Origin of the sequence: Paenibacillus sp. FSL M7-1046, from assembly GCF_038007405.1 — a bacterium.
Taxonomy (GTDB): Bacteria; Bacillota; Bacilli; order Paenibacillales; family Paenibacillaceae; genus Paenibacillus_AQ.
The window spans coordinates 1,441,195-1,556,537 of the sequence record NZ_JBBOXB010000001.1; the positions used below are offsets into that span (position 1 = coordinate 1,441,195).

General features: G+C 48.0%; 96 protein-coding genes, 3 rRNA genes, 2 pseudogenes and 3 riboswitches (1 of these 104 running past the window's edge). Of the genes and pseudogenes, 23 read left to right on the plus strand and 78 right to left on the minus strand.

All coding sequences use genetic code 11. The features are described from left to right. Window positions 1-50: 50 nt before the first annotated feature. The 3 genes from NYE29_RS06140 to NYE29_RS06150 all read right to left on the minus strand — a co-directional run bounded on the left by NYE29_RS06140 (window position 51) and on the right by NYE29_RS06150 (window position 4,430). Complete coding sequence (locus NYE29_RS06140) at window positions 51-932, minus strand: aminoglycoside 6-adenylyltransferase (RefSeq protein WP_340894876.1); 882 nt, start codon at window positions 930-932, stop codon at window positions 51-53. 373 nt (window positions 933-1,305) lie between these two features. Continuing rightward, window positions 1,306-3,315: a serine hydrolase gene (locus NYE29_RS06145; protein WP_340894877.1), complete on the minus strand. Its 2,010-nt coding sequence runs from the start codon at window positions 3,313-3,315 to the stop codon at window positions 1,306-1,308. 305 nt (window positions 3,316-3,620) lie between these two features. Next, complete coding sequence (locus NYE29_RS06150) at window positions 3,621-4,430, minus strand: hypothetical protein (RefSeq protein ID WP_340894878.1); 810 nt, start codon at window positions 4,428-4,430, stop codon at window positions 3,621-3,623. 209 nt (window positions 4,431-4,639) lie between these two features. Here NYE29_RS06150 and NYE29_RS06155 point away from each other — a divergent pair, with 209 nt between their 5' ends. The 4 genes from NYE29_RS06155 to NYE29_RS06170 all read left to right on the plus strand — a co-directional run bounded on the left by NYE29_RS06155 (window position 4,640) and on the right by NYE29_RS06170 (window position 7,878). Further along, complete coding sequence (locus NYE29_RS06155) at window positions 4,640-5,581, plus strand: ABC transporter ATP-binding protein (RefSeq protein WP_340894879.1); 942 nt, start codon at window positions 4,640-4,642, stop codon at window positions 5,579-5,581. 31 nt (window positions 5,582-5,612) lie between these two features. Beyond that, a complete protein-coding gene (locus NYE29_RS06160; RefSeq protein WP_340894880.1) occupies window positions 5,613-6,356 on the plus strand; it encodes an ABC transporter permease in 744 nt (247 codons plus the stop codon). A gap of 21 nt (window positions 6,357-6,377) precedes the next feature. Beyond that, the gene (locus NYE29_RS06165; protein WP_340894881.1) at window positions 6,378-7,211 is read left to right on the plus strand and encodes a MerR family transcriptional regulator; all 834 of its coding nucleotides are present in this window, start codon (window positions 6,378-6,380) and stop codon (window positions 7,209-7,211) included. Window positions 7,212-7,323: 112 nt separating this feature from the next. Then, entirely contained in the window at window positions 7,324-7,878 is a 555-nt protein-coding gene (locus NYE29_RS06170; RefSeq protein WP_340894882.1) for a dihydrofolate reductase family protein, read from the plus strand. Between the two features lie 60 nt (window positions 7,879-7,938). On the opposite strand, the gene NYE29_RS06175 is transcribed toward NYE29_RS06170, so the two are convergent. The 8 genes from NYE29_RS06175 to NYE29_RS06210 all read right to left on the minus strand — a co-directional run bounded on the left by NYE29_RS06175 (window position 7,939) and on the right by NYE29_RS06210 (window position 18,714). After that, window positions 7,939-9,663 carry an ABC transporter ATP-binding protein gene (locus NYE29_RS06175; RefSeq protein ID WP_340894883.1) on the minus strand — a complete coding sequence of 575 codons (1,725 nt, stop codon included), beginning with the start codon at window positions 9,661-9,663 and terminating at the stop codon, window positions 7,939-7,941. Further along, window positions 9,660-11,393 (minus strand): ABC transporter ATP-binding protein, encoded by a 1,734-nt coding sequence (locus NYE29_RS06180; protein ID WP_340894884.1) that lies wholly within the window; start codon window positions 11,391-11,393, stop codon window positions 9,660-9,662. The genes NYE29_RS06175 and NYE29_RS06180 overlap by 4 nt, the downstream gene beginning before the upstream one ends. Window positions 11,394-11,547: 154 nt before the next feature. After that, window positions 11,548-13,269: a helix-turn-helix domain-containing protein gene (locus tag NYE29_RS06185; RefSeq protein WP_340894886.1), complete on the minus strand. Its 1,722-nt coding sequence runs from the start codon at window positions 13,267-13,269 to the stop codon at window positions 11,548-11,550. Between the two features lie 30 nt (window positions 13,270-13,299). Next, the gene (locus NYE29_RS06190) at window positions 13,300-14,076 is read right to left on the minus strand and encodes a (2Fe-2S)-binding protein (RefSeq protein ID WP_340894887.1); all 777 of its coding nucleotides are present in this window, start codon (window positions 14,074-14,076) and stop codon (window positions 13,300-13,302) included. A 1-nt stretch (window position 14,077) separates the two neighbouring features. Next, on the minus strand, window positions 14,078-15,154 hold the full coding sequence (locus NYE29_RS06195; protein ID WP_340894888.1) for an ABC transporter substrate-binding protein: 1,077 nt from the start codon (window positions 15,152-15,154) through the stop codon (window positions 14,078-14,080). Window positions 15,155-15,414: 260 nt separating this feature from the next. Next, window positions 15,415-16,575, minus strand: a complete 1,161-nt coding sequence (locus NYE29_RS06200) for a cobalamin-independent methionine synthase II family protein (RefSeq protein ID WP_340894889.1) — start codon at window positions 16,573-16,575, stop codon at window positions 15,415-15,417. A 261-nt stretch (window positions 16,576-16,836) separates the two neighbouring features. Continuing rightward, window positions 16,837-17,841: a Fic family protein gene (locus tag NYE29_RS06205; RefSeq protein ID WP_340894890.1), complete on the minus strand. Its 1,005-nt coding sequence runs from the start codon at window positions 17,839-17,841 to the stop codon at window positions 16,837-16,839. 141 nt (window positions 17,842-17,982) lie between these two features. Then, window positions 17,983-18,714, minus strand: coding sequence for a CPBP family intramembrane glutamic endopeptidase (locus NYE29_RS06210; RefSeq protein WP_340894893.1), 732 nt, complete (start codon window positions 18,712-18,714; stop codon window positions 17,983-17,985). 149 nt (window positions 18,715-18,863) lie between these two features. Here NYE29_RS06210 and NYE29_RS06215 point away from each other — a divergent pair. Next, window positions 18,864-19,093 (plus strand): annotated as a pseudogene (locus NYE29_RS06215) (hypothetical protein); the annotation flags it as partial. Here NYE29_RS06215 and NYE29_RS06220 read toward each other — a convergent pair. Next, window positions 19,089-19,400: a YbjQ family protein gene (locus NYE29_RS06220; RefSeq protein WP_038585821.1), complete on the minus strand. Its 312-nt coding sequence runs from the start codon at window positions 19,398-19,400 to the stop codon at window positions 19,089-19,091. The pseudogene NYE29_RS06215 and the gene NYE29_RS06220 sit on opposite strands and share 5 nt — an antisense overlap. A 291-nt stretch (window positions 19,401-19,691) precedes the next feature. Between NYE29_RS06220 and NYE29_RS06225 the strand changes: the two genes are divergently transcribed. Then, window positions 19,692-20,426: a response regulator transcription factor gene (locus NYE29_RS06225; RefSeq protein WP_340894897.1), complete on the plus strand. Its 735-nt coding sequence runs from the start codon at window positions 19,692-19,694 to the stop codon at window positions 20,424-20,426. Continuing rightward, window positions 20,423-22,162 (plus strand): sensor histidine kinase, encoded by a 1,740-nt coding sequence (locus NYE29_RS06230; RefSeq protein ID WP_340894900.1) that lies wholly within the window; start codon window positions 20,423-20,425, stop codon window positions 22,160-22,162. Before NYE29_RS06225 ends, NYE29_RS06230 begins: the two co-directional genes overlap by 4 nt. Before the next feature lie 305 nt (window positions 22,163-22,467). Here the strand turns inward: NYE29_RS06230 and NYE29_RS06235 are convergent, their stop codons facing one another. From NYE29_RS06235 to NYE29_RS06255, 5 genes are all read right to left on the minus strand, one after another. Continuing rightward, window positions 22,468-24,882 carry a restriction endonuclease-like protein gene (locus NYE29_RS06235; protein ID WP_340894902.1) on the minus strand — a complete coding sequence of 805 codons (2,415 nt, stop codon included), beginning with the start codon at window positions 24,880-24,882 and terminating at the stop codon, window positions 22,468-22,470. Continuing rightward, window positions 24,854-27,109 carry an MrcB family domain-containing protein gene (locus NYE29_RS06240; RefSeq protein WP_340894903.1) on the minus strand — a complete coding sequence of 752 codons (2,256 nt, stop codon included), beginning with the start codon at window positions 27,107-27,109 and terminating at the stop codon, window positions 24,854-24,856. Before NYE29_RS06240 ends, NYE29_RS06235 begins: the two co-directional genes overlap by 29 nt. A gap of 50 nt (window positions 27,110-27,159) precedes the next feature. Further along, window positions 27,160-27,483 carry a nucleoside triphosphate pyrophosphohydrolase gene (locus tag NYE29_RS06245; protein WP_340894905.1) on the minus strand — a complete coding sequence of 108 codons (324 nt, stop codon included), beginning with the start codon at window positions 27,481-27,483 and terminating at the stop codon, window positions 27,160-27,162. A 5-nt stretch (window positions 27,484-27,488) separates the two neighbouring features. Beyond that, a complete protein-coding gene (locus tag NYE29_RS06250) occupies window positions 27,489-28,175 on the minus strand; it encodes a nuclease-related domain-containing protein (protein WP_340894907.1) in 687 nt (228 codons plus the stop codon). A gap of 147 nt (window positions 28,176-28,322) precedes the next feature. Further along, a complete protein-coding gene (locus tag NYE29_RS06255) occupies window positions 28,323-28,820 on the minus strand; it encodes a hypothetical protein (RefSeq protein ID WP_340894908.1) in 498 nt (165 codons plus the stop codon). Window positions 28,821-28,972: 152 nt separating this feature from the next. Between NYE29_RS06255 and NYE29_RS06260 the strand changes: the two genes are divergently transcribed. Beyond that, window positions 28,973-29,221, plus strand: coding sequence for a helix-turn-helix domain-containing protein (locus tag NYE29_RS06260; RefSeq protein ID WP_340894909.1), 249 nt, complete (start codon window positions 28,973-28,975; stop codon window positions 29,219-29,221). Window positions 29,222-29,502: 281 nt separating this feature from the next. On the opposite strand, the gene NYE29_RS06265 is transcribed toward NYE29_RS06260, so the two are convergent. The 10 genes from NYE29_RS06265 to NYE29_RS06310 form a co-directional block, all read right to left on the minus strand. Continuing rightward, a complete protein-coding gene (locus NYE29_RS06265; RefSeq protein ID WP_340894910.1) occupies window positions 29,503-31,770 on the minus strand; it encodes an ATP-binding protein in 2,268 nt (755 codons plus the stop codon). 8 nt (window positions 31,771-31,778) lie between these two features. After that, window positions 31,779-32,996, minus strand: coding sequence for a DNA cytosine methyltransferase (locus NYE29_RS06270; protein WP_340899627.1), 1,218 nt, complete (start codon window positions 32,994-32,996; stop codon window positions 31,779-31,781). Between the two features lie 655 nt (window positions 32,997-33,651). Then, window positions 33,652-35,544 carry a DUF2075 domain-containing protein gene (locus NYE29_RS06275; protein WP_340894912.1) on the minus strand — a complete coding sequence of 631 codons (1,893 nt, stop codon included), beginning with the start codon at window positions 35,542-35,544 and terminating at the stop codon, window positions 33,652-33,654. A 20-nt stretch (window positions 35,545-35,564) separates the two neighbouring features. Further along, entirely contained in the window at window positions 35,565-35,894 is a 330-nt protein-coding gene (locus tag NYE29_RS06280) for a MazG-like family protein (protein ID WP_038585778.1), read from the minus strand. A gap of 171 nt (window positions 35,895-36,065) precedes the next feature. Then, window positions 36,066-36,635 carry an SF0329 family protein gene (locus NYE29_RS06285; protein WP_340894915.1) on the minus strand — a complete coding sequence of 190 codons (570 nt, stop codon included), beginning with the start codon at window positions 36,633-36,635 and terminating at the stop codon, window positions 36,066-36,068. Between the two features lie 191 nt (window positions 36,636-36,826). After that, a complete protein-coding gene (locus NYE29_RS06290) occupies window positions 36,827-38,200 on the minus strand; it encodes a YecA family protein (protein WP_340894918.1) in 1,374 nt (457 codons plus the stop codon). 134 nt (window positions 38,201-38,334) lie between these two features. Beyond that, window positions 38,335-38,643: a hypothetical protein gene (locus NYE29_RS06295; RefSeq protein ID WP_340894919.1), complete on the minus strand. Its 309-nt coding sequence runs from the start codon at window positions 38,641-38,643 to the stop codon at window positions 38,335-38,337. A gap of 42 nt (window positions 38,644-38,685) precedes the next feature. After that, window positions 38,686-39,027, minus strand: a complete 342-nt coding sequence (mazF, locus tag NYE29_RS06300; protein ID WP_340894921.1) for an endoribonuclease MazF — start codon at window positions 39,025-39,027, stop codon at window positions 38,686-38,688. After that, the gene (locus NYE29_RS06305) at window positions 39,021-39,251 is read right to left on the minus strand and encodes an AbrB/MazE/SpoVT family DNA-binding domain-containing protein (RefSeq protein ID WP_340894924.1); all 231 of its coding nucleotides are present in this window, start codon (window positions 39,249-39,251) and stop codon (window positions 39,021-39,023) included. Before NYE29_RS06305 ends, mazF begins: the two co-directional genes overlap by 7 nt. Before the next feature lie 193 nt (window positions 39,252-39,444). After that, window positions 39,445-40,434 (minus strand): tRNA dihydrouridine synthase, encoded by a 990-nt coding sequence (locus NYE29_RS06310; protein WP_340894928.1) that lies wholly within the window; start codon window positions 40,432-40,434, stop codon window positions 39,445-39,447. 281 nt (window positions 40,435-40,715) lie between these two features. Between NYE29_RS06310 and NYE29_RS06315 the strand changes: the two genes are divergently transcribed. The 7 genes from NYE29_RS06315 (at window position 40,716) to NYE29_RS06345 (ending at window position 48,293) form a co-directional block, all read left to right on the plus strand. Beyond that, entirely contained in the window at window positions 40,716-41,402 is a 687-nt protein-coding gene (locus NYE29_RS06315) for a response regulator transcription factor (protein ID WP_340894931.1), read from the plus strand. A 34-nt stretch (window positions 41,403-41,436) separates the two neighbouring features. After that, window positions 41,437-42,378 carry a sensor histidine kinase gene (locus NYE29_RS06320; RefSeq protein ID WP_340894933.1) on the plus strand — a complete coding sequence of 314 codons (942 nt, stop codon included), beginning with the start codon at window positions 41,437-41,439 and terminating at the stop codon, window positions 42,376-42,378. Between the two features lie 81 nt (window positions 42,379-42,459). Further along, entirely contained in the window at window positions 42,460-43,149 is a 690-nt protein-coding gene (locus NYE29_RS06325) for an ABC transporter ATP-binding protein (protein WP_340894934.1), read from the plus strand. Then, window positions 43,146-45,704: an ABC transporter permease gene (locus tag NYE29_RS06330; protein WP_340894935.1), complete on the plus strand. Its 2,559-nt coding sequence runs from the start codon at window positions 43,146-43,148 to the stop codon at window positions 45,702-45,704. The genes NYE29_RS06325 and NYE29_RS06330 overlap by 4 nt, the downstream gene beginning before the upstream one ends. Before the next feature lie 387 nt (window positions 45,705-46,091). Next, on the plus strand, window positions 46,092-47,399 hold the full coding sequence (locus tag NYE29_RS06335) for an AAA family ATPase (protein WP_340894936.1): 1,308 nt from the start codon (window positions 46,092-46,094) through the stop codon (window positions 47,397-47,399). Window positions 47,400-47,403: 4 nt separating this feature from the next. Further along, the gene (locus NYE29_RS06340; protein WP_340894938.1) at window positions 47,404-48,063 is read left to right on the plus strand and encodes an RloB domain-containing protein; all 660 of its coding nucleotides are present in this window, start codon (window positions 47,404-47,406) and stop codon (window positions 48,061-48,063) included. 11 nt (window positions 48,064-48,074) lie between these two features. Then, window positions 48,075-48,293 carry a hypothetical protein gene (locus tag NYE29_RS06345; protein ID WP_340894939.1) on the plus strand — a complete coding sequence of 73 codons (219 nt, stop codon included), beginning with the start codon at window positions 48,075-48,077 and terminating at the stop codon, window positions 48,291-48,293. 761 nt (window positions 48,294-49,054) lie between these two features. Here the strand turns inward: NYE29_RS06345 and NYE29_RS06350 are convergent. Continuing rightward, window positions 49,055-49,201 (minus strand): annotated as a pseudogene (locus tag NYE29_RS06350) (HTH domain-containing protein); the annotation flags it as partial. A gap of 322 nt (window positions 49,202-49,523) precedes the next feature. Between NYE29_RS06350 and NYE29_RS06355 the strand changes: the two are divergent. Further along, on the plus strand, window positions 49,524-50,567 hold the full coding sequence (locus NYE29_RS06355) for a hypothetical protein (protein ID WP_340894940.1): 1,044 nt from the start codon (window positions 49,524-49,526) through the stop codon (window positions 50,565-50,567). A 515-nt stretch (window positions 50,568-51,082) separates the two neighbouring features. On the opposite strand, the gene NYE29_RS06360 is transcribed toward NYE29_RS06355, so the two are convergent. Then, on the minus strand, window positions 51,083-51,862 hold the full coding sequence (locus NYE29_RS06360; protein ID WP_340894941.1) for a hypothetical protein: 780 nt from the start codon (window positions 51,860-51,862) through the stop codon (window positions 51,083-51,085). Window positions 51,863-52,421: 559 nt separating this feature from the next. Here NYE29_RS06360 and NYE29_RS06365 point away from each other — a divergent pair. Next, on the plus strand, window positions 52,422-53,210 hold the full coding sequence (locus NYE29_RS06365; protein WP_256718084.1) for a phosphotransferase enzyme family protein: 789 nt from the start codon (window positions 52,422-52,424) through the stop codon (window positions 53,208-53,210). Between the two features lie 51 nt (window positions 53,211-53,261). On the opposite strand, the gene NYE29_RS06370 is transcribed toward NYE29_RS06365, so the two are convergent. Both NYE29_RS06370 and NYE29_RS06375 read right to left on the minus strand, forming a co-directional pair. Continuing rightward, a complete protein-coding gene (locus NYE29_RS06370; protein ID WP_340894942.1) occupies window positions 53,262-53,405 on the minus strand; it encodes a hypothetical protein in 144 nt (47 codons plus the stop codon). 335 nt (window positions 53,406-53,740) lie between these two features. Next, window positions 53,741-54,331 (minus strand): TetR/AcrR family transcriptional regulator, encoded by a 591-nt coding sequence (locus tag NYE29_RS06375; protein WP_076110190.1) that lies wholly within the window; start codon window positions 54,329-54,331, stop codon window positions 53,741-53,743. A 149-nt stretch (window positions 54,332-54,480) separates the two neighbouring features. Between NYE29_RS06375 and NYE29_RS06380 the strand changes: the two genes are divergently transcribed. Next, on the plus strand, window positions 54,481-55,425 hold the full coding sequence (locus NYE29_RS06380) for a ketopantoate reductase family protein (protein WP_340894943.1): 945 nt from the start codon (window positions 54,481-54,483) through the stop codon (window positions 55,423-55,425). Window positions 55,426-55,447: 22 nt separating this feature from the next. Here NYE29_RS06380 and NYE29_RS06385 read toward each other — a convergent pair whose 3' ends face one another. The 5 genes from NYE29_RS06385 to NYE29_RS06405 form a co-directional block, all read right to left on the minus strand. Next, window positions 55,448-55,723, minus strand: coding sequence for an amidohydrolase family protein (locus NYE29_RS06385; protein ID WP_340894945.1), 276 nt, complete (start codon window positions 55,721-55,723; stop codon window positions 55,448-55,450). Window positions 55,724-55,832: 109 nt separating this feature from the next. Then, window positions 55,833-57,404, minus strand: a complete 1,572-nt coding sequence (gene rlmD, locus NYE29_RS06390) for a 23S rRNA (uracil(1939)-C(5))-methyltransferase RlmD (RefSeq protein WP_340894946.1) — start codon at window positions 57,402-57,404, stop codon at window positions 55,833-55,835. Window positions 57,405-57,497: 93 nt separating this feature from the next. Continuing rightward, the gene (locus tag NYE29_RS06395; RefSeq protein WP_038585736.1) at window positions 57,498-58,391 is read right to left on the minus strand and encodes a diacylglycerol kinase; all 894 of its coding nucleotides are present in this window, start codon (window positions 58,389-58,391) and stop codon (window positions 57,498-57,500) included. 239 nt (window positions 58,392-58,630) lie between these two features. Then, window positions 58,631-59,404 (minus strand): sirohydrochlorin chelatase, encoded by a 774-nt coding sequence (locus tag NYE29_RS06400; RefSeq protein ID WP_445322156.1) that lies wholly within the window; start codon window positions 59,402-59,404, stop codon window positions 58,631-58,633. Beyond that, window positions 59,405-59,695, minus strand: a complete 291-nt coding sequence (locus NYE29_RS06405) for a YerC/YecD family TrpR-related protein (RefSeq protein WP_019913624.1) — start codon at window positions 59,693-59,695, stop codon at window positions 59,405-59,407. It abuts the gene before it with no gap. A 427-nt stretch (window positions 59,696-60,122) separates the two neighbouring features. Between NYE29_RS06405 and NYE29_RS06410 the strand changes: the two genes are divergently transcribed. After that, entirely contained in the window at window positions 60,123-60,668 is a 546-nt protein-coding gene (locus tag NYE29_RS06410; RefSeq protein WP_076110186.1) for a hypothetical protein, read from the plus strand. Window positions 60,669-60,689: 21 nt separating this feature from the next. Here the strand turns inward: NYE29_RS06410 and corA are convergent, their stop codons facing one another. The 13 genes from corA to NYE29_RS06475 all read right to left on the minus strand — a co-directional run bounded on the left by corA (window position 60,690) and on the right by NYE29_RS06475 (window position 73,525). Continuing rightward, the gene (gene corA, locus NYE29_RS06415; protein ID WP_038585729.1) at window positions 60,690-61,649 is read right to left on the minus strand and encodes a magnesium/cobalt transporter CorA; all 960 of its coding nucleotides are present in this window, start codon (window positions 61,647-61,649) and stop codon (window positions 60,690-60,692) included. Between the two features lie 191 nt (window positions 61,650-61,840). Next, window positions 61,841-62,743, minus strand: coding sequence for a response regulator (locus NYE29_RS06420; RefSeq protein WP_038585726.1), 903 nt, complete (start codon window positions 62,741-62,743; stop codon window positions 61,841-61,843). A gap of 3 nt (window positions 62,744-62,746) precedes the next feature. Next, window positions 62,747-64,042 carry an ATP-binding protein gene (locus NYE29_RS06425; RefSeq protein WP_076110184.1) on the minus strand — a complete coding sequence of 432 codons (1,296 nt, stop codon included), beginning with the start codon at window positions 64,040-64,042 and terminating at the stop codon, window positions 62,747-62,749. Between the two features lie 87 nt (window positions 64,043-64,129). Then, complete coding sequence (locus tag NYE29_RS06430) at window positions 64,130-64,780, minus strand: amino acid ABC transporter permease (protein ID WP_340894950.1); 651 nt, start codon at window positions 64,778-64,780, stop codon at window positions 64,130-64,132. Between the two features lie 657 nt (window positions 64,781-65,437). Continuing rightward, window positions 65,438-66,088 (minus strand): amino acid ABC transporter permease, encoded by a 651-nt coding sequence (locus NYE29_RS06435; RefSeq protein WP_340894951.1) that lies wholly within the window; start codon window positions 66,086-66,088, stop codon window positions 65,438-65,440. A 165-nt stretch (window positions 66,089-66,253) separates the two neighbouring features. Beyond that, window positions 66,254-67,126, minus strand: a complete 873-nt coding sequence (locus tag NYE29_RS06440) for a glutamate ABC transporter substrate-binding protein (RefSeq protein WP_340894953.1) — start codon at window positions 67,124-67,126, stop codon at window positions 66,254-66,256. Window positions 67,127-67,158: 32 nt separating this feature from the next. After that, window positions 67,159-67,887 carry an amino acid ABC transporter ATP-binding protein gene (locus tag NYE29_RS06445; protein WP_038585714.1) on the minus strand — a complete coding sequence of 243 codons (729 nt, stop codon included), beginning with the start codon at window positions 67,885-67,887 and terminating at the stop codon, window positions 67,159-67,161. Between the two features lie 362 nt (window positions 67,888-68,249). Further along, window positions 68,250-69,239: an inorganic phosphate transporter gene (locus tag NYE29_RS06450; protein ID WP_038585711.1), complete on the minus strand. Its 990-nt coding sequence runs from the start codon at window positions 69,237-69,239 to the stop codon at window positions 68,250-68,252. Window positions 69,240-69,252: 13 nt separating this feature from the next. Beyond that, window positions 69,253-69,870 (minus strand): DUF47 domain-containing protein, encoded by a 618-nt coding sequence (locus NYE29_RS06455; protein WP_038585709.1) that lies wholly within the window; start codon window positions 69,868-69,870, stop codon window positions 69,253-69,255. Window positions 69,871-70,075: 205 nt separating this feature from the next. Then, window positions 70,076-71,176: a DUF3048 domain-containing protein gene (locus tag NYE29_RS06460; protein WP_076110182.1), complete on the minus strand. Its 1,101-nt coding sequence runs from the start codon at window positions 71,174-71,176 to the stop codon at window positions 70,076-70,078. Between the two features lie 265 nt (window positions 71,177-71,441). Further along, window positions 71,442-72,218, minus strand: coding sequence for a DODA-type extradiol aromatic ring-opening family dioxygenase (locus NYE29_RS06465; RefSeq protein WP_340894956.1), 777 nt, complete (start codon window positions 72,216-72,218; stop codon window positions 71,442-71,444). 85 nt (window positions 72,219-72,303) lie between these two features. Next, window positions 72,304-73,134, minus strand: coding sequence for an alpha/beta hydrolase family protein (locus NYE29_RS06470; protein ID WP_340894957.1), 831 nt, complete (start codon window positions 73,132-73,134; stop codon window positions 72,304-72,306). Between the two features lie 190 nt (window positions 73,135-73,324). Continuing rightward, window positions 73,325-73,525 carry a hypothetical protein gene (locus tag NYE29_RS06475; RefSeq protein ID WP_076110179.1) on the minus strand — a complete coding sequence of 67 codons (201 nt, stop codon included), beginning with the start codon at window positions 73,523-73,525 and terminating at the stop codon, window positions 73,325-73,327. A 206-nt stretch (window positions 73,526-73,731) separates the two neighbouring features. Here NYE29_RS06475 and NYE29_RS06480 point away from each other — a divergent pair, with 206 nt between their 5' ends. Both NYE29_RS06480 and NYE29_RS06485 read left to right on the plus strand, forming a co-directional pair. Further along, window positions 73,732-74,379: a DUF1129 family protein gene (locus tag NYE29_RS06480; protein WP_340894958.1), complete on the plus strand. Its 648-nt coding sequence runs from the start codon at window positions 73,732-73,734 to the stop codon at window positions 74,377-74,379. A 39-nt stretch (window positions 74,380-74,418) separates the two neighbouring features. After that, window positions 74,419-75,363: a hypothetical protein gene (locus NYE29_RS06485; protein WP_340894959.1), complete on the plus strand. Its 945-nt coding sequence runs from the start codon at window positions 74,419-74,421 to the stop codon at window positions 75,361-75,363. 77 nt (window positions 75,364-75,440) lie between these two features. Here NYE29_RS06485 and ilvA read toward each other — a convergent pair whose 3' ends face one another. The 20 genes from ilvA to NYE29_RS06585 form a co-directional block, all read right to left on the minus strand. Continuing rightward, window positions 75,441-76,703, minus strand: a complete 1,263-nt coding sequence (ilvA, locus tag NYE29_RS06490) for a threonine ammonia-lyase IlvA (RefSeq protein ID WP_340894960.1) — start codon at window positions 76,701-76,703, stop codon at window positions 75,441-75,443. A 131-nt stretch (window positions 76,704-76,834) separates the two neighbouring features. Continuing rightward, complete coding sequence (locus NYE29_RS06495; protein ID WP_340894961.1) at window positions 76,835-79,018, minus strand: methyl-accepting chemotaxis protein; 2,184 nt, start codon at window positions 79,016-79,018, stop codon at window positions 76,835-76,837. 504 nt (window positions 79,019-79,522) lie between these two features. Beyond that, window positions 79,523-79,750 carry an aspartyl-phosphate phosphatase Spo0E family protein gene (locus NYE29_RS06500; protein WP_331281748.1) on the minus strand — a complete coding sequence of 76 codons (228 nt, stop codon included), beginning with the start codon at window positions 79,748-79,750 and terminating at the stop codon, window positions 79,523-79,525. A 153-nt stretch (window positions 79,751-79,903) separates the two neighbouring features. Continuing rightward, window positions 79,904-81,217, minus strand: a complete 1,314-nt coding sequence (locus tag NYE29_RS06505) for an SEC-C metal-binding domain-containing protein (RefSeq protein ID WP_340894963.1) — start codon at window positions 81,215-81,217, stop codon at window positions 79,904-79,906. A 288-nt stretch (window positions 81,218-81,505) separates the two neighbouring features. Continuing rightward, window positions 81,506-82,771, minus strand: coding sequence for a phosphoribosylamine--glycine ligase (gene purD, locus NYE29_RS06510; protein WP_340894964.1), 1,266 nt, complete (start codon window positions 82,769-82,771; stop codon window positions 81,506-81,508). A 24-nt stretch (window positions 82,772-82,795) separates the two neighbouring features. Next, entirely contained in the window at window positions 82,796-84,343 is a 1,548-nt protein-coding gene (purH, locus tag NYE29_RS06515) for a bifunctional phosphoribosylaminoimidazolecarboxamide formyltransferase/IMP cyclohydrolase (protein WP_340894965.1), read from the minus strand. A 440-nt stretch (window positions 84,344-84,783) separates the two neighbouring features. Continuing rightward, entirely contained in the window at window positions 84,784-85,398 is a 615-nt protein-coding gene (purN, locus tag NYE29_RS06520) for a phosphoribosylglycinamide formyltransferase (protein WP_340899628.1), read from the minus strand. Continuing rightward, window positions 85,398-86,438 carry a phosphoribosylformylglycinamidine cyclo-ligase gene (purM, locus tag NYE29_RS06525; RefSeq protein WP_038585681.1) on the minus strand — a complete coding sequence of 347 codons (1,041 nt, stop codon included), beginning with the start codon at window positions 86,436-86,438 and terminating at the stop codon, window positions 85,398-85,400. Before purM ends, purN begins: the two co-directional genes overlap by 1 nt. A 681-nt stretch (window positions 86,439-87,119) precedes the next feature. After that, window positions 87,120-88,616, minus strand: a complete 1,497-nt coding sequence (purF, locus tag NYE29_RS06530; protein ID WP_340894966.1) for an amidophosphoribosyltransferase — start codon at window positions 88,614-88,616, stop codon at window positions 87,120-87,122. Then, window positions 88,601-90,847, minus strand: coding sequence for a phosphoribosylformylglycinamidine synthase subunit PurL (gene purL, locus NYE29_RS06535; RefSeq protein ID WP_340894968.1), 2,247 nt, complete (start codon window positions 90,845-90,847; stop codon window positions 88,601-88,603). Before purL ends, purF begins: the two co-directional genes overlap by 16 nt. Further along, window positions 90,825-91,514, minus strand: coding sequence for a phosphoribosylformylglycinamidine synthase subunit PurQ (purQ, locus tag NYE29_RS06540; RefSeq protein WP_038585669.1), 690 nt, complete (start codon window positions 91,512-91,514; stop codon window positions 90,825-90,827). Before purQ ends, purL begins: the two co-directional genes overlap by 23 nt. Before the next feature lie 5 nt (window positions 91,515-91,519). Continuing rightward, window positions 91,520-91,765, minus strand: coding sequence for a phosphoribosylformylglycinamidine synthase subunit PurS (purS, locus tag NYE29_RS06545; protein ID WP_019913657.1), 246 nt, complete (start codon window positions 91,763-91,765; stop codon window positions 91,520-91,522). A gap of 300 nt (window positions 91,766-92,065) precedes the next feature. Then, complete coding sequence (locus tag NYE29_RS06550; RefSeq protein ID WP_340894970.1) at window positions 92,066-92,956, minus strand: phosphoribosylaminoimidazolesuccinocarboxamide synthase; 891 nt, start codon at window positions 92,954-92,956, stop codon at window positions 92,066-92,068. A 415-nt stretch (window positions 92,957-93,371) separates the two neighbouring features. Then, entirely contained in the window at window positions 93,372-94,667 is a 1,296-nt protein-coding gene (gene purB / locus NYE29_RS06555; RefSeq protein ID WP_340894971.1) for an adenylosuccinate lyase, read from the minus strand. 6 nt (window positions 94,668-94,673) lie between these two features. Continuing rightward, window positions 94,674-95,933 carry a 5-(carboxyamino)imidazole ribonucleotide synthase gene (locus tag NYE29_RS06560; protein WP_340899629.1) on the minus strand — a complete coding sequence of 420 codons (1,260 nt, stop codon included), beginning with the start codon at window positions 95,931-95,933 and terminating at the stop codon, window positions 94,674-94,676. 380 nt (window positions 95,934-96,313) lie between these two features. Continuing rightward, the gene (gene purE / locus NYE29_RS06565) at window positions 96,314-96,799 is read right to left on the minus strand and encodes a 5-(carboxyamino)imidazole ribonucleotide mutase (protein WP_340894973.1); all 486 of its coding nucleotides are present in this window, start codon (window positions 96,797-96,799) and stop codon (window positions 96,314-96,316) included. A 247-nt stretch (window positions 96,800-97,046) separates the two neighbouring features. Then, window positions 97,047-97,148: riboswitch (purine riboswitch) on the minus strand. Between the two features lie 165 nt (window positions 97,149-97,313). Beyond that, window positions 97,314-97,748, minus strand: coding sequence for a universal stress protein (locus NYE29_RS06570; protein ID WP_038585655.1), 435 nt, complete (start codon window positions 97,746-97,748; stop codon window positions 97,314-97,316). Between the two features lie 52 nt (window positions 97,749-97,800). After that, window positions 97,801-98,064: a DUF1294 domain-containing protein gene (locus NYE29_RS06575; protein ID WP_038585652.1), complete on the minus strand. Its 264-nt coding sequence runs from the start codon at window positions 98,062-98,064 to the stop codon at window positions 97,801-97,803. A gap of 80 nt (window positions 98,065-98,144) precedes the next feature. Then, window positions 98,145-99,389 (minus strand): MFS transporter, encoded by a 1,245-nt coding sequence (locus NYE29_RS06580; RefSeq protein ID WP_340894975.1) that lies wholly within the window; start codon window positions 99,387-99,389, stop codon window positions 98,145-98,147. A gap of 279 nt (window positions 99,390-99,668) precedes the next feature. Continuing rightward, window positions 99,669-101,807, minus strand: a complete 2,139-nt coding sequence (locus NYE29_RS06585; RefSeq protein WP_340894976.1) for a DNA topoisomerase III — start codon at window positions 101,805-101,807, stop codon at window positions 99,669-99,671. 128 nt (window positions 101,808-101,935) lie between these two features. On the opposite strand from NYE29_RS06585, the gene tsaA reads away from it, so the two are divergent. Beyond that, window positions 101,936-102,379 carry a tRNA (N6-threonylcarbamoyladenosine(37)-N6)-methyltransferase TrmO gene (tsaA, locus tag NYE29_RS06590; protein WP_340894977.1) on the plus strand — a complete coding sequence of 148 codons (444 nt, stop codon included), beginning with the start codon at window positions 101,936-101,938 and terminating at the stop codon, window positions 102,377-102,379. A 67-nt stretch (window positions 102,380-102,446) separates the two neighbouring features. Further along, on the plus strand, window positions 102,447-103,385 hold the full coding sequence (locus NYE29_RS06595; protein ID WP_340894978.1) for an AraC family transcriptional regulator: 939 nt from the start codon (window positions 102,447-102,449) through the stop codon (window positions 103,383-103,385). A gap of 99 nt (window positions 103,386-103,484) precedes the next feature. Here NYE29_RS06595 and NYE29_RS06600 read toward each other — a convergent pair whose 3' ends face one another. The 9 genes from NYE29_RS06600 to NYE29_RS06640 all read right to left on the minus strand — a co-directional run. Further along, a complete protein-coding gene (locus NYE29_RS06600; protein WP_340894979.1) occupies window positions 103,485-104,240 on the minus strand; it encodes an acyl-[acyl-carrier-protein] thioesterase in 756 nt (251 codons plus the stop codon). Between the two features lie 262 nt (window positions 104,241-104,502). Continuing rightward, window positions 104,503-104,619 (minus strand): 5S ribosomal RNA (gene rrf / locus NYE29_RS06605). 133 nt (window positions 104,620-104,752) lie between these two features. Then, window positions 104,753-107,679 (minus strand): 23S ribosomal RNA (locus NYE29_RS06610). A gap of 246 nt (window positions 107,680-107,925) precedes the next feature. Further along, window positions 107,926-109,481: ribosomal RNA gene (locus NYE29_RS06615) — 16S ribosomal RNA — on the minus strand. Together the 16S, 23S and 5S rRNA genes form the textbook arrangement of a ribosomal RNA operon. 362 nt (window positions 109,482-109,843) lie before the next feature. Beyond that, entirely contained in the window at window positions 109,844-110,650 is an 807-nt protein-coding gene (locus NYE29_RS06620; RefSeq protein WP_340894981.1) for a transglutaminase-like domain-containing protein, read from the minus strand. A gap of 13 nt (window positions 110,651-110,663) precedes the next feature. After that, a riboswitch (cyclic di-GMP riboswitch) is annotated at window positions 110,664-110,746 on the minus strand. 73 nt (window positions 110,747-110,819) lie between these two features. Further along, a riboswitch (cyclic di-GMP riboswitch) is annotated at window positions 110,820-110,901 on the minus strand. Window positions 110,902-111,022: 121 nt separating this feature from the next. Beyond that, window positions 111,023-111,628 carry a class D sortase gene (locus tag NYE29_RS06625; RefSeq protein ID WP_231578372.1) on the minus strand — a complete coding sequence of 202 codons (606 nt, stop codon included), beginning with the start codon at window positions 111,626-111,628 and terminating at the stop codon, window positions 111,023-111,025. A gap of 96 nt (window positions 111,629-111,724) precedes the next feature. Next, window positions 111,725-112,129: a GtrA family protein gene (locus NYE29_RS06630; protein WP_340894984.1), complete on the minus strand. Its 405-nt coding sequence runs from the start codon at window positions 112,127-112,129 to the stop codon at window positions 111,725-111,727. Next, window positions 112,119-113,099, minus strand: coding sequence for a glycosyltransferase family 2 protein (locus NYE29_RS06635; RefSeq protein WP_038585635.1), 981 nt, complete (start codon window positions 113,097-113,099; stop codon window positions 112,119-112,121). Before NYE29_RS06635 ends, NYE29_RS06630 begins: the two co-directional genes overlap by 11 nt. A gap of 43 nt (window positions 113,100-113,142) precedes the next feature. Then, window positions 113,143-115,343, minus strand: the 3' portion of a protein-coding gene (locus tag NYE29_RS06640) for a phospholipid carrier-dependent glycosyltransferase (RefSeq protein WP_340894985.1). 1,624 nt of this gene lie beyond the right edge of the window; only the last 2,201 of its 3,825 coding nucleotides appear in the window; the start codon falls outside the window, past its right edge — the gene reads right to left on this strand; it ends in the stop codon at window positions 113,143-113,145.

The window sequence follows — 115,343 nt, forward strand, 5'->3', positions numbered from 1 at the left end:
ATACGGAAGCCCATTATTCACGATCATCCGCTGAATGGGCTCAATGACATTCAATAAATGCCTTTTGCATCAATAGGCAATTCCCTAACACGCTTAAGATAATTAGTCATATTGGCATCATCTTTGGCATTGTAAGAATATCGAAAATACTCAGCGACATCCTTGGCTAGAACCCTAAACAATTCACACGAAGCGAATATCGAGTTCCACATATTTTCATAATTACTGTCGGAATAAGTTTCCTTATACATTTCCCAATATGATTCGGGAAGATACTTCTTTATATACTTCTCCATTTTCCCTGTAGAAACTTGAAAATCATTTTTGGTACCCACCCACCATGAAATCAATTCGTCCAAGTGAGGTCTGATAACGTGCTCAAACATTTGTTTCGCATACGGTAATTCATCACGCCAAATTCCTTTAGCAACATTTTGCAGGCACCACCAAAAATTATTACAACAACCCAAATATAATTGCTCTGTAGGCTCTTTAACATGATAGTCGATATCCGTGGGGGCAGGAATGCTTGGCAGGCAGTTATCCTTATCTAATAGAGGAACTGTCAATTTATTACTAACATATCCTTCAAGCATAGTTTCTTTAGTTTCTATGTGAAGGTCTATACGATTACCATCTGTAAATAACATTAAATATCCGTAGGACCGAGTAAAATCCATATCTATACCCATAGACTGGTTATTTTTATCAGGCTCCTGAATCATAAGCAATTCACCAAATACATTTACCCATGTCTCGTCTTTTATAAAAGATGAAGTTTCACTTACTACGTAAACAATATCATAATCCTGAAAAATATCCTTGGGAGCATTAGGGTTGGTACGCGAACCGTTCATGTATACCGCACGGATTCGTTCATCCTTTTGAGCAACTTCTAGTATTGAATCAAACATTTCTTTTTCGGTTCTCATATACATCCCCTCCAAATCTTCAAACATACTAGACGTAGCATAGTACAACTGGGATATTTTTACTTACATCTTCTCAGATAAGGTATACCCCAGTGCCTAGTGAAAGGCAACTTCTTTGCTCAATAAAGTTCACCCTCATTTATTCCGTGTAAATTTTTTTCTAAAACGCACCCTATGTAATTAATGAGTTCAGTTTTATAACCGGCTTCTGTAGTCTGCTTAAGACATCGTTACCATGCGTATGTTAAAGCAAGACGCCCCCTCCTTATCATGTAATACGAGGGGGTGAGAAGAACATGGTTGCAATTGTTATAAAATACAACATGGGCTATCCCAAGTCTTTATCAAAGACTTTTAAGGATAGCCCTTAATTTCAATTCAAGGACAGCCGATTGCAGAATAGGCTCAGCAATGCGGCAGCTTCCTGCCTTAAAAGGGGTTCGTTTGACTGGTAGTCCAAGGTTCCAGCGGAATTCCGTGCAATTTCCGGCCCGTACATGCCATTATTCACAATGTACTGCACGGCATCCAAGGCCCAAGGCGCCGTGTCCCCCGCAAGCTTGAACCTGGAGGATTTGCTCATATTTACTCCGGCCATCATCGCCGCCCGCCACATTAAAACAGCAGCCTCCTGGCGCGTAATGGCCGCAGTGACAGCAAAGCTCTGTTCCGGGCTGCGACCTTGCACAAGCCCCAGCTCAATGGCTTTCTGCACATAGCCCAGGTAGTCTTTCTCTTCCGGTTTACTCGTTAATGAGGTATCTTTTGAAGGGGCCATCCCTGTCAAATGCATAAGCCCCGCAATAAACTCTGCCCGGGTCATTTCTTGCTCCGGATGAAAAGCGCTGTCTCCTTTAGGAGTCAATACACCGAGCTGATCGGCTTCATGAATCCATGACGTATAAGGATGCTCATTTCCCACATCCGTATAGACGTTGGGTTCAGGAACTTTTTTCGCCCAGCTATCCATCTTATTGTAAAAGGCATATTGGGTACCGTTGGAATTGATTTTAAAGGGCGCCTTATTCCCGAACTCATCTTCAAACAACAAGGGAGCTAATTCCCGGAGTATATGCGAGCCATAGGGGTCCTTGATTTTCAGCTTGCCATCATCCGTAACGGAAACCTGAAGAATCCAAAAGGGAAGCCGCAGATCCTGATAAATTCCTGTGAGCTGGCCCAGTTCCGCCTGGAATGCGCATGGAGTGGAAGTAGTTGTTGGTGTTCCGGGATAATAATGATCCATAAAGGCTTTGAAAAACGCCTCTCGCAAATCCGGTCCGTCACCGTTAAAAATAACGAAACCGCCTACTTTCTGTTCCGGCATAAGCCACATCCATGAGTGATACCCCGGCAAATCCCCGCCCTTACCTATGACTCGCTGGCCATTGTAGCTATTTTGATAAAAGGATTCAAAGCCGTAGCCTGTGCCAGAAACCTGCGGATGAATTTGATGGTGAATCTGCTGCATATCCTTGACCGAATCCCGGCTTAAAATTCGATTCCCTGCCAGCTGTCCATCATTCAACTGCGCGATCATAAATTTGGCCATGTCCCTTCCGGTGGAGAACATACCGCCATCCGGTGACTCAGCGGGCCTGGACGGATATTCAGGTATCGGGTCTTTTTGGGCCGTATAAGGTACAGCTAGATACTTTCGCAGCTCAGGCGTCAGCTTAAAGCTGCTGTTCCCCATGCCAAGCGGCTTGAAAATATGCTCCTGAACATATTGGGTAAACGGAACCCCGGACAACCGCTCCACGATATCCCCCTGCAAATTAAAGGCATAATTATCGTACCGGTAAGCTTCACCGGGCTCCCGAACAATGGTGGGCACATTTTCCTTGATGAACTGACTATTGGGAACCTCTTTTGCTGAGCCGCCAGCGCTATCCGTATAATCAAATCCGGAGGTGTGAGTCAACAAATGCTCCATGGTGAGTGTTTTATTGGTTTTATTGACAATTTCCAAGTCTCCCAGATAAGTTTGGAGATCAGCCTGTAAATCAATGGCTCCCTGTTCGGCCAACTGCATGACAGCTGTTGCGGTGAACAATTTCGAAATGGAAGCAACACGGAAAACAGTCTTTTCCGGATCAATGGGCTTCTTGCTGCTGATATCGGCGTAGCCATAGCCTTTTTCAAGCAAAACCTGATCATTCTTGACTAAAACAACGGCAGCCCCTGCAAGCTGCTGCTTAATTTTCGGCTGATTAAAGAATTGGTCTGCAAAAACCTCCGCTTCCTTCGCTTCCGTTACCCCGGTGGCTTGTTGTTTTAGGGCGGATGCAGAGACTGTCAGCTGCGGGACAAACGAAGCTATGAGCAAACTGCTTAATACGGGCAAAAGAACTTTCCGATGTACGAATGTACGAATATACATTAGACTGCCTCCTGTTTTTGAATGTCTAGATGAATGTGTCGCATCGGCAGCAAGAGTTCCGTTGATATTATTAATCGCCTTAACTTCCTATTCTTTTGTGAGCTCGCCAAGCTGTAATAACGGCAATGACACCACTCCTTTTCATGTATTGCGGGTTGATCCGGGACATCCCCAACCTAACAGAAGCATTGTCATAAAGCCGAGTGACAACTCGTCATAACTTTCATACGACAAGAAAAAGCCGGGGAAAAACAGGAGTGAGTCCCTGAATTTCACGCGGCTCTTAGCATGACTTTTTACGCTATTTAGAACGGCAAACCGAACAAGCTGAACCGGATAAAATCAACCACGCCATGCGCAAGCATCGCTGAAGTCACATCCCGCTTCCATTGCAAATAAGCAAAAGGCAGTCCGAAAATAACCGTGTACAGTATGACAACAACAAGACCAGAAATCACGCCTTGGCTCATAAAAGCCTCTGGCGTATGAATCAGCACATGCGGGATGACCATCATAAACCAGCAGGCAAACCGCTGCCCCTTCGTAGTAATTCTTCCTTGCAACAGACTAAGACAAAAGGCAAAAAACAAGGTTCGCATGGCGATCTCTTCAAGAACTGCAGGACTTAACGATACGAGAAAGCGTGACAGCGAAATTTGAACATCGAGCTCATTATTGGAGAGCATCAGTCCCACATTTACAGCACCCAAAGCCAGCCCGAAGAGCAGCCCCCATATAATACTGCCCGTCACCCCGCCCTTTCCATTCACTCTCAAAAATTGAACCGGACTCTCCCGATATACTGCAAATGTACTGAATACAGCAAGTGCAGCCATCACGGTAATCAGGAAGCTGCTGATTATGGAGTAGGCACTTCCTTGAAGATAGGATAAGGATACCAGTCCACCCAAAATCAAAGAGATACAAATTTGCTTGGCCGACGGCAACCGATGCCGGAAAAGCAGAAAAATAGAAAGGACCAGTGACCATACATCCATTACAAGCCACATCCGCTGTGTTGCATTAATATCCGATACCACACTCATATTCAAAATAAAGATAACGACAAATACGACAAACATGATCCATATGCCTCGAAGCGATTTGCCCTTCATACTAGCCCTCCCGAACCCTATGTTGTTCCACGGTCACCATCATATCGGAATAAGCCGCCGATTGTCTGTGAACTTAACAACATTAAAGGCCCTATACTGACAGAGAATATAATGGTGGGCGGCATCGCTAAGGTCCAAATAGACCCTTGACTTTCCCATTGTAGGATAGTTTATGATCGCTTTACATAACCAGTAAGGGAGTGGAATAATTGGAAGCTATTATAGTGAAGGAACTGAGTAAGATATTTAAAAATGGAAAAAAGGCTTTAAGCAATTTCAACTTAACTGTCTCACAAGGAGAAATTTTTTCTCTGCTTGGCCAAAACGGGGCGGGAAAATCCACATTGATTAACATCCTTACCACTTTCATCTTACCAACTTCCGGTGAAATTATAATTATGGGACATAATTTAAAGAATGAAAGCCAAAGCATCCGAAACTGCATCTCCTGTGTCGCTCAACATACATCCATAGACAAACACATGTCACTTAAGGAGAATTTAGAATTTCAAGGCAGACTGTTCGGTCTAGATTCTACAGCCATACACGCTCGCAGTGAAGAACTAATACAAGCCTTCCACCTAACAGAATATTGTGATTTCAATGTATCCGAATATTCAGGAGGGGTAGCAAGACGGCTCGATATTGCACTGAGTATGATTTCCCATCCAAAAGTTTTATTTTTAGATGAGCCGACCGTTGGCTTGGATATAGAATCAAGACAGATTTTGTGGCAAATGATTAAGACAATTCAAGAGAAGTTTAACACGACTATATTTTTGACAACTCATTATTTGGAAGAAGCTCAATTATTAAGCAACACAATTTGCATCATGAAAGACGGGCAACCTCTAATTCAAGGCAGCATGGAAGAACTCAGACAATATTTCAGCCAGCCTGTTATTAGAGTTGAGCTTAATACCGTTGATAACATTGCTGCTATTGTAGAACGTTTGAATGCTCAGAATTTTTTAAAACATATAAGAGTCGAGGAAAAGACATTATATATTTCTGTAGATGACAGCTCTGAAGGCTTTGCTACAACAAATTTATTGTTAACCGAAAATAATATCGGATTTTGTGCCATCGAAATTCAAAATCCTTCATTATCCGATATTTTCCTGAAATTCACTAGTAAGTCCATAAGATGAGCTTTTAAATAATTATACGGGAGGAAATAAAATGAGAACCTTCAGCATTGTCTTAAGAAATGTGAAATGGAGATTCAAAAATATGGAAACTATAATTATGACACTCATACAGCCGTTAATTTGGCTGCTATTATTTACAACGATGTTCCAATCTGAAACGTATGTTGGAGATAATTATACGGCTTATACGCTTCCTGGAATTCTGATTCTCGTAACACTTACATCATCCGGTATGAGCGGAATTTCAAATTACTCCTGGAAATCAGAAGGGATTTTTTATCGGATATTCATCTCTCCTGTAAAAAGAAGCTCTATTGTATTAGGACATATTTTTGATGCAGCTATTTTAACTTTTGTCGAAGTTTTTATACTCCTTATTTTTTCTTTTTTCCTGTCAGTCAAAATAGCAACTGGAATGCTCGGGTGCCTGCTCATTATTTTTTTAATCTTCTTGTGCGTTTTTTTTGTAGCAAGCCTCTCCTATGCTCTTAGTATGATTTTCAAAACGGAAAATTCCTTTTTAGCCATTGTTAATACATTCATACTTCCCATCTTTTTTGTGAGTACTTCATTGATGTCTTATGAATATATCCCGGGCGCTTTTAAAATTCCAGTATCGGTAAATCCTTTCACATATGGTATAAATGGTATAAGGGATCTAATTTTACAAAACTCTATTGACTGGAACTCGATATTAGGTACTATCTTGTTATTTCTGATCTTGGGCGTTTCGGCATTTCTGCTCGCTTTACATTTATTGAAAACCAGAAATTAGACAATGTTAGGGAGGATTTCGATGCTTAGAATTAGTGACTTTTCCATTCTTTCGCAGTTAAGTACTAAGATGCTTAGGCATTATGCTGACATTGATTTACTTCCTCCAGGCTTTATTGATGAAAGTACTGGTTATCGGTATTATTATGAACACCAGCTAGCAGTAGCTAACAAAATAAACATGTTGAAAACCATGGGATTCAGTCTGCATCTAATAAAAAAGATTTTATATGAGTATGATGAGGATATTCATCTGATGAAGTTCTTGAATATGCAAGCGGCACAATTGCAGGAGGAAATAAATGAGAAGCAAGATAAAATATTGTTGATAAACTCCATGATTAAACACCTAAACGCTCAGAAAGAGTCATCAAAATATACGGTAACGGTAAAGAAAATACCACAACGACGTGTCATTTATTTACGCGCACAAATCAAGCAGTATCAGGATGAAACTCTGTTATGGAAAAGACTATCCAGGATCGTTCATGGCCAGAATGTGCGACTAAGCTATCCGCATTTTAATATAACAGTTTTTTACGAAGAGGATGTTCAAAATCAAAGGATTGATATTGAAGTCCAAAAATGCATTTCAGGGGATTATGAAAATCTGCAAGAAGCAAATATTAAAATAGAAAAAGAACAAACCGTGGCTTCATTTATCTATGAAGGAAATTATAACAAACTTAGTGAAGTGAATGAAACAATCGCTCGATGGATATTAGATAATGATTATGAACTGAACGGCTCCCCTTTTAATATTTATCATATCTCCCCTGAAGAGGCCAACGAAGCTGCCAACTTATTAACGGAAATTTGTTTTCCTATAAAGAAAAAAACAAATTTCATACGATAATAATGAATATTTGACACTCTCGATGAATGTACCCTTTCTTTTTTAATATGACATAAGGCGACATATTTAAGATTTATAATGGGTAATAGATCAACGAAAGGAGTAACAAATCATGAACCGGAAAATAATTTTAGATTTAGCAGTTACTTTAGATGGTTTTATTGAAGGGACAAACGGGGAGCTTGATTGGTGCATTATGGATTCTGAGATGGAGTTTATTCATTTCTTAAATCAGATTGACACGATTTTGTATGGAAGAACAAGCTATGATTTATGGGGACAATATACTCCAGGAATTGAACAAGATGATACTGAAAAAGAAATTTGGAAATTAATTCATAGTAAAGGAAAATACGTGTTTTCCAGGACACAAAAAGGGACTGACAATAAAGCAATATTCATAAATGATAATATTCTTGAAGAAGTAAATACATTAAAAAACACGCCTGGCAAAGACATCTGGCTATATGGTGGAGCAAGTCTTATTACAACTTTTATCAATTTAGGGCTTGTTGATGAATTTAGATTATCTGTTCACCCAGTCATTCTGGGAGAAGGAAAACCGTTGTTTATTGATATTAAACAGAGGTTGAATTTGAGAATGGTTAATACAAGAAAGTTCTCCTCTGGCGTTGTGCAACTAATCTATCATTTGAATGAGAAATAAACAAAAAAAATGAAGCGGGCATACGCCCGCTCCATTCCTTAATCTTCTGTTTTCCTTAAATCAACCTGCCATATACTGACTTTGGAAAAGTAAATCATAGGTTTCGTTTCTGTTACATAGGTTTTGATGGGTATCAAAGGCTACCACCCTGCCATCTTTTAGAACCATTACCTTGTCGCAGTCCAGAATAGTAGATAAACGATGAGCAATGGAAATCATGGTTTTCCCCGATGAAAGGCTCTTGAGTTCTGTAATGATGTCATTCTCATTTTCGTTGTCAAGAGCGCTGGTACTTTCGTCAAAAATGATGATGTCCCTGTCCTGTAACAAAGCACGGGCAATCGATAAGCGCTGTCTCTGGCCTCCTGAAAGCTGTACACCCTTTTCTCCGATTATCGTATCCAATTTATTCTGCAAGGTTTCAATGAAGTCATAAATACTCGCTCTGCGGCAGCACTCTATCAATTCCGCATCGGTTGCGCCGGCCTTTGCCAGCAATAAGTTTTCTCTGATCGTCATATTGAAAAGAACGGGTTCCTGCACAACTATACTAACTTTTTCTGACACACTCTCGCTGTTCACCGTATAGATATCAATGCCGCTAATCTGTACAGTCCCCCCTTGCGGGTTAATCTGCCCGGTCAGCAGTTTAGCGATTGTAGACTTGCCGCTGCCGCTTTCTCCAACGATGGCCAGATGTTCGCCCTTACTCACGGAGAACGAAATACCGTCAAGAGCAAATGCTTCGTTCCCCTCATAGGTAAATCTCAGATTTTCAACATTTAGATCTGTCCCGTCAATTTTCTTATAGGGTCTCTTGCCTGCTTCTAAATTTAATATCTCGATCACTTTTCCGATATTCACTGAATCATTCTTATAATTCATCATGGAATTACTAATGCTCTCTATGTACCCGAAGAACTGCCCGTAAAAGCTGATAAAAACGAGCAGTACACCGACTTGCGAGTAGCCCTTAATTACAAATAATCCGCCAATAAAGTAGATAAACAGCTGGGTAATGAAGTTTTTCGTGAAGAATGAATAGGTAATCCCCAGATGCAAATAGAGCTGGTTGAGGAACCAAATATGCCTTATTTTCTTGTAGTGTCCGTTTAATTCATCCAATTGTGCGTCTTCAAGGTTATTGGTCTTAACATCCTTCCAGTTCTGAAAATTCGAGTGTAGGAAGGATTCATATTTAATTTGCAGTTTCCATAGTTCCTCTCCGGTTGTCTTCGTTTTACCTCCCAAAAAATTAACCGTAAATAAAGAGACCGGAACAAAAACAAAACTGAGGAGCGCGATTCGCCAGTCGTAGCATAACAAAATAACCGCCAGCGCAGCAGCGTAAACGACAGCATAGATAAAATCTAATATATGGGTCGTAAAAAAGTTCCCGGCAGCAGTGGAATCGTTCTCAATCCGGCTTCTAACGTCGCCAATGCTATATTTGCTATATACATCATTATCAAGGCTGATATACTTTTTCAGCAATTTATTCTTTATTCTCAGGTCATATTTTAGTATTAACCGGTTGGAAAACCGCTTACTGACCGCAATCCCGATTGTCGCGAACAGGAAAACAGCCAGATAACCGCTGATGACCGGCCACAGCTCGTTCATATTCTTATCTACTAAAACACGATTAACCAAAAACGAATACAAGAACAGAGGGATAAGCCCGAATATTAAGTTCCACAGCTTGAAAAAGCCGAGCGCAATCAACGGCTTGTTAATACCGTCTATATCCCGGGTTAATGCCTTAAATGTGTCCAAGCGTTTCATACAGCTTCACCTCCTAAACACTGTTCGCTGAATAAGTCTATATACGTTTTATTGTTTCTAATCAGTACGTCGTGAGTATCAAAGCCTTTGACAACGCCATCCGCTAAAACCGCGATTTTATCACAGCTTTTAATGGTGGAAAAACGGTGGGCAATGATAATAAGCGTCCGATCTTGTGACATCTCACTCATCACGTTCCGGATAAGCGCTTCGTTCCGGCTGTCGAGGAATGCTGTGGCTTCGTCGAAGACCAAAATCTTAGGATTCTTGACAAGTATCCTTGCGATAGCCAGACGCTGCTTCTGCCCGCCGGATAATTCCTGCCCTTCAGTCCCAAGCAGCGTGTCCAGTCCGTCAGGGAATGTCAGGACAACATCATAAAGGGCGGCTTTCTTAATCGCTTCCATTAATGCGTCATCATTATCCTTGTTGTTGGTAAATGAAAGATTGTAACGCAGGGTATTATCGTAAAGGATGGTCTCCTGATGGACAATCCCCACCTGGCTCCGCAAGCTATGCAGGTTATACTCATTGACATTCATTCCGTCGATCAGAAGCTCGCCGCTGTCAACACTATATAGATTGTAGAGCAGGTTCCCCATCGTTGTTTTACCTGCGCCGCTTTTTCCGACAATGCCAATCGTGCTTCCTGCATCCACGCGGAGATTGAATCCGTTCAGAACAGGTCTATCTTCGGTGTATCCAAAGGTGACATTGTTAAATTCAATCTTGCCCTCCTTTATTTGTTTTGGAGGATGGTTTTCTTTGTAATCTTCTTCCTCTTCATTCAATATATCCACGACACGTTGTAAGGAGACGGTCTGTCCCCAGACATCGACAATTTTGCTGTTGATGGAGCTGAAGTAGTTCACAGCTATATTGAAATAGCTTATGGCGGCCACAAAAACGCCGAGCTGCATTTGGCCTTTAACGATGAAATAGGCGCAGATCACAAATATCAACAGCTGTGCGATAAGTGTGATGAACGAATTAAGCCTTTCTGTCGTCACTTCGATTCTTCCGTTTTCCACGTTCATTTTATTGATGGATGTCGTTTTTCTTAAATAAACGCTCCTTACTTTTTTACTTGCGTTAAGGATTTTTATCTCCCGCAAATTTTTCACAATCTCAAATAAGTAAGAGGATAGTTTACCCTGTTCCGCTGCAATGTCTTTATTGACCTTCTGCGCTCTTGCCTTGAAATATTTTGAGCTAAAAAACACGACGGGAACCAGCACGACCGTAAAAGCCCCCAGAAATATATTGTAGTAAAACATGAAGCAGACAGCGAATAGGATATGCAGAAAGTTGGAGTATCCCCAAAGTCCGCTCCAGAAAATGAGATTCATAATATCCGTGGCGTCGTGGTTCATTCGGCTGATCATATCCCCGCTGTACATCCCGGAGAGGTCTTTCCCTTTTTTATGTAATATCTTTTTGAAAAGAGCCCGCCGTATATCAAAGACAAAACCCGTCATCAATTGCGAGGAAATGAGATTGTTTAACGTCGCAACGACAAACTGATTGAAAATGAGTATGCCGGCATAGATTAAGCACAAATTCAAAAAGGCGCTCATGTCTTTATCATAAAAAGCGATATTGATAATTCTCCCGTTGAGGAACGGATAAATAAGATTGATCATCGTCATTAATGTAGTGATTATGAACCCGCATAAAAGTACCCATTTGTGCATCAGCATAAATTTAGTGAACCATTGCCTTTTTGTCATAAACTCACCGCTTTCCATATATTCACAAATGATATTGTAGCACAAACGTTCGTATGTGAGAAGCTCAAAAACACCTGCCAATGACAGGTGCTTGTGAATGAATAACAAATTTATTCAGTGGCTCTGCACTAAGCTGAGGTTCCTTGGCTGCCGCTCAGGCCAGCAGGGCGCGGGCCACCTGATCCACAATGCAATTGATGCCTGTCGGTCCATAGCAGCCGATCCATGTAGCGGCATCCACCGGATATATATGCTGCCGCCTGTCTGCATCCAGCATGCCCCAGACGCTTTGCTCTGTCACAGATATTCCCTCCTGCATCATCTCGTTGCTAAGTAAAAAGTAGTGGTTAGCATGCACAGCCGGTAGTCTGTCGACTGAAATATGATAAGCCGTATCGGAGGTGTCTGCGACAAATAGCGGAGCAGGCAGACCAAGGTCCCGGTACAGCACGGCGCCTGTGCGATGAGAGGCAGTATGTACCCGAACCACTGACTCACGCGGACGGATCAGAGCCACGCTCTTACCCGCCAGTACCGGGGCAAGTTCTTCTGACAGTAATGCCGTCCGGCGAATGTAATCCGTAATAATACGTTCCGCCTCCGCACGCTTGCCCGTCAGTTCGCCGAACAGGCTCAGAATTCTCTGCCAGCTCTCATTACGCTTAAACATTATAGTTGGAGCAATCCGGCTTAAGCGTTCATAGTGCTGAGCATGCACCTCGGTACAGATAATCAAATCCGGCTGCAGCCGTTCCACAGCCTGCAGGTCCGGGTACTCATAGGTTCCGAGCATTTCCGTTGCCTTAAGCCTGTCCCTGATATATGGGGGGAAATTTAACGCTGCACTGCCCAACCCTACACTTCCTGCCGGTAGCATCTCAAGCGCAAGCAAATGGTCAGCATATTGAATGTCGAGTACGGCGATCCGCCGCGGAGAAGCGGTAACGCAATATTCGCCTCGCATATGGCATATCACCGGTCCCTGCAGCGACTCGTACGAGCAGGCCAAGCGGTCCGGCAGCCCGGAACAAGCGGAGAGCGCACCGGTCCCGGAAGCGGCAGTGCGCCTGTAGAGCTGTGGGGGAACTCCATAATACTTCTTGAACGCTCTGCTGAAGTAATACATGTCGTGGTAGCCTGTTCTTTCAGCGATTTCGCCGATGGGAGCGTCCGTATGACGCAGCATCCGCTCTGCATTCTCCATCCGCAGCTGGATCACATATTCCATCGGTCCGAGCAGCTTCTCCTGTTTGAACCGCCGCTGCAGCTGTCTCGCGCCGCAGCCGGCAAGCGCAGCCAGCTCTTTAAGCTTCAGCTCCTGACGATAATGCCCCGCTATATAGGCAGCGACAACATCCACCATGTCCGGCTCTGCACCGCCCCGGCCGCGTTCATGCTCCATAATAAGCTCATACAGCACTCCTTGCAGCAGCGCATTGGCATGGAAACGTTCCAGCCCCTCTCCCCGGCCCCATTTGGCTACGATCTTGTCCGCCGCCTGATGCAGCTCCGCCGGGAGCCCAGGATAGTGAACAAACGAAGTGCGCAGCGGGTGATTACGCTGCGGGAACAGAACATGGGCGGCTCCCGTCATAGGAATTGCCTTGTAGATAATAACGGTATAATGAATGTTTTCTGATCCGGCAGTCAAAGTAAAAGCTGATCCCTTGACAGCGTGACAAGCAAAAGAGGCCCGGATATGGCAAACCTCACCATTCATCACAAGCCCCCCTTCTCCGCCGCCTGCCAGCAGCAACAGATTGGCTGTCAATCCCGTTTCGCTCATAACACCGCCAGGCGGCAAAGTACCGCTGCGCACGTCAAGCGTCTTGATTGTCGTATCACTCCATAAACTTGCCTGCTCTTGCAGCGGCATTTCTCTCATCTCCTGACAATGCTTCTATTGTCATTTTAATTGAGATTGATTCTCATTGTCAATTTTCGGGCACTTTACGCAATATTCTCCTGACATCCGGTAATAAAAGCAGCAGGTGATGCGCTTGTTCTTCGCAACCTGAACCAGGTCATTGTTCTCTGTAAAACGGGTAAACGGATTCCGCCTTTCGCCAAACAGTTGCCCGGGGGCCATCCGGGTCAGGAACGTAAAATCTGCATGCATCCGCTGCCTTTCTTGTCTGGATTCGTCTGCTCCAGGAGAATACAGCGGAGCAATACGCACCATAATATTCTCCCAAAGCACCGCTATAGAGACGGGGCCAATGGCGGCAAGCGTCTGCAGCAGCGGTGCAAGTCTTACCGCAAAAATCTCCTCTACGACCTCTTGCCGCCACACTTCCCTGTCTTCCGGTGGCGATACTGCCCGAAGTCCGTTCAGCGCCAGGAAAGGAAAATGTGTATCCACTTTAAAAGCCGGGGAAGCCGGATGATAAAGGAAGCTGTTGTCCAGCGGGAAGGAGACTTCCCGATTATGAAAGGTCATAGCGGTCAGCAACGGCGCGATCCACAGATAGCCGATCCGCTTGGCCAGCATGGAAGCGGCAACCTGCATATCCGGCGCGCCGATATAATCCTTAAGCCAGCTTACATATTCACGGCAAGCAGCTTCTTCATGCAACTGGCTCAGGGCAATAGTACGGACGCTGCCTTTAGGCGGCTCGCCTAGCCACAGCCGGTATTCTTCCGCCATTTGCTTCCAGTAGACAGACGACAGATAGTTGTCCATTTCAATGCGATCCCAGCAGCGCTTCCGAGGCCTGATCTACGATAATGTTGAGAGCAATGGGACCATAGTAAGCGATCCAGAGCGTTGAATTCACGTTATATGCACGGTTATTCTTGACTGCATCAAGGGATTTCCAGACCGGACTGCCCGCCAGAGCCTCTGCCTCTTTGGCAAACAATTCATCCGACAGCAGGAAATAGTGATCTGCTCCGATATCAGCGACTCTCTCCATCGAAATTTCTACGGAGGTGTCATCTTTAATCTCCTGAACGAATGCAGGGACATTTAACCCCAAATCCTCATAAAGAATGCTTCCGGTCCGATGCTCGGGACCATGTACACGAATACCTTCCGGTCTCGGGCGAATCAGCGCTACCGTTTCGTCGCCCAGCTTCGCCGACAGCTTCTCCCGCAGTCCGACGATCTTGTCCTCGTAAGCCTGACGCACTACCTCCGCCTCCGCCTGCTTGCCTGTTATCGTACCGATGGTAGCCAACGTATCCCGCCAATCCTCGTAGAAGTCGAGTACTATTGTAGGCGCAATTTTACTGACGCTGTCATACACCTGCTCCTGAAAGTCGGTCATCAATATAAGATCCGGATTCAACGCCACAATAGCCTCAAGATTGGGCTCATCGCGTGTACCGAGGACCTTCACCTCACCCAGTTGGTCGCCTAAATATTCTGGAAACTTGGCGTCCTTCCCTCCAGCCACAACGCTGCCTGCCGGGTGCTCACCAATCGCTATCAATTGATCGACAAATTTCACATCAAGCGCAGCAATCACCTTCGGTTTCCCGGTCAGCGTATATTCGCCCTTCATGTGCTGGATGGTAACCGGGAAGGCTGCAGCAGCCTGCGCCTCCGGCGATGTCTGAGCCTGTGTTTCAGACGCTGGAGACGGCTCGGCTGAAGCTGCAGCAGACGACTGTGCGGCTGTGCCTGCATTGGTGCCTCCTCCAGTGCCGCAAGCCGTCAGCACAAGTACCAGTGCCAGCATCCATACCATTAATGGTCCACATTTTTGGGCGGCGTTTATCCTGCTGCCGGTTGCCTGCCTCTTTGTTACTCTGTTCATGCTGACTCCCCCTTTTGCATGATAATGATTTTCATTATCATATTATATAAAGCGAGTATAATCGATCCACACACTCCGTTTCCATGTACTTTTGCGACATTGCAGCCGGATTAATGCGACATTGTGTTCCATAGGAGCATGCTTCCTTTTACACAGTATCCCTTCGGGATTCCGATAATCCAATATAAAAAAGACTGCCGACAATATCTTCGACAGCCTTAAGGAAGGGGACCTGCTCCCCTCATTAACTAAGTTAAATATTAATTACCCCAATATTGCTGGGCAATCTGTTGTCCTTGTTTGATCTTCGCCCACTGTTCATCTTCCGTTAATTCATTGCCGCCATCACAGGACGCAAACCCGCATTGATGAGAAAGTAATAATCTATCCTTATCAATAATTTTCGAGGCTTCATCAAGCATTTGAACTACACGGGTCTCATCGTCAAGCGTATTGGTCTTAGAAGACAACAATCCAAGTACAATTTCTGTATCAGGCTTATCTTTGAACACCGCAAGCGCCTCAAGGGAGCCTGCACGGTCATCATCCCATTCCAGGAAAAAGCGGTCGTACTTAAGCTGCTTCAAGAACAGATTAGCAATTTTGGCATAGGAGCCGCCACCCATATTACGGGAATCATAGTTACCGCGGCAGTTATGAGTCCACATTCTCAGGCCTAAGCTATGACCATAATCAATGATTGTATTGTTAATGTCAATAAATTCTGTAGCTAGAGCCTGTACTTCCTCTTGATTGATATTCTCACCGGTATATGGAGAGTTCGGGTTATCATCTGCAAATAGCTCCCATAAGCAATCGTCGAATTGCAGGATTTGTCCTCCGGCAGCAGCAAAATCCGCAACAAATTCCTTATAAGCCTTAACCAGACCGTCTTTAAGCTCATGTCTGTCCTTATAAACCGCTTCTGTGCCGCCAATGTTATCCGACCACGATAACTCACCAAAAATATGGGATGGAGAAGGTACGCACAGCTTGGTTTCCCGGTCGCCCGCAAGGGCTTGAAGCTTCTTAAATACATCAATAAAATGATGGTTCTTTCCACCTAATTCACCTGTGATGCGCAAACCAATATCTTTTCGAGTCTCATATTTTGAAGCCCCATCTGTATCTCTGAAAAAATATCCATGATCCGCTATATAGCGGCTAATTCCTTGGAAGCCCCAGACAAAATCCAAATGCCACATAGATTTAGAATGTTCTCCATCCGTAAGAATGGACAAACCATTATTAATTTCTTTATCGACTACAGCCTGAATCGCCTCAGCTTCACACTGCTCATACCCTTGAAAATCCTGGTAGAAGGGGTAGCTGATATCATCCCGATGTTCAATCTGCTGTTTATATTCTAATAAATTCGACGGACGCAACAGGCTGCCTACGATTTGAAATCTATTGCACATGTAAAATCCTCCTCTATTCTCACACATCTCTTTCTCTTGTGTTTAAATTCTAGCATGGAGGACTTAGAGGTACGTAACACTTAAAAATGATATCTGGTTATAGTCAAAAAGTATAATGAGTGTCTTAGCTTTCTAAGGTTATCAAATAAATAGCTATTATAGCCTTCTTAAAGGCGAACTATATAAACAACAACCCGAACTTAGAAAAGTTCGGGTATCATAACCAATACCGCAACGGATTCCACATGCCTTGAGCGGTTATCACGGAAGACGCTTCAATTCCGGAAAGAAATAAGCAACCTCCGCTTCATATCTGTCCTGTGCCGACAGGCAGGTGTCCAGCAAATATCCTTTTTCCGAAGAGTACTCCTTCAGGCCGCGGTAATAAAACAGCTTATACTCATGGTCGATGATAAAGGGGAGTATACCATTTTTCAAACATTCCTTGAACAGGATGATCCTGCCGACACGACCGTTTCCGTCCTGAAAAGGGTGGATGCTTTCAAATTCATGATGGAAGTCTACGATGTCCTCAAACGAAATTCCGGGTTTTTGGTGATACATGGTGAGCAGCTTCCCCATCGCGCTTGCCACTTTTCCCGGAGCAGTTGTTTTCATATCTCCTACCACATTGGGCCTGGCTTTGTAATCCCCCACGCGGAACCAGTCTTTTCTTTCATCTGAAGTATTTCTTTTTAAGATTCTATGGAATTCCTTGATCATTTCTTCGGATAAGTCCTCATGTGCAAGGTTCAACATATAGTCAAAGCAGGCGAAGTGGTTTACCGTTTCAATAATATCGTCAACACTTGCTGTTTCTTCAGGTTCTACGTTTATTGTGTTGGTTTCAAAAATATATCGTGTCTGATCCTCAGATAACCGACTGCCTTCGATCCGGTTGGAGTTATAGGCAAGCTTAATTTGGGTCTGATGGTACAGCCCTCCTTTAAGCCCCATCTTCATTTCTTCCTGTAAGAGCTCTATTAATGTTTCATATTTCATCCACATTTCTCCCAGTAAATTCAGAATGATTCCATGAATCTTAACAGTCAAAATAGCCTTACCTATTGTTATTATTATACCATTCTCTATTGTAAAATATGCAGTTGTGCAAGATTCTGTCTGAGCTTCTCCACATCCGCAAATTCCGCGAGTTGGATTGAACTCCTTGTAAATTTGAGCCATTGGAGACTCCGCATATTTCTCGTCAATTAAAGGCTTTTTAAATTGTGCCTCCGGATTATCCCAGCCAAATTGTTCATGCAAGCCATATAGATAAATTCTCCCTGCACGCCCGACGATGATGAGCACTACATCTATGCTAAAACGCTACGATCATAGACAGCCACGGTCGCGCGCAGCTGACCGAGCTGTTTGTCTCTGCCACGATGTCTCAAGAAATTAGATCTATAGCGTAGAATAGTAGAGAAGATTGAGGCCGTTATACACGATATGCACCACGACCCCGGGCCAGATGGAACCCGTCTTGCGGAACAGTATACCATTCAGGATGCCGACCATGAATGCGTCGAACAGGATGACGTTGAATCCATGAACGACGCCGAAGATCGCAGCGCTGCCAACCACGCCGGCCCATGCTCCGTAACGGTTCAGCGCATTGGCAATAACGCCACGGAATACAAACTCCTCGCCGAGCGGCGTGAGGATAGCGCCAGTGATAAGCAGAACGAAGAGTGAGAGCGCGCCACCTTGCGCTGCCGTCTGGAAGTCCGCTTGGTTGTTCAGCTCGGTGATGAAGTGAAAATACACCCCCTCTATAACGAAGCATCCGCCGAACGCGACAACACCGAGGGCGGCTCCCACAAGCAGCCATTTCCGTTCGATCGCCCGGAAACCGAAAGCGCGCAGATCGCGAACCCGCAGGGCGTAGGCTGCGAACAAGGCGGCGAGGCCAACGAGACCATTGCCTACACCCCCGATGTTAATTCGGAAGATGGCCTGCTCGTCAGGGATTTGCGACATCCAAAGACCGAGCATAACAATGCCGATCAGATAGAGACCCAGTGCAGTTAGGGTCTCTGGCCAGCCAGGTCGGGCTTGGGGCATAGTGGACGTGGAAGAGCTAATTACCTCCATGAGTTCCTTTTCAGTTTCAGACAATTTTTGAACATTTTTCACGGGTGTACACCTCTTTGCATCGTTATGCGTAGATAACGACTTATTTAGTATATAAGTTGATACGCTAGAGATTTCAGAGATTATCGGCAGAACGGAACGAACGGTCTATAAATATTTGCGGCTGACGAAGGAACAGCAAGAACAACTGAAGCAGACCATCGTATCACCTATACGCTAGCTCGGTGGATGAAGTCAGGCAACAAGCCTTCACAGAAGTAACTTTTCCTACTTTGAAAAAAGGTTAATGGACGAGAAAATCGCTCACTTGCTCTTCAAAGATGAGTCGATGATCCGCGATTACCAAGCGCTTCAGCATACGTGGTTTCTCAAAGGCAAGCAACGTGTCATCCAGACAACAGGCAAACATCGTGGTGTTAAACGATCACGGCCGTCCCGCTTACGGCAACCATCAGCATGCCATCGCGAATGACTTCATAATCAATGTCGACTCCGACAATCGTATTAGCTCCCATCCCTGAAGCTTTCTGAGTCATCTCAGCAAATGCCGTATCTCTCGCTTCCTGAAGCTTGCCTTCGTAAGCGCCCGAACGCCCCCCTACGAGGTCGGTAATCGAAGCCTTAAAGTCTCTGAATACGTTGGCTCCTATAATGACTTCACCGGTGGCAATGCCCAGATACTGCCTTATCGGGGAACCTTCAATAGTTGATGTAGTGGTTATAATCATAAATTATCCTCCTCAATTGGCCTGGCTATAGGGTAATACTTTTGTTGCTGTTTTCCGCTTCAGGCCCCAACCGGCCTTTTTCGGATGACATGAATACAACAAGAGCGGCGGTGACTAGGGACGATCTTCTCATAAACCAATCCTTTGTATGTTCGAATAGCTTTCTCACCCCTATCCTACCAGCCCCAATGAAACAGAACCTAAACGGATAGACAAACATCAGCTTAATTTCACTCCCGCCGTTTAGGTTCTGTTAAAGTGATTATGCTACTATGGAAATGGGTGAAAACAATGACAAATCTATCCGATTTTAAAATCGCAATCGTCGACGACGAGCCTTCGATTGTCACGATGCTGCAAATGGTGCTTCGCAGGGAAGGGTTTCATCAGCTGTACACGGCCTCCACCTGTGCGGAAGCTCTCGATTTAGCGAAGCGTGAAGCCCCCGATATCCTCCTGCTCGACATCATGCTCCCCGACGGCAGCGGCCTGGAGCTCTGCTCCAAGCTCCGCAAATACGGGAATCCGCATATTTTGTTTCTGACGGCCAAGGCTTCCGATCTCGATGTCCTGCGAGGCTTCGCTATGGGCGGGGACGATTATATCACGAAGCCCTTCAATCCTCTGGAGGTGGCCGCAAGAATTCAGGCACGCATACGCCGACTGGAGCCAGAAACCTCGACGTCCAGTCCGGCGAAACGGCCCGATCCGGGGATTTATCGGTTTGGCCGCTTCACCGTCAACGAGGTGGAGGGCGAACTAATCGTGGAGGGACAGCCAGTTCCTTGCCCCGCGCAGGAATTCCAGCTGCTGCTGCACTTCTGTAAGTTTCCCGGCATCGTATTTTCCAAAACACAGCTCTACGACAAGGTTTGGGGGATCAACGGACAGGGCGATGATTCGACGGTAATGGTGCATATCCGGCGCATCCGAGAGCGGATCGAGATCGACCCCGGTAATCCGAAGCTGCTGCTTACCGTACGCGGGCTTGGCTACAAGCTGGTGAAGGAGCCGCAGGAGCGATGAAGATCCAACAGCGCATGGCCTTCCACTTCACGTATCAATTGATTTTTTATGCCCTGCTTATGGTGGCTATTACTCTGGTTGCCTGCATCTTGTTTTTCCAGAACATGACGAGTAATGAGATACGCCGGAACTTTCCGGTTGGCGTCCTGCAGCAGATCGCTCAAGAAGCTCATTACAAGGACGGGACGATTCAGATCTCCCCCGAGTGGGACAAGCTCATCGAGGAAAAAGGCATGTGGCTACAGGTTGTCAGTGCCGAAGGAGAGGTGATCTACGCCGTCAATACAACTCCGCATCATACGCTGCCGGCCTCCTACTCCATCGCTCAACTGCTCGATATCCAAGAGACACGGACGTTTGGGACGTATGCCGTACACACTCAGCTTAATTTTGCTTTTCAAGACCCGCTTCTGTATATGCTGGGCTATCCTAGTCCTGACCTTGACCAGCTCGTTGCCTGGTTTCATGCCTACGGGCAGGATGGGATCGTGCGTAGCGAAGCGGTTTCCCACTTGGACCAGCGGCTGCGCAAAACCGGCAGCTATCTGCAGGTGATCGACCCCGAGAGCCATATCGTACAAGGCATCGGCGATGGAGCATACGTGCAGAAGGCGTATCGACAGCTGGATATCCTGGCCATCCAGCAATCGCCCGGCAACTATGACACGAATATTGTCGCCCATCGGGACAAGCTGAGCGGAATGACGTGGATTCTCTATACACCCCATGCAGCGGGAGCCCCTCTGAAGCATCCTGTGATGGAAAAGGCAACGCGTGGACTCGTCCGGATTACAGTTCTGATCCTGCTCTTGGCGCTGCCGATCTCCATCTGGCATGGCTACCGCTACGGTCAGCCGCTGATTCTGTTCGCAGGCTGGTTCGAACGTATGGGCCGGGGACAGTACGACCAGGTACTGACCGCCAAGGACATGCGCAAGGTATTCCGCCGCAACGGCATGATGCGCATCCGCTACAGGCTCTATAAGGAAGTGATTGAATCCTTCTATCAGATGACTCATCAATTGGCTCAGATCGAGAAGGAACGCGAGAGGCTGGAAAAGGCGCAAGCGGAGTGGATGTCAGGGATTTCCCACGATCTGCGCACGCCACTGGCCACAATTCAAGGTTATGGGTATATGCTGGAGAGCTTGCCTGAGCAATGGAGCCAGGAGGAGATGCGCATCATGGGCTCGACGATCCGGGAAAAGGGGGATTATATGCTGGAGCTGATCTCCGACTTCTCATTGATTCATCAGCTCAAGCAGGGCGATTCGATCATGAAGTTTCGGGAGATCGACTTGGTTGAGCTGGTGCGCTGCTCCGTACTGAAGTACGTCAACGACGCCATGATGTCTGAGTATCAGTTTCACTATGTTGGGGAGGATTGTCCCTTGCTGATACAGGCCGATGAAACCTGGCTGATGCGGTTGATGGACAATTTGCTGTCCAACGCCGTGAAGCATAACCCGCCTGGCGTGATTGTCAACGTCTATGTCGGCAGGATGAACGACAAGGCATGCATACGAGTAATCGATAATGGCAAAGGGATGGACGAGGAAACGCTGCATCATTTGTTCAATCGCTACTACCGGGGAACGAATTCCGATGAATCGACGGAAGGATCCGGGCTCGGGATGAGCATCGCCAAAACCATCGTGGAAGCGCATAGCGGCGAAATCCAGGTAAAATCCAAAGTGTGGCAAGGCACGATAATTGAGATCTTATTGCCCAACTGAGCGTTTGGCTGGGAATGATTCTTCCCTGTGTAAACGCTCAGCTGAGCAAAATCAGGACACCGCTCTTTCTCATCTCTAGGGGGAGACTGATCTGTAAGCATAATTGTAAGCGGCCCCCCCACCCATAAGCACGTATAATATCAAAAAAACTGCAGTCTCCAGTATGTACTCCCAACATTGAACACGATTCCACATGTGTGGAGTAAGCAGAGTCAACACATACAACAACAAATTAACGGGAACGTGCAGCCATCACGGTAATCAGGAAGCTGCTGATTATCATGATGATTTGGCCTCCCGTTACTTCAAATATTCCGAACCTCCACAACCCTCCCTAAATCCACATACTGCTCATGATCCAGTTTCACCTTTACTTTACCCCTGCGGCGTTTCTCACGCCATTCGCGAATATCTTCCTCCGTTTCTAAACGGAGCTCTGCAATCTCCAAGGCCCGGTCCAGGATATACTTACTGGTATAGAGCACCGTATAAATCCCTTGTCCTCCCAGCAAGACAGGCGCCGCTAACTGCTGCCAGGCCTCAATCGTGAAGCGTATATACAGCTCTTCTTCTGTACCCGGGCGAGAAGGAACCTCCTTGATCTCCTTACGCCGCAGCACCTTCCAATCGGCTACTTTCCCAACCCAATGAATCCCCGTTTTCGCAGGATCATAGAATTTTTTTCTGGATTGGCACATTGCCACGTATTCGATCTGAGTGAGGATCTTTACATCTGAAAGATTTTTTAATGGCATATGATAAAAAGATTTCTGCAACGCCACCTCCACTTGCTCCGGTCCGCGCACAGAACCGACCAGCACATTCTTGCCCGCAAGCTGATTGGCATAGTATTCTCTCGTCCCCCGTGGACGTGTGGAGCGCTCAAAAGCTTTTTCCGGACTATCCCGGATAATCTCATCCAGGAATTGCTCCACCAAGCTTGTAGAATTCGGTAAGAATGGTAACGCGCCGATATTTAATAGCTCAATGCTTTTGTAAAAGTGGTGGGCTTTGTACCGCTCCTCATCCGGATAGGGAAACAACACATACGCCCCAAACATGCTTCGCTCATATTCCCCTGAGCCTTTTTCCTGATACACAATCGCGTCCCGATAGCGGTGCATCGTGTTGATGTCATCCTCTTCCGGCCCAGGCTGTCCATACGTCCGATGATAGGAAGTCCCCTCATAGGCAGGGTTTAAGCGATACTTGGCATCGAAGACATACTTGTACTCTTTGATTGTGCCCGCATCCTTCTTCTTCAGGGTTAGCACATTATCCGGGCGCTGATTAAGCGTTGGAGTCTTGTCCGTTCCAGGAATCGCATTATAATACAGGATGAACTGCTCCCCGTTGACCGGATTCTCATAGACCATCTTGGCGCTCTGCGAGCGATCCAGCGTAACAAAAATACCGTTCCGATTCACCTTAATAATATCCTGCTTCACCAGCTTATACTTCTGCCCCAGGAGCTGATTCAGCTTCAAGAAGCACCAATACTCATAGAGCTGAGCAACATCCTTCATAGATAAGCGGAACAGGTCGCCTTGGATAGACAGGCCTTTAAGCAGCATCAGATAACAGCGATAGACCTCGCGGTATCCAGGGGCCATCTGCAGCACAAGCGTAACGGACATCTGCTTCAGCACTCCAGCCTCACGCAAGAAATCCATCTTGAGCACCCGCTCTAGCTGAGTGAGCATGGCGTCTAACCTTTTGATAAGTAATGGATCTGGGGTTCGGCTGTTCATCTTCCAGCGACCCTTGAGCTCCTTCAGCTTCCCATGAATACGTTCCAGCATCCAGCGGATGAACCGATTCTCATTAGTATCATAAGCGAGCCGTTTACGTGTCTCTATTAAATGTGTAGCTGTATAATTCCGGCTGCCGATTGTTAAGAATCCATGGTTCGTATCTTCTCTCAATCGTTCGGGATGTTTCGTGAGCTCGCGGATATTCTCTCTCCCTGCTTTTTTGACCCGATTGGCATCCACTAGTCGGCGATCCTGGAGCAGCGCGTAATTAGGATTCTTGTTAATCCGCTCGACGGCATCCAAGAGCTGTCTAAAGACATGCTGTAGTATGGTGAAGAACTCCGTCAGGCTCTGATGCTGCGTCTCCCGCAGGCCTGTTAGTTGGTAGGTTCGGCGCAAAAAATCAAAGGCCAAATTATAAATCTGCGCGTTTACTTCATTCAAAATATTCTGGTAATCCAGCTTGTAATCCATCTTGGAGGGGAAAATCTCCATTTCTACCCGCAGTAAAGTCTGTCCCGCGCTTCGGACCTCCCACTCCGTCAAACCAACCTCATTCCCAAAGTTCAGAACACCCGCAAGAATAGAGTCCCCTAGAGGCTTAACCGCCTGTCGCAGCAGCACATTCTCATGATAAAAAGAAAGGCTATCCGCGCACTTGTTCTGGATAACCAGTTCATACGACTGTGTCTCATAAAAACAAGGAAAAACAGACTCCCCCGGCTGCCACTCCACCATCCCGCCCAGCTCAGGTGAAAAGACTTTGATCTGCACATTACCCAGCCGTTCGGAGCAATCTAGCCCAAGCTGTGCACTCACCCACTCCTGACTAGAGGAACGATGGAGCTGCAATGTCTCTACAGTAGGATGATAGGGCCGCCCCTGCACATAAAGCGTAAAAAGCTCCGTTTCGATACGGAGCAACTCGGCCGCCCCATTAAGAGAGCCAGAATGAGGTAAATCCATCTTCCTCCAGCCTCCTGAGCATAAAAGCCAATTTACGAGCAGTTTGCGGATGTTTGGCCGTAGGCGGAGTTTGGCCAGCAGCCCATTTCATATAGAGTGGTGTAGCATCCTCTTTGAGTTCTTCAATATTTACCGTCACGCCAGCACCACTACCAATAGCACCCTTAATCAAGCTCAACAGGACTCGGCGAACCGAGGAGTGGCTCCCTTGGATGCGCGGCAGTATCTTTTGCAGCAGCTGCCAGTCAAAAGCTTCTTCCTCACTCATCAGCTTGTACCGATCGTTATAAATCATATAAAAGCAAATCGCATCCCGCACCCGGAAGCCCACATGAGCATGAATATCCTCAAGCAAGGCATTGATCTTAACCAATCTTTCTGTCGTCCGGACAACGAGCTCTTTGTTGACATCATAGGCATCAACTAGCTGCAAATAATCGGAGCGCAGGAAAAGATGATTCAGTTCGGCAGCGTCAAAGCTATCACTAGCCTCTACCTGCTCACCCAAATCGGGATACTGCTCTAGATTGATGTAATTGAATTCTAGCGTGTTGGCACGGTCGAGTACTTTTTTGCTAAAAGGATGTGTGGTCTCGTCCATGTTCACTGTCCCGATCAAGAACACATTCTCCGGGATGCCAAGACTGCCATACTCCTCTTGATCCTCAAGCGTATCCAGCAAGGTAGGCGAGATAAGGTCCTGCGTCGTAATCCTTCCCTCCCGCCACTCCTGTGTTTCCATAACACTTAACAGATCACTGAAATAATGCTCGACCCGTGCCAAATTCATCTCATCCAGGCAGATAAAATAAGGCTTATGCTGATTCTCCGGCTGCCGCGCCTCCACGAACACCTTCGTAATCGGACCCGGTTGGAACCTGCCCGAGAGGTCCTTGTACCCCAGCAGATCCGCAGGATCACTCCAATCCGGCCGGACTGGGATCAAGGTAAACTGACAATTATCCCGCGTTGCTCCAAGGGCCTCTGCAAAGAGCTTCACCAGCCGTGTCTTCCCCGTGCCGGATATACCTGCCAGGATGACAAAGGGCTTGGCCTTCAGTGAGAGGTAGAAGTTCTCGATGAGGTGCTCAGAGAAAAAGAAGCCTTGGCGGCGGATGTGGGATTGGATTTGTTGGAGGAATGAGGGGATTTCGGCGTCGTCAATTGGCTCAGGTACCGATTCTATGTACTCTGTCACTGGCTCTACCTCCAAGGTGCTTGCCGTTTCATTAAGTATGTGATCTTCAACATAGATTCGATAATCTTCTATTACGTTCTGTAGGTCCTTTACCAATTGCTCATCTGACGGCACCTTACCACGTTCATACTTTATATATGCAACCGTGGATGCCTGATAATCATTCCCTCGGCCATGGCCCAGGAGCTGAATGTTTTCGTCCTTATTCATATTTGCGAGAGGAATGAGCTCACGAATTTCTTGGGTTTTATTGCGTAGATAGGCATACTTGTCCTTGCTCCCCTTCTCCTTCGGTGCAGTTGTTACTCCTTGGGCAAGTGTTAGATACACGGCACTCATATTTTCGGCAAATAGATAGACGACATATTCACCGCTTTGAGTGGTACTAGTAATTCGTTTATCTAATATAGAAAACCAAGGCACATCTGCCCATTTCCCCTGTCCAATGGAGCCTTGAATCTTATAGTGCTCCTCATTCAGGAAAGGCAACGCCCTTAGCTCAGAAGGAATCGTCTTTCTCAATAAAGTGCCCAATGAATGATCTTTAAAGGGTTCTCTTTTGGCATGAACATATTGGGCCATAATATTCTCTAGGTGATTTTTCAGAGAAAATTGTTGCATTGCATTATTATACTTATGTAGTTCTTCTTTTGCTAGGTTCTCCAACTGGCGTAGGCCAGCCTCCCCGAGTTGATTCTTTATCTCAGAATAAAAACCAATCGAATTATCTTCTGTATCAACAAATATAACCTCTGAAAGAACCTTAACAGGTGTCGTTAAAATAGAATTAAGCTGCCCTTTCATTATTTCATTCCATCGGGCGTGATAGCGAATAGGTGTCTCATCTACTCTATGCCCAAGATCTTGTTGCTGTATATAATAACCAAGAAATCGATTCTTCACTTTATCATAAGAAGCTCTCTCCTGATTGGTAGTCTTCAGCTCTTCAATTAAGGATAAGATGAGCACCATCTTGTATGATTTTTGTTTTCTCCTAAAAATTTGAGTAATAGATTCTGGTAATGACATGTTGATCCTCCAATAAGAATGTATGATTACAGTAGTTACTTAAAGCTTGATTACTCCGTTACTTCAACTAGAAAATTGCGCTCTTTAAAGCCTCCTCGTTCCTCTGCTTTCTTAGCACGTACCTTCTCTAAATCTTCTGGAAGGGCCTTATGTATTTGAGCAAGAGCATGGACCACTTCAAGAATATCGGCCAGTTCTTCCACCCCCTCTGCGTCATCAGCAGCTCGGGTATACTCTTCTACCTCTTCTCGAAGCTTTCTTTTTAATTCGGAAATATAAGATTCTTTCTCTAACGTTATGCAATTGTAGTCCTTACCGGACCTTCGGATAATTTCAGGGATTTTGTCACGAACAAGTTTGTTGTAGATCGGCATTAAAATCAGCTCCTGTTCTTGATTTTATCCACATGAAGCTTACGAATCTCAATATCGGTGATATTAGCCTGAACCAAATGATCATATATGGTCTGGGCCTGAGTTGCAGAAATAAGAGGTCCAGGAGTTCCCGCTTTTAAACTAATCAGCTTCCTAGAGATAAACTCACTTAGTTCCACATCATAGACAACCAGTTCGTCCGAGTAGATCTTCCGAAGCTCTGGGTCAATACTGAACCTACATCTCATAGTGAATGAAACCATAGAAATGAATTTCACTGCAGCTACACCTTTTAAAAGACTCTCAATAGCCTTTATGTGGCCATAGTTTTGCTTCAGCGGATTATACATCTTGTAACGGTTGCTCACGGACCATTGCTGATCCGTCCTCCCGCCTTTAATTTCCCCATTGTAGTTTTTCGTCTCGATGACAAATAAGCAATACGGGGAAATAACAACATGATCAATCTGAGTGTAGCCTGTTCGAGATTTGGCATTAGGGAGCATTAGATCACTTAACGATTTACACTCCTTAGGTAGCTGATCCAGTTGGATATTGATTTTATGCTCGCCTAACTCTCCAATTCGTGTGGGAGCAACTTTGGGCTTCGGCTTTGGAGCTTGTGCCTTACGTACAGCCTGTGGCGGCTTAGTGTCGGATTTCTTGAAGAGAGACAATAGCGCTTTAAACATAGCAAAACCTCGTATCATCTAGATTTACAATATTTATGGTTATTCGACAATATGGGAATGTATTCCTTCCAAACATGCACACAAGAAAAAAGGACTGTCGCATGGACAGCCCAAAAATAAAGTATGTGTATGCTATCTGATTCCATCTTACTCCGATAGAACTGAAGGGGCAGTAAAGGCATTTGCAAGTTGCATGCCATCCTTTAGTCCTTGTAGATATAGACGTTCATAAAGAACGGCTTGCTTCGATTGAAGCTTGTCCTCCCAGTACTCAAACTCTGGCATAAGTGCAATGTCCATGGAGTCAAACAACGCTTGAAAAGCTTTGCTCTCTTCTTCAAAAGCATGTCTAGGCTCGGACTGATGTTCGATCTGTGCGGTTACCTCATTCAATCGACCTTGAATCGTTTGTATAAACCATGCTGGAAAACTCACCACATCCCCTCCAAGACAGAAGTTCACACGAAATGACGCTGAATGTCCACTTTTTTCTTGATACATACGATTGATGAGTTCGTCTACCTTACGGCTCTGGGCCTGAACCGCTTCATTACTGCTCAGCGGAATTCCCTGTTCCAGTAATTTCTGCCCAAGTTCATTCAGCTTGCGCTTCTCCTCCTCATATTTGTGCATCAGATGCTGCATTACACCCCCTCCTTCCTGGAAAAGCTATGTTTGTAGACGATGTACAGCAATTTTAATGCGTTTATCGGTTTATTTTATTTTAATTCGATATTCGCATTAAAACAATACTTGCCTCGCATACAATTTGGTTAATATTGTGAGGTGACACGGAAATGAGACATCGCAAAGAACCCCCAGGTGACAAAAACATCATCGGGACCCGAGTTGTAGCTATTCGAAAGGCTAAGCGAATGAAGCAAAAGGATTTCCTCGCCAGGTTGCAAACCTTCGGCCTAGACATCAGCCCGACCAGTTTATCACGATTGGAAGGTCAATATAGGCTCGTACAGGATTATGAGGTGGTTGCTATTGCAAAAGCGCTGGAGGTTTCTGTTGGGGAGTTGCTGGGGGAGGATGGGTAGTATAGTCGAGGGGAAGAATAAAATCGGAATTTAAAATTTTAATTCTCTACTTTTACTTTATTAATGATAAGGTTCACCGCGATAGCTGAAGCGGCAAGTTTTTACTGATAATTATCTTTGATGCACTATACCAGCAAGATGTTCTTTTACGACTTCAAACACAAGATCGCCTTATGCTACTTTAGAAGCTACATAAGGCGAATTCTTAAGAGTATAAACGATTTGTTTATTTAACAGAACATAAAAAACAGCCAAATTAAGTGAACTTAATTATTCCATTTCTAATTATTAGGCTCCATTGGAAGCATTAAACAAGCTATTAAGAACGGTTTGGTTGCTTCCCAATAATCTATTATATCCTCAGGAATACGTCTTTCGTGATGCATATAAAGGTTAAGCAGATCAATTACCGAGCTTTTTTTCATACCGTTCTGAGAATCATCCAAATCTTTTAAATCAATAAAATTACTAAATTCCTTGGCCAACTTGTCCGACAATGGTGTATCGTTCGCAAACGACATTGTACTAGCCTTATCAGCTGGAAGTTTGTTTTTTAATCTATTGAACACATTATTTACATTAGTCGCTAACCCATTTTCCTTATAAATTATGTCTGAGTAGAAAGTACATGCTTTTCTACAACATAATTCGATTAAAATACGAAAAAGTGAAACCATTGCAATTTTATTTTTGGTAAAATCAAGATTATTAAGTTCAATTATGGTATCTTGTATTTTTTTTGATAACTCCCCTGTAGAAAAATTAAAAACTCTATATTCATTTTCTGTAAAACTAAATTGTTGTTGGGCCTTTATCTTAACTGTGTAGTTCTGATTTGCCGGTTTAACATAGGAAACACTTGGATCTACTACTAAAAATCTAATGTCAGCGATTGAAGACCTACTATACTGATCAGTTGCAATGTAACACAGTACATATTCTCCAGGAGTATTAATATCCAAAGCTACTCCTTTGTGCCTGATAGTTACTGGAAGTTTCTTGTCAGAATAGTCTATAGCCTCTACAAAGTCATTTGGGTTAAAGAAGGTTTGTATGTTTAATACAACAATTCCCTTTTCGGCACCATTCTTTTTAATTAGTTTTGGTTTTCTTAATTCAGCGATTGGAGCTTCCGTTACTATTATGGACTCTCCGGCTGCTGGTTCAGGCGCTCCTCCTGTTGCTGGCTCAGGCGTTCCTCCTACTGCTGGCCCAGGCGCTCCTCCGGCTGCTGGTTCAGGCGCTCCTCCTGCTGCTGGCCCAGGCGCTCCTCCTGCTGCTGGCCCAGGCGCTCCTCCTGCTGCTGGCCCAGGCGCTCCTCCGGCTGCTGGTTCAGGCGCTCCTCCGGCTGCTGGCCCAGGCGCTCCTCCGGCTGCTGGCCCAGGCGCTCCTCCGGCTGCTGGCTCAGGCACTCCTCCCGCTGCTGGTTCAGGTGCTCCTCCCGCTGCTAGCCCAGGCGCTCCTCCGGCTGCTGGCTCAGGCGTTTCTCCTGCTGCTGGCTCAAGCACTCCTCCCGCTGCGTTTCCTTGTTTCTCATTAATTGCCTTTTGCTCTTTTTTTCTTTCCCTAATTAGCTCTTTAGTATTGTTATCTATAAGTTTTCGTATGTTATTTTTCTTAAGCCACTCAATAAAAGCCTCTTCAAACTCAATATACTCCTGAGAATCACTAATAATCTCTGTTTTTGTTACATTAGATTTAAAATTTTCTAAGTGTATCTCTCCAACTAACAGACGCATTTCTGGATGCCGATCTAATCCAATCCACGTAGCATAATTGAGAAGTCTACCATTTAGATAAAGATGGAATCCATTGTCCGTTTTTGATGTCGTTGATTTCTCAGGAGACTTAGACACTCCAACCCATCCGTTTACATTGCATTTTTGTCCGTTCATATTTGTCACCGAGAAATCAAATTCCTTCTTCCAATACGGATCAAATATGTATGCATTAACTAAATCCCCATTTACTTTTAACTCCAATTCTTTATTTTGTATAAAACTTGAAAATGTTTTAGAAAAGTGATTTATCACATTTTCCATATCACTTTTGTAACGCGGACGCCCTAACCTAGAGAGTGTGATTACTGTTCCCTTATCAAAAGGCTTATCAATTTCGAAGACAGTGATATCCCATGTGCTTGATGAATGAGAGTAAAAATCACTTAAGTCGTCATATGTATTTTCCAGCTTGACATATAAAGCCGTGTCCATTTCAGCCTCACATGTTGTGATCTCCAGGCAATTTCCTAAGAATGCAGAAGCAGTCTTTAATCCAAATCCATAGCCACCCACAGCAGTACCTAATGCTTTTTTACTCTCAGCAGGGGTTAGTGCTTGAACTAAAGAAGGCAGGTCCATACCACTCGATGTATCAGATACAATGATTTTATCTTCAAACAATTCTACATTCACTGAGGTGACGGCTTGCCTTGCGTCTATAGAATTATCAACAAACTCAGCGATGGCCCTACCAATAGTTAAGTTCTGATTCCCCATTGTCCAAAAAAGTTTTGAAGAGATAGGGAGTTGAACGTCATAGTTCTTCATCCGAATAGTCACTTCCTGTAATTTAATTCTTTAATTAGGACTAAAATCTTTGTAGCAACGGCTTTCGCCATCAAAGGTGGCACAGCATTCCCAACTAATCTAAAACCATGCCATTTTGTCTCGTGAAAAACCATCCAATCAGGAAAACTCATCAGCCTGGCAGCTTCTCTGACCGTGATTACTCTGGGTTGTTTATAATGGATCGGTCTTAATGCGGTATAAGATCCTTTATCACTTTTAGTCCCTGCCCTAATCGTAGGGGACAAACCATTCGCATTTAGTTTTTTCCTGCGACTTGTATGAGATTCACCTTCTTTCAATTTAAGGAACTCATTATATATTCTTTTTTCATGTTTGGTTCTTTTAGTATTAGTGAGTGTACTTCTATCCCAGTCTGGTCTTGGTGTTGAATAGTCGTCATTTTTCACAACTATTCTTCTCATTGTCTGGGCGTATTCAGAAATGTAGTAAATACCAAATTCTTTGTTTTTAATAGTGTCACCATCTATTAATTTTGGATACAAGTTAGGGTTTGGAAGATCGCTTATTGCGTCGGCAACAGTTGGACAATAAGACAATTCATCTAAATTCCTACTAGAATGATTTTTGTACATTTCATCATACTTATATCTCACATCAGACGGCTTAATATGAGTAGGATCAGGATATCCTACTAAATGGTTCAAATCGGATCGAACTCCCAAAACAAATAGTCTTTCTCTATTCTGAGGAACACCAAAATCAGCAGCATTTAACACTCTTACAGGCATGGTTATTGAATAAAAAGAAGATAGCTTATTTATAAAATCTCGAAGTACATCACCTGATTTAAATGAGAGTAAACCTTTTACGTTCTCCATCACAAAAAATCGTGGCATTATCTCTAGAACAACTCGCGCATATTCTAGCAGTAATTCATTTCTCACATCATCAAGCGCACGCTTTCCGGCTAGAGAGAATCCTTGACAGGGAGGTCCGCCAATTACTATATCAACCTCTCCCTTTTCCGCTTCAACAGACTTCAGTAACATTTCGCCAGTTACCTCAGTAATGTCCCTTTCTATAACCTCACATTCAGGAAAATTTTTTTTGTGGGCCTCGCTAGCAAACTTGTCCAGTTCTACGGCACATTTGACATTGAAACCAGCCATTTCAAATCCTAATGATAAACCACCTGCACCTGAGAATAAATCAATTGCTATCGGCTTTGACGTATTAATAATGATACACCTCTATACTAAGTTCTAAGTTGTTTTAGTTTTTTGTAACAATTAATCCATGTGTTAGTGTATAGTTCGACATCATTATATAAATTCCCTTTTATTTTAAGGAAATTGACTTCACAACATCTATTTATGGATAGGCTCTCCAATGTTATTCATGTCATTCCTCGATCAGTCATACTTCTGCTGGTAACACTCATCTCATGAAGCATCCTATTGACAAAATCATATTGGTTTCCAGGCATGAGTTTCATCAAATGGGGGTATTCTCTAAACTCAACAAAGACTATTCGGATTGCAATTAGCGAGGACGGGATCGCATTGACTGAATACCTACCGGATAACCAGACCTGCTTTGAGGTGAGGAAAACGGGCAACAAAGCCGTCATCTATAACACAGCGCTTGTCAAGAAGTGACTGGAATCTTTGACCTCAATTTCAGCGACCGGACAGCATTTCATTTAGCGATATTTCCTACATGCAGACGGAGGAAGAGAAAGCCCTCCAGTTGTTGCTTCAATTTGCTCCAGGACATGTAATCCCCTCCATAACAAAACAGAGGAATGGCTTGTTGGCTCAGGGTTTACCCCGCTCCAATCAGCCTTTCCTCAATTTTTTCAAATCAATAATATAACTCTCCATCGCCCCTCAATCGCCCTTACCCCGAAATTATCGCCGAACTTTGGATAGCCAATCGCCTCTGCAAATACGCCTTCAAATGAGGATCAACACAGTAGATATAGCATCCCTTCGTTCCCCGGGTCATTAACGTCCTGTAGGTGTTTCGTATAATTTGATCGGCCATTCGGAGCGCCTCGTCCTTATCTTTCTTATACAAGGTCTTGAAGCCTGACAGAGACTTATCCGTTTTTGCACGTTTGAACGGATCGGTGACGATACGGTTATTTTCAAAACGCATATCTTCGCCAATAATAACTCCGACATAGTCAAATTCAAGGCCCTGTGAAGTATGTATGCAGCCCACTTGTTCGATGGATTCAGGGTCGATCGCCCAGGTCGTCGTATTGTTAAGGTTCCAGCTCATGAAAAACTGATACTGATCTAATTGAATGTCATGAACGCCAGGATTGTTCTTTCCATCCGTCTTCCAATCCCAGCAGTATCCGGCAAGCATTCTTGCCTTATTATTCATCTGATTTTTGCTGAAGATTTCGTCCCGTAATTCATTCGGGTCATCATAGAGTCGAATATCATAGTCGAAATCGAACCCATCTGCGTTAGCCGTTTCACGGATATCGAGTACATCATCGAGCCATGCCAGATATCCATCAGAGCCATTGCACCGGAATTGAGAAGCCAATGTCAGCTCCGTAATATCCGCATCCATTTGTTCAGCATAATGTCTAATCTGCTCTTTGCTGCCAACATCATGCATCGCGATCTTCTGATATTCATCGATGAAAAATACAGAAAACCGGGCAGCGCGGATAATCTCCATGGTTTGATTAATCCCTTTATTCTTGAACAGGCCCGACTTTTCATTTAAGCGATGCGCCTCGTCAACAATCAAGCAACCGAATTCATCGGGCAATGCTTCATAGTAAACGCCTGATCCCTTAAACAAGTTATCTATGACCGATTTTTTCACGTTTTGCTGTAGCTTTTTCATGTATACGGCACGAGGCGCACTATTCTTGGTTACATATTGGCAGACTAGCTCCCGTGCCGTAAGCTCTACCAAAAGATTAATTCCGAGAACTGACTTACCTGTCCCTGGTCCGCCTTCGACAATCAGGACCTGTTTCTTTCCCGACTGAGCCTGCTGCGCCAATCTTAACGCTTCCTCATATACTACCTTCTGATCATCTATCATGATGAATTCTTGATTTCCCTGCAGCATGCTGACGAGTGAATCCTGCAGCGATTTAGAGGGTTTAATTTTGCCATGTTCAATGAGGTACAGCGATTTGCTTCTATCCGTTTTTTTGATGTAGGTTGAGATAAACCCTCTTAACTTTAGAACATCCCCCTTTGAAAAGATAGGAGCTTCCTCAATGTATTGATTGTAGACAGGATGCAATAGAGGGTCGTTATCGATCCGTATATAGTTATGTAAATAAGCACAAGGATAGAGCTGGACCGCTTCGTTCTGCACAGTCTCGTTATATTCGCTAATTAGCCTGGCATAAGACCATGCCTGAAAAGAAGGATGCGCCGTTTTAGTCTTTGTTCCTTTATAGCGGGTTTTAACAAGACCATCTGCATCCTCAACCGTTTCAACTTCATCCCACTGCTTAAGTTCAATGATAACGACGGAGTATTGATCCTTTTCATTCAAGCCTGTAATCATGAAGTCTACTCTTCTCGAGGTCGCTGGAATTTTATATTCAATCGCGATGCCTACGTCATCTGGAATAGTAGATGTGTTTAATACTTTATATAAATAATTCATGGAATTGTTCCATGAATTGATTTCACCCGGAGAAACCCTGCCGACTTTTTGCACGTACTGGTGATGAATCTTTACCGCAATGGTATCTTCGGTTACATCATTCATAAATTGCTGCTTGGTCGATTCATAGATAATCATGGTGCTTCTCCCCTATCCGTTCACTGCCGCGTACTTTTTTGCGAGCTTCCCTTGAAACGGGATACCGGATATTTCTCCGCATTTTTGTTTATTTTCTGAAGGATGGCATCCTTTACGTCGATATTTAAATCATGAACGAGCGTTAGCGTGTAGATGAGAATGTCAGCGATTTCGTCCTGCATGTCGGAAAAATTTTGCTCTATGGCTTGCTGACTGTTCTTCCATTGGAAGAGTTCCAGCAGTTCGCTCGACTCCAACGAGATGGAGAGAGCCAGATCTTTGGGATCATGGAATTTCTTCCAGTCCCTTTCGTCGCGGAATTGGATGATTTTCTCGATTAGTTCGTCCATTTGTAGCACCTCATCATGTTGATCTAATTCAATCTTTAATACTTGCATTGCACAATAATGATAGCCCAATCCTCAATGTAAATCCACGAAATTCCTACAAGTTAAACAGAAAAAGATTCCTGTTATCAGAAGGCCCTTATTAAATCACACAGCTGATTATGGCTTTGCCCCCTACAACCCACCACGCCGCAGCTCATAAAACCACCGCACCACCGGGTGCTTCAACTCCATCTTCTCGGCCATACCCAAGATCCGCTTCTTCCCAACCCTTCTGTCCACCAAAGCCAATATATTCAATACCATATCGCTGCTCTCCAAGCTCTCCTCTATAGGAGTAGTCAGAAACTGATTAGCCACCACGATAAAATTCGATTTACTTAATGCAGCCTGTGCTGACAAAAGCTCTTTTGCATGTTCTGTACTTTTTCTGCTTCGGGCCATTACTATTAGGCGATCCTCCGGCACTGGCCCCTTGGTAGCTTGTCTGATCGCTTCAATGTCGTCATTGGTGATAGTAATCTGGATATCCGGATCATTCTTAATTTCCAGCTCTGTTTGATACCATCTGATAGTGTTCGTTTTATCACTCATATTGAGTACGTTCTTTTTATCTACCGAGATATAACAAATCCCTGATTTATCAGGCAGATAACGGTAACCTGGTGCGCGGTATTCTACCCTTCCATTTAACGCAGGACAGAGAAAGCCCTCCAGTTGTTGCTTCAATTTGCTCCAGGACATGTGATCCCCTCCATATAAAAACAGAGGAAAGGCTTGCTGGCTCCGGGTTGGTCACCCTCTCCATTCAGCCGATCCTCAATCATTTCACTTCAATTTTCTGTTTAAGCCAAACGCCGCCCGCGCACAGCTTTATTTCTCTCGAAATGGCAATTCCGAGCCTGAATAACATTCAAGCGTATACACCAATTTCATCACCCAACAAACGGACTCTCAGGCAACCCTAGCGCTATACGTAAAAGGGCCAAATTGGATAATTCCGGATTGATCCGGTATTGCTCATACTCTCTTCTCCTAACGAGTATTTCGGCACTTTCTGCGGGAGCTTTCTCTTGTGCATCGCGATACCATTGCAATAGCATGGGTAGATTCCCGTAAGCAGTAACTTCTTGATCAGAGAGATTCTTTTCTGTTATTATATTGTATCCTTTTAGGACAAGCTCTTTAGGGATCTGTTTAACTTCTTTTCGTTCATTAACCTGAGTCAGACCGACGGCCGTAGACAACTTCGAGGCCAACAGTTCCAGCGTAGCTTCCAGTTCAGCGCTTTGCCAACCAGTGACGGTTACCCCCTGTTTACCGATCACAATATTCCCCAAATCATTCGAGATCTGGATTTCGTCCAAGCTAAGCTGCTCCCGACGATCCGCTGGTATTGTGCCTAATAGCCCGTCCAGCTTGTCTGCCCGGCTAATTACGGTTATATCCTCTGCAGGATCTGTCCCCGGCGCTAGAATATATTTGTCCCCAATGTCCAATAGCATTGTCTCCAGCAGCTCGGGCAACTCGCAAGTATATTCGCGCGTTACAAAAATTTGCTCCCTCATGGCCTCCAGATTACTAACCGGCTTTTCACTTCTATTATTAATTCTGTTGCACAAATCAAGCATCTCCGGATAGTTGCCGGCCATTATGTCCGCAGGAGACATCTCCTGTTCTGAAGCCTTTGCTCTTTCTACTTGCAACTGCTCTATTCGGGTCATTACCTCGGATGCTACATCAGGGTGGCCCCACATAAATACTCCATGGATACACCAATCCTCTACATACGGCTCAATCATTCCGATAGATACGGTCCAAGGAGGAAGCTTAATCATCGTTTCACAGTACGGCATCCGATACCTTTCTTGGGTCCAGATGTCCTCAAGGATCGCACCTTGCTCATATTGGTCCACCAACTGATAGCAGGAAACCTTCATATTTCTCCATCTTTCAAGCATCTCCCGGTCTTCCCCGAAATACCTCTGGCCCCTCTCTTCCACAAACCAGTCTATTCCGCGCAAACCGTTATCATATGCACGAAAGAAATACGCCCACATGTTTCCGGCTCCATCTCTGTAATAGCTTAAAGTAGAATCGAAGGGTTTGATTTTTTGATGATCGAAGCTCCATTCCCCGCCTTGCTTTTGAGCCAGAAAGGAATACAGGTCATTGGTCAATTTAAATTTCCGGTCAAAAAAATGCCGCGCCTTCGCCTGCACCGTCTGATCCTCCGACTGCTTAAGTAAACAGCATTGCTTGTACTTTTTCCCGCTTCCACAAGGACAAGGGTCATTTCTTCCTATCATGTCACACACTCCTCGGGAGTTTATATATTCACCTCACCTGTCCACACATCTTCAACCACGGATTTCCTTTTTAGTAGAGAGGGGATTAGCTATAGTCATGTCCTTTACGTCGTTTATTTGAAGTTACAATCCTTTCACATAAATCCATCTTCAGGTTCACCAACGTCAAAATCTAATACCTTTGTTGCTTCTGATTTAAACCTTGTTATCCAGGAATCCCAATCGCTCTGATTCATCTGGGCATAAAATGACAATCCGCCCGGCTCAACGGATGCTTCAATAAAAATATCATCATCTTCCTGCCCGAACCAATGTGGAATCCCGTCTTTATACCCCTTCCAACCGGGCATAGACTTATATATAGCAGCAACTTTACTCCATACTTCATCAGGTAGATGATACCATATATTGAGATTACAATGATGAGAGTTTATGTTATTCATTTACTGGGCACCACTTCTCTTATTGCTGCCTACAATTGTAGGTCAGCGAATCAGTAAGTCGAGTTTGGCAACGACATCTGACAGTATGATCTGTGGTACTTTACAGATGAACACTGCCTGTCGGGATTGCCAATCTAGACTCTTTACTTGATCGGCAAGGATAACCCCTTCGATGGGCAGATCCTGCGGAATGACTACTTCAAACGGGTAGCCCTTTGGTTTAGAAGTTACCGGACAGAGCAAGGAAAGTCCGACCTTACCATTATAGGAAGCAGGAGACACGACAAAAGCCGGACGTTTGCCTGCCTGTTCATGCCCCGCTTGCGGGTTGAACTGCAACCATACCAAGTCGCCTCGATCCGGCACATACCCGCCCGTTACCATACTTCCCGTCCTTGTTGTTTGCCTGTAGAGACCTCATTATGGAGATTTCCCGGGGTGACCTGGGAAAGGATTTCGTCCAGTGTAGCCGACTTCGGCTTGATGATAAGATGTCCATCTTCCACATCAAGATCGACTTTGGAGCCTTCCTCAATACCGACCTTTAGGGCAAGGGATTTCGGAATGCGAATGCCCAAGCTGTTACCCCATTTTCGAACCTGAAACATAGAACCGCCTCCCAGAATGTATAAACAAAGTGTAAACAAAGTTTTTTTAGAAGTCAAATCATTGTGTAGAATATATATAAAAAACAGAGGAAAGGCTTGTTGGCTCCGGGCTCATCCCCTTCCCCATTCATCCGATCCTCACTCGTTTAGCGTCTATTCTATTTCCCACTCGGATTTCTACAATCTTGGCAGCTTAATTCCCACTTTCCTCCGCCTCGTCATGCTCCTTGCTTCCAAATTCATCGAGCAGCGCACGCACTTCACTTGTGGACTTAGTGTTCATTAAGTTATTTCTTAATTCACTTGCCCCGCGAAATCCGCGGACATATATTTTAAAGAATCGTTGAAGAGGGCTGAACGAACGTGGTGCCTGTACGGAGTATTTATCATAGAGATCCAGATGCAGCCGCAGCAGATCAAGCAATTCCTCACTACTGTGATCCTTCGGCTCCTGCTCAAAAGCAAACGGATTCTGAAAAATACCGCGACCAATCATAATACCATCCACACCGTACTCTTCAGCGAGCTTAAGACCAGTCTGACGGTCGGGGATATCCCCGTTAATGGTCAGGAGTGTATGGGGTGCCACCTCATCGCGAAGCTTCTTAATCTCCGGAATCAGCTCCCAGTGAGCATCTACTTTACTCATTTCCTCTCTTGTGCGCAGATGAATAGACAGATTAACAATGTCTTGCTTCAAAATATGGGTCAACCAGCCGCGCCATTCGTCTAAGTCACTGAAACCGAGTCTTGTTTTCACACTGACAGGCAGTCCCCCGGCTTTTGCGGCTTGGATGATTTCGGCTGCGGTTTCCGGACGGCAGATCAGGCCGCTTCCCTTCCCGTTCTGTGCTACATTCGCTACAGGGCAACCCATATTAATATCGATGCCCTTGAACCCTTCTTTCGCCATACCGATGCTCATTTGACGGAAGTATTCCGGCTTGTCTCCCCAGATATGTGCTACGATGGGCTGTTCATCCTCTGTAAAAGTCAAACGCCCGCGCACAGCATGGTGCCCCTCGGGGTGACAATAGCTCTCTGTATTCGCAAACTCCGTAAAAAACACATCCGGTCTGGCAGCAATACTTACGACATGGCGAAAAACAACATCCGTCACATCTTCCATGGGCGCCAGTATAAAAAAAGGCCGTGGTAAATCACGCCAAAAATTATTTGTCATCTCAAAAACCTCTCTATGAATACAGCATGATAAATCAAAGTATATCATAAAAGAAGGGGCTAACGCCGCCTAACATCTTTAGCCTGTGCGGGAGCGTGAACTCCTTTCCACGCTCCTGTATTTTTTTGTTTTACACCTCATCCTATATATTTCCGTCGAAAGAAATATAATAAAGCTATGGAGGTGTTGTGCGTGGGAAATACATGGCTTGTTCCAGTTGACGCTGAAAAACCGGCTGACGGACGATATAGGAGCGCTAAAGTAAAGGCTGGTGAATATAAATGAAACGGATATTTTTGGTTGAGGACGATAAGGCAATCGCTAAAAACCTTATACTTTTGCTTCGCTCGGAGGGATTTACAGTCATCCACGCCCCTACGCGGAGTGAAGCTCTTGCCGCACTTGCCGGGAATAAATTTGACTTGGCGTTGATTGATATTTCTTTGCCTGACGGAAATGGCTTTACGGTTTGCACGGAAATCAAAGAAACAGGGGATATACCCGTTATCTTTCTGACGGCTTCCGGCGATGAGGCGAGTGTTGTTACCGGGCTAAATATGGGCGCGGACGACTATATCACCAAGCCTTTTCGTCCGCGTGAATTGATTGCGCGAATTGGAACCGCCCTGCGAAAAAGCGGGCGTTCCGGGGCGGATTTTGAAATTCGCGGGCTTCATGTCGATACGGCAAGCGGCGTTGTGAAAAAAAACGGCAGCGAGGTTTTTCTTTCAGCATTAGAATACCGCTTGTTGCTGGTGTTTATTAGCAATCCAAAAAGTATTATCACGAGGGGCAAGCTACTTGATGAATTGTGGGACGCGGCGGGCGAGTTTGTCAATGACAATACATTGACCGTGTACATCAAACGCTTGCGGGAGAAGATAGAGAACGACCCGGCAAGCCCGCAAATTATTCTGACCGTTCGCGGGACAGGGTATAGATTGGGGGGCGGGCATGCTTCGGAATAGAGAGTTTCGGCAGTTTGCCACTTTGTTCTCCTTAATGGCCGCCGCCGCTGTAATGCTGGGTTTTGTAATAAATGAGGCGGCGGGAATCCTTGCCATTGCTTCTGCCGCCGCCTTTGGCACAGCGTTTTTCGTGTTTACCAAAGCCCGATACAAAAGCATTGCGCGGATTTCAAATCAAATTGATCTTGTACTTCATAATGCTGACCATCTGTATATTGGTGAATCGGACGAGGGCGAACTTTCCATTCTGCACAGCGAGATAACAAAAATGATGCTGCGTATTCGGGAGCAAAACGACGCGCTGAAAAAAGAAAAAGAACATCTTGCCGATTCGCTTGCCGACATAGCCCACCAGCTCCGAACTCCGCTCACATCCGCGAACCTGATTCTGTCATTGTTAGCGAATAACCCTGATGAGAACGAGCGGAAAGCATTTGTACGGGAAACAGAGGAATTGCTTGTGCGGATGGATTGGCTGATTACTTCTCTATTGAAATTATCCCGCTTGGACGCGGGCATTGTGGTGTTCCAAAGCGGGCAGATCGATGTAAACGCTCTTGTAAACGCCGCGCTTCGCCCGTTCCTAATCTCAATGGAACTGCACAATATTGATTTGCAAATGGACGTGCCGAAAGGGGTACTGATTCAGGGCGATTCGGGTTGGCTTTCGGAAGCCATTCAAAATATCCTCAAAAATTGCATGGAAAGCGCAGGCGAGAACGGGAAGATTGAGATTGTCTGCACGGACAACCCGCTGTTTACCGGGATTGCTATCCACGACAGCGGCGCGGGCTTTGAAAAAGAAGATTTACCCTGCCTGTTTGACAGGTTTTATCGCGGGAAAAACCCAAACGCTACAGGATACGGGATTGGACTTTCTCTCTGCAAGATGATTATTACACGGCAGGGAGGGACGATTACCGCAAAAAATCACCCGCAGGGCGGTGCGATATTTGCCATTCGTTTCCCAAAGTGACGAATCTCTCACCTGAAAGTCACAGCGATGTAAGATGAAGGTTCTATTATATGGGTAAACCATGAGAAGGAGACTCACATAATGGAGTTCTTAAAAATTGAAAATCTATGCAAGGTCTACGGCAAGGGCGAAAACCAAGTTACCGCGCTTGACCATGTTTCGCTTACCATCGAAAAGGGGGAGTTTACCGCAATCATCGGTTCCTCCGGCTCTGGCAAATCCACATTGCTTCACATCATCGGCGGCGTGGACGTGCCGACAAGCGGAAAGGTGTATTTGGACGGGCAGGATGTATATGCCCAAAGCAATGAGAAACTCGCCATCTTCCGCAGGCGGCAGGTCGGACTGATTTACCAGTTTCACAACCTCATTCCCACTCTGAATGTGATGGAAAACATCACCTTACCTATACTGATGGACAAGCGGAAGGTCAACGAGGAACGGCTGAATGACTTGTTGGAACTGCTTGGGCTGAAAGACCGGAAAATGCATTTACCCAATCAGCTTTCGGGCGGTCAGCAGCAGCGCGTATCCATAGGACGCGCTTTGATGAATGCCCCGGCGGTTATGCTTGCCGACGAACCTACGGGCAGTTTGGATAGCCGAAATGGACATGAAATTATCAACCTGCTGAAATTAAGCAATCAAAAATATCGGCAGACTCTTCTCATCGTCACGCATGACGAAAATATCGCCCTGCAAGCAGACCGCATTATCGGCATATCAGACGGCAAAGTAGTGCGGGACGAGAGGCAGGTGGCACGGTCATGAACATTTTCAACAAGGTCGCCCTACAAGGACTGAAAAAGAACCGCACACGAACGCTTGTAACGATTATCGGAGTTGTTCTGTCTGCTGCCATGATTACGGCAGTCGCCACCTTTGGCGTATCCCTGCTGAGCTATATGACAAATGGCGCAATTGCAAAATATGGAGATTGGCATGTCGAGTTTTTGGATGTTGATTCCTCTTTCGTACAGGAACGAACCCACGACGATGGAGTTGCAAGCACCGCAACCTTTGAAAATATCGGTTACGCAGCGCTTGACGGCGGCAAACCCCCGGGCAAGCCGTATCTTTTTCTGGCTGGTTACAGTGAGGAAACCTTGGATGCTCTGCCTGTCACACTGTTTTCCGGCAGGATGCCCGAAAACAGCGGAGAGATTCTTGTTTCGGGGAAAGTCGCAACCGAAGCCGGCGTGAAATTCGCGGTGGGCGACACCGTTTCCCTCACCGTGGGAAGCCGCATGAGCGGCGGCGAAAAGCTCGGTCAGAATGTCCCGTACAATGCCCAGAGCGAAACCTTTGTACCTCAGGGTGAGAAAACCTACAAGGTTGTGGGTATTTGTCAAAGACCCCGCTTTGAGGAAAACTCCGCGCCGGGATATACCCTAATCACTAAAACAGATGCCGGGGATAGCACAGATAGCTTCAGCCTGTTTGTCACACTGAAAAACCCGCGCCAAATACATGCTTACATCGACAAAACAGCCGAAGACCATGCGTATTTTTTGAATGATTATGTGCTGCGTTTCATGGGCCTTTCGGACGATAACATGTTCAACAGGCTTCTGTATGCGGTTGGCGGCATTGTGGTCGCCATCATCATGACAGGCTCGATTTTTCTGATTTACAACTCCTTCAACATCTCCCTGAATGAGCGTACACAGCAGTTTGGTATCCTCATGTCGGTGGGAGCCACGGCAAAGCAGCTACGAAATTCAGTGCTGTTTGAGGGACTTTGCATCGGTGCAGTCGGCATACCGATAGGTATACTGGTTGGCATGGGCGGCATCAAACTCGTAATCGACATTGTCGCCAAGACGTTTGGTAACATCCTCTACACTGATGTCCCATTGAATGTGACAGTATCTATTCCCGCAATTATTGCTGCGGCAGCGGTCAGCATGGTTACGATTCTGATTTCGGCCTATATCCCGGCAAGAAAAGCTGTAAACACACCTGTGATGGAGTGTATTCGCCAGACGAACGAGGTCAAGGTTGAATCCAAAGCTATTAAAACTTCAAACCTGGCACAGCACTTTTACGGTTTGGAGGGAACCCTTGCACTCAAGAATTTTAAGAGAAACAAGAAACGCTATCGCAGCATTGTGCTGTCACTTGTTTTAAGCGTAGTGCTGTTTATATCAGCCAGTGCTTTTGTGACGGATCTGAAGCTGGCGTTAGGTCAGTCGACAGAGGTTACGACCTACGACATCGCCTTTGCCGCACGGGATATGGACGACAGCGAAATGCTGCCGCTATATGACAAGATGAAGACCGCTGATGGCGTCTATGCAAGCTCATATCAGGCGCTTGTTACCTATTCAGGCACTGCCAAAGCAAGCGATATGACAGACGATTACTGGGAATATGCGCCTTCTTATGCAACGGGCGACACCGTTAAACTGCCCATGCAATTTCAGTTCCTTGATGAAAGCACCTATCTTAGTATTCTTGCGGAGCTGGGTCTGCCGGCAGAGGAATATACCGGGCAAAATGCGAAGCTGATTTCCGTTGCCAAGATTGAAGAGGCTGGCGAGTATGTGGACGTGTTCAAAAACTCTGCCATGAATTTCACCATCGTGCCCAAGACAGATGACGGGGGGGAGCCGGAACAGGGGGAAAACGTCAGCATTACGTTTGTCGATACCGCGCCGCCCGATACACTCCCGATTCTGGATGCCACGGAGCCGACACCGATCTTTTTCTATGTGTTGGCTCCCTATTCGCTCAAAGAGCAGTATGTAACACCTGACACTCATGTGGCTATGAAGGGCATGACCTTTAAGTCAGAGAGCCCCACGCAGTCGGCAGCTGAAATGGAAACGATGATCGAGGGCGCGGGGATCACAGCTGCGTACAATATGTACAATATGAACAGACTGATGGATGAGAGCCGTAATTATATCTTCATTGCCAACGTGTTTGCCTATACTTTTATCATTATGATTTCGCTGATTGCAATTGCCAATGTGTTCAACACCATTTCCACGAACATCAAGCTGCGCCGGCGGGAGCTTGCCATGCTCCGCTCGGTGGGAATGTCGGAACACGATTTCCAGAAGATGATGAATTTCGAGTGTGCCTTTTATGGCATGAGGGCGCTGCTCGTCGGACTTCCCGTAGCGGTGATTTTCTCTTGGCTGATTTACAAAGGGATGTTCATAGGCGGAGCGGACGGTATCGTTTTTGTGCTGCCTTGGGCCAGCATCGGAATCAGCGTGTTCAGCGTTCTCTTTATTGTATTTGTCACAATGCTGTATGCCATTAGCAAGATCAAAAAGGAAAATATTATTGATGCGCTTCGGGATGATATGACTTGATTCAAAAGCGATAAGCAAAGTGAAAAGGCAGTTCAAAAAGTAGTACAAACCTACTTTTTGAACTGCCTCATTTTGTCTAAACAGCTTCATGAACTATATCTACAAGAGATTCGCAACTCTAAATAAGTTTAAGATCCTTTGGTGTAAGGTCATCCAAAACTAGGTGTTCACCAGCCAATCTCTTTGTTTTCAACTGTTCAAACACTTCCATGAAATCACTCTCCAAACAAAGGACAAAAAAGCTATCCGTGAAATTACAGGCAACATTACAGATTATTGATTTTGTTATTTTTCAACAAAATGGTATGAAAAAATTGACTTTTGTCCAAACTGATGCATATATTATATTTGTAATTTGCAAAAATACTGCAAAATGGAGGTGTAATCATGCTGCTTGATTTCAGAACCAAAAACTTTAAATCATTTCAAGACGAGCTTGTCTTCTCCATGACTCCTGCCCCCAAGCAAAAGGGTTTGGATTACAGTCTGCTCAAAGAAAAAATTGGAGCTAAGGAATACAAAGGCCTAAGCTCAGCGGTCATTTACGGCCCGAATGCATCGGGTAAGACAAACATCATAGGAGCCATGGATATCCTGAAACAAATCATGTTAAGAGGACATATCCGCAATGAAGATAAAAAGTCCCGCTCTAATCCTGCCGCTGGGGCATTGGAGTTGATTCCCAACAAAGCGGATAAACAGAAGACTCCGGTCGATTTCGCGATCAAGTTTACCGACAGCGGATTTCTTTTTGACTATAGATTGTCCCTTGATCTGGGGAGCTTTCTGGAAGAAGACTATGATCGTAAAGTACTGACCGAAGCTTTATATATAAACGAAAAGATGATTTTTTCCCGCAACCCGTCGCTGGAGTTAGGTGACACGAATATCATCAGAAAGTACGCGATCAATGGATTTGAGGAAAATGAAAAGAGTGTGAGAAATTTAGCCAAAAAGAATTTGATCGATGATGAGTTATTTCTAATGAACGGCTTCAAAGCGATGTTCAGTTCCAAGCTGGTTGGCATCATAACGGATTGGTTTGAGAATAGATTCATGGTTTTCTGCAGGGCAGATGCTCTTCAGGCTCGGCCTTCCACCTCGAAAAAGGACACCCTTTATGTCAATACAACCGTCAATGATGCCGCCCGGATATTCGGGATCAATTCCAATGGACTCGGCTTCCTTTCGTCGGATGAGGATTCAGAACCGAAGCTGTATTCCATTCTTGATAAAAAAGGCATTGTGCAAGCAGACACCTTCGAGTCTTACGGAACCATTCGCTTTGTCAACATGTTCCCGGTTGTTATTGATGCTCTTCTAAGCGGAGGGACGCTTGTTATTGATGAATTCGATGCTTCCCTGCATCCGATGGCGATCATGAGTATCGTAAACATTTTTCACAATGATGATTTGAATAAAAAAAATGCACAACTGATCTTCAACACACACAATCCTATCTTCCTGAATTCGAATCTGTTTCGGCGCGATGAAATCAAGTTTGTGGAGCGTGACGAAGAGACCTTTCGCAGCACCCATTATTCGTTGTCCGATTTTGGCACCTCCGGAGAAAAAGCCGTCCGCATGGGCGGAGATTACATGAAAAATTATTTCGTCAGTCAGTATGGCGCCATCAAAGACGTGGACTTCACCTCTGTGTTTGAACAACTACTGGAATCCAGAGGGGAGCTGTAAATAGATGACTGTCAAAAAAACTAATCGAAAATATTATTTTTCTGTAGAAGGCGAGACGGAAAAATGGTATCTGGACTGGATCAAGCAATTGATGAATAACGATCCCTCTGCTGCGCATACAGTAACCATTGATTGTAAGAAAGAAAAAAATCCTCTGAAGCGAGCTAAATCATTAACAATACTCGACAAAACGGTCATCACACACTGGTTTGACTATGAAAGTGATGAGGATGTTCATGTCAGACAATTTAAAGAAACATTGGATGCGCTGAAAGAGTCCACAACCTTTAAAAAGCAGATTAAATACAATTTAGGATACAGCAACTTCACTTTCGAACTGTGGATGATCTTGCATAAGAGAGATTATAATGCTGCACTTGCCCACAGGCGGCAATATCTGCTAGGGATAAACAGCGCCTTTGGAGAAAACTTTGCAGAACTCTCCGATTATAAAGAAGAGGCTAGCTTCAAGAGAGTTCTCAGAAAAATATCTTTGGATGATGTACGGTCGGCAATTGTTCGAGCAAAAGGTATCATGAAAAGAAATGAAGAAGCCGGCTTAATTCTGCATCAGTATAAAGGTTACAAGTACTATAAAGAGAATCCTTCGCTCCTCGTTCATGAGTCTATCGAAAATATGCTGAAAGACTGTGGACTGTTCTGAATTTGTTATGAATGCTCTTTTGGGGGATGCAAGGCAGCATCGGCGTGGTCATGTCGCACAAAAGCAGCAGTACGTTGCGTTTACAGCTGGCTACATACTGGGCCAGTTTGACGCTGACGGTCGTTTTACCGCTGCCGGGACTGCTCCATATGACCAGCACCTGGTTTTTTCCTCCGGCCAGGCCGGTTCCGGTTCCTTGTTTGTTCGAGAAAATAAGCTGCCCTTCATAAAGTTGAGCATTTACACGCCCCCGCCTTCCGGTACGGAAGGTACCAGTGTTTTGGCGCCACCAGCTAGCGCTGGAGTAAGGGGGGCCTCATCTTTCTTCGGAACGGAAGGCATGGATCAAGCAGGAGATCAAACGTCTGCGGGAGGAGCGTGACCAGTTGATCCGCTGCGAAAGGTTCGGATAATCTGGAGCAAGCGTCTCTGTATTTGATCTTCTTCAAATGAGAATACATCATTCTTGTTCATTGCCCTCTCCTACTCTCTTAGAAAATAAAAAAAGCAACCACACGCTGAAATGTGATTGCTTTGAGTCCTGCCTTATTTTGTTGTTAAGAATGTCCATTAGCCTCTTAAGAGTACCTTCTCGCTGCTCCAGTGCTGCCCTTTACTCCTACTGCTCTTCCAGCCAAGCAATCATGTCAACGAAAGGCCCCATAGGGCAGCTTTAAAACCCCTGCCTCAGTCAAACACCTAGCCAAACCGCCATTTAGCCCTAGAATTAAAGTCCATCTATGGAAAGGGCACTTTTCGCCCCGAAAGCCGCCAACAAAATAACGTAAAAAATCAACATGTAGTGACATTGTTATAACTAAACACTACATATTTTTTTCAGCCTTTGCCGATAAAGTCCATCCAAGCTACACACTCCACATGTAATGGCTGCGTAAAATAGACATCTATCGATGTGGCAGTATTCGCTTAAATTGGCCCTATCAATCATAGCAAGAAATAATATATTAACTACAATTTCCAATACCAACAGCCCTGTGTCGGATATGATAGGGAAGCCACTGGCACATAGTTCATCAATATACCGAGAAACTGTTCTTATATTTATCTCTAGCTTTTCCGATATTTACTTCACAGTCAATCTCTCTCCCGAATTCAACATCCATAATATTGTTGGCATATTACCATTTTTGGCATAACATAACCCTCACCTTGTATTGCCACTCTACCTAAATTCTAACAAACACTTGAAGTGTTTGCTAATCCACTGTATTCCTTAATTTTGAGCCTGCTTAACGACGTAAGATCGGTCATATTATGAATAAGCATGGATTAGTATTCAATTAAACCGTCGCGCAATATGTACTTTCAACAAGAGTTTTTAAGTAGGATAAGCATTGAATAAACGCGATCGAAGGCGGATAATGAGAAATAAGAGTTTGATAAAACATTACTTTTTATTAAAAGTGCTTGGTATAAAAATATGATGGGGGCGTTATTATATGGGCGTTTCAAGTGATAAAAATGAAGATACTAATGGAGAAATATTTTTTTTGAATACTAATTTTGAAATAGACATCAATAATCTATACGATGAAAATTCCTGGTATTCCAGTTTGAAAAATCGAGATGAGGAAATTGAAGGAATAAAGAGTTTGATCATTGAAGAATTTAATATAATTATGGAAAATACTAAAAAATCACTTAATGACTATAATAAGAACGAAAAATTTGATTTAAGTTTAACTTTTTTGAAAGATATGCATTTTGTAGCTTGTACTTCTAATTCGGAGATAAAATTAAGTGAAGGTCTTATAATACACTACTATAATTTTTTTAAAGGCTTTTTAAAAGCACACCACAATTCATATGATTTCGATGATGGTATTGTAGAAATGATACCTATTAAGTTTATTTTATATCATGAAATAGGACATGTTATTCATGGTCATATAAAATTGCTTGAAAACCGTAAATCTAATAATGAAGCTATATCAACATTAGATCAAAAATCTCTTGAATATGATGCCGATGCTTTTGCTTTAAGCAGAATTTATGATGAGTATAATGGCGTTATCAAAAATTCAATAGATAACTGTAATAATAGTGAGGAATTCAAAAAAGGATTTGAATTGATGCTACTAGTACTTATTTTTGAAAAAGTTATATTAGGAATAGTGATAGCTTTTTTTATAATAAGAAAGCCAGATGATTTTAATAAGTTCGATACAAAAAAACATCCTCCTACATTTTACAGAGAAGTCCTAGCTATTGAATCATTAAAAAGTTTGTTGGCCTCAAAAATTAATGTTCAAAAAATTTTCGCTGACTGTGAATTAACATTAACTAAGTATGTAGGATATGACGATTCTATTATGCAAAAATTTGTAGCTGATATATTAGACAATATCGTTCATGTAGACGATATTATTAAAAACTGGAATGAAAGAGTTAAGTATGAAGTAAAAAAGTACTCTCGATTTCCGGTTGAAGGTATTGATTTTGTCTTCGAAGATGGGAAGCCAGTTTTAAAGGGTACTTTCTAAAGCTTTATTTCGATAGGAGGACAGGTATATTAGCTATGTTCATGTTAATAATAGAACCATCACGCTCCCTATTTTGCCCCGCCGATATGGTTGGGGCTTTCTTTGCGCGTATAGAAGATATTCGCAAAAATTTCAGACGGGTATGACAAGCCTTAACATCGGCTCAGAAGCAATAATTTGTTCATCAGGCACTGGGTGGGGATACTACAAAGGACGACTATCAATAGCCGCCCCAACTAAACTTATGGACAAAAAAAAGAAGCGGGATTTCTCCCGCTGCGTTGCTGTATACGCCAATACATCTCAACTATTAGTCTTTCCTGACCAACAGTGAACAGCACTCCACATGTGACGAGTAGACAGGGAGTACAGGCTTTTAATACTAATGGAATGGCATTTACCCACAACTTCTAGGCGCCCTAATACGGCGTCTTTTCTTTTGCGCGTGAGAATACACGAAACGCTATACTGCCAATTTCGGCGTCTGACGGCATAAAATATATCACGTAATATCACTATCTTGTTTTTGAAGTCACTGTTAATATATTCTCTTGAGAAAATTCATACCACGTTACATCCCTTTTAGCATCTTCTTCTTTAACAAAAGCTATATATGAATCTTCAGTAACTAGTTTATTATTGATGTAGTATGCAATGGCGAATGTGGTGGATGATTCATCAGTAGCACTTGATTCATGATAAGCTAATTTGTCAGTTTCACAGGAATTGGTTTGGAATCTTAATTTTCCATATCCGTTGTAAGTTAACCCGCCGCTTAACCATCTAAATGTTCCGTCAGTTTTAAGAAAACGTAACTGGTTGTTTCCAAAAAAGTAGCCATAGACTTCACCGTTCATATAATGCAGGACTTCAACAAAATTTGGATTCTCATCTACTGTTAATCCAAGAACAACTTCAGGTATTCTGTCACCATCCATATCAAGCACGGCAAAGTGATTTATTTTAATTTTAGATGTAGTTCCATAAATCTCGTTATTAGTTAAAAAATCATTCAAATACACCTTTTTCTTAGTTTCTGTGCTGTAAAATTCAATCTTATTTTGCAATACTATCTTATATGCTTCCATTGCTAAACTCTTATTGTTCTCAGGTTTACTTTCAGAAGGAGTAATATGTGCAGAAGAAGTAATTGTTGGAACACTGGTGTCAGAAATTTTATTACTACTTGAGCTACTGTCATTATTCAGGTTTGAGCTGCTTTTATTGGTGGAACACGCAGTTATTGAAATACTTAACAGAAACATAAGAAGCACACACTTAATTTGTGATTTCATTTAATCTCTCCTCAACTATTTGCTTCTGTCGCACTTCATATTACAATCCGTCATTTATATATGCTACAAACGGGTGAAGAATAAGAATGTTCAAGTCTTCTTTTCCGAAATGTTAAGTAACAAGTATATTCCCCGACAGGCGTAATGGGACGTATATTTGCGGCGGTTACGTTAAGCATACGTCCGCTTTCTGTTCGTCTCACATTATCGAACAGCAGAAGCTTGATGAAAGGATTAAGATTCACTATAACCTTTCCAATCCTTACGCCACCAACTAAGGTACAGTCTATTCGGCTGTATCCTTTCTTTCGAGTCTTACTGTAACCTCCACATGGGATGAGTGCTGACGGTAGAATAAACTATGATGTGGCTGTTTTTACCTTTTTTACAAAAAAGGAAGTAGTCAAAAACAAATATAATTAACCAATACATTTTTCCCAAAAAATAGATGTGTTATTGTAATTTTATATAATGATAACGAGGAGAGATTTGCGATTGGATAAAAACTTAAGTATAGCAAAGGAAGCATTAAGTAGAAAGTTTTTGGAGTAAGCAGGAAGTGATCCACTCCGAAATGGTCTGGCTTCACGCCTTAGCCTTAGATACAGATTTAACCCTGCCTTCACCTTACAAGAACACCCGCGGAGAATTCATTACGAACGTAAACAATACAAACTGCACTTTACTACAATGGGTGGAAGGTGAGCAGAAACCTTTTATCCTTACAATAGATGACGCTAAATATATAGGTGAAATGACCGGTAAATTACATAGGCAAGCCTCTAACTGGCAAATCCCAAGTTTATTTGAACGTCCTGCCTTTGATAGTTCCCGTATATTACAATCACTGGGCAAGCTTAAGGAGCGGGCTAATGCAGGTCTGCTTAATACAAGCGATACCGAACTTCTTCAGATTGCAGGTGGGCAGGTAATTACAATGATGAACTCTATTGAGAGAACGTCCGGTAATTGGGGAATGATTCATGCCGATTTAATTCCAAGTAATATTGTGTTTCATGAAAAAGAGGCGCGGCCCATCGATTTTGGCGCTTGCGGGTTTGGTTACTATTTGGTTGATCTGGGCTGGACGTTCTCATATATACATCCTTCATTCAGAGAACAGTTACTGAAATCATATTCTAAGTATCATTCATTACCGGATAACTATATTGAGCTATTGGAAGGTTTTTTCGTTGCAGCACAGCTTGAGACCATGAATTTCTGGCTGGGTCTGCCCGACTCGCAGGAGTGGTTACCAGACCATATCAGTAAATTAGCCAGTAGAGAAATTAATGCCTATGTAAACAATGAATCGTTTCTCTTCACAGGTGTTCCGTATTGGGAATAACAATTTATACCGTCATAAGCAAGAGCGGAATGGATAGAACACGACGGATTACTACATTGCCGCCATAACGGAAAAAGATTGCCCCAAAACGATGAGCAAGCTTGAAATACCAGCTCTTTTATGGGCAATATTTGAAATACCCGGCCCCCCTGCCTGCAGCAATACCAAAGTTGAAATGTTCTCAAACGAAAGCATTAGCATACACAATATCTTTCAACCCTGATGTCAAAAAGGAGCCTAACCGGCTCCTTTTTGACATCAGTTTTTTTGGAGTCATCCACGCCACCGACTCCACATGTGCGGGTTTCGTAATTTATTTATTTATTTTGCCGTTTGATTGATAAAATCAACTTCATACTGCCGCTCACCGTATTTTTTTCATTGTCAGTAATATAGGAGTGTTGTTCGATCATGTATTCAGTTAAAATCAAGGCCGCATTGCCCTGTATATCAAGAATGCGCCAATGATACCCGCCAAATGGCAAGATGAGCCGATATTAAAGTCCCTCATTCTCTTTCTCCTCGTCCCCTTACTTTTTATTCGAATCAGGGCGCCGCGGATTGACCATGCCAAAGATATGATACGGTGTTATCCCATTTGCAAATAGGCTGTCTACCAACTTGACCAATTCTTCCGACGATAGATCTTTGCCGTTGCGTATCCAAAGGCGAAACATAGATATTAATGTTGATATGTAAAACTCAATTATGTATGGTGCTAAAACATCATTTGTTGGAAAGTCCACAATCAATCTCTCAAAGGGAATTTCTCTTTTCAGGCGTTCAACAAAATGAACAGAACCATAGTCGCCCAAGAGGGCTTTAAGAACTGAAATTTCCTCTGCATTTTCCAAGCATTGAAGTGCATCTTGGAAAGTATGTGTAGAAAACTCTCTGCTTGCCATTTCCTCGTTAATGGATTTAAAGACACGCTCTTCAACGCAGTCCAACAACTCATAGATATCCGTAAAGTATTGATAAAATGTACTGCGATTATATCCTGATTGGTTAGCAATCTCTTGAATGGAAATTTTTTCAATTGGTTTTTGGCTATATAAATCACAGAATACATTTATAAATGTTTGCCTAGTTTTGTCCGTAATTTCAGGTTGCTTATTCATTATTTGCCTCCATTTTCTGTTCAATCGATTATACGACAGATAATAAAAATCTGATGGTTGATGACCGTATAGTGAATCTATACAATAACATTATACAACACGTTGTTTGATCATCAACAAGGATTAATATATATTTTTAGGAGGCTAATATGAAAATTTTATTCTTCGGTAGAGGTGTAATATCGACCCAATATGCTTGGGCTTTTGAAAAGGCAGGGCATACAGTTGAGTTTTACGTTAGAAAAGGGAGAAAAGAAACCTTCGGAAGCAACATAGAGCTTGAAATGTGGGACGCACGAAGAGGGAAACAGCTAATAAAAGAAAGCTGGAACGTCAAACTGCATGAGGAGATGAGCCCAAATTATGATCTCATTATTGTGAGTGTCAACACGGAACAACTTCCAGAAGCAGCACAATTACTATCGACTGCTGCTGGAAACACCCCTGTCCTAATATTCAATAACGTTTGGCAAGATTTGAAATCATCGATCTCACCATTGTCTATGAACAATGTTGTCTTTGGGTTCCCAGGAGGCGGCGGCGGCATCGCGGACAATAGGCTTAGAGGTGGCTTTTTAAAAATGCTATTTCTGGAAAAACCACGGGTAGGCACTGAACATATTAACAACAAGGTCAAAGAACTATTTGAAAGTGCCCATTTTAAAATTAGTTGGATAAAGGATATGCAAAACTGGCTATGGAATCACTTTGCCATGAATGCGGCTATAGAGACCGAGGTGTTAAAACTGGGAAGTTTTCCAGCACTCATGAATCATAGTGACTCATTCGCAAATGTTGGTAAGAATATGAGGGGAATTATCCCTGTACTTAAAGCAAGAGGTGCAAAGATTGATACGATTTCTCTACTGTTAACTAAGATTCCACCGGCACTTCTCGGCACGCTTTTTAACAAGGTTATTTTTGCAAAGGGCAGCTTACCACGACTTTTCATCGAATACAACAATAGTAAAGCAGGTTTTGCGGTACTTGAAGTTGTGAGAGAAGCAAAAAAGTTAGGTATACCTTTACCACGTCTTACTTTGGCATTTGAAAACACTGAACAACACAAAGCTATTGAAAATTCCACATTATAAAAATTCCCAGTATTCTCTGTCATCATGCGGATAATTTTGGCCTTAGATTCCATTTTTTTCCAAGTCTTTCCTTCATTGAGCTTAGCTTTTGATTATCGTGGTAAGCACCTGCCCGTATCACAGCGTTAATACCATAAAGATTTTGTACGCTTTCTATGGGGTTGGCGTCCAGAAGGACCAAATCGGCGTTTTTGCCGATATCCACGGTCCCCATATCATTTATCCGGTCCAGAAATCCAGCCCCGTTCAGGGTTGTCATCTGAAGAACATGAAGCGGCGGGATACCGGCCTTCTCCAACTCGTCTTCGATATCTTAATTTATTTGTAGAATCCGATTGTTCTTCTAAAGAGTAAGCCAAAATTTGTGATACATTAGGACTCATTCAGGTAAATGTGGCTCCAAATCACTACTCCCTCACTAACAACACACAGCATTCCACATGCACCGTATGCGGGAACATATCCACCGGAGTTACCTCCACTGTTCTGTACCCGCCATCCTCCAATACCCGCAAATCCCTCGCCAGTGTCGATGGATTACAAGACACATACACCACCCGCTCCGGCTTCATCGCCAGAATCGTATCCAACAGGCGCGGGTCGCAGCCTTTACGCGGCGGATCTACGACGATGACGTCCGGCGTGACACCTTGCTCTTTCCAGTTCGGGATCACGTCCTCTGAGGCACCTACCTCGAACACTACGTTGTTCATATTGTTAAGCCGTGCGTTCGCACGCGCGTCCTCAATAGCTTCAGGCACTATCTCTACGCCGTACACTTTAGACGCGTGCTGCGCCAGGAACAACGAGATTGTCCCGATACCACAATAGGCATCGATTACAGTCTCCTTGCCTGTCAGACCGGCATATTCTACGGTTTTACTGTACAGCACCTCAGTCTGTGCCGGATTCACCTGATAGAACGAACGGGCGGAGATGGCGAACTGCACATCGCCGATGTAATCGTAGATGACGTCGGTGCCCCATAAGACACGGGTCTCATCTCCGAAAATGACATTTGTCTTCTGCGTATTGATGTTCTGGCAGATGCTTGCCACAGCCGGCAGCTGTTCGCGGATGCTGCCGAGCCAGGCGTCAAGATGCGGGATGTCGCGGCCGTTCGTGACCAGTACCAGCATCATCTGCCCGGTGCGGAAGGCTTTCTTCACAACGACGTGGCGCAGCAGGCCGCGTCCGGTCTCTTCGTTGTAGGCGGAGATGCCCAGTTCTCTGCCTATGCGTTTCACCGCGGCAACGACGTCGTCGTTATGCTCATGCTGGATCAGACAGGTCTCCATGTCTACGATCCGGTGACTGCCGCGGGCATAGAATCCGCCGACCAGTCCACCTTCGGTGACGCCGATCGGTACCTGAGCCTTGTTGCGGTAACGCCAAGGCTCGTCCATGCCCAGGGTTGGCCGGACGATAATACCGTCAGCCTGGCCACCCGCAGCACCTGCACTGGCCACACTCCCGCCCTCAGCTGCCGCACTTTCTGCCCCGGCAGTCAGATCCGCCGGTTCAACGGCCTCCTTTGCACCAGCGTTCCCAGCAGCTGCGCCTCTGCCCGGCGCACCCGCCACCTGCAGCTTCCCGATCCGCTGCAGGTTGTCCACCACCAGCTGGCGTTTCCACGCCAGCTGTGCGGTGTAATCCATATGCTGCAGCTGACAGCCGCCGCATTGGTCATAGATGGCGCAGGGCGGCGCGATGCGGTCGCTGCTGGCCTGCACAAGCTCCAGAAGCTTGGCGTAGCCATACTGCTTCTTCGTCTTAAGCACCTTCGCCCGGACCTTCTCACCGGGGAGAGCGCCCTGCACAAATAGGGTAAAGCCCTCTACGCGGCCTACCCCTTCGCCTTCATGGGTCATGCCGATGATATCGAGCATAACCTCGTCATTCTTATTCACTGGCAGTCCGGCGACAGGCGCCGTGCCTTCCCGGCGGCTTGCGCTGCGTCCACTGCGGTGTTTACTCATATCTATAGGTTCACTTCTTTCATTATCTTCGCTTTTGCAATAAAAGTGCAGGCCAGCCTTACAGCCACCTGCACTTCCCTTCATTTAACTGCCTCAAGGCTTCTGCGCAAAAATCCGCAAATGCTGCGGCAGGATCTGGAATTTACCTGGCAGCGTACCGCCGAGTTCACCATCCAGATTAAGCTGGACATACCCCGGGGAAGTGACTTCCATGGCATCGGTACGGAAATAAACGACCTTCTTATCCTGCAAATGCTCACCGCGAATCGCCAAAGTAACAAGACGGATGAACTCTGCAAGGTTGCATTTCTTAACAGCAATGACGTCGAACAGTCCATCGTCAATGCTTGCATCCGGGGCAAGCTTCTCAAAGCCGCCTACCGAATTAGTGTTGGCGATCAGGAACAGCATGAACTCGTCATGAATCAGCTCCTGGCCATTGGCACGGATGTATAGCTCCTGCGGAGAGAGACTGGCCATTTTCTCAATACCCTTCAGGTAATAAGCAAGCTGGCCCATCATCGTCTTAAGTCTGCTTGGAACCTCGTATGTCAGCTCGGTCAGGCTGCCGCCGCCGGCTATATTAATGAAGTAACGGTCATTGGCTTTGCCGAGGTCAATCAGGCGCGACTCCTGGCGAAGAATCAGATCACAGGAATCCTCCCAGTTCTTCGGAATACCCATAGCCCGGGCAAAATCATTGGTTGTACCCAGCGGCAGTACGCCAAGCGGGGGAAGATTCGGTCTCTCCGCCATGCCGTTGATTACCTCATTTAATGTGCCGTCGCCGCCGGCCGCTATGATCAGATCATAAGTTCCGCGTTCGACCGCATCAATTGTGGCTGCCGTAGCATCGCCCTCACCGGTTGTTGCGTGACATGAGGTTTCGATGCCGCCAATATCCAGCCGGTCCAAAATGTCGGCGAGCCGCTTTTTCATTTCTTCCCGTCCAGAAGTCGGATTATAAATCAGTCTCGCAGTTTTCATTACCGGAACGCCACCTGTTTTTATAATAGATAACCTTACTGATTATACCCAATTCTGCACCCCACAAGCAATGCCAGAGCCTGAGCAAGAATATATTTTACTTATTGCAATGACATCAAATCAGCAGCAGCAGCAGAAAAGTATAAATATATGTATGCGGCAGCCACCGAAAAAAACACAATGGATACGCGATCTTTTCAAAGTTAGCGGCTTTAGCGGCTACATCAGTCCGATGATATTTATACCTGCGCCCGCAGCTTCACCAGCATCGTATTTACCTGCTCTTCGATCCAGTGCGGCAGCAGCGGATGAGGCAGCAGTGTCCGTCCCGAATAAGCATACTTTAATCCCTGAAGTCTCTCCGGAATGACTACCTTGGTGAAATAGCCTTCACTTAAAAAGAGCGGAGCCACCAGTACATCATAGCCCTGCTCCTGCCAATATTCCGTCCGGCTTCTGATACTGTCCGGGTTCAGCAGGCCGTAATCGGCCGCCGCCACTCCGCTCACAGTGCGCACACGTTCCGCCAGTGAGGAAATGCCCTGCTCCCAGCGCTGGCGGAAGCCGTCATGCTTGCTGCCGTGTCCCACGAGCAGAATCGTCTCCCGCTGCGGATTAGCGGACAGCTCACGGACCTTGTCCCAGATCATGACCGCAATATCCGGATCATCATCGACGGGGTAGCCGAAATGGATACGCGCATTAACCGTAAAGCGTTCAAGATCCGTTTCACGTTCAGGGGCAGCTTTGGCGCCGAGTGCATACTCTATTTCATCAATATGCGTACTTCCCGAAGACACAAACAAGGGGATCACAATAATATCTGTGACCCCTGCATGTTCCAATTCATTTATACCATCCTGTATCAGACAGCCCTCTACCAGCTCCAAAAAAGAAACCGCCACAGGCAGCTCCTTCTCCAGTGATAAATGGCCGACAGCTTCTTCAACAATAGAAACCCATGTCTTGTCCCGTGAGCCGTGACTAATAATGAGTACGCCCGGCTTCATCAATTATCGTCCCAGACGTTCCAGTGTAAGCTTGTACCCGTCATTGCCGTAATTCAGGCAGCGTTTCACACGGGAAATAGTCGCTGTGCTTGCGCCAGTCTCTGCTTCAATCTGATTATAAGTAGAGCCTTTACCCAGCATCCGCGCAACTTCCAGACGCTGTGAGAGCGATTGGATTTCGTTTACTGTGCAAAGATCATCAAAGAAAACATAACATTCTTCCATATTTTTCAATGTTAAAATAGCCTCAAATAATTGGTCAATACTTTTATCGTTTAGCTTCTTAAGCTGCATCGTAGATCATCCCCTAAAAGTTTGGTCAGCATTAGCATCATTGAATAAGCATCGTACAAAACTGACATTAAATACATAATTTAATATGACTATCTTGCCTCTACTATATTGTACTGGAGCAGTTTTTTCAAGCATTAACGGTTTCACGCTGTAAAGAACGAAAATCATGGACAAACGTCCACCCCATGCGCACACAATTTATGTATTCGATAGTCTTCATTCAAAATCCTTATAGGATTACCGCCTTAATTATAGTACTACATAAGCACCGAAAATCAAGCATAGACACGGTTTCTTCACTTCCCGTCCCTCCTTGTAGGCATTCGCCCTTTTCCGCTACTATCCCGGTAACCCGGGCATTCGTCTATACCTTATGTTCGCCCATGACATACAGTATAGCAAACCACTAACGAAGGATTGTGATGTTATGCCTCATCATTACTATAATCATTCCCGCCGGGATGGGCGTTCGCTGGCCGGGCCGTACACGTCTTCCCCCTATCCCGGTATCACTTCATATGCGCCGCCTGTTCCCGTGGAAACCGGATTGCTTCCTGCCCTTGGAGCGGAAGCTGCCGAAACAGCGCTTGCCCTGCCTGCCGCTGAAGCCGCCACCGCCAAAGCAGGCGGATTGCTGGGCAGTCTCGGCGGACTCGGCAATCTCGCGAATATGGAGCAGATCAAAGGTATCGTCGACCGGCTAGGCGGAATTGACGGCATCGTGAGCTCCATGGGCAAGGTGCAGAAGGTGATGCAGGGTTTTCAGCAAATGGCCCCTATGGTTAAGCTCGTAATGGGAAGCTTCGGAAAAGGCAAAAAAAGCGGGGCAGGCGCGCTCGCAGCGGAAGAGGATGCCGCTCTGTACAGCCCCAAACGGCGTAAAAAAAGACGCTCCGCTCCGAAGCGCCGCAATTCCCCGCCCAAGAACCGTAAAAAAACGGCTCCTGCCTCCAGTAAACGCCGCCGCACTTAAGCGGTGGCGTTTACGCTTCCTTTACTTAAACCATCCGCTCCGCCGGAACCATCTGAACATCCCCACTCCGAGCAACAGCATTAGCAGCAGTACCAAGGGATAACCGTACGTCCAGTGGAGCTCCGGCATCACCTGGAAGTTCATCCCGTATATCCCGGCAATCAGGGTCAGCGGCATGAATACAGTAGTAATTACCGTGAGGGTCTTCATGATGGAATTCATCCGGTTGGAGTTAAGCGAAATATAGCTGTCGCGCAGATCAGCGGTCATTTCCCGGTCCACCTCGATCATATCGGTCAGCTTCAACAGATGATCATAGATATCGCCAAAATAAATCCGTTCCTCTCCATTGCTCTGCACATGCTGCGAATTGAGGATCCGGTACATCAGGTCGCGCATCGGCACAATCGTCCGGCGCAGCTTAAGCAGCCGTCCGCGCACATTGAAGACCTGGCTCATAAGCTCTTCCACTGACTCGCTGCCGCCGCTGCTTTCCAGATCGGCCAATTCATCTTCAAGGCTGTACAGGCTAGGGAAATACTTATCGACCAGCTTGTCCATTACGGTGTAGGCTGCCGCAATTGGACCGCCCGACCAGCCTTTGCGGCTGTGAATCTCCGATTGCACCGAAGCCCAGGCCTCATCCATCTCCGATTTCTCCTGATGGTGATAGGACACGAGAAAGTTTTTGCTCAGAAACAGGTCGACCTCTTCCGCCTCCAGCGTGCGCTCATTGAGCGCATGCAGCACAAAAAACTGCACATCCTCGTAATAATCCAGCTTCGGCCGCTGCAAGATATGCATACAATCCTCAATTGCCAAGGGATGAAAATGAAAATAGGTGTCCAGCAGCAGGGACTCCTCCGCCGTAGGCATAGCAAAATCCGCCCAAATCCAGGCATAATCAGCAATCACTATATTTTGCAGTGCCAGCCCTGTCAGCACTTCACCCTGATGTGTTATCACTAATGTACGTATCATAATGAATCCTCCGTTTGTTCCTACTTACGCCTTTCAGCAGCTTCATGTTACCATTGTACCGCATGAGGCATCCCCAGCCCAAATGTTGATGTGAAGCCTACCCTGCTTACATCTCTGCGCAAAAAAATAACCACCAGCCTGCTGTTCAGCAGTTCCGGAGGTCCCATGATCCCTACATCTATAGTTGCACCTTAGCGGCCCAGGCCGTCCAGCAGTTCCAGATGCAGCACTTGCAGAAATTTCTTGATATTCACCTTAACCTTGCCGGAATCCCGGCCCTGCTCGATCTCCCTCATCTTCAGCCGCACCTCCTCAAAATCAAAATAAAGCGGCGCGTAATATTCGAACTTGGGATTCCCGTAATCCGTCAGTCCAATGGAGGCCAGATTCGTCAGTCCGGCAGACAACGCGCGGCGCAGTCGCTGTTCAATCGCTTTCACCTCTTTCGCTGCTTCGGCGGGAACGGTTTTATAGCTGGCTGCAGCCATTTCGTAGAGTTCCTTAAGCGGTGGCAGACTTCCGCGGTTACTGTGCGTTGCGGCCAGCTCCATCATCGTGATAATATCGCGGCTTCCGCTTTCGGACACCATGCCCATATTCATCAGAATCGGCTGAATGATCTCCCGTACGGAACGTTTACTGATCTGCACCGGCGGCAGTCCGAACTGCAGTCCCTCCAGCTTGCTGAGGCTAGATTTGATCTCATCCAGGTAGCGGTTAATCGCATAACGCTCGTTCACCTTATACAGCACGGCCTCCACTTCGATCTTATTGATCGGTTTGCGGATGAAGAACTCGATTCCGCTGCGGTAAGCGCGGCCTACCATGTCACTGTTTTCAATCTGTGAGATCATCACGAATTTGGAGCGGCAGCCCTGGGCTTGCAGAGAGATAATCGTCTCGATCCCATCCTGATCCGGCATGAGCAGATCCATCAGTACGATGTCCGGACATTCACTTAGGATCAGCCGCACTCCGTCCTGCCCGCATTCCGCCGTACCCGCCACTTCGCCAAGCCCGCTATCCTCAATGATATGCTGCAGCATTCTTCTGGCGGCCGCATCATCATCCACTATACAGAAAGAAAGCGGCATCCTTTATTCCTCCTTCCGCAGCTTTGCCGTCGGCAAAATAATCTGAAACATCGCCCCTCCGGTATGGGAGGCCTTATGAACCGTAATCTCGCCCTCAAATGCATCAACAATATCCCGCACATGCGAAAGTCCGATACCCGTAGCAGCAATACCTTCTTCATCAAATTTCGTTGTGAACCCGGGCTCGAACAGCAGCTCACGATCACGTTCCTTAATTCCGCCGCCGCTGTCAGTTACGGTGAGGATCGTAGACCCGGCTTTCTCATAGATATCTAGGGATACGCTCCCTATTCCTTTTATAACCTCAACCGCATTGGCGGTGAGATTGTTCAGCAGGGTAAGCAGTGGAATGTAGCTTGCGGTGGTATAATCGGAGTCCTGGGGAATATGGGTACTGAAGCTGATACTCTTACCCAGCATTTCGGCGTATTTGGCATTGCTCTTCACGGTAAAACTCAGGATGCCGGATAGACGCATGTCCCCGGTAACCTCGCGCTCCACCAGCTTCACCAGACCGGCCAAAATCCGCTGGGTATCTTTCTTCACCTCATGAATCTGCTGGGTAATATCCAGTACCTGGCGGCTGTATAACTGATGCTCCTCACCGGCCTTAAGATTCCGATATAGGTCATAGCTGCTCAAGGTAACACTCTCCAGTGTTCCGATCGACTTCTTCAGATAAAATACTTCACCGTAGAGGCCCGAGCCGAACCCGAGCATTTGCTCAATCCGCTGCTTCTGTTCTCTTTGCGCGATTCGCAGCTGGCTGACGGAAATGCTGCTGTACACACCGGTCGTAAAATACGTGCGGATGACAGCAATAACCATCAGATAAGTCCATTCATTCAGCCGGAAAGAGGCAGAGTCCAGCACAATCAGCCGGGTCAGCAGTTCCATTTCATTCGACACCAGATCAATAAGCGACGCAACACCGCCAAGCACAAGCGGATGGAAGGTATCCAGCCGGCTCTTAAGCAAATGCATCAATATTGCGAAGACGATATAATAGACCATTGCTGAGAAATGGCTGGTTAAACTCTGCACAAAGCTCAGCTCAGCGCCTCCCGCAGCATCCAATCCGGTACGAAACAGCAGCACGACAATGCCTGTGGCAATACCTGTACTAATGTAAGGCAGCCGCCTCATTAAAAGCAAAAACAGCAGAAACGCACTGCTGCCCATTGCAATCCGGAAGATGTCGCCATCAAACGGATTTATTTTGAATTCACCGGCCAATGCCGTCCCGGCGGCTACTATGATAATCTGCGCATATTTGGATTTCAGTATGAAATGTCCCATCGCCCACTGCTCCTGCCAAAGATGTTGACAATTATACTACCATAACCGCCTCTGCTTTCCTACGCTAAAGTACACGATCCCTGTCCGTCAGACCACTTTATTCTCCAATCTTCGCGAGAGGATCGACAGCAGGAAATTGACTGCAAAATAAATCAGTGCTACGAGCAGCAATGTAGGAATTGCGTAGCTGTAACTGTGCCCGATGACAATCCTGGCGTTATGCATCAGCTCCGGTAAAGAGATCACAACTGCGAGCGAGGTATCTTTTAGCAGTGCGATGAATTGGCTTACCAGAGGCGGAACCATGCGCCGCAATCCTTGAGGCAGCACTATATGCCATAGGGTCTGGAAATTGCTGAGTCCGGAGGAGCGCGCCGCTTCAATTTGCCCCTTGTCAATCGAGGTTAATCCGCCGCGTACAATCTCAGCAATCATTGCAGCTTCAAATATCGTTAATGCGGCAATAGCCGCCGTGATCAATCCCAGCTTGATCCCCACCTCCGGCAGCGCAAAACGGATGAAGAAAATAATCAGCAGCAGCGGCAGATTACGGATCAGCTCCACCAGTACGAACATTACCGGCGACAATACCGGCACTTCCGAATAACGGATCACTCCCATAATACAGCCAATGACAAAGCTCAGGATAATCGATACAAAAGCCACGATGAGCGTAATATACAGCCCATCCAGCAGAAACTTTAAATTATCAATGGAGTATGCGCCGGTAAAATCCAAAATAGTAACCCTCCTTAGGTGCTTTGCATGGGAAGTGTTGAAATGTTGATATACGGACAGATGATTGTCCGTAGGGTTTGGAGTGGGGAACGTGATGCGGTAGCTGGCTGGAGGCTGGGGCTATGCTGGATGCATGGATTCTAAAGATGCGGGCTTGGAATCGATCCGGTGACGGGTAACTGCGGTGAATGTTGGACCTCCGGCCGCTGTTATGTTTGGATTTCCTGATTTGAACCGCTGGCTGCGGTAGAAATCCAAACATAAAGGCGGACGCTAACGCTCCTCCAGTTCCAAAATTCCCCTCCGTTACTTTCACCTTCTCTATGCCTGCTTATCTTCATCATTATTTATCCGGTATAGCTTAGGCTTCCAGGCGGGCACTACCGCTTCCGCCCCCCACAGCGCCAAACCCTCTCTCCATTCATTCCTTCTTATCAACTGGAATTCAAAGCTTCGCCAAGCAAAGCTAAGATCGTGAGCCATTGATCGAAGGCCTGTTATCCCGGCCTTCTCTCATCGTTACGAACCTTAATACATAAACCGCGAACCTTACAGCCGCTTCACGGACTGTAAAAACTTTAAACCCTAAACCGCAAACCTTACAGCCGCTTCACGGACTGTAAACAACTAATAATTCGCCACATAAAACATCCTATTCTAGTAATTGCGCTGCAGACGGCGCTCCCATACCCGCACGCCGTAGCTAAGCGGAAGAGTCAATACGAGATAGAACAACGCTACGAAGATGTAGGTATCGAATGTGCGGTATGTTTCAGTTGAGATGCTATCTGCAAAATACATCAAATCAAGACCGGCGACGATGGTCAGTACCGAGGAGTTTTTAATCAGGTTAATAAACTGGTTGCCAAGCGGCGGGATGACCAGCTTAATCGCCTGCGGGAGAATGACATGCAGCATAGTCTGCATGTAGCTGAGTCCGGACGAACGTGCGGCCTCCATTTGCCCTTTGGGAACAGCCATGATTCCGGCGCGGATCGCCTCGGCGATAAAGGCTGAGGTATACACGGCCAGGCCGATGGTTCCTGCCTTGAAGCCATCAAGTGTGAATCCCAGTGCAGAAGGACCGTAATAGAAAATATACACCACGAGCAATAGCGGAATATTACGGATAAACTCGACGTAGCCCGTTCCGAACCAGCGCAGCCCCTTCACAGATGTAATGCGGAAGACTGCGATTACTGTCCCCACCAGAAAGCTGCCGAGGAGAGCGAGTACGCTGGAGAGTAAAGTGCCCTTAAAGCCCTCCATATACTGGCCGAAATAATCGGTTAATATCGTAAAATCCATGGATCTCACCTACCCTTGCCTAAAGATGCTTGCTCACTTGCCCCGTTCGTCATCCGTTTGATCTTACAAGCAGAAACGGCAGAGCCGCCCTTTAAAGGACGGCTACCGTTCATGCAAGGACCAATGGTGAATGTAGAGCATGATGTCAAAGATGCCTGACCAGCCTTATTTTGCCGGAGCTTTACCGATCCATTTCGTATAGATGGCAGCATAGTCACCGCTTGATTTCAGTTCGGTCAAGGTATCATTAATGGCTTGAACTACATCGGTGTTGCCCTTCTGCACAGCAATGCCGTAAGGTTCGTCGGTGAACGGTTCGCCTACAACCTCGAAGCCCGGGTCCTGCGAAGCCATGCCATACAGGATAGCATCATCTGTTGTTAGCGCGTCCCCTTGACCGGCCTTCAGAGCACTGAACGCATCCTGGTAGTTATCAAATTCCAGTACAGTTACACCCGGAACCTTCTCTTTAATGTTTTTGATCGAGGTTGCCCCCTTGGAACCGAGTATCTTGGTATCCTTCGTTACATCTTCAAGACCGGTGATCGAACTGCCCTTCTTTACTAGCAGCGATTGTCCGGCTTGGAAATAAACGTCGGAGAAGTCAACCTCCTTCTTGCGCTCTTCGGTGATGGTCATGGTAGCGACAACCATATCGATCTCACCGTTGTTCAGCATTGGAATCCTTGTCTTGGAGGTTACCTCCTTCAGTTCAATGGCGTTTTCGTCACCGAGGATATGCTTAGCAATGGCTTTGGAAATGTCGATGTCGAAGCCTTCCACGTTACCCGATGCCGGATCTTTCAGTCCGAACAGTCTCGTGTCGTATTTCACGCCTACCAGCAGTTTGCCGCGTTCCTTAATCTTGGCAATGGCTTTGGAAGCTGTTGATCCCCCTGAAGCATTGCTGCCGCCGGCCGCATTATTACTGCTCGCATTATTACTGTTCACATTGTTGTTGCCACATCCGGCAATTACGAACAGGGCGGCAGCGATCATCAGCACACTTAACCGTTTGAAGCTTTTGGACATTTTCATTTCTCTTCCTCCCCTTATTGCTGTCTATTTGGTTAATGACTTAATACACGGCTGAGAAATGTGCGTGTCCGCTCTTCCTGCGGGCTGGCGAAGAACTGCTCCGGCTCCGCTTCTTCTACGATTTGTCCCTGATCCATGAAAATAACCCGGTCCGCAACCTCGCGGGCAAACCCCATCTCATGGGTGACCACAACCATCGTCATGCCTTCACGGGCCAGCGTCCGCATCACGTCCAGCACCTCACCAACCATTTCCGGATCCAGCGCGGATGTCGGTTCGTCAAAAAGCATTATTTTCGGCTTCATCGCCAGTCCCCGGGCAATTGCCACACGTTGCTGCTGGCCGCCTGACAACTGGGACGGATAAGCCAGAGCTTTATCGGCAATCCCTACCTTTTCCAGGTAATACATCGCTGTCTTCTCCGCTTCCGCCTTGGAAAGCCCAAGCACCTTGATCGGTGCCAGTGTAATATTGTCGATCACCTTTTTATGCGGATACAGGTTGAAATGCTGAAACACCATTCCAATTTCTTTGCGCAGCTTATTGATATCCGTCTTGCGTTCATTTACAGTTATCCCGTCCACGGTCAATCCGCCGCTCGTAATCGTCTCCAGCCGGTTAATGCAGCGCAGCATCGTGCTTTTACCGGAGCCGGAAGGACCGACCACGACAACCACTTCCCCTTCCTGAACATGCAGGTCGATTGCTTTCAGTACATGAAAATGTCCGTAATGTTTGTCTACTTGATGAAAGTCGATCAACGACAGGCCTCCTTTGCCACGCTTTTTAAGTTCTTGCACAATCTTTGAACCGTTCTCTGTCAGCTATGGTAACACTTAAAACACACCTTACTTTAAAGACTACGAAATCCTACATAATACTACGCGAATCACAAATTTTTCATGTCATTTTCTTTTTTAAAAGTGATATATTCCCTTTTCTTTTACCTCTGATTAATGCATTTTATCGGGTTTGCGTTACTTTTTGTGACATTCTTCTCTTGAAATATAAAAAGACACCTTTCGGTGTCTCCGCTCTGATCCTATTCCATTCATCTAAAAAGACAACAAAAAAAGATGTCCGCAGCCATCCGTGGCTTCCGTGACATCTTCATACCCGTGCTCTAGAAGAAAATTGTGAAGATAACTCCCGCCAGCACTGCACTGATCGGAATTGTAATAAACCAGGTGACGATAATCCGTCCGGCAACTCCCCATTTCACAGCGGAGAAGCGTTTGGCAGAGCCTACACCAAGAATAGAGGATGTAATGGCATGCGTTGAACTTACCGGCAAATGCATCAGTGTGGCCGAGAAAATAACAGAAGCCGCGGATATATCCGCTGCAAAGCCGTTGATCGGCTCGATTTTGAAAATTTTGGTCCCCATCGTCTTAATGATCTTCCAGCCGCCAATCGACGTTCCAAGTGCCATCGACGTAGCTGCAGCAATCTTAACCCACAGCGGAACCTCCATAGTCTCCAGACGTCCCGAAGTCACGAGCGCAAAGGTGATAATCCCCATCGCCTTCTGGGCATCATTCGTGCCGTGCGTGAAGGATTGCAGCGCCGCTGTAATGATCTGCATCGAGCGGAAGCCTTTATTCACCGTATGCGGACTGCGTTTGGCGAAGATCCATTTCAGTATCGTCATAACAATATAACCAATGACAAAGGCAATGAGCGGGGAGAAAATCAATCCTTCCACAATCTCAACAAAACCGCTCCATTTGATGTGGTCCGTACCGGCCCCTACATATACAGCACCGGCCAGTGCTCCGATAAGTGCATGTGAAGAAGAAGAAGGAATCCCCAGCCACCAGGTAACCAGATTCCAGATAATCGCGGCAATCAGGGTAGCTATAACAATATCAATCCCGTTATCTAGCAAGGTAGGGTCGGTAATGCTGCCGCCGATCTTCTTGGCTACTCCTGTAAACATCAGAGCCCCTACAAAGTTCATCGACGCCGCCATAATGATAGCGGTACGCGGCTTTAGCGCCCGTGTGGAGACGGAGGTGGCGATTGCGTTGGCTGTATCATGGAAGCCGTTGATGAAATCGAACGCAAGCGCGAGAAATATAACAAAACCTAGCATAAATAATGATGTTTCCATATTTCAGAGCCCCTTATGAGTTGCGCATGATGATCGATTCCAGCATGTTGGCTACGTCTTCACATTTATCCGTGGTCGTCTCCAACCGCTCATACAGCTCTTTGCGCTTGATCAGCTCAATCGGGTCTTTTACGGTCTCGAATAAGGCTTTGGTGCAAATGCGAAGCACTTCATCCCCTTGATTCTCCAGATCATTCAGACGAATGGTATACTCACGAATCGCCAGGAGTTTCTTCTGGGACAGCAAATGAACGGCTTTTTGGATTTCATAGGCAGATTGGCGCAGAATTTCCGCGAATTGAACGATATATTCATCAGGGTCCAGCAGGTTATACATATAGAAACGCGAGGCCGAAGCTTCCAGGCCGTCAATGACATCGTCCATACTGGTAATTAAGTCCATAATGTCGTCGCGTTCCAGCGGCGTGATGAAGGTCTTGTTCAACTCTTTAATAACGGTGTGCGTGTAAGTATCGCATTGGGATTCGTACTTCTTCATCACCGCAGCGAAGTTTTCGACATTCTCCTGGAGAGTTGTAATATTCTGAGCGAAGTAATCCGCAGCCTGGACAATGGTGTCAGCCATATTTTCCAGGGTCTCAAAGAAAATGTCCTTTTTTTTAAACTTCATTAGTTTAAACCCCTTTACATAAAATTGCCGTGAAAACTTGAAGCCACTCATATGTAAACAGCATGAAAATGAATGACAACCCTTGTTATCTTATCATATCAATAGAAGGGATAGAAGTAAAAAGAACGAACTTTTTTACACTATATTAACAATTCCCAGTAATAACAGAAATAATTCTCTGAACAGCCATTTTCCAGGTTTGGAATCACGTTGTACTTGGAACCGCTGTATAGCTCACATGGCTGCTGAAGGCTGGCGCATTAGGGACGATCAGAATATGTGTGACGCCCGGATACATCAGCGCTTCTGTCCCGTCACTCTTCACAAACCGGATGACATCGTCCGGCTTGCGTGACCATTTGCCTTTGATCACCTGCCCGCGCTGAAACAGCAGCGCTTCGCCGCCCAGCTCCACATCAATCTGCAGTCTGCCGACATCATCCAGCACCTTATGGTCCGATCCAATTACCATGACATTCGCCGCTTCCACAGGACTGGCATTATTCAGATCCAAATGCGGCTTCCCGTTCACCCAGCGCAGGTAGGTCCGCGTCTCGGGATTATATTTATAACCTACGTTATAACTCGTCAGCAGAAAGTTTACATTTAACTCCACAGCAGCCTCACCTTCAGTCGGCAAGAAATCGGGATCGGTGAATGGATACCCGGAAACCTGGGCTTTCTCCGCATACCCCAGCTTTCCGGCACCCTCCCGCAGCTTAGCTGCATTGCTGTAGAGGTTATGCGGAGCTTTGCGCTCCTTGTCCCGCCAGAAATAGGCACCGGCCCGGCCGATCTCATCCATATCCTCCTTCTTCTGACCTTGCAGAATCGCATAAGCAGCGGGGCTGCCGCCGGCATGTACCGTGACCGCCCCATAACTCTCACCGATATCGATCAGATAAGGGCGGATACTGCGGATAGGTCCGATTTTGACGACTCCGGTATGACTCTGGAAGATCCCGATCAGCCGGGTAATTCCGCCTTCGGCCAACACTTCGTACAGAATGTCCGCTTCGCTGATACCGGACTGCGGCCGGGCAGCGGGTGCATTATTGATCATTACAGCCAAAGGCCTCAGCAGCTCACCTTGCACCGGAAGCCCGGTCAATCCGGACAACTGCCCCGTGTTAGCAGGATCGGTTGTCGGCGACGGCTCTATGGAAGCCGTTGGCACCGGAGACAGTGTTGGCGACGGGGACGGGGCAGGTGGATTCTCCGCGCTTGGTGTTCCGCAGGCTGAGAGCAGCAGTGCAGTAAGCATAAGGCCGGATATGAGACGGGAAGAATAGCGGTTCATGGTCATAAACTTGTTGTTCCTCCTAAAAGTTTTGTGAGCTTAACTTCATAGACTCTACTCCGTACAAAACTGGCTTCGAAAGCATGTGCTTAAAGTTTTGTAGCTTTACTTCTTTGAATTCACTTCGTACAAAATTCACAAAAAACCCGTATCGCGTTTCTTCCATTTAATCACAGGCTAGCAGATTTGTCTTGCACACTGCCTTCTTCACCCGCAAAAAAGGATACAGCCCGCTATCGGCTGTATCCTATGTTTATTGTATGAATTTGCGCTAGTCTACCATCCAGCAGTTCAGGCTGAGCGTTCCGTATTGATACGCCTGAATCATCAGTTGTGCCCGCTTGCCTTCATCTGCGGCGCCCATAATATAGAAGAGCGGAACAAAATGTTCCCTTCCATAAGACGGAACCGCTTCGCGCACATGCGGTGCCTGCTTCTCGTATGCGAACAAAGACGGCAGATCCCATGCCGCAAGTCCTTTGGCAACCCACGCATCGAAATCGAGCGCCCATTGCTCGGGTGTATCATCCTGCTTGAGCAGCCGCAGATTGTGGACTAATCCTCCGCTTCCGATCAGCAGTATTCCCTCATCCCGCAGCGGAGCCAGCATTCGCCCGATAGTATACTGCTCCTCGGGAGAGCGCAAAGAATCGACGGATAAGGCCACTACCGGAATATCGGCCTGCGGGAACATCTTCTTCAGGATCACCCATACGCCATGATCAAGGCCGCGCCCCAGAACAGGCTGATGGGCGAGATTATTCTCCTTGAAGAGCTCGGAAATACGGTTGCTGAGTGCGGGATCACCCGGGGCAGGATAGGTCAGCGAATACATTTCTTCCGGAAATCCATAGAAATCATGCTGCGTCTCATGCTGTGCGTCCACTGTAATCAGCTGCTCAGGGCTATCCCAATGCGCGGAGAAAACTACAATACCGCGGAGCTTCCCCAGATCCTGACCAAGCCGCTCCAGGAAACGCGTGTACTCATTATCCTCCAGAGCGAGGAGCGGAGAACCGTGCGCAATAAAAAATGCCGGTAATTTCATAGGGTGCCAACCTCCATAACCCAGTATATGGTGTGCCCCTTTATTTTACCGCTAAATCACAGTTATTGCTAATGCTACATATCACCTATATCATCCAGTTCTGCCATTCCTGCTGCAGATGCTCCTGCTGGTTCATCCACTCCCGGGTCCGTTTCAGCACCTGCTCCTGCGCCGGGCCTGAGGAAAAGGTATGGTCTCCCTGAAAAATGATCTCCTTGTCGCAGCGCCCCTCCGGACGGGTCCAGAACAGCTTCTGGTAAAGGAAGGCATAATCAACCGGAATGACATCGTCGGAGGTGCCATGAATAACGAGCACATCTCCACTGAACTTCCCGGCCTCCTGAAAAGGCTGGAAAGCAGCCAGCGAGTTGAAGTATACCGGCGTAAACGTATATCCGGCGTAATCGGACGACCCGCTCTTCACCGACCGGTCATAAGCTTCCCTTCCTACAATCTTTACGATATCATTGAACGGATAGCCGACAGCAGACCACAGGACCAGATTCTTCACCCTCCGGTCGCGGACTCCGGTCAAGAGAGCTACGACACCGCCGAGACTGTGTCCGATAAGCGTAACGCGCTGCGGATCCACATCAGCAGAACCGATCCCGTAATCAAGCACGGCCCGGGTCTGGGCAATCATGGATTCCATATCCTCGCTGCCGTAATTCCCGGTGCTCTCTCCGCATCCTGCATAATCAAAGCGGATCACCATATATCCGTCCTGCGCCAATTCACGGGCTGCCTTGACAAAGATCCGGTCAACGCCGATCCGGCTGCCTACAAAACCATGGCAAATAACCGCCAGAGGCACACGGTCCTTGCAGCGGCCGCTGCCCCCCTTTTCACGCGATGGATAATGTATGCTTGCTGTGAGCTCCTCCTGGTTATGCCGGATAATAATGTTCCGTTCCATGGCCTTATCCTCCTCTAAAAGTAAAGCTATTCCAAAGTATAATAATTCCGATTAATTTAGTGTGATTTATATCTTTATTATACGGTTTACGTTATTATTGTCAACAAGAAGCCAGCGGAAATCAATAATAACCGAAAAGGCCCCTTCCGCTCCCAAAGGAACAAAAGAGGCCCCTGCCCGCAAAACTCACTCAATCGTAGCTGTCGTGAAACATATCATGGGTTTCCCGTCTGCCTTCCCAATCCTCCAGGCCGTTATCCTGGTCCTGCCCCGCTGCGTCCCACAGGCTGAAGCCGTCGGAATTGCCCCAATCGCCCACTTCATTAGCCTGCACAGGCGCGAAGCCGTCACCCATGAATTTGCCTGGTTCTTCTTTTTTCTCATGCCCCATAACGCTGCCTGCCTTCCTATAAGCTGTATTTGGTGAAGCAACTTCAAACTTCCTTATCAGTGTTCACTCTTCCAAAAGGATTATTCACGGGACAGGCAAAATGGATGTCCTTGCACACAACAGCCGCCCAACCGTATACTCTAGGTTATAGGCTATCTCGATCAAGACTACTGGAGGTTTACATCCATACTATGAAAGTCAAAGCTATGATTAAACAAAATAACGTTCTGCGCGAGCAGATGACACCCTCTAACCGCTCTTATATGGAAGATATGATTCTGGAGATGCGGAGCAGCCGGGTAGAAGCCGTCCGCGCGGAGGAACTGCTGCTGGAAGCAGCAAACCTTATGCTGCGGGAACAGAGTAAAGGCAAAGATGCCAAGCAAATATTCGGAGAGCAGCCGGGAGATTATTTCCGGGAGATCATAGACAGCATTCCTAAACGGCCTGTGCGCAGCCAGTGGAACTATTACTTGATGATATCCTGGGCATCTCTGACCAGTCTGTTCGCTGTACTCGCAATTGCCGGGCTCATCCTGTTATGGATCACCGGGTCAGCAGGCATATTCAGCCAGATCAGCCTGTTTACGATTCTCCTCGTAGGCGCAGGGTCCGTGGTTATCATTGAACTGCTTATGAAATGGCTGTCTTCCCTGTCCGAAAGCGATGCCCCCAAACCTAAACCCTTTGATCTCAAAGGGCTGGGCGTCTATGTCGTTATCGTCATCATCGCCGTATTTGCCGGGGCATTCCTCGAAAACTTGTTTCCGGTCATCTCCATCTCCCCCTGGGTGAGCCTGATTCTGTGTCTGGGCGGAGGGCTTGGACTAAAACTTATATTCTTCAGATCATAGATTTCTTATTCTACTTCCGACCAAACAGGAGGAACTTCCATGAAGAAGCACATCATACTAACCGCGGTTATTGCTGCAGTACTGGGAATCCAGCCGGGCTTCGCTGCACCCGTGCAGGCGGAAGGATCAGCCGCTGCATCTGCCGGAGCCTCCAAATCGGTGGTAACTGAAGCCGCTAAGAAGCAACATGCCGAGGCGGTCTATAAAACGACCTTGTCGCTGCTGAAATCTTCCAGCACGCTTCATCAGGGAATCAGCTACCTGAACAGCAACATTTACTCAGTCACCCCCTATCAGGCGGCATTAATGACCCTGAGGCTGGAGAATCTGCAAAAATCGCTGCTGCAATCCTGGGAGAGCAAATTCAGCAGCAACGAAATCCAGCGAAAACTCACCTCCATCTACAAAGAGGGCAGCAGCATGGCCAAGCTTGCCGAGAGTACAGAGGATGCTGCCTTGAGCAGCCTGCTGAAGAGCGCCGGAGAGAGCGGCTACAAGCTGGAGAATGCGGAAGGGACTTTTTTTCCAATCATCGATTATTCAACCTACCGCAGATATAAAATGTATGTTACGGATGACATCCGCGATTATATTACGATTATGGCCATCGAGTCGGAGCTTCCTTCATCCAAGGACAACGGCCTTGTGATTTCCTGGACGGATGTGGTTGCCCGGGCGCTGTCCCAGGAAGAGTTCACCCTGTCCTACCCCAAATCCAACCGGATCGCAGCAGTTAAGTCGCTGTATTCCATGTATGTTGGCGATACTTTCTATGGGCAGAACAATACGCCGCTCTTCCACTATGACAATCTGGAGATGGATCTGGAAGCCCAGAAAGCCTATAGCAGCATACTGGTCAAGCACAACGGCAGCAGTCAATTTCTCCAGAAGCTGGATGGCCTTATGAAGCTGTTGAAAGAGAATGGCTATAAGCTTGATGAAGGTGTCCAGCAGTATCTGAAGACAGAAGTCCCCCTCACCTGAACTATGCAAAAATGCCCGCCCCTGCTGTTTCGGGGGCGGGCATTTTGCATAGATACCGGTAAACCGTGTTTCCCTGCTTAAATCAGCATATTAAACAGATTGGGCTCCTTGTTGATCTCGGTATAATCAAGACCCTTCTGCTGCATCCGTTCGATCAGCGGAGCGTAGTCATCTGTGTTCAGAAGCTCGATGCTGACCAGCGCCGGGCCGTTCTCTTTGTCATTCTTCTTCGTATACTCGAACCGTGTAATATCATCGTTAGGCCCAAGCACCTCGGCCAGGAACTCACGCAATGCACCGGCCCGCTGCGGAAAGTTGACCATAAAGTAATGCTTCAGACCTTCATAAATCAATGACCGTTCTTTAATTTCCTGCATCCGGTCAATGTCATTGTTGCCGCCGCTCACGATGCAGACCACCGTCTTGCCGCGGATTTGATCACGGTACTGATCAAGCGCAGCCATGGGCAGCGAGCCTGCCGGTTCAACGACAATGGCATTTTCGTTGTACAGCTCCAGAATTGTCGTGCACGCCTTGCCCTCCGGTACCTTAATAACGTCATCCAGATGCCGGGAGCAGATATCATAGGTAAGTCCGCCGACACGCTTCACGGCTGCGCCGTCCACAAACTTATTGATTTCTTCAAGGGTCACTACAGCCCCGTTGTTCATGGCTTCACTCATGGAAGCCGCACCGGTCGGCTCTACACCAATCACCTTGGTATTCGGGCTTACGGTCTTCACGTAGGTGGCTACACCGGCAGCCAGACCGCCCCCGCCTATTGTAACGAACATGAAGTCCGCCGGCTTGTCCAAACTTTCCATAATCTCCATGGCAACCGTCCCGTTGCCGGCGATAATACGCGGTTCATCGAAAGGATGGATCAGTGTCATCCCGTGATCAATACAAGCCTGCAAGGCTTCATCATACGCATCGTCGAAGGTATCCCCCTTCAGAATAACCTCAACATATTCACCGCCGAACCGCCGGACCTGTTTGATCTTCTGGTTGGGGGTCGTGGTTGGCATATAGATCTTGCCCTTAATGCCTAGTGCTTTGCAGGAATACGCCACGCCCTGCGCATGGTTTCCCGCGCTGGCACAGACAATTCCCTTGCTTCTATCCTCCGCAGACAAACTGCGAATCATATTGTACGCGCCGCGAATCTTGAAAGAACGGACAATCTGCAAGTCCTCACGTTTCAAATACACATTGCAGCCATATTTGGCCGACAACACCGCATCCAGCTGCAGCGGTGTACGGACGATAACCTCCCGCAGCACATGGTGTGCCCGCACAATATCTTCCATTCCTACGATCCGGTTTTCGCCTTCTCTCATCAATTCCTCGCCTCACTGTCTCTATCTAATCTATTTGCTTCTTGTAACATACTCTTCCAAGGACATTTTATCAAGCATTGTCCTCTCCGGGCAACACATGAATACCTTTTATATACGGCCTAGTTCGGCAGTTAGGCTTTGAATCTGGATACCGTTGTCAGCAATTGGGCGGAGCTGTGTTTGATTTCTTCCATCTCGGTCACGATGCCCCCGGATTTGCCAATAATCTGCTCGGCTTGGGCAGCGATGCTCCCCGCGCCCTCAGCTCCCTCGTTCGTGGCACTGCTGGTCTCGCTGATTGCGGTGAGCATACTCTGGATGGAAGCCAGCAGCTGCTCGGAGGTGGCGCTAAAGTCCGTTACCAGCTCATCGATATATTTGGCATCCTCGCTGTACTGCCGGCCCGTCTCCTGCATGGAATTATAGTCCTGCAGCACCTGCTGGTCCATAAAGCGCAGCATACTCTCCGCCCCCTCCACCAGGCCGGACACCGCTTTAACTACGGCCTCCGTTGCCTCCTGAATCTCAGTCACTGTGTCTCGCGAGTTGTCAGCCAGCTTGCGGATCTCCTCCGCCACAACAGCGAATCCACGGCCTGCTTCTCCCGCTCTGGCCGCTTCAATCGAGGCGTTCAGCGACAGCAGGTTGGTCTGGGCTGCAATCTCCAGAATCGCACTAGTTAAGGCGCCAATCCGTGAGATGGATTTCGATTGCTCTATCGCGCTCCGCAGCTTCTCTTCGCTTTCTCCATACATCTCGTCCGCTTGCTTCCGCGAGCGGAACGCCCCCTCCTTGAGCCGTTCGGCCCGCTCATTGATCGCACTGGCAGCATCAGCGCCCTCCTGGGCTTTGCGGGCAATACCGCTGACCGCATGCCCGATCTCATTCGTGCTGGCATTCATTTCCTCCATCGAGGCTGCAGTCTGCTGCATTCCAGCCGATAATTCCTCCGTTATAGCCGAGATCTCAGAGATGCTTTCGTCCAGCGCAGATACATTTTTCTCCGTATTGTCTACAGCGCCTGAAATGCTCTGCGAGCTGCTCATAATGTCCTGAATCAGCGCCTGCTGCGAAGAGATCATCTCGTTGAAGCCGTGCGCCAACACTCCGATTTCTCCTTTGGCTGTAACCTTGGCCCGTACCGACAAATCACCGGACATCGCTTTCTGGAAAGCAGCAGTCAGGATCGGAATCTGCTTCAGAATGCTGTTGGAGACAAAATAGAGCAGCACGGACATCACCACTATAGAAGCGATGATAGAGAGCATGAAGATCAGTTTGAACATCTGCAGTTCCTTCTCCGCATTTTTTTCAGGAACAATCAGCGCTACCGACCACTGGTTCTCCACCGCAGGGGAATAGGATACATAGCTTGCCTTTCCGTCGATATCTGTCTGGATGACATTGGAGCCCCACTCAGTCATTTTATCACCGACTGCTTTCCAGTCCTCGCCAAGATCGCCCATCTTCTTCAGCAGAATATTATCGCTGTCCGGATGATAGATGAACGTACCGGTCTTATCAATCAGTACGGCAAAACCGCTGCCCTTATAATTAAAAGCACTCAACGCCTGTGTTATTTGCTCCGTGGAGATATCCGCTCCCGCCACTCCAATCAGCTTGCCGGCATCATTCAGAATCGGCGCACTGACACTGACTACCATCTTGCCCGAGCCGGCATCAATATAAGGGTCTGTAACTGTAACACGGTTATTCTTGGCCGTCACCGCGTACCAGTCGCGTTCCTTCAGATTAAAATCTGCCGGAGGTTCAAACTCATCCTGGGTAATTACTTTGTTCAACGCATCCAGTCCCACATATACGTTCAGCAGGTTTTTGTTGTTGTCCTTAATCAGATTAAGTGTACGGATCAGTTCAGTATAGCCGTTTGTCGTCTTAAGTGTATCCCCGGAGTCTGCCCGATCGATGAAGTCACGGACATAAGCATTGGCATTGAGCAGCTCCACACTGTTCATAGCGGGCTGAAGCAGATCATTGACCTTTACACTGATTTTCTCCTTCTCATAGGTCAGCGAGCTGTTCAGATCATCTACAATAATTTGTTTAGCATTGCTGTAGATCACAACCGATACAATAACGAAAATAGCAACGACAGATAAAATCACGGACAAAAACAGCTTGCCGCGGATACCCATATTGCTAAAGGCTCGAATCATTGAACGCAATGCGGAGAATAGCCCGCTTACCTTCTTTTCCTCTACAGCCGGGTGATCCGGCTCCTTCTTCTCCACAACCTTAAGCTCAGGCTGCAGCCCGTTCTTGATCTTCTCTTCTTTGTTTTTTCTTAGTGCCATAGGACTCCCCGCCTTCCATAAAATATGGGCCGACAATACTCTCTCTATGAATGTTTCCTTGTTTTCGACTTATTTCTGCAAAAAATCCCTTTATCCCTTTAACGTTTTACCTCGAGCTGTGAAAAAACTGTGTCCATGTCAGGTATTTTCACAAAACAGCATAATTAAAAACACATTTTTATGTAAAAATGCGTAATCCGACCCTATTTATGCTGAGATTAAGGATTTCGTTGGTTTTTATGTGAGGATTTATATCAGTAAGGGGGTTAAATATAGAGTGAAGATAGAGTAGAAGAGAACGTCCTATGATGAAGAGTGGTCAATCAGGAGAACAGACAATTAAATGGATATGCATTTCCTAGGGGAGGTGAACCGATATATTCTTAAAGCTTAGCGCTGGGAGAGGATTGCAGTTGCGGCACCAGATGATACTTCGAAGATTGTGCAAACGATTTGCCGCAACCACGCAAGTTTTTATAACTTTAACTTTTAATCCTTCTGTGTTCAGACATACCGGAGACGCAGGGAGTGGGTAGGCCAAAGCTCCTCGTTTACAGGTTCATTGTTGCTATGGAACGATTTCATGGCTGTACGCGTGCCAGAACTCCTGTTGTATTCATTTATAAGTTCGTCGAGCACCATCGATTGATGGAGCACGGCGGGATGGCCCAGAGTATATTGATTTTCCAACTTATTCAGCTTATACCGGGCTTGTTCAATGCGTTGTTTCAAACATTCCGCTTCCTTCACTCTTATCCCTCCTCATTTAAGTATTTTAGAAGAGTATTTCTTTTTCCGGGTGAAAATTTTTTTCAGAGAATTCGCCCTAGAAACTAAAAAAAACACAGCCTGAGCGGCTGTGTCCGGTATACATCATATGATGAACTATTGCTTCAGCATCCACTTGAGCAGGTCCGGCATGCTGGCCCATAAACGGGAGTGCATGATGACATATTCAATCGCTTCATTAGAATCTCCCAAGCCTACAAAATCCGGCAGGTTATGCGGCAGCCGCTTCACGCCCAGTAAATAATCCGGCACATGCTTGTTCACGCCACGCGCAACACGGTATAGCATCTTGAGCTGGGAAGTGATTCCGTTCTTCTTGTATTCAAGGACAATCCGGTCATAGGCAAATGCAGCCGCGGCATCATCCTTGCCATATTTCTTCAGCACACGTTCTGCATCATTCAACCGGTTGGTGTACAAGTACGCAGCGGCCAGCAAATACCGCGCACCGGTATTGTCTTCCGGATTAAGCTCCATGATGCGTTCCAGCATCTGCGCCGCTTCTTCCGCGTTGCCACTGAACCAGCAAGACTCGGCATAGCTCTTGCAGACACGGATGTATGGCCGGGTTTCATGCAGGCCCCAGAAGTATCCTTTATTTTGGTTAAAATACAGCTCGCCCAGCTCACGCTCACCCGCAGCAATTCCCGCTTTGAGGTAGGCACGCGCCTCCTGCTCATTCTCCGATTCCTCAGCCAGAATAAGATAAGCGTCGGAATTGTCCGGATATAATTCAAGTGCAGCTTCAGCCAGTTGAATCCGCCGTTTGGTAGAAGTGGCTTCCGCTGCCTGATACAGAAGGGCCTGTGCTTTCTCCTTAGGAGTACCCGGACCGTTCAGCACTAGCAGCTCGTCAGACTCGCCGCCCATGCCGTATTCCTCCACGTAGTTAAGCATTTCCTTAACCTTGCGGGAAATCGTAGCCGCAGTAACCTCATATTTGGTTGCAAGTTCAGCCTGCGAAATCATAAAGCCGTACTCCTCGGACAGCAAATACTCGATCGCCGCACAGAAGGAGCCCATTTTCTTCACAGCAGGTTTAGTCTGGCGGGAGAAGCCGTTCCAAAGCACTAATGCTTCAAAAATCAGCTCCCGCTCGTACTGGTTCCTCATGCTTTCGATAAGCTGCATCGCCAGCTGCTCGTGGGCCGGATGCTCCCATTTCAGCTCGCGTGTTACCATCTTTTTCAGCTTGGTCAGGGTAAGCTTGCTCTCTGGACGAAGGACAGGTTCCAAAGCCTCAGGGCTAATGACAGGTTCAGTTACTGCAGCCTCATGGGCTGCCGCCTCCTCCGTTGTTACGAGCCGAAGTATGGATTCAACCGCTGAGGTTTCTTTACCAAGGCAGCATCTTTTATATTTTTTCCCGCTTCCACATGGGCACAAGTCATTTCTTCCAACCTTACTCAAAAATAATTCCCCCTTAAATCTGTGACTAGCCATACACATAAGCGCATCGCTACTTTTGCACTATAAGTATCATTTCCCGGCAAGACGTATTCTATATTACGGGAACTTCACGGGCACTCCAAAAACCTAATTTAAAAAAGGCCTTTCCATGAAAGGAAAGACCCTTTATCTGTATATATCCGCACATTTTCCCCCGTACGAATTGTATTATAGCACTTCTTCTATCACTTGTCAGTCCTTTTTTGGGACTAATAGCGTAAAAATTTGCTAGGTTGCAGTCCTTTATCCTCAGTTGAGCGCCTTCATGGCGATGTCACTGCGGTTCTGCTTTCCCTGGAAAGTTATGGTTTCTGCACTGGCGTATGCGGCCGCACGGGCATCCGCAATACTCGCGCCCCTGCCGACAACACCAAGCACCCGTCCGCCATTCGTAACCCAGCTTCCATCTTCGCCGCGTGCCGTCCCGGCATGGAAGATCAGCGCGTCCTGGCTGCTCTCCAGACCGGAGATAGGCACGTCTTTAGGATAAGGACCCGGATAACCCTCTGAAGCCAGCACTACGCATACAGCCGCTTCATCACTCCACTGAATCTCAATATCCGCCAGCCTGCCCTCAGTGACAGCCAGAAAAATCTCCAGCAGATCACTCTTCAGCCTAGGCAGTACGACCTGCGTCTCGGGATCGCCGAAGCGGGCATTGAACTCAATCGTCTTCGGCTTGCCATCCGGTGAAATCATCAGCCCGGCAAACAGTACGCCGCTAAAAGGGCGGCCTTCGGCCACCATGGCTTTGGCTGTTGGCTCGATGATCGTCTCCACCGCCTCGCGGATAATATCCTCAGCGATGTGCGGCAGGGGCGAATACGTGCCCATTCCGCCGGTGTTCGGTCCTTTGTCGCCGTCGAATATCGGCTTGTGATCCTGCGCCGCCGCCATTGGCCGCACCGTTTCACCGTCAACAAACGCAAGAATCGACATTTCCTGCCCCGCGAGGAATTCTTCGATGACCACCCGCGCACCGGCTTCTCCGAATACCTTGTCCACCATAATATCACGCAGCGCCTGCTCGGCTTCTTCACGAGAATAAGCTACGGTAACGCCTTTGCCGGCAGCCAGGCCGTCGGCCTTGATGACGATCGGCAGCTCCTGTGCGCGCAAATAAGCAAGTGCTGCTTCATAACCGCTGAACTTCTCGTAGGCTGCTGTCGGGATGCTGTATTTGTGCAGCAGATCCTTCATAAACGTTTTGCTGCCTTCGATTTCAGCTGCATTCTTGCGCGGGCCGAACACAGGAATATTCTGCGCTTCAAAGGCATCAACGATACCTGCCGCGAGCGGATCATCCGGTCCAATGACTACAAGACCAACCTCACGCTCCTTGGCAAAAGCAGTCAGCCTGTCGAATTCGAACACGCCGATCGGCACACATTCAGCAAGCTGCGCGATCCCGGCATTGCCGGGTGCACAGTAGATTTTACCGGCTTTGGGGCTTTGGGACAGACTCCAGATGATCGCATGTTCCCGGCCCCCGCCGCCAACCACTAAAATATCCATATAAACGAAATCCTCCCCGGGCCTCTAGTGTTTGAAATGGCGGACGCCGGTGAAGACCATGGCAATTCCATGTTCATTCGCAACCTTGATGGATTCCTCATCCTTGATCGAGCCACCCGGTTGAATAACTGCGGTAATTCCAGCCTTCGCAGCCATTTCCAGCGTGTCGCCCATCGGGAAAAAGGCATCAGAAGCCAGTACAGCGCCTTTGGACTTCTCTCCGGCCTGTTCAATGGCAATTTTGGCCGCTCCGACACGGTTCATTTGTCCGGCGCCTACGCCAACAGTCATATCATTGGCCGCCAGTACAATCGCATTGGACTTCACATGCTTAACCACTTTCCAGCCGAACAGCAGTTGCTTAAGCTCTTCTTCGGTTGGCTTGCGGGTAGTGACCACTTGAAGCTCTTCCGGATTCACGGAGTGCACATCACTCTCCTGCACCACCATACCGCCCTCAATGGAGGTAACGACAAAGCTGCTCTTGCGTGCGGAGGCCGTGCTTAAGCTGCCGATTTTGAGCAGGCGGATGTTCTTCTTCTTCGTAAGGATCTCCAGCGCTTCTTCCGTGAAGCCCGGTGCCAGCACGATTTCCAGGAAAATATCCTTCAGCAGGTTAGCGGTATCCGCATCAATAATACGGTTCGCAGCCACAATCCCGCCGAAAATGGAGGTTGGATCAGCATTGTAGGCTTTTTGGTAAGCCTCGTATACACTTGCGCCCACGCCCACGCCGCATGGATTCATATGCTTAACGGCTACAACCGCCGGCTCTTCAAATTCTTTGACGATTTGCAGCGCCGCATTGGCATCGTTAATGTTGTTGTAGGACAGCTCTTTGCCGTGCAGCTGCTCGGCTGCCGTCAGCGTATCCTGCGCAGCGAGCGGCTTGCGGTAGAACGCCGCCTTCTGATGCGGGTTCTCCCCGTAACGCAGATCCTGAATCTTCTCGTAAGTCACCGTATAGCGCTCCGGCAGCGGTTCACCGGTCACATTAGCCAAATAATCGGCAATCAGGGCATCGTAAGCCGCCGTATGGCGGAACACTTTTGCCGCAAGATGTTTGCGGGTCTCAAGGGTCGTATCTCCGCCTGCACGCACCTCATCAAGCACACCTGCATAATCGGCCGCGTCCACCACCACACTGACAAAAGCATGGTTCTTCGCCGCCGAACGCAGCATCGTCGGTCCGCCGATATCGATGTTCTCGATAGCTTCCTCGTACGATACATCCGGCTTGGCAATCGTCTCCGCGAACGGATACAGGTTCACCACGACCAGATCGATGTAGTCCAGCCCAAGCTCGGTCATCTGACGCGTGTGTTCCTCGTTGTCACGAACTGCCAGCAGTCCGCTGTGTACGGCGGGATGCAGCGTTTTGACGCGTCCGTCCATAATTTCCGGGAACCCTGTGACATCGGAAATACCGATGACTGGTACGCCTTCTTTAGCCAAAAGTGTGCTAGTGCCGCCTGTGGAGATGATTTCTACGCCCAATGCAGACAACTCGCGGCAAAAATCCACGATGCCCTGTTTATCCGATACGCTGACCAGCGCTCTTTTGATACTCACTTTGAATAGTCCTCCTCCGGATGATGCCCGATTAGTTGTGTTTGAATGGTTAACGCTTAAACATGTGATGCCCTAAACTTGTATAACTGATCTACAAGCTCTTTCACCCGAATAAACCAGCCTTGCCAAATCACTAAAATTCCAGCAGCTTACAGCATTCTTTCTAAGGCATAAATCAGGCGTTCCATCACTCTCCGACACCCTTTGCCCGCTTGTGCAATATTTCCCGAGAAATATCGGAAGTGACCGCAGAGATTAACCTTTGTCGATAAAAAAATCAGCACACCGCGCAATTCGCCAGTATTTAACGCTATAGACGTGCTAAACAATGCTGTTTTAAAAATTTCTGCGGAATCGCAGCTCATGTCCATAGTATGCGACACTGAATGACTCCATTTATGGCAAGCTCCCTGTCCTTAGCAGCAATCGCGCCTATACTTCTATTCGGAAATTGTGGCTTTTCTTCCGTCCAATCCAATTTTCCCGGCGGCAAAAGCAGATACTACCTCAGGGTAAAGCTCATACTCTACCTGATGAATTCGTCCGGCAAGGGTTTCCGCTGTATCTTCGGCCTCTACGGCAACGCCGCGCTGGGCAATAACCGGCCCGGTGTCCATACCTCCATCGACAAAATGCACCGTAACCCCAGTCAGCTTCACACCGTAGTCTAATGCCTGGCCGATGGCGTCCTTGCCGGCAAAGGCTGGCAGCAGAGAAGGATGAATGTTGATGATCCGCCCGGCGTAAGGCGTAAGCAGCACCGGAGTAATCAGCCGCATATATCCCGCCAGTACGACAAGCCTGATATCCCGGCGCTGCAGCTCAGCTACAATCTCCGCTTCATACAGCTCCCGGCTTGCGAAGTCCTTCGGCCGCAGCAGGAGGGCAGGAATCCCCGCTTCCTCCGCACGCTGTGCCACTAGCGCTTCCGGCCTGTCGGATACCAGCAGCTCAATGCGGCCTCCGCCAAGCTTCCCTGCGTTCTGAGCCTGAACCAGCGCGGCAAAATTGCTGCCCTGCCCGGAGGCAAACACAGCGATCCGGCTGTACTGCATCACACTTCAGCTCCCGTAAAGGTAACCTTGCGTTCCCCTTCCGTTACTGTGCCGATCAGATAAGCTTCTTCCCCGCCTGCTTTCAGCAGTTCCAGTGCTTTCTCTCCGTCCTCTGCAGACACTACCAGCACCAGGCCGACGCCCATGTTGAAGGTAGTGAACATATCGCGGTTGCTTACATTGCCTTTGCTCTGCAGCAAGCCGAAAATCGGCAGAATCGGCCAGGAGCCATAATTAATCTCCACATTCACATGATCCGGCAGTACGCGGGGAATGTTCTCGATGAACCCGCCTCCGGTAATATGCGCCATGCCTTTAACCGGCAGCTGTTCCAGCAGCGCGAGCAGCGGCTTCACATAAATCTTCGTCGGAGCCAGCAGCACATCCACCAATGGAGCTCCAAGCTCAGGGACCACATCGTTCAGCGCATAGCCGTCTTCCTCAAGCAGAAGCTTGCGTACCAGCGAGAAGCCGTTGCTGTGCACACCGCTGGACGCGAGACCGATCACCGTATCTCCCGGTGCGATGTTCGCGCCCGTAACCAGCTTCGCTTTGTCGGCTACGCCAACTGTGAAACCGGCGATATCATATTCGCCCGCCGAATACATCCCCGGCATCTCAGCCGTTTCACCGCCGATGAGCGCGCAGCCTGCCTGATGACAGCCTTCCGCGATGCCGGCAACAATAGCCTCGATCTTCTCCGGCACAACCTTGTCACAGGCGAGATAATCGAGGAAGAACAGCGGCTCTGCGCCTTGTACTACAATATCATTCACACACATGGCTACGGCATCGATGCCAATCGTGTCGTGGCGGTCGGCCGCGAAAGCGATTTTGAGCTTCGTACCCACGCCGTCGGTTCCCGATACGAGCACCGGTTCTTCATACTTGTCCTTATTGAGACCAAACAGCGCGCCGAATCCGCCCAGCTCCGTCATAACCTCCGGACGGTACGTGCGCTTTACATGCTTCTTCATGCGTTCAACGGCTTCATTGCCAGCCGCAATATCCACTCCGGCGTTTTTATAAGCTTCCGACACTTTTGGACACCTCATTATTAGTTAGTTTAGAGCGCGTTTCGGGGCGGCAGGGATTGGGTGGTGGCTATAGTCGTCATTACGAGGAATGTTTGGACTTCCGGTCGCTGTTATGGTTGGATTTCCTTGATTTGAACCGCTGTTCGCGGTAGAAATCCAACCATAAAGGCGAACGCTACGCTCCTACAGTTCCAAACTTCCTCTCCATGACTCCAGCCACCGGGGTCAAACCCAGCCGCAAGCCGCTGTACGCGCCTTGCACAGCAGCAGCAAGGCCTCGGCGCTTGGCAAAGCCAAAGCGCCTCCTCAGCGAGAAAAGCGTTCCCTGCATTTGCGCAGCAAACAAGGGAGAGCTTTAAGAGCTTTGTCTTGGCGCGCGGGGCGAAGCCGGGCGCGCCCAAGCGAGAGGACCCCCGATTTTGCGCAGCAAACAGGACGGGTTCTTGAGCACTTGGCCCGGCGAGGCAGCATGCCGCCAGGGCGCGGAGCGCCGTAGAGCGTGTCCCGGCCGTGCGCAGCACACAGGGACACAGCGGGCCCCCGCACCCCAGCCTTCTTAGCAAGTTAAAAGCAAACTCCTACCGCCAAACTTTCGGGTGGCCGGAGGGCAGAGCCCTTCGGAATCCCCCTTCGCAAGGGGGACTTAGGGGGATGGGCCACTCGACTATAGGGGGATGGACCCGCTTAACAGGAACACCCGTCCTTCTCTTCCCCGCCGAAATCAACCTGCGTCGGGTAATCGTTATCGAAGCAGGAGAGGCATAAACCGCCTTTGTAATCATCGCTATTATAACCGCCGATGGATTGGATCAGCCCTTCCGGTGAAAGGAAAGCCAGGGAATCGGCGTTGATCTCCTCGCACATTTCCTGAATACTCTTGTAGGAGGCGATGAGTTCACGCCGATCAGGTGTATCAATGCCGTAGAAGCAAGGGTTCTTGAATGGCGGCGAGGTAATCCGCACATGCACTTCAAGCGCTCCGGCCTCGCGCAGCAGGTTCACGATCCGGCGCGAGGTGGTGCCTCGCACAATGGAATCGTCGATCATGACGACGCGCTGGCCTTCAACGACGCGGCGCACGGCGCTCAGCTTCATCTTCACGCCTTGCTCACGAAGCTCCTGGCTCGGCTGGATGAACGTCCGGCCAGTGTATTTGTTCTTGATCAGTCCCAGCTCATAAGGGATACCTGTTTGCTCGGCAAAGCCGATGGCTGCGGAGATACTGGAATCCGGTACGCCGGTTACAATGTCCGCATCCACAAAAGCTTCAAGCGCCATCCGGCTGCCCATCCGCTTGCGGGCGGAGTGCAGGTTCGAGCCGTTCAGGTCGCTGTCCGGCCGGGCAAAATAGATATATTCCATGGCACACAGCGCCTTGCGCTTCGGCTCAGCGAAGCGGTCTTCCCGGATGCCGTCCTTATCAAGCACGAGCAATTCACCCGGCTCAATATCACGCACCAGCTTGGCACCGATAACTTCCAGCGCACAGGACTCTGAAGCGAAGACATAGGCTTCACCGAGCTGGCCCATTACGAGTGGACGAAGTCCGTGCGGATCCGAAGCGACGATCAGCTTGTCGTTGGTCATCAGCAGGAAGGCAAAACCGCCGACCAGCTGCTGCAAGGCATCTTTGGTGGCTTCGACAAAATCCTTCTGCGAACGTGCGATCAGATGCGCCAGTACCTCGGTGTCGCTTGTAGTCTGGAAAATAGAGCCGCCTTGCTCCAGCTGCTTGCGGATCAGCGGTTCGTTGACAATATTGCCGTTGGTGGCAATGGCCAGATCGCCGTCACGGTATTTGAAGACAAGCGGCTGCGCATTGGTCAGCCGGCTGTCGCCGCTGGTGGAATAACGCACATGACCAATGGACATGTCACCCACCAGTGAAGCAATTTTATCTTTATCGAATACTTCCTTGACGAGGCCCATGCCGCGGTGATAGTTGAAGTCGCGTCCGTTTGCCACGCAGATACCCGCGCTTTCCTCTCCCCGGTGCTGCAGGGCATGCAGTCCATAATAAGACATGGAGGCGGCTTCCGGGTGTCCGAAGACCCCGAATACGCCGCATTCTTCTTTTAAAGTGTCAAAAATATCTCCCGAGCCCGTTCCTTCGTTGTAAAAATCGCCGGTCCACAGGATAGGATCCGCCTGCTCTTTCCCGGTCTTTATTTCATAAGACATGGAATAGCATCCTCCCAAATGATATTTAATTCCGTTACAGCTTCATCCAGTGCAGCCTTGCCGTCCAGGGCCAGGCGCAGTCTGTCCCCGCCGACAGTTCCGATGATTTCCACAGGTACGCCGTAAGCGGCCACCGCTGCTTTCAGCTCTTCCGCACGATCAGGAGCAGCGGTCAGTACGATACGGGATTGGCTCTCGCTGAACAAGGCCACGTCCGGACGCAGCCCGTTCGCGGACAGCTCTACGTTAGCGCCAATACCGCCGCTGATGCAGCTCTCTGCCAGTGCAGCCGCAAGGCCGCCTTCAGAAAGGTCATGCGCCGAGCGGACCAGACCGCTGCGTATCGCGCTAAGCACTGCATCCAGCAGCTTTTGTTCAGTGGCCAGATCCAGTGCCGGCGGACGGCCTTCCGTCAGGCCATGTACAGCATATTGGAACTCACTGCCGCCAAGCTCAGCCTTGGTCACCCCAAGCAGCAGAATGGCGTCGCCCTCTTGCTTGAAGGCTTGAGTAGTAATGTGATCGGTATCTTCCACGAGACCCACCATGCCGACAACCGGTGTCGGATAGATCGCTCCGGAAGCATTTTCGTTGTACAGGCTGACATTTCCGCCGATAACCGGCGTATCCAGCACACGGCAGGCTTCAGCCATGCCGTCTACCGCACGTTCCATCTGCCAGAAAATCTCCGGCTTCTCGGGACTGCCAAAGTTCAGGTTATCTGTAATCGCCAGCGGTTTAGCCCCGGAGCAGACAATGTTGCGCGCCGCTTCGCTGACTGCAATCCGGCCACCGACTTCAGGGTCCAGATAGACATAACGGCCATTGCAGTCCGTAGTCATTGCCAGGCCTTTGCGTGTGCCGTGGATCGTAACCACTGCCGCATCAGAACCGGGACGAACCGCTGTGCTGGTGCGAACCATATAGTCATATTGGTTGTATACCCATGCTTTGCTTGCTACGGTAGGGGAAGCGAGTACCGTGCGCAGCGCGCCGCCCAGATCGGTAACCTCTGCATAACGCAAAGTATCGACCGATGCATTCTCTTCATAATAAGCAGGAACTGCTGACGGTTTGTTGTAGATTGGACACTCATCTACGAGAGCCGTTACCGGCATATCGCCGACAACCTCACCGTGATGGAACAGCTTCAGGCGGCCGTCATCGGTTACCTTGCCCACTTTGCGGCAAATGACGCCCCAGCGGTCAAAAATCTCCTGTGCCTGCGCCTCATCCTTAGGCTCCACTACAAACAGCATCCGTTCCTGTGATTCCGACAGCATCATCTCGTAAGGGGTCATGCCTTCTTCACGCTGCGGTACCTGATCCAGATACAGCTCCAGGCCATTGCCCGCTTTGCTGGCCATTTCTGCGCTGGAGCAGGTCAGGCCTGCCGCGCCCATATCCTGAATGCCAAGCACGATGCCGCTGTCGATCAGCTCCAGGCAGGATTCCATCACCAGCTTCTCCATAAACGGATCCCCAACCTGCACTGCTGTCTTCTTGGCTTCCGACTCCTCGCTCAGCTCCACAGAGGCAAATGTCGCCCCGTGAATACCATCACGCCCTGTAGGCGGACCTACGTAGAATACGGGGTTGCCTACACCTTTGGCGACACCGCGCTGGATTTTATCATGGTCGATCAGTCCGACACACATCGCATTGACCAGCGGATTGCCGTCATAGCTGTTGTCGAACATGATTTCGCCACCCACGGTCGGAATGCCGATACAGTTGCCGTAACCTGCAATACCGGACACGACATGCTCGAACAAATATTTTACCCGGTCACTCTCAAGCTTCCCGAAACGCAGGGAGTTGAGCAGCGCTACCGGTCTAGCACCCATGGAGAAAATATCGCGGATAATCCCGCCCACGCCTGTAGCCGCACCTTGATAAGGTTCTACCGCCGACGGATGGTTGTGGCTTTCGATTTTGAATACAACCGCCTGGTTGTCACCGATATCGACAATGCCGGCGCCTTCGCCCGGTCCCATCAGGACACGCGGTCCGCTGGTCGGGAACCGGCTAAGAAGCGGCTTGGAATTTTTGTAGGCGCAGTGCTCGGACCACATTACACTGAATACGCCGATTTCTGTATAGTTGGGCTTGCGGCCCATGAAGGACGTGATCAGTTCATATTCGCTGTCCGACACGCCGAATTGACTGTAGATTTTCTGCTCCGCGATTTGCTCTGCGGTCGGCTCCTTAACGGATACTTGCTGCGTCATAACGATCCCTCCAGGTTTTGAGTATAGATGTAAACATCCGTTTGCCGTCTTCCGAGCCCAGCAGACTGTTCGCTGCACGTTCCGGGTGAGGCATCATGCCAACCACATTGCCCGCTGCGTTGCTGACGCCTGCAATATCGGCTACCGAGCCGTTCGGATTGTCGCTATATGTGAATACGATCTGATTGTTTGCTTTGAGCGACGCCAAAGTCTCTTCATCACAGTAATAATTACCTTCGCCATGCGCGATCGGAATGACAATCTCTTCATCCTTCGCATAATCAACAGTAAACGGGGTTGTGTTATTAACGACCTTAAGCACGGTATCATGACAGCGGAATTTCATCGACATGTTGCGGCGCAGCGCACCCGGCAGAAGTCCCGCTTCGGTCAGAATCTGGAACCCGTTGCAGATGCCAAGCACGAATTTGCCCTGCTCCGCAGCTTTGGCCACTTCAGCCATCACCGGAGCAAACCGGGAAATCGCGCCGCAGCGCAGATAGTCACCATAAGAGAAGCCGCCTGGCACCAGAATGCAGTCATACGCCGACAGGTCTGTCGCAGTATGCCACACATAATCTACGGGTTCGCCAAGGCTGTCTTCTACCGCCTTATAACAGTCGATGTCGCAATTGGAGCCTGGAAAGACGAGTACAGCAAATTTCATGACTTTTAGTCCTCCAATTCGTAGCGGTAATCCTCGATCACCGTGTTGGCCAGCAGCTTTTCGCACATTTCCTTGAGGCGCCCTTCCGCTTCGGCGCGGTTATCTGTATCGAGGGTAAGCTCCATATATTTGCCGATGCGCAGACTTTCAACTTCCTGGAACCCTACCGAATGCAATGCTCCTTGCACGGCTACACCTTGGGGATCGAGCACGCTTTTCTTGATGGTGACATAGACTGTCGCTTTTAACATACGCTTGTAGTTCCTCCTAAAATTTTATGGGCCTCAATGGGCAATCAACAAAAACTCGGATGTACCTGAGTTTAATATTGAGATAACTGCATTCTGTACAGCTAAATTCCTTTTATTTCGGGCAAAACCCACTTTAATTGCATTCCATACAGCTATATTTTGAAACAACCGCCGTTCCAGGCTTGTTCGCCTGATTTAGTTGTACCGGATACATTTAAAAGGCAGCCAGCGGCGATTTTGCTCAAAATAACTGCAGAGAATGCAGCTAGCGGATACACTACAGCTGGCCAAGCTAATAAACTATAAAGACTTGCCGGTGAGGCGATGATAGATGTCCAGATAACGGCGGCTCGTCTCTTCCACGACTTCAAGCGGCAGCGGGTCCGGCGTGCTGTTCTTGTCCCAGGAGGATGCGGCAAGATACGTCCGGACAGGCTCTTTGTCCATGCTGTCGATTTCAATATCCAGACTGTATTTATCTTTGGCCCAGAAGCGGGAAGCATCCGGGGTGAAAATCTCGTCGATCAGAATCACCTTGCCGTCCAGCAAACCGAACTCAAACTTGCAATCCGCTAGGATGATACCTCGCTCTTCACAGTACTCTTTGGCAAAAGCGAACAGCTTCAGGCTTTTCTCCTTCAGCTCAAGCGCCAGGTCGGCACCGATCAGCTCCTGCATCTGCTCAAAAGGGATATCCTCATCATGGCCTACATCATTTTTGGCCGCAGGGGTGAAGATCGGCTGGGCCAGTACGGCGTTTTTACGCAGGCCTTGGGGTAGTTCAATACCGTTAACTTTCCCGGTCTCCTGGTACTGCCGCCAGCCCCCGCCGGTGATGCAGCCGCGCACGACACATTCAATATCAATGCGCTCTGCTTTGCGGACAACCATGATCCGGTTCTTGAGCGCCTCTCTGTCGCGTGCGATATCTCCGAGCTGGTCCACATCAATATGCACGACATGGTTCTCCATCAGTTCCTTCGTCTTGCCAAACCAGAAAGCGCTGAGCCGGTTCAGCACATTGCCCTTCTCCGGCACCGCCGGATCAAGCACATAGTCGAACGCGGAGATCCGGTCCGTAACGACAATCAGGGTCTGTTCCCCCAAGTCATACAATTCGCGAACCTTTCCTTTATAGAGCAGCGGTGCATTTACGAGATCCACAGCCGTGGATACGGCAGGGTGTGTCATGACCTTTCCTCCCTTGAACAAATGATCTTGCTAATATCTTGAGCAAAAAGCGCTGGGACGTTTTATTTCCTTCGATCTGGATCAACAGAAATTTGTAATACTTCCTCTGGTTAATAGGTTCACTGCAAGAAATATTTGGACTTCCGATCGCTGTTATGGTCATATTTCTCTGATTTAACCGCAAGCTGCGGTAGAAATCTGACCATAGCTCATGCTTCCGAAGCGAGCTTTCCTACGGAAAGCTTTCAGGCGAACGCTGACGCTTCTACAGTTCCAAAATTTCTCTCCGTTCCACTTTACCCCAAGTGCTTATTTCATTCTCCCTGTAGCTCCGCTTCTCAGTATAGAAAAACTGCCTAGTGCTCCCGCTCGTATTATTCTCCAGCTCCTCCGTTCACCACTAACTTACCTTTTATTAGATAAGCTCCAGCTTACGGAAGATAGTGTCGACATGCTTAAGGTGCCATGTAGGGTTGAATGCATCTTCGATCTCTTCCGGGTTAAGTACGGCGGTGATTTCAGGTGTGGCTTCGACGATGTCGCGGAACTGGGTTTGCTCTTCCCAAGCCTGCATCGCACGAGGCTGAACGGTATCGTAAGCCTGCTCGCGGCTGAAGCCCTTGTCGATCAGCTTGGTCAGGATACGGCCGGAGAACGGCACGCCGAAGGTCCGGTTCATGTTGCGCTTCATATTTTCCGGGAACACGGTCAGGTTCTTCACGATGTTGCCGAAACGGTTCAGCATATAGTTGAGCAGCATGGTCGCATCCGGCAGAATAATCCGTTCCACCGAAGAGTGCGAGATGTCGCGTTCATGCCACAGCGGTACATTCTCATAAGCAGTAACCATATGGCCGCGAATGACGCGCGACAGGCCGGAAATATTCTCGCAGCCGATCGGATTGCGTTTATGCGGCATGGCGGAGGAGCCTTTTTGACCTTTGGCAAAAGCCTCTTCCACCTCGCGGATTTCACTCTTTTGCAGCGCGCGGATCTCGGTGGCGAACTTGTCCAGCGAAGTGGCGACCAGCGCCAGCGCAGCCATATATTCGGCATGGCGGTCACGCTGCAGGGTCTGCGTGGAGATCGGTGCCGGGCTGGTGCCCAGCTTGCGGCAGACGAACTCTTCCACGAACGGGTCGATGTTGGCATAAGTGCCGACCGCGCCGGAGATTTTACCGAACTGCACGCCGTTCGCAGCATGGCGGAAGCGCTCCAGGTTGCGTTTCATTTCCTCATACCACAGCGCCATCTTGAGTCCAAAGGTCGTCGGCTCAGCGTGAACGCCATGTGTGCGTCCCATCATCGGCGTATCCTTGTAAGCTACCGCTTTATCCTTAAGAATTTCAATGAAGTTAATGATGTCCTGCTCCAGAATTTCGTTCGCCTGGCGCAGCAGGTAACCCAGCGCCGTATCAACAACATCCGTGGAGGTTAATCCGTAATGCACCCATTTGCGCTCCGCGCCAAGGCTTTCGGATACCGCACGGGTAAAGGCGATCACGTCATGACGGGTTTCAAGTTCAATCTCGTTGATGCGTTCAATATCAAACTTGGCATCCTTGCGCAGCTTAGCGGCGTCTTCCTGCGGAATAACTCCCAGCTCCGCCCAGGCTTCACACGCACATATTTCCACTTCGAGCCATGCATTGAATTTATTTTCTTCGGTCCAAATGGCCCGCATCTCAGGTCTGCTGTATCGTTCGATCATATCTTGTCAGTTCCTCCAAAGGTTAGTTTGCTCCACCCAGGACAAGCCGTCTCCGGTGTCCTTGCAGAGCAGGTTGATATGGCCCATCTTGCGGCCGGTCTTGCTCTCAGTCTTGCCATATATATGAAGCTTGGGCGAAATCCCCAGCCGGTTTGCTGCTTGGTCCATCTCACTAATCCGCTCCACTGCCCCGTCCAGATGCTGCCCAAGCACATTCACCATGACTACAGGAGTCAAAAGCGAGGTATCGCCAAGCGGCAAGTTGCAGATCGCCCGGACATGCTGCTCGAACTGCGAGGTGACGCAGGCGTCCATCGTGTAATGCCCTGAATTATGCGGGCGCGGAGCCAGTTCATTGACGAACAATTCTCCTTCGTCCGTCACGAACATCTCTACCGCCAGCAGTCCGACGGCATTCAGTCCGGACACCAGCCGCTCAGCAAGCTCGCAGGCTCTCCGCTGAATCTCCTCCGGCACACGGGCAGGCACAATCGACAGATGCAGGATGTTGTTCACGTGAATGTTCTCGGCAGGCGGAAAGCTCTTGACCTCACCGGATGCGCTGCGGGCAGCAATGACGGAGATTTCGCAGCTAAAAGCAACGAATTTCTCCAGCACCAGCTCCGGCATAACGTTTCCGGCTGAGGCTGCGGAATCGGTGGAGCTGTCTGTTCCGCCAGCTTGCGGCGCCTCCTGCGCTCCGCCAGCTCCCGGCGCGACCTGCCGGAAGGCTGCTTCCAGCTCTTCCGGCCGGCGGATGACGGCTTGTCCCTTGCCGTCATACCCCCCTGTGGCTGTTTTCAGCACACAGGGCAGGCCCAGGTCGGCGGCCGCGGCGTTCAGCTCCGCCAGGCTGCCGACCTTGCGGTACGGGGCAACGGGCACGCCTGCCGCCTCGATGGCCGCTTTCTCGCGCAGCCGGTGCTGCGTGGTGTACAGCAGCGCGCTGCCCTGGGGCACGTACGACTCTGCCGTCAGCAGCGCGGCCACGCCCGCATCGACGTTCTCGAACTCGTACGTGATCACGTCCGAGCGGCGCGCCAGCTCCCGCGCTGCGTCCCGGTCGTTGTACGCCGCGTGAATCTGCGGCGTCACCTGCCCGCAGGGCGCATCCGGCGCCGGGTCCAGCGCCACGAAGCGGTAACCCATGGCGCTGCCGGCCAGCGCCATCATCCGCCCGAGCTGGCCGCCGCCCAGCACGCCGATGGTTGCACCGGGGCGCAGCGTCCGGGGCCTGTCTCCACCCGGTGCGGCGACATAGGACACCGTAGCCTCCTGGCCTGGAGCTTCCAGGCCATTCTCTTCGCCCCGCTGTCCAGCTTGTCCCTGCTGTGCCAGAACGTCCAGGCCATTCTCCTCGCCCCGCTGTCCAGCTTCTCCCTGCTCTGCCAGGACGTCCAGGCCATTCTCCTCGCCCCGCTGTCCAGCCTGTCCCTGCTGTGCCAGGACGTCCAGGCCATTCTCTTCGCCCCGCTGTCCAGCCTGTCCCTGCTGTGCCAGAACGTCCAGGCCATTCTCTTCGCCCCGCTGTTCAGCCTGTCCCTGCTGTGTCAGGACATCCAGGCCATCCGCTGCTTCGCTCCGGGATTGCCTCCCGTCCCGCGTCGTGCTCACTTCCAAACCGTCCGGCTTCAGCTCTTCCGGTTTCATAAGGTGTCGCTGCTTTCCAGCACTTCGCGCTCTGTAGCTTCGCGCCGCTGCTGCACCCGGCTCTGCACCTCTGGCTCGAACGCGCCGATTATCTGCGCCGCGAGCAGCCCTGCATTGATGGCCCCGGCACGGCCAATGGCTACTGTCGCCACCGGAATGCCGCCTGGCATCTGCACAATGGAGAGTAGTGAGTCCAGACCGTTAAGCGCCTTAGACTGCACCGGAACACCGATAACGGGCAGCACCGTCTTCGCTGCCACCATACCCGGCAGATGCGCCGCGCCGCCTGCTCCGGCGATAATGACGCGAAGTCCGCGGCCCGCCGCTTCCTCCGCATAGCGGAACATCAGATCCGGTGTGCGGTGTGCGGAAATCACTTTTTTCTCATAAGGCACACCCAGCTCTTCCAGCACCGAACAGGCATGCTCCATCGTTTCCCAGTCGGATTTGCTACCCATAATAACCCCAACTTGCACAGACATGACTCAACCTACCTTCCGTTCCCGATATAGATACTCTTATCTGCTTTAAGTTTGTCCCATTTCTCGCAAGTTTCCCATAATTCCGAAAAAAAAAGCCCGGATTCCAAACGCATTCTGCTGCGGGTGGACCCAGACTACTGCAGGAATCAGGAGGGACTGCTCCATCTGTCTCCGCCTCGGCAGAGCATACAGGGACAAGCACATAGTGCACTGCCCAAATATCCCCGGGACGGCGCTGATGGCCATTCTAGTCATCCTATTTCCTCGTAGTCCGGAAATTTACGGTTGCCGGGTAGAAACTTCCGGGCCTTATCCCCGGTTTTATACGAGCTCTTCATAGGTTCAGTTTAACAATGGCCTACACTTCATGTCAACTTAAACACGAACATTGTAAAATTTACACGTTAAATCGTTCGCTTTTTGGCAAATTCTAATTCCTGTTCTTGGCTAATTGGGCAGGGAAACTAAAGAAAAAGGGGGGAACACCTTTGTGCTCCTCCCGGAATAAAATCTATTATTTTACGACCAATACCGGAATACGGGCGCTCTGCACCACATTATGGCTTACGCTGCCCAGAACAAATTCACGTATTCCGCCAAGTCCGCGGCTGCCGATTACAATAACATCCACATCATGCTCCTTGGAATAATTCAAGATCACTTCTGCAGGAGATCCTTGCAGCAGCTCCACCGTAGCATTCAGTCCTTCCGCTTCAAGCCGGCTCTTCACTTCTTCTGTGGTCTGCACCGCCAGATCATAGTAATCTTTGTTTACAGAAGCAGGTAGAGGCGCAAGAGCTTCCCCGATAAAAAAGCGCGGGAATTCAAATGCGTGTACAACGTAAAGAGATGAACCCGGAGTTACCTTAGCCAGCTCGATCGCGCGCTCCAATGCCTGATTGGATGCCTTGGAACCGTCATAGGCGAGCAAAATTTTTGAGAATAACATGTACGCCACCTCTTTTTCTGTTTTGTGTAGCCATAACGTAATTCAAAAAACCTTACCTTAAAAAGTACCCATACAGCAGGATATTAAGCAGCAACAGCAGCGGAATTCCGATCCTGAAAGAAGTATGCCGCGTCTTGTGGCGCTTGCGGTACATGGCAGTCAGCACACCCAGCGCACCGCCCATAAATGCCAGCAGAAAAAGCGTCTTCTCAGGTACGCGTTCCCGCCTTGTACGGGCCTTGTTCTTGTCCTCGGACATTACCACATACCCGATAATATTAATTAGTGCAAACCACAGCAACACACCCTTGACCATTCCTTCCGGCTCTCCTCCCTCTTATCCTATCTACTTCATATTATAGTACCCTTTCCGGCAAAAAACCAATAATCCTCACATTACCTGCCATGTATACGCCCTTGCTTTCCTGTTCTTTCGCGGGACCCGCCAGCATCCGTAATCCATACCCAGGATAATACGGCAGCAAGTGCTGCCGCGATTCCGCCCAGCCAGAATCCGCCGCTTAGACCATAGGCAGAGCTCATCCAACCCGCCACAAACGGCCCTCCAGACATGCCTATTGCATACACCGCCTGATAGAAGCCCATCGCAGTTGCCCGTTTAAAGGGCGCCACTCCCGATACCGATTTGCCAAGCAGCAGCGGAAAAATAAGTCCCTGCATAAAGCCGTTCCCGATTTGTGTCGCACACAAGGCGGCAAGCGTCGGCATTGAAGGAATCAGCAGCGTGAACAGCGCGCTTCCGGCAAAACCCAGCAGCAGTGTCCCCCGGTCGCCAAGCAGCCTGCCAAATAGACGGGAGCCGTAGAGTGTCGCAACGGCATGGGGCAGCATGAATGCCAAAGTCAGCCAGCCTAAGCTTTCCTTGCTTGCACCGATGTCCAGCGCCTGGTTCGGAGTATAGCCGAACATTGTAATAAAGAGCACACAGTGCGCCAGCACGGATAACAGCGAGACTTTGACCAGCAGCGGTTCTTTAATTACCGCTGCAAGGTCTTTAAGTTGGATCGCATTCTCCCGCTTCTCCTGCTGCTGTTCCGGCAGACGCAGGGCGAGTGCCAGAGCCGCTATCGCCACAAGCCCCCCGATAACAAACGGGGCATTCCAGCCCCAGTGCTCCACCATGTAGCCGCTGATCATCATGCTCATCAACTGGGCGATGACCGTGGTGAACTGCAGCATGCCCATCGCTTTTCCCGCTTCCTCTTTCGGAAAATAGCCGGCAAATATTACCGAGTACACTACCCAGGCGGAGGCTGCTATTCCGGATACGGCACGAGCCGCCAGTGCCCAGCCCGGATGCGCTCCCGCCATAAACAGCAGGCAGCTTGCGCCGCTGGCGATCAGCCCCAGATAAATGAACGGCCGCCGCCGGTTCAAATAATCCGAGCCGATTCCGATCGGCAGCCGGAACAGAATCTGCATCAGACCGTATATCCCCAGCACTGAGCCGACCATAACATACGAAGCTCCGAGATGCTCCACGTAGGGAGAGAGCACCGGAACATAAATATATGAAGAGAACCAGAACATAAAGACGATGACCAGGAAGAAGAACCGGCTGCTTTCCCTGGTCTTTGAACCTTCTACTGACTGGGCCCCGTTTTCTTTTTGCTTAGGCATTGTCACTTTACCACCTGCTTATTCATTTTTTAGAGTTGCTCCTGCTCTTTTGCCGATCTTCTTAGTAAAACATATCTGTCTTTTGTTTGACAGCCCTAAAATCCACTCCGGATTCTGATTATTTCATGGTTAACCGGAATTTGTGTCTCTCCAAGCACTTCGGTGCACAGCAGCACCTAAGCCGCCCTTCTTAACTAAATAAGCCTGCCGGGAATTCCGGCAGACTTATTTGGGTTTTTAATTTATGGTTGAATGTCCGCTTCACAGAGGTTATTAAGCTTAATCTCCCTTCTGTTTGGCCTCCATTGCTGCTTTGAGCAGCTCACCCAGATTCGAGCCTACGCTTTCAGGTTTGCTGTACTGCTGCACGAGCTTCTGCTGCTCACGTTTATTGATATGCTTGTGGTCCTTGTCCATTGTCTCTGTTATTCCGCAGCCCAGACACTGTACGTAGAGGCCCGCCTTGCCTTCTTTAAGCTCCATTTTCTTATGGCACTGCGGACAACGGCGGTTCGAAAGCCGTTTCTCTCCGGCACGGGTATAGCCGCAGTCATCAGCAGGGCAGACCAGCAGCTTGCCCTTTTTGGTCTTCTTCTCCAGCATTCTTGTCCCACATTCAGGACAATGGCTGCTGGAGACATTATGCGGCTTGTATTCTGCGCCGCTGCTCTTGACGCCGGATACGAGTTCCTGCGCCATACTGCGGATGCCTTGCAGAAAAGGCTCAGGCCGCCCTTGTCCGCGGGCAATCTTCTCCAGCTCGGCCTCCCAGCGCGCCGTCAGCTCCGGCGTGCGCAGCTGTGCCGAGACTAGTTCAATCAACTGCTTCCCTTTGCCTGTCGGGTGAAGAGAATTGCCTTGCCGCTCGATAGTATCCGAGCTGACCAGCTTCTCAATGATATCGGCCCGGGTTGCGGGTGTTCCGAGGCCATGCTTCTCCATCTGAGTCAGCAGCGAAGCCTCGTTATACCGTTTGGGCGGCTGCGTCCGCCCTGGGCGGATCACACAGCGCAGAACCTTAACGGCCTCACCTTCACGCAGCTCTGGCAGCTTCACACTGCTTGCCGCAGGCTCATCGGCTGTATTATCTTCTTCGTCGTCATTGCTCATATCACCGCCGTACACCTCACGCCAGCCTGCGTCCTTTACCGTGGTGCCTTTCACATGAAAGCTCTCGCCTTCCACGCTTACCGTGACGGCCACCGCGTCATAACGGGCCGGCGGATAGAACAGGCTGATAAATCGCCGCACGATCAGATCATAGAGCTTACGCTCTTCCGCACTAAGCAGATTTAAGAGCACTGTCTGCTCCGTAGGAATAATGGCATGGTGATCGCTCACCTTGCTGTCATCTACTATCCGCTTTGTAATGGGCAGCGGTTTACGCAGCAGCGGCCGTGCCAATGCCGCATAGGGTCCGACCGCGATGCTGTCCAGCCGTTCCTTTAACGTCCCCGTCATATCCGAGGTTAGATAACGGCTGTCCGTACGCGGATAAGTGACCAGCTTATGCTGCTCGTATAGACGCTGCAGCACACTGGATGTTTGTTTTGCCGAGAAGCCGAACTTGCGGTTGGCATCCCTCTGCAGCTCGGTGAGATCATAAGCCAGTGGATGCGGCTCGCTTTTCTCGCTTTTTTGCACCTTGGCGATACGCCCGCTTCGGCCGGTAAGCTTGTCATTGAGCTTCGCTGTCTTCTCCTTGTCAAAAATCCGGCCATCCCCGCCCGGAGCACGCCAACCCGCCTGGAAATTCCCGAAATCTGCGGTCAACATCTCATACTCCTGGGAACGGAAGCCTGTAATTTCGTTTTCCCGGTCCATGATCATGCCGAGCGTGGGTGTCTGCACACGGCCAGCCGACAGCGGAGCACCGAACTTGCAGGTTAAAGCACGGGTAACGTTAAGACCAATCATCCAGTCCGCCTCTGCACGGCAGCGCGCCGATTCATACAGACGGTCAAAATCCCGGCCCGGACGCAGTGACGCAAATCCCTCTTTGATCGCCTTATCCGTCTGCGAAGAAATCCATAGACGCCGGAACGGCTTTTTCCAGCCGGCCATATTCATGATCCAGCGGGCCAGAAGCTCCCCTTCCCGCGCTGCATCCGTTGCAACGATCAGTTCGTCGATATCCTGGCGTTTCATCAGCTGCTGCACAGCCTTATACTGCTGGCTTGTCTCACGCAGCACCTTAAGTTTGGCCTTCTCCGGCAGAATCGGCAAATCCTCCAATGCCCAAGAAGCAAATTTATTGTTATAGTCTTCAGGTTCTGCCAGACCAACCAAATGCCCTAAAGCCCAGGTAACTACATATTTCGGACCTTCAATATAGCTCTTCTGTTTATTCCCGCAACCCAGCACCCGGGCAATCTCACGCGCAACCGACGGCTTTTCCGCCAATACCAATACCTTCATAATTCTCTCCCTTCCTTGCCAACAACCTATTATACCATGATCTAAAAGACCGCAAATATCGTCAGGCTGAATTCCACCTCCACATTATACAATAGGCTGTATCCGTTATCCGAAAGGAGTCACAGTAAATGTCCAAGCAAGAAGTGTATAATGTCATACCAGTAGGTGTGGTTGCCGGGCAGCCTGACAATCTGCGTCTTGAGCTTAAACCTGAATTTCACCCTGCCTTGAATGGCCTGCAAAATTTCAGCCATTGCCAGATCCTTTGGTGGATTCATGAGTTTGCAGATGACCACTTCCGGCAAACTACGCAGGTTCAGCCTCCATATGAGGCACCTTTAAGTGGAGTTTTTGCCTCCCGCTCTCCTGTCCGCCCCAATCCTTTAGGCCTTAGTGTAGCTGCCATAGTGTCTGTCGATATGGAATCGGGCATTGTCGAGGTTGCCGGACTGGATGCTTACCCTGGTACGCCAATCCTCGATATCAAGGCTTACTTTCCCAGTACGGACCGCGTCAAAGATGTCACTGTCCCTGAATGGGCCGCCGGTTGGGGAGACTGGGTAGCTGATTAATGAGTGCTGATAGCTGCTCAACTGCAGCAACTTACATTTTATTCCATTAATTCCTGAGGGGGTAGACATGAACAATTACCAGCTCGTCGTCCAGGCTTTGGACCATATTGAAGCTGAACTGAAATCTCCATTGTCTGTCACTGCCCTCTCCAGGAGAACCGGCTATTCTCTGTATCATTTCATTCGTTTATTCCAGGCCATTACGGGGATAACACCGGGGGATTATATAGCCAGACGCAAAATTACCGAGGCTGCCAAGGATCTTAAACGATGGCCGGAGCGTTCTTTCCAGGACATTGCACTGGATTATTATTTTAACGACTACGAGACCTTCACCAGGGCTTTTAAAAGGTTGCTTCATACCACACCGACGCAGGTCCGCAATAAACGAAATAATCCTCTGCTTCCACTGCTGCACCGGCTTCACGAACAGGACCTGCTTCATTTGCCTGTAGTTCAAGGAACGCCTCCGCAGATCGTAAAGCTAGATGAAATTACTCTCAAGGGACCTATTGTGAACGTTATCGCTGACTATTCTGTAATCTCCGAAGCCTGGTCCCAGCTGTTCACCAGAGTGCCCAGCCTGCAAGGCCGCAGGCTTCCCGAACGGTATTATCAAGTGGGCTACTGGGCTGACGATTTTGAAAACAGCGGGGTTTCCTTTATATGTGCTTGCGAGCTTTACCCTCAGCCAGAGATATCGGGCCGTCATCAATATGCCGTAACTCAAACCTCTTATCGCCATTCCGACGCCTCTGAACAAGCGCAACTATCGGCGGATTTTCCTGTGTATACCTTGCCTGCAGCCACCTATTTAAAGTTCATACATAAAGGGTTGTCGAAGGATGTCTCTTATACCTACAAATATATATATGAGACTTGGCTTCCAAAAAGCGAATACCGGCTTTCCCTGCCTTACGAATTCGAATATTATGGTGAGCAATATCTGGGCCCGGATGACAAAAATTCAATAAGCGAGATTTATGTTCCCTTGGAACTGCTGTAACACAAATGTCCGTATCTGCTAAGCAGACACGGACATTTGTATAGGGTTTCTAAGTCTCGGATAGTTTCCCCTCATGTATAATTCCTATATGTATTTCCGTTAATGTGCTTCTTCACCAAGTTCCAGACAAGCTGCAAATGATATAGCCTGCTCCAGCTTTCCCTGAACAAATGCACCTTCACTTGTTAGCTGTGACCGCACAATCATCAGTTCATCCCCATATTTTGCCTCCTGTACATAAGTAATCCTGAACCGCTTCAGTTCCTTCACACCCCATTCCTCCAGAGACAAAGCATCGCAGCACAAATCACCATAACGTGCATTGTTCAAATGATTATTGCTGTCCAGACCACTATATCTGACCTGATACCGGTAAGCTTGTTCCATGGAGATGTTCTGAGGAATGGTTACCTTATCTGGAATACTGCCGACCGAATCACCTTCATAATGCAGTACTGATATGGGAAGAGCAGATGGCCGCAGCAGCTTACGCTTCTCCGTATCCACAAGCGCCCAGATTGAACGCGCCATGGCTACCTCTGTATGATCCTTATCATAAATACGGTAGTCACGCTGCCACATGGCTCCTTTGGTCCCTTTACTCCATGTGCGCACTGTCAACTCATCATTCAGCCGGGGGATACGTTTAAACTCCAGATCAAGAGTGATCATCATCCAGCCCATCCCTGCCTCCAGCATCTGTTCAAGACTGAGGCCAAGTGCACTTACCGCTGAGTCAGCCGTACGCTGCATCATTTCCAGAATAAAAGACAGCTTAGCCTGGGAACGGTAATCCGTATCGCTGGCTTGAACTACAAATCTTTCTATCCACACAAGATCGTCTGTATTATCCACTGAAATATCCCCTTTGCTCGCGAAGCTCCCTATTATCAACATTAAAAGTCACATATATCCACAAATACTCAATACTATCCACATTAATTGGGGAGTACTTTTGATTCATTGTATATTTCATGATTCTTATCCACATGTGGACAAGTTTTTCTTCTATTCACTTTATCCCCTATCCTATCCACATTCAATAGCCAGCAGTTAAATCTTAACGCAAAAGGCAACAAAAAAGCCACTGTTGAGAAACTCAACAATGGCTTTGTGTGCTTGGCGGCGTCCTACTCTCCCAGGACCCTTCGGTCCAAGTACCATCGGCGCTGGAGGGCTTAACGGTCGTGTTCGGGATGGGTACGCGTGGAACCCCTCCGCTATCGCCACCAAACATGATTTTTCGAAGCTTCCGCTTCTCGAAATCGCTGCGAGAAAAGATCAATCCTCTGAAAGGACATGCAGCTTAGGTGTTGCAGGCTTGATCGCCTGAAAACTGAATCCGAAACAAATCTGCGTCTTACTTGTTGGATAAGCCCTCGACCGATTAGTATTGGTCAGCTCCATGCATTGCTGCACTTCCACCTCCAACCTATCTACCTCGTCGTCTTCAAGGGGTCTTACTAATTGGGAAATCTCATCTTGAGGGGGGCTTCACGCTTAGATGCTTTCAGCGCTTATCCCGTCCGTACGTAGCTACTCAGCCATGCTCCTGGCGGAACAACTGATGCACCAGCGGTACGTCCATCCCGGTCCTCTCGTACTAAGGACAGCTCCTCTCAAATTTCCTGCGCCCACGACAGATAGGGACCGAACTGTCTCACGACGTTCTGAACCCAGCTCGCGTACCGCTTTAATGGGCGAACAGCCCAACCCTTGGGACCTACTTCAGCCCCAGGATGCGATGAGCCGACATCGAGGTGCCAAACCTCCCCGTCGATGTGGACTCTTGGGGGAGATAAGCCTGTTATCCCCAGGGTAGCTTTTATCCGTTGAGCGATGGCCCTTCCATGCGGTACCACCGGATCACTAAGTCCGACTTTCGTCCCTGCTCGACTTGTTGGTCTCGCAGTCAAGCTCCCTTATGCCTTTGCACTCTTCGAATGATTTCCAACCATTCTGAGGGAACCTTTGAACGCCTCCGTTACTCTTTAGGAGGCGACCGCCCCAGTCAAACTGCCCGCCTGACACGGTCCCCGTACCCGATTAGGGCACTAGGTTAGAACCTAGATACGATCAGGGTGGTATCCCAACGGCGCCTCCGCAGAAGCTTGCGCTCCTGCCTCTACGGCTCCCACCTATCCTGTACAGATCGTACCCAAATTCAATATCAAGCTGCAGTAAAGCTCCATGGGGTCTTTCCGTCTTGTCGCGGGTAACCTGCATCTTCACAGGTATTAAAATTTCACCGGATCTCTCGTTGAGACAGCGCCCAAGTCGTTACGCCATTCGTGCGGGTCAGAATTTACCTGACAAGGAATTTCGCTACCTTAGGACCGTTATAGTTACGGCCGCCGTTTACTGGGGCTTCGGTTCACAGCTTCGGATTGCTCCTAACCGCTCCCCTTAACCTTCCAGCACCGGGCAGGCGTCAGCCCGTATACTTCGCCTTGCGGCTTCGCACAGACCTGTGTTTTTGCTAAACAGTCGCTTGGGCCTTTTCACTGCGGCCCCCTCGGGCTATTCACCCTACCGAGGCACCCCTTCTCCCGAAGTTACGGGGTCATTTTGCCGAGTTCCTTAACGAGAGTTCTTCCGCGCGCCTTAGAATTCTCTTCTCGCCTACCTGTGTCGGTTTGCGGTACGGGCACCTTCTCCTGGCTAGAGGCTTTTCTTGGCAGTGTGAGATCATGACCTTCGCTACTATAATTTTCGCTCCCCATCACAGCCCAGCCTTAATGGTGTGCGGATTTGCCTACACACCAGCCTCACTGCTTAGACGGACATCCATCAGTCCGCGTCACTACCCTCCTGCGTCACCCCATCGCTCATAGCGGATTACGGTGGTACAGTAATTTCAAACTGTTGTCCTTCGACTACGCCTTTCGGCCTCGCCTTAGGTCCCGACTTACCCTGAGCGGACGAGCCTTCCTCAGGAAACCTTGGGCTTTCGGCGGATCAGATTCTCACTGATCTTTTCGTTACTCATACCGGCATTCTCACTTGTATGCTGTCCAGCGCTCCTTACGGTACACCTTCAACCTGCATACAACGCTCCCCTACCCCAGATACATAGTATCTAGCCATAGCTTCGGTGGTGTGTTTAGCCCCGTTACATTTTCGGCGCAGAGTCACTCGACCAGTGAGCTATTACGCACTCTTTCAATGGTGGCTGCTTCTAAGCCAACATCCTGGTTGTCTGTGCAACTCCACATCCTTTCCCACTTAACACACACTTGGGGACCTTAGCTGATGGTCTGGGCTGTTTCCCTTTTGACAATGGATCTTAGCACTCACTGTCTGACTCCCGGCAAGAAGTTAATGGCATTCGGAGTTTGACTGAGCTTGGTAACCCTTGCGGGCCCCGCACCCAATCAGTGCTCTACCTCCACCACTCCATTCACCGAGGCTAGCCCTAAAGCTATTTCGGGGAGAACCAGCTATCTCCGAGTTCGATTGGAATTTCTCCGCTACCCCCACCTCATCCCCGCATTTTTCAACATACGTGGGTTCGGGCCTCCAGTGCGTGTTACCGCACCTTCACCCTGGACAGGGGTAGATCACACGGTTTCGGGTCTACGTCCACATACTAAATCGCCCTATTCAGACTCGCTTTCGCTGCGGCTCCGGCTTCTCACCTTAACCTTGCATGTTAAACGTAACTCGCCGGTTCATTCTACAAAAGGCACGCCATCACCCATAGATCGGGCTCTGACTTTTTGTAAGCACACGGTTTCAGGTTCTATTTCACTCCCCTTCCGGGGTGCTTTTCACCTTTCCCTCACGGTACTGTTTCACTATCGGTCGCCAGGTAGTATTTAGCCTTAGCAGATGGTCCTGCTGGATTCATACGGGGTTTCACGTGCCCCGCACTACTCGGGATCCGTCTCGGAGAGAACACAGTTTAGGTTACAGGGCTTTTACCTCTATCGCGGGCCTTTCCAGACCTCTTCACCTACCATATTCCTTTGTAACTCCATGTGAGACGTCCCACAACCCCAAGGGGCAAGCCCCTTGGTTTAGGCTGTTCCGCGTTCGCTCGCCGCTACTGACGGAATCACTATTGTTTTCTCTTCCTCAGGGTACTTAGATGTTTCAGTTCCCCTGGTCTGCCTCTATCTCCCCTATGTATTCAGAGAGAAGTAACTGCGAATTACCACAGCTGGGTTTCCCCATTCGGACACCCCCGGATCAAAGCTTGCTTACAGCTCCCCGAGGCAGTTTCGTTGTTCGCCACGTCCTTCGTCGGCTCCTGGCGCCTAGGCATCCTCCGTGTGCTCTTATTAGCTTAACCAATGCATTTTTCCAGAAGGAAAATCGCTAGTATCACTATTAATTAAAACTTGTTCACACAAGTTTCAGCTAAAAGATGTTCTAAAACGCAAATTCGTTTCGGTATCCAGTTTTCAAGGATCAAGGTGTTACTTGAGAGCTTAAACTCTCAAAACTGACCAACGAGTGAGTAACAGGCCTAAACCTGAGTTTTGGAAGTAATACTTCCGATTTGAATGTTTCCATTGCAGGAAACGATTCTCCATAGAAAGGAGGTGATCCAGCCGCACCTTCCGATACGGCTACCTTGTTACGACTTCACCCCAATCATCTACCCCACCTTCGGCGGCTGGCTCCCTTGCGGGTTACCCCACCGACTTCGGGTGTTGTAAACTCTCGTGGTGTGACGGGCGGTGTGTACAAGACCCGGGAACGTATTCACCGCGGCATGCTGATCCGCGATTACTAGCAATTCCGACTTCATGCAGGCGAGTTGCAGCCTGCAATCCGAACTGAGACCGGCTTTGCTGGGATTGGCTCCACCTCGCGGCTTCGCTTCCCGTTGTACCGGCCATTGTAGTACGTGTGTAGCCCAGGTCATAAGGGGCATGATGATTTGACGTCATCCCCACCTTCCTCCGGTTTGTCACCGGCAGTCACTCTAGAGTGCCCAGCCTTACCTGCTGGCAACTAAAGTCAAGGGTTGCGCTCGTTGCGGGACTTAACCCAACATCTCACGACACGAGCTGACGACAACCATGCACCACCTGTCTCCTCTGTCCCGAAGGCCGCCACTATCTCTAATGGATTCAGAGGGATGTCAAGACCTGGTAAGGTTCTTCGCGTTGCTTCGAATTAAACCACATACTCCACTGCTTGTGCGGGTCCCCGTCAATTCCTTTGAGTTTCAGTCTTGCGACCGTACTCCCCAGGCGGAGTGCTTACTGTGTTAACTTCGGCACCAAGGGTATCGAAACCCCTAACACCTAGCACTCATCGTTTACGGCGTGGACTACCAGGGTATCTAATCCTGTTTGCTCCCCACGCTTTCGCGCCTCAGCGTCAGTTACAGCCCAGAAAGTCGCCTTCGCCACTGGTGTTCCTCCACATATCTACGCATTTCACCGCTACACGTGGAATTCCACTTTCCTCTTCTGTACTCAAGCCACCCAGTTTCCAGTGCGACCTCAGGTTGAGCCCAAGGTTTAAACACCAGACTTAAATAGCCGCCTGCGCGCGCTTTACGCCCAATAATTCCGGACAACGCTTGCCCCCTACGTATTACCGCGGCTGCTGGCACGTAGTTAGCCGGGGCTTTCTTCTCAGGTACCGTCACTCCGGTAGCAGTTACTCTACCGGACGTTCTTCCCTGGCAACAGAGCTTTACGATCCGAAAACCTTCATCACTCACGCGGCGTTGCTCCGTCAGGCTTTCGCCCATTGCGGAAGATTCCCTACTGCTGCCTCCCGTAGGAGTCTGGGCCGTGTCTCAGTCCCAGTGTGGCCGTTCACCCTCTCAGGTCGGCTACGCATCGTCGCCTTGGTGAGCCGTTACCCCACCAACTAGCTAATGCGCCGCAGGCCCATCTCCTTGTAGCAGATTGCTCCGCCTTTCATCCTCCGTCCATGTGAACAAAGGAATTATCCGGTATTAGCTACCGTTTCCGGTAGTTATCCCAGTCAAAGAGGTAGGTTGCCTACGTGTTACTCACCCGTCCGCCGCTAAGTTAATCCGGAGCAAGCTCCATCATAACTCCGCTCGACTTGCATGTATTAGGCACGCCGCCAGCGTTCGTCCTGAGCCAGGATCAAACTCTCCAAATTGGTATTTAGAAAGAGCGATTGCTCAATTTGAAACATCTGACGAGAATTTACATTCTCTAATTTTGGATCTCACTTGCGTGATTTCCATACTCACTCGTTGTTCAGTTTTCAAAGATCAAGCTCGTTGTCAGTGTCGATTATCTCGTCACCAGCAACTCTTATAATATATCACGTTTGATTTAGAAACGCAAGCTTTTTTTTGAAACAACTTTTCAGCCATTTCTTATTTACTTGGGTGCGCTCTAACAACGCTTACCTATAATACCCCACATCAATATAAAAAAGCAACCCCTTAAACAAAAAAAAGATAACCGGCTTAAATATTAAGCGGGTTATCTTAGGGTAATCATCATTCTACAGGATTAGTAGATCTTAGCTGCTGTATATTTGCTCGACGCTTTGGTGAAGCCTGATTCTTTGTTCTTACCCAATCCGGCGTCCACTGTCGTATCAATCGTTACCCATTTGCCGTTAAGCAATACTTCATTCCAGGCATGATATACAGATACATAACTCGTATTGCCCATTACCAGCTTTGTCGGAATTCCTTCACTGCGGAGCATGGTGGCGAACAAAGATGCATAATCGTAGCAAATCCCTTTCTTACTAGCGAGTGTGTTGTCGTTGTTCGGGATATAATCCTGCGTAACATTAGCCGCTAAGGTATAGTCGTACTTTACATTCGCCACGATGTAATTATAGATAGCTTGTACCTTTGCTTCATCAGTGGTCAGCCCTTGCGTAAGCTGCTTAGCTTTCAGTACTGCTTTATCGGAAGAATTCCATTTCACATTCTGTACGGAACTCAAATATACGGCGTTGGTGTTGCTCATGCTCAGGTCTACGGTTTCGGAAGAAAGCACTTTGTATTTGTTGCCGCTGGTGTTCTCTAGGACTGACACTTTATAAGCGCCATTCCCCTGCTGCAGTGGAAACGTTTCTGTAGCTTTGGAGGCATATAAGTTATAAGAGTAGCTCTTATTGTCTTTAGTAATCATGAGCTTGATACGTTTGTCCTTGGGAACATCATAGGAAACTTGGACAACCCCTTGGCTCAATTGCGATGTATTTAACCAGCCCGACTCTACGCTGGAAGCGTTAGCTGTGCTTACTTGAACTGAAGTAACCAGGACGAACAAGGTCAAGAACATATAATAGAACTTCTTCATGGATAAAACCCCTTTCGGTAGCTGGCTGCCATCCATACCCGGGAAGGCCCTTTAGCTTTGCGTCCCTACCTTTCGATAGGTTTGCCGTTATCGTTTAAGCTTTATCTGTTCCTACTACTATTGGAATATACTAGATTCATCTTAAAAACAAACAAAAAAAGCCTCTTCATTCGGTAGCTGGCTGCCATCCTTACAGGGAAGGCCCTTTAGCTTTGCGTCCCTACCTTTCGATAGGTTTGCCGTTATCGTGTTTAGCTTTTATAGTTATATAGTATCATATTAATGCCTAGTTACAAGACCTAAATCACTAGATTTCTACTTAATTCATTTAAATTTTTATAATTTTCGCATTTTATGATCTGTTCTCTTACTTCAAACCGCTTTAGCGTGGATAATCAGTCGATGGGTCGGATTTACCAAAGGATCACATGTAATGAGGGTAAGGATCTTATCTTGTTTATTCCCGTTCAGTACAGACACATCCGTAGGCTCAACAATCGAGATATCATAAACCTCGTATTTATACTCCTGATCGCTTGTCTTGACGGAAATGGTATCTCCGACCTTTACTTCGTTCAGTCTGTTGAATAATCTCCCTGTAGTCCTAGACCTGTGTGCAGCTATGGCAGCATTGCCTATTTCACCGATTGGAGCGGTTTCCTTCATATGGGCTGCGGCATGCTTCATGTTGGCTTTGGTCGCCCCTTCCAATATGGGCAATTTCAAATCGATTTTGTCGATTGTGATAATTCCGGTCACTTTGCCGCCGACCTCTATTTCCTGCTCTGCCGGTTCAGCAGCCTGCACTGGTTCATCCCCAGCTGATTCTTCTGCCAGCAGTGCAGTGACCTCGGCGTACTGTTTTTTCAGATCGGGCTCTGACGAAGGGGCCAGCTCACTATAAGCCTGTTCAGCCTCCTTCAGCAGCTTCTCTTGCTGCCGGTCGTTATACCATTCGCTCGCTTTTGGATACAGCATGACTAGAACTCCTGCAATTATGATCAAATAGGAAAACTTACGCATCAAATCCCCCCGATCTTTAAGATAAAGAAACTCCACGGCCCAACATCTGACTTAAAATACCCATTTACGGCTACCAAAGAAATTGATGATGACGGTGACGAACGTAACCAGCACTTTGGAAATCAGCACCTGAACTCCAAATTTGTCCGTTAGCAGATGCATCAGCAGCACTGATATCCCCAGTACAACCAGGTTCAGTATGATGAATCGGACTAATTGCATACGGTCAAAACTGTCCTTGTTAGCCTGACTCTTATCCTTAAAGGTCACCTTCTTGTTCCAAAAGAAACTGTTCGCTGTCCCTGCGCTATAAGAAATAATCTGTGCCGGGGTGTTCATCATACCCAGAGAATGCAGCAAGGTAAATACGGCGAAATCAATTAGCGTATTCAGTAAGCCTACAGCATTAAATTTTAAAAACTGGATAAATCCCGCATTCAGCTTCCTATCTGCCATAATCATTGTCCTCTTGCCGCTCCTCATGCTCCCCGCCCCGGTAACCCTTGGTCTCACGCACGATGTACAGCGGTCTATCCTTGGATTCATCATATATCCGTCCAATATATTCACCTATTACGCCAAGCAGCATCAGCACGATGCCGTTAAACAACAAATTCACACCGACGATGGAAGCCCAGCCCGGAACCGTCCATGAGGTGAAAAAGATTCTCTGGAACAATACAAAGAACAGATACACAAAGCTGGAGAAGGAGAGAAAGAAGCCTACATATGAGGCTATTTTCAGCGGCTTATGTGAAAATGAGGTGATGCCGTCAACCGCAAACCGGATCATTTTCTTCAGCGGGTATTTGGTTTCACCTGCAAAACGTTCCTCCCGCACATATTCCACCATCGTCTGCCGGAAGCCGACCCAGCTCACCAAACCTCTGACATAGCGGTTTTTCTCTTTGAGTCCACGCAGCACATCGCATACTTTACGGTCGATGAGCCGGAAGTCGCCTGTATCGGTGGGAATCTCCACACTGGTCATGCTGCTGAGCAGACGGTAAAAGAGCTTGGCAGTCACTTTCTTGAAAATAGTCTCCCCATGCCGTTTCAGCCGTTTGGCGTAAACTACCTCATAGCCCTCTTTCCACTTGGCAATCATCTGCAAAATGACCTCGGGCGGATCTTGAAGATCCGCGTCAATCACCACAACAGCCTGGCCTTGCGCATAGTCCATTCCGGCCGTAATCGCGACCTGATGACCGAAGTTACGGGAGAAGTCAATCAGCTTAACATGCTCGTCGCTGCTGCTGATTCCACTCATGATCTCAGCTGTGCGATCCCGGCTCCCGTCATTAACGAAGATCAGTTCATAGGTATCACCGCATTCGTCCATGACTTTCTTAAGCCGCTCATACGTATATTGAATAACTTCTTCCTCATTGTACATGGGGACAATTACACTGTATCTGGCTTTCACCTTTGTTCCTCCTAAAAGTTTTGTAGCACTACGCACTCCCCTCCTAGAATACCCAGGAAGGGAACCAGCGCAGCACATCCGTCACATATTCTTTGTCAACCACCATTCCCGACAACACCGGATAGAACAGTACAAAAAGTAGCGCTGCGACAGCCACGTATGCATACCGGATGTACCTAGCTTCCCGATATTTGCTGTCCAGCAGCTTCATGATATATACAATAGCAAGAATCATGAACGGTACCATCGCAAAATAATGGTATAGGAACGTCTCACGCGGTACAAGCATCCAAGGGACATACTGCGAGAAAAAGCCGATCCAGATCATGTACATGCTTTTGTCTTTCCGTTTTACGGTAAGCCATACCGTAGCCAGCATCGCGAAGATCCCGGTCCACCAGATTAGCGGATTGCCTATGGTGACTATGCTGCTTACCTTGCCTTCCGGCAATCCTTCGCCGCCGCTGAAGAACCATACCGGCCGTTTCATAAACGGCCATTCCCACCAGGAGGAAGCAAACGGATGCGTGGCGACAAGCTGGCTGTGGTAGTTATACATATTCTTTTGCGCATCGATCAAGCCTTTTACAGTAAACCCTTCGGCTGTTACGGACAGCGCAGGGATAAAGGACAGGCTATAGATAACGGCAGGAATAACTACAAAGAAAACAACACAGCTGGCCAGCGTAACGATGGTGTTCTTCCAAAAGGAACTATCTGCCGTCCGGCAGGCGTCCTTGAGCTCCTGGTCACTTAATTTGCCTTCAGCCAGCACACGCCCAGCGGCCTTATGTTCCCTATAGCGTTCAAATAAGGCGAGCGCCAGCATAATGGCCAGCCCGGCTCCTCCATAGAGCACAATCCATTTGGAGGCGACGCCGATGCCGAAGAACAATCCGGACCAGAACAGCGGGACAAGTGTCTTGCGCAGCGGAACACGGTAGAAATTCATCGTGAAATACCGCTGCATGAAATAGAACATTAACATGATGAAGAATACGCCGTATACATCAATTGTAGAAATCCGTGTCTGCGTAAAATGCATGAAATCCAGTGCGAAGAGTCCTGCGGCAAGGGCGGCGTAAATGCTCTTTTTGAACAGGCGCAGCGCCATGATATAGATTAGCGGCAGCATAGCGATTCCGAACAATGTACCGATAATCCGCCAGCCGAACGGATTAACACCGAATACCTCCATGCCGATAGCAATCAGAAGCTTGCCGAGCGGCGGGTGGGTATTCTCATAAGGGACGATGCCATGCGTGTATTCATAAGCTGTCCGTGCATGGTAAATCTCATCAAAATAGGTGCTGTTCATGAAACCGGTATTTTCCGGTATGATTGACTGTTCGTCAAACAGGTTGGAGGGGACGCCTCTTTTTGGCGCTGCACCGGCATCCGGGGTGACACTTGTAACCGGAAGCGGAGTTTTCCCGCCCCCCTGCTCGTAGAAGGCCATTTCATTTAAGGTAAAGCCCGGTGAAGTCACCGTAAGCTTCACGTATCTTGCCGCAACGTTCAGCGGCTGGCTTTTCCAGATGAATACATTGCCGACATCCTCATTCACATCGAGCGGACTGCTCCAGGCATCCGGCGTCTGGCTGAATTCCAGTTTGAATTTACCGGTCCCGACACCTCCAAATACGTTGACACGCTCCAACTGGCGGCTCTGGCCCAGATCGACATAAAAGCTTTCGCCGCTGGCAGCCGGTTCCCATAAGGTTTCGGGAGCTTTTGATGAGCCCAGGTGGTAAAGAGCCAGGGCTGCGTAGACGGCAGTAATAGCCAGCATCCAGATCCAGTCTTTACGCTGCATTCTGAACCTGGATCTCTTACCCGGCTGCGGAAGCGGACGAAGCTCCTCGGCGAGTTTCATATCAGCTTCATACTTCTCCGCAGGGGCAGAAGGCAGCGGAAGCAGCTTCGTTTCGTTACGGATATACAACGAATACCCAATGTACAGCATATATAACAACAAAGCGAGATTGGCAATCGACGTAACCAGAACAATTCCGTCCGAAGGCGGATTATTTCCGGCGTTCAGATGGGCAAGCGTGTAGCCTACATTAATGTATTGCGTCAGCGAAAATCCGAGAAACAGCGTCAGAAAACGGCGGTCCCGGCTTTCAATATAAGCGAACAGCGAGAGAATCAGAACCGGATACATGTAACGCTCATGCATTTTGGTTCCGAGTACAAACATAATGACAATCAGCACCATGCCGATGAAGAAAGATTTGGACA

What these genes read in the sequence shown, in the direction of transcription:
- NYE29_RS06305 (WP_340894924.1), bottom strand. Translation starts at nt 39,251, where the DNA reads ATGTTTCAGGTTCGAAAATGGGGTAACAGCTTGGGCATTCGCATTCCG.
- NYE29_RS06375 (WP_076110190.1), bottom strand. Translation starts at nt 54,331, where the DNA reads ATGAATAAGCAACCTGAAATTACGGACAAAACTAGGCAAACATTTATA.
- NYE29_RS06475 (WP_076110179.1), bottom strand. Translation starts at nt 73,525, where the DNA reads ATGGGGCATGAGAAAAAAGAAGAACCAGGCAAATTCATGGGTGACGGC.
- NYE29_RS06150 (WP_340894878.1), bottom strand. Translation starts at nt 4,430, where the DNA reads ATGAAGGGCAAATCGCTTCGAGGCATATGGATCATGTTTGTCGTATTT.
- NYE29_RS06575 (WP_038585652.1), bottom strand. Translation starts at nt 98,064, where the DNA reads ATGGTCAAGGGTGTGTTGCTGTGGTTTGCACTAATTAATATTATCGGG.
- NYE29_RS06170 (WP_340894882.1), top strand. Translation starts at nt 7,324, where the DNA reads ATGAACCGGAAAATAATTTTAGATTTAGCAGTTACTTTAGATGGTTTT.
- NYE29_RS06440 (WP_340894953.1), bottom strand. Translation starts at nt 67,126, where the DNA reads ATGAAAATGTCCAAAAGCTTCAAACGGTTAAGTGTGCTGATGATCGCT.
- NYE29_RS06455 (WP_038585709.1), bottom strand. Translation starts at nt 69,870, where the DNA reads ATGAAGTTTAAAAAAAAGGACATTTTCTTTGAGACCCTGGAAAATATG.
- purE (WP_340894973.1), bottom strand. Translation starts at nt 96,799, where the DNA reads ATGTCTGTGCAAGTTGGGGTTATTATGGGTAGCAAATCCGACTGGGAA.
- tsaA (WP_340894977.1), top strand. Translation starts at nt 101,936, where the DNA reads ATGTCCAAGCAAGAAGTGTATAATGTCATACCAGTAGGTGTGGTTGCC.
- mazF (WP_340894921.1), bottom strand. Translation starts at nt 39,027, where the DNA reads ATGGTAACGGGCGGGTATGTGCCGGATCGAGGCGACTTGGTATGGTTG.
- NYE29_RS06160 (WP_340894880.1), top strand. Translation starts at nt 5,613, where the DNA reads ATGAGAACCTTCAGCATTGTCTTAAGAAATGTGAAATGGAGATTCAAA.
- purL (WP_340894968.1), bottom strand. Translation starts at nt 90,847, where the DNA reads ATGACGCAGCAAGTATCCGTTAAGGAGCCGACCGCAGAGCAAATCGCG.
- NYE29_RS06585 (WP_340894976.1), bottom strand. Translation starts at nt 101,807, where the DNA reads ATGAAGGTATTGGTATTGGCGGAAAAGCCGTCGGTTGCGCGTGAGATT.
- corA (WP_038585729.1), bottom strand. Translation starts at nt 61,649, where the DNA reads ATGATACGTACATTAGTGATAACACATCAGGGTGAAGTGCTGACAGGG.
- NYE29_RS06340 (WP_340894938.1), top strand. Translation starts at nt 47,404, where the DNA reads ATGACTGTCAAAAAAACTAATCGAAAATATTATTTTTCTGTAGAAGGC.
- purD (WP_340894964.1), bottom strand. Translation starts at nt 82,771, where the DNA reads ATGGATATTTTAGTGGTTGGCGGCGGGGGCCGGGAACATGCGATCATC.
- NYE29_RS06230 (WP_340894900.1), top strand. Translation starts at nt 20,423, where the DNA reads ATGAAGATCCAACAGCGCATGGCCTTCCACTTCACGTATCAATTGATT.
- NYE29_RS06255 (WP_340894908.1), bottom strand. Translation starts at nt 28,820, where the DNA reads ATGCAGCATCTGATGCACAAATATGAGGAGGAGAAGCGCAAGCTGAAT.
- NYE29_RS06145 (WP_340894877.1), bottom strand. Translation starts at nt 3,315, where the DNA reads ATGTATATTCGTACATTCGTACATCGGAAAGTTCTTTTGCCCGTATTA.
- NYE29_RS06550 (WP_340894970.1), bottom strand. Translation starts at nt 92,956, where the DNA reads ATGACACACCCTGCCGTATCCACGGCTGTGGATCTCGTAAATGCACCG.
- NYE29_RS06405 (WP_019913624.1), bottom strand. Translation starts at nt 59,695, where the DNA reads ATGCAGCTTAAGAAGCTAAACGATAAAAGTATTGACCAATTATTTGAG.
- NYE29_RS06465 (WP_340894956.1), bottom strand. Translation starts at nt 72,218, where the DNA reads ATGAAATTACCGGCATTTTTTATTGCGCACGGTTCTCCGCTCCTCGCT.
- NYE29_RS06225 (WP_340894897.1), top strand. Translation starts at nt 19,692, where the DNA reads ATGACAAATCTATCCGATTTTAAAATCGCAATCGTCGACGACGAGCCT.
- NYE29_RS06180 (WP_340894884.1), bottom strand. Translation starts at nt 11,393, where the DNA reads ATGACAAAAAGGCAATGGTTCACTAAATTTATGCTGATGCACAAATGG.
- NYE29_RS06360 (WP_340894941.1), bottom strand. Translation starts at nt 51,862, where the DNA reads ATGAAATCACAAATTAAGTGTGTGCTTCTTATGTTTCTGTTAAGTATT.
- NYE29_RS06295 (WP_340894919.1), bottom strand. Translation starts at nt 38,643, where the DNA reads ATGAATAACATAAACTCTCATCATTGTAATCTCAATATATGGTATCAT.
- NYE29_RS06470 (WP_340894957.1), bottom strand. Translation starts at nt 73,134, where the DNA reads ATGGAACGGAACATTATTATCCGGCATAACCAGGAGGAGCTCACAGCA.
- NYE29_RS06290 (WP_340894918.1), bottom strand. Translation starts at nt 38,200, where the DNA reads ATGATAGGAAGAAATGACCCTTGTCCTTGTGGAAGCGGGAAAAAGTAC.
- NYE29_RS06240 (WP_340894903.1), bottom strand. Translation starts at nt 27,109, where the DNA reads ATGTCATTACCAGAATCTATTACTCAAATTTTTAGGAGAAAACAAAAA.
- purS (WP_019913657.1), bottom strand. Translation starts at nt 91,765, where the DNA reads ATGTTAAAAGCGACAGTCTATGTCACCATCAAGAAAAGCGTGCTCGAT.
- NYE29_RS06250 (WP_340894907.1), bottom strand. Translation starts at nt 28,175, where the DNA reads ATGTTTAAAGCGCTATTGTCTCTCTTCAAGAAATCCGACACTAAGCCG.
- NYE29_RS06625 (WP_231578372.1), bottom strand. Translation starts at nt 111,628, where the DNA reads ATGCTGTATCCAAAAGCGAGCGAATGGTATAACGACCGGCAGCAAGAG.
- ilvA (WP_340894960.1), bottom strand. Translation starts at nt 76,703, where the DNA reads ATGAGAGAAGGCGAAAACCGGATCGTAGGAATGGAAGATATTGTGCGG.
- NYE29_RS06195 (WP_340894888.1), bottom strand. Translation starts at nt 15,154, where the DNA reads ATGAACAGAGTAACAAAGAGGCAGGCAACCGGCAGCAGGATAAACGCC.
- NYE29_RS06200 (WP_340894889.1), bottom strand. Translation starts at nt 16,575, where the DNA reads ATGTGCAATAGATTTCAAATCGTAGGCAGCCTGTTGCGTCCGTCGAAT.
- NYE29_RS06630 (WP_340894984.1), bottom strand. Translation starts at nt 112,129, where the DNA reads ATGGCAGATAGGAAGCTGAATGCGGGATTTATCCAGTTTTTAAAATTT.
- NYE29_RS06395 (WP_038585736.1), bottom strand. Translation starts at nt 58,391, where the DNA reads ATGAAAACTGCGAGACTGATTTATAATCCGACTTCTGGACGGGAAGAA.
- NYE29_RS06185 (WP_340894886.1), bottom strand. Translation starts at nt 13,269, where the DNA reads ATGCCGCTGCAAGAGCAGGCAAGTTTATGGAGTGATACGACAATCAAG.
- purF (WP_340894966.1), bottom strand. Translation starts at nt 88,616, where the DNA reads ATGTCTTATGAAATAAAGACCGGGAAAGAGCAGGCGGATCCTATCCTG.
- NYE29_RS06330 (WP_340894935.1), top strand. Translation starts at nt 43,146, where the DNA reads ATGAACATTTTCAACAAGGTCGCCCTACAAGGACTGAAAAAGAACCGC.
- purB (WP_340894971.1), bottom strand. Translation starts at nt 94,667, where the DNA reads ATGATCGAACGATACAGCAGACCTGAGATGCGGGCCATTTGGACCGAA.
- NYE29_RS06570 (WP_038585655.1), bottom strand. Translation starts at nt 97,748, where the DNA reads ATGTTATTCTCAAAAATTTTGCTCGCCTATGACGGTTCCAAGGCATCC.
- NYE29_RS06325 (WP_340894934.1), top strand. Translation starts at nt 42,460, where the DNA reads ATGGAGTTCTTAAAAATTGAAAATCTATGCAAGGTCTACGGCAAGGGC.
- NYE29_RS06280 (WP_038585778.1), bottom strand. Translation starts at nt 35,894, where the DNA reads ATGGACGAACTAATCGAGAAAATCATCCAATTCCGCGACGAAAGGGAC.
- NYE29_RS06410 (WP_076110186.1), top strand. Translation starts at nt 60,123, where the DNA reads ATGCCTCATCATTACTATAATCATTCCCGCCGGGATGGGCGTTCGCTG.
- NYE29_RS06435 (WP_340894951.1), bottom strand. Translation starts at nt 66,088, where the DNA reads ATGGATTTTACGATATTAACCGATTATTTCGGCCAGTATATGGAGGGC.
- NYE29_RS06380 (WP_340894943.1), top strand. Translation starts at nt 54,481, where the DNA reads ATGAAAATTTTATTCTTCGGTAGAGGTGTAATATCGACCCAATATGCT.
- NYE29_RS06265 (WP_340894910.1), bottom strand. Translation starts at nt 31,770, where the DNA reads ATGAAGAACTATGACGTTCAACTCCCTATCTCTTCAAAACTTTTTTGG.
- NYE29_RS06245 (WP_340894905.1), bottom strand. Translation starts at nt 27,483, where the DNA reads ATGCCGATCTACAACAAACTTGTTCGTGACAAAATCCCTGAAATTATC.
- NYE29_RS06450 (WP_038585711.1), bottom strand. Translation starts at nt 69,239, where the DNA reads ATGGAAACATCATTATTTATGCTAGGTTTTGTTATATTTCTCGCGCTT.
- purN (WP_340899628.1), bottom strand. Translation starts at nt 85,398, where the DNA reads ATGCAGTACAGCCGGATCGCTGTGTTTGCCTCCGGGCAGGGCAGCAAT.
- NYE29_RS06485 (WP_340894959.1), top strand. Translation starts at nt 74,419, where the DNA reads ATGAAGAAGCACATCATACTAACCGCGGTTATTGCTGCAGTACTGGGA.
- NYE29_RS06260 (WP_340894909.1), top strand. Translation starts at nt 28,973, where the DNA reads ATGAGACATCGCAAAGAACCCCCAGGTGACAAAAACATCATCGGGACC.
- NYE29_RS06480 (WP_340894958.1), top strand. Translation starts at nt 73,732, where the DNA reads ATGATTAAACAAAATAACGTTCTGCGCGAGCAGATGACACCCTCTAAC.
- NYE29_RS06595 (WP_340894978.1), top strand. Translation starts at nt 102,447, where the DNA reads ATGAACAATTACCAGCTCGTCGTCCAGGCTTTGGACCATATTGAAGCT.
- NYE29_RS06320 (WP_340894933.1), top strand. Translation starts at nt 41,437, where the DNA reads ATGGCCGCCGCCGCTGTAATGCTGGGTTTTGTAATAAATGAGGCGGCG.
- NYE29_RS06495 (WP_340894961.1), bottom strand. Translation starts at nt 79,018, where the DNA reads ATGGCACTAAGAAAAAACAAAGAAGAGAAGATCAAGAACGGGCTGCAG.
- NYE29_RS06175 (WP_340894883.1), bottom strand. Translation starts at nt 9,663, where the DNA reads ATGAAACGCTTGGACACATTTAAGGCATTAACCCGGGATATAGACGGT.
- NYE29_RS06190 (WP_340894887.1), bottom strand. Translation starts at nt 14,076, where the DNA reads ATGGACAACTATCTGTCGTCTGTCTACTGGAAGCAAATGGCGGAAGAA.
- NYE29_RS06460 (WP_076110182.1), bottom strand. Translation starts at nt 71,176, where the DNA reads ATGACCATGAACCGCTATTCTTCCCGTCTCATATCCGGCCTTATGCTT.
- NYE29_RS06310 (WP_340894928.1), bottom strand. Translation starts at nt 40,434, where the DNA reads ATGACAAATAATTTTTGGCGTGATTTACCACGGCCTTTTTTTATACTG.
- NYE29_RS06620 (WP_340894981.1), bottom strand. Translation starts at nt 110,650, where the DNA reads ATGAAGAAGTTCTATTATATGTTCTTGACCTTGTTCGTCCTGGTTACT.
- NYE29_RS06285 (WP_340894915.1), bottom strand. Translation starts at nt 36,635, where the DNA reads ATGTCCTGGAGCAAATTGAAGCAACAACTGGAGGGCTTTCTCTGTCCT.
- NYE29_RS06345 (WP_340894939.1), top strand. Translation starts at nt 48,075, where the DNA reads ATGCTCTTTTGGGGGATGCAAGGCAGCATCGGCGTGGTCATGTCGCAC.
- NYE29_RS06420 (WP_038585726.1), bottom strand. Translation starts at nt 62,743, where the DNA reads ATGCCGCTTTCTTTCTGTATAGTGGATGATGATGCGGCCGCCAGAAGA.
- NYE29_RS06235 (WP_340894902.1), bottom strand. Translation starts at nt 24,882, where the DNA reads ATGGATTTACCTCATTCTGGCTCTCTTAATGGGGCGGCCGAGTTGCTC.
- NYE29_RS06315 (WP_340894931.1), top strand. Translation starts at nt 40,716, where the DNA reads ATGAAACGGATATTTTTGGTTGAGGACGATAAGGCAATCGCTAAAAAC.
- NYE29_RS06425 (WP_076110184.1), bottom strand. Translation starts at nt 64,042, where the DNA reads ATGGGACATTTCATACTGAAATCCAAATATGCGCAGATTATCATAGTA.
- NYE29_RS06580 (WP_340894975.1), bottom strand. Translation starts at nt 99,389, where the DNA reads ATGCCTAAGCAAAAAGAAAACGGGGCCCAGTCAGTAGAAGGTTCAAAG.
- NYE29_RS06335 (WP_340894936.1), top strand. Translation starts at nt 46,092, where the DNA reads ATGCTGCTTGATTTCAGAACCAAAAACTTTAAATCATTTCAAGACGAG.
- NYE29_RS06220 (WP_038585821.1), bottom strand. Translation starts at nt 19,400, where the DNA reads ATGATTATAACCACTACATCAACTATTGAAGGTTCCCCGATAAGGCAG.
- NYE29_RS06355 (WP_340894940.1), top strand. Translation starts at nt 49,524, where the DNA reads ATGGGCGTTTCAAGTGATAAAAATGAAGATACTAATGGAGAAATATTT.
- NYE29_RS06140 (WP_340894876.1), bottom strand. Translation starts at nt 932, where the DNA reads ATGAGAACCGAAAAAGAAATGTTTGATTCAATACTAGAAGTTGCTCAA.
- NYE29_RS06275 (WP_340894912.1), bottom strand. Translation starts at nt 35,544, where the DNA reads ATGATTATCTATGAATCGACCAAGCAGCAATTTATGAATGATGTAACC.
- NYE29_RS06370 (WP_340894942.1), bottom strand. Translation starts at nt 53,405, where the DNA reads ATGCTTTCGTTTGAGAACATTTCAACTTTGGTATTGCTGCAGGCAGGG.
- purQ (WP_038585669.1), bottom strand. Translation starts at nt 91,514, where the DNA reads ATGAAATTTGCTGTACTCGTCTTTCCAGGCTCCAATTGCGACATCGAC.
- rlmD (WP_340894946.1), bottom strand. Translation starts at nt 57,404, where the DNA reads ATGAGTAAACACCGCAGTGGACGCAGCGCAAGCCGCCGGGAAGGCACG.
- NYE29_RS06165 (WP_340894881.1), top strand. Translation starts at nt 6,378, where the DNA reads ATGCTTAGAATTAGTGACTTTTCCATTCTTTCGCAGTTAAGTACTAAG.